This is a genomic window from Aeromonas sp. R5-3 (assembly GCF_040908225.1).
In the GTDB taxonomy this organism is placed as follows: domain Bacteria; phylum Pseudomonadota; class Gammaproteobacteria; order Enterobacterales; family Aeromonadaceae; genus Aeromonas; species Aeromonas dhakensis.
Window position 1 is genome coordinate 282,211 of the sequence record NZ_JBFODH010000029.1, and the last position, 115,343, is coordinate 397,553.

At 61.6% G+C, this 115,343-nt stretch carries 93 protein-coding genes and 9 tRNA genes (1 of these 102 running past the window's edge); 55 read left to right on the top strand and 47 right to left on the bottom strand.

The window, feature by feature from the left end:
* Positions 1–285: the start of a DUF3549 family protein gene (locus AB5Y95_RS20630; protein ID WP_368161944.1), read on the bottom strand. Its footprint begins 744 nt before the window's first position; the window shows 285 of its 1,029 coding nt (coding positions 1–285); it begins with the start codon at positions 283–285; its stop codon lies beyond the left edge, outside the window.
* Between the two features lie 221 nt (positions 286–506).
* On the opposite strand from AB5Y95_RS20630, the gene AB5Y95_RS20635 reads away from it, so the two are divergent.
* The 6 genes from AB5Y95_RS20635 (at position 507) to ptsG (ending at position 6,943) form a co-directional block, all read left to right on the top strand.
* A complete protein-coding gene (locus AB5Y95_RS20635) occupies positions 507–842 on the top strand; it encodes a YqcC family protein (protein ID WP_005303485.1) in 336 nt (111 codons plus the stop codon).
* Complete coding sequence (truC, locus tag AB5Y95_RS20640) at positions 839–1,666, top strand: tRNA pseudouridine(65) synthase TruC (protein WP_368161945.1); 828 nt, start codon at positions 839–841, stop codon at positions 1,664–1,666. The genes AB5Y95_RS20635 and truC overlap by 4 nt, the downstream gene beginning before the upstream one ends.
* 70 nt (positions 1,667–1,736) lie before the next feature.
* Complete coding sequence (locus AB5Y95_RS20645) at positions 1,737–2,177, top strand: flavodoxin (RefSeq protein ID WP_368161946.1); 441 nt, start codon at positions 1,737–1,739, stop codon at positions 2,175–2,177.
* A 528-nt stretch (positions 2,178–2,705) separates the two neighbouring features.
* Complete coding sequence (locus AB5Y95_RS20650; protein ID WP_368161947.1) at positions 2,706–4,028, top strand: maltoporin; 1,323 nt, start codon at positions 2,706–2,708, stop codon at positions 4,026–4,028.
* 182 nt (positions 4,029–4,210) lie between these two features.
* Positions 4,211–5,080 carry a MalM family protein gene (locus AB5Y95_RS20655; RefSeq protein ID WP_368161948.1) on the top strand — a complete coding sequence of 290 codons (870 nt, stop codon included), beginning with the start codon at positions 4,211–4,213 and terminating at the stop codon, positions 5,078–5,080.
* 432 nt (positions 5,081–5,512) lie between these two features.
* Complete coding sequence (gene ptsG / locus AB5Y95_RS20660; protein ID WP_005303477.1) at positions 5,513–6,943, top strand: PTS glucose transporter subunit IIBC; 1,431 nt, start codon at positions 5,513–5,515, stop codon at positions 6,941–6,943.
* Between the two features lie 162 nt (positions 6,944–7,105).
* On the opposite strand, the gene AB5Y95_RS20665 is transcribed toward ptsG, so the two are convergent.
* The 4 genes from AB5Y95_RS20665 to map all read right to left on the bottom strand — a co-directional run bounded on the left by AB5Y95_RS20665 (position 7,106) and on the right by map (position 12,140).
* Positions 7,106–7,489, bottom strand: coding sequence for a DUF3461 family protein (locus tag AB5Y95_RS20665; protein WP_005303475.1), 384 nt, complete (start codon positions 7,487–7,489; stop codon positions 7,106–7,108).
* Positions 7,490–7,617: 128 nt separating this feature from the next.
* The gene (gene dapD, locus AB5Y95_RS20670) at positions 7,618–8,445 is read right to left on the bottom strand and encodes a 2,3,4,5-tetrahydropyridine-2,6-dicarboxylate N-succinyltransferase (protein ID WP_005303473.1); all 828 of its coding nucleotides are present in this window, start codon (positions 8,443–8,445) and stop codon (positions 7,618–7,620) included.
* A 184-nt stretch (positions 8,446–8,629) separates the two neighbouring features.
* Positions 8,630–11,266, bottom strand: a complete 2,637-nt coding sequence (gene glnD / locus AB5Y95_RS20675; RefSeq protein WP_368161949.1) for a bifunctional uridylyltransferase/uridylyl-removing protein GlnD — start codon at positions 11,264–11,266, stop codon at positions 8,630–8,632.
* An 85-nt stretch (positions 11,267–11,351) separates the two neighbouring features.
* On the bottom strand, positions 11,352–12,140 hold the full coding sequence (gene map / locus AB5Y95_RS20680) for a type I methionyl aminopeptidase (RefSeq protein ID WP_005303471.1): 789 nt from the start codon (positions 12,138–12,140) through the stop codon (positions 11,352–11,354).
* A gap of 361 nt (positions 12,141–12,501) precedes the next feature.
* On the opposite strand from map, the gene rpsB reads away from it, so the two are divergent.
* From rpsB to pdxY, 21 genes are all read left to right on the top strand, one after another.
* The gene (gene rpsB / locus AB5Y95_RS20685) at positions 12,502–13,230 is read left to right on the top strand and encodes a 30S ribosomal protein S2 (RefSeq protein ID WP_005303470.1); all 729 of its coding nucleotides are present in this window, start codon (positions 12,502–12,504) and stop codon (positions 13,228–13,230) included.
* Between the two features lie 104 nt (positions 13,231–13,334).
* Positions 13,335–14,216 carry a translation elongation factor Ts gene (tsf, locus tag AB5Y95_RS20690; RefSeq protein WP_005303460.1) on the top strand — a complete coding sequence of 294 codons (882 nt, stop codon included), beginning with the start codon at positions 13,335–13,337 and terminating at the stop codon, positions 14,214–14,216.
* Positions 14,217–14,287: 71 nt separating this feature from the next.
* Positions 14,288–15,022 carry a UMP kinase gene (gene pyrH / locus AB5Y95_RS20695; protein WP_005303458.1) on the top strand — a complete coding sequence of 245 codons (735 nt, stop codon included), beginning with the start codon at positions 14,288–14,290 and terminating at the stop codon, positions 15,020–15,022.
* Positions 15,023–15,116: 94 nt separating this feature from the next.
* Positions 15,117–15,674 carry a ribosome recycling factor gene (gene frr, locus AB5Y95_RS20700; protein ID WP_010634784.1) on the top strand — a complete coding sequence of 186 codons (558 nt, stop codon included), beginning with the start codon at positions 15,117–15,119 and terminating at the stop codon, positions 15,672–15,674.
* Between the two features lie 72 nt (positions 15,675–15,746).
* The gene (uppS, locus tag AB5Y95_RS20705) at positions 15,747–16,523 is read left to right on the top strand and encodes a polyprenyl diphosphate synthase (protein WP_368161951.1); all 777 of its coding nucleotides are present in this window, start codon (positions 15,747–15,749) and stop codon (positions 16,521–16,523) included.
* 26 nt (positions 16,524–16,549) lie between these two features.
* Positions 16,550–17,407: a phosphatidate cytidylyltransferase gene (locus AB5Y95_RS20710; protein WP_005303453.1), complete on the top strand. Its 858-nt coding sequence runs from the start codon at positions 16,550–16,552 to the stop codon at positions 17,405–17,407.
* Between the two features lie 63 nt (positions 17,408–17,470).
* Positions 17,471–18,664 (top strand): 1-deoxy-D-xylulose-5-phosphate reductoisomerase, encoded by a 1,194-nt coding sequence (ispC, locus tag AB5Y95_RS20715; protein ID WP_139431428.1) that lies wholly within the window; start codon positions 17,471–17,473, stop codon positions 18,662–18,664.
* 82 nt (positions 18,665–18,746) lie between these two features.
* Positions 18,747–20,099 carry a sigma E protease regulator RseP gene (gene rseP / locus AB5Y95_RS20720; RefSeq protein WP_043171962.1) on the top strand — a complete coding sequence of 451 codons (1,353 nt, stop codon included), beginning with the start codon at positions 18,747–18,749 and terminating at the stop codon, positions 20,097–20,099.
* Between the two features lie 34 nt (positions 20,100–20,133).
* Positions 20,134–22,557 carry an outer membrane protein assembly factor BamA gene (gene bamA, locus AB5Y95_RS20725; RefSeq protein ID WP_368161953.1) on the top strand — a complete coding sequence of 808 codons (2,424 nt, stop codon included), beginning with the start codon at positions 20,134–20,136 and terminating at the stop codon, positions 22,555–22,557.
* A 148-nt stretch (positions 22,558–22,705) separates the two neighbouring features.
* On the top strand, positions 22,706–23,218 hold the full coding sequence (locus AB5Y95_RS20730; protein WP_017764121.1) for an OmpH family outer membrane protein: 513 nt from the start codon (positions 22,706–22,708) through the stop codon (positions 23,216–23,218).
* Positions 23,219–23,221: 3 nt separating this feature from the next.
* The gene (lpxD, locus tag AB5Y95_RS20735; RefSeq protein WP_005303442.1) at positions 23,222–24,241 is read left to right on the top strand and encodes a UDP-3-O-(3-hydroxymyristoyl)glucosamine N-acyltransferase; all 1,020 of its coding nucleotides are present in this window, start codon (positions 23,222–23,224) and stop codon (positions 24,239–24,241) included.
* Between the two features lie 24 nt (positions 24,242–24,265).
* Positions 24,266–24,727 (top strand): 3-hydroxyacyl-ACP dehydratase FabZ, encoded by a 462-nt coding sequence (fabZ, locus tag AB5Y95_RS20740; RefSeq protein WP_010634777.1) that lies wholly within the window; start codon positions 24,266–24,268, stop codon positions 24,725–24,727.
* 5 nt (positions 24,728–24,732) lie between these two features.
* Positions 24,733–25,524, top strand: a complete 792-nt coding sequence (gene lpxA, locus AB5Y95_RS20745; RefSeq protein WP_005303438.1) for an acyl-ACP--UDP-N-acetylglucosamine O-acyltransferase — start codon at positions 24,733–24,735, stop codon at positions 25,522–25,524.
* The gene (lpxB, locus tag AB5Y95_RS20750; RefSeq protein WP_368161954.1) at positions 25,517–26,656 is read left to right on the top strand and encodes a lipid-A-disaccharide synthase; all 1,140 of its coding nucleotides are present in this window, start codon (positions 25,517–25,519) and stop codon (positions 26,654–26,656) included. Before lpxA ends, lpxB begins: the two co-directional genes overlap by 8 nt.
* A 75-nt stretch (positions 26,657–26,731) precedes the next feature.
* A complete protein-coding gene (gene rnhB, locus AB5Y95_RS20755; protein WP_019839053.1) occupies positions 26,732–27,322 on the top strand; it encodes a ribonuclease HII in 591 nt (196 codons plus the stop codon).
* Positions 27,323–27,375: 53 nt separating this feature from the next.
* A complete protein-coding gene (dnaE, locus tag AB5Y95_RS20760) occupies positions 27,376–30,855 on the top strand; it encodes a DNA polymerase III subunit alpha (RefSeq protein ID WP_005303432.1) in 3,480 nt (1,159 codons plus the stop codon).
* 16 nt (positions 30,856–30,871) lie between these two features.
* Positions 30,872–31,822 carry an acetyl-CoA carboxylase carboxyl transferase subunit alpha gene (accA, locus tag AB5Y95_RS20765; protein ID WP_005303428.1) on the top strand — a complete coding sequence of 317 codons (951 nt, stop codon included), beginning with the start codon at positions 30,872–30,874 and terminating at the stop codon, positions 31,820–31,822.
* A gap of 400 nt (positions 31,823–32,222) precedes the next feature.
* Positions 32,223–33,749: a lysine decarboxylation/transport transcriptional activator CadC gene (gene cadC, locus AB5Y95_RS20770; protein ID WP_201899544.1), complete on the top strand. Its 1,527-nt coding sequence runs from the start codon at positions 32,223–32,225 to the stop codon at positions 33,747–33,749.
* Positions 33,750–34,483: 734 nt separating this feature from the next.
* Positions 34,484–35,818: a cadaverine/lysine antiporter gene (cadB, locus tag AB5Y95_RS20775; RefSeq protein ID WP_005303424.1), complete on the top strand. Its 1,335-nt coding sequence runs from the start codon at positions 34,484–34,486 to the stop codon at positions 35,816–35,818.
* Between the two features lie 77 nt (positions 35,819–35,895).
* Positions 35,896–38,028, top strand: a complete 2,133-nt coding sequence (locus AB5Y95_RS20780; protein ID WP_026458905.1) for a lysine decarboxylase CadA — start codon at positions 35,896–35,898, stop codon at positions 38,026–38,028.
* 71 nt (positions 38,029–38,099) lie between these two features.
* A complete protein-coding gene (gene pdxY / locus AB5Y95_RS20785; protein WP_368161956.1) occupies positions 38,100–38,963 on the top strand; it encodes a pyridoxal kinase PdxY in 864 nt (287 codons plus the stop codon).
* Positions 38,964–38,970: 7 nt separating this feature from the next.
* Here the strand turns inward: pdxY and AB5Y95_RS20790 are convergent, their stop codons facing one another.
* Both AB5Y95_RS20790 and AB5Y95_RS20795 read right to left on the bottom strand, forming a co-directional pair.
* The gene (locus AB5Y95_RS20790; protein WP_005303418.1) at positions 38,971–40,389 is read right to left on the bottom strand and encodes an MATE family efflux transporter; all 1,419 of its coding nucleotides are present in this window, start codon (positions 40,387–40,389) and stop codon (positions 38,971–38,973) included.
* Positions 40,390–40,488: 99 nt separating this feature from the next.
* Positions 40,489–41,403, bottom strand: coding sequence for a LysR family transcriptional regulator (locus tag AB5Y95_RS20795; protein WP_005303415.1), 915 nt, complete (start codon positions 41,401–41,403; stop codon positions 40,489–40,491).
* Between the two features lie 507 nt (positions 41,404–41,910).
* Between AB5Y95_RS20795 and AB5Y95_RS20800 the strand changes: the two genes are divergently transcribed.
* The gene (locus AB5Y95_RS20800; RefSeq protein ID WP_005303413.1) at positions 41,911–43,206 is read left to right on the top strand and encodes an HAAAP family serine/threonine permease; all 1,296 of its coding nucleotides are present in this window, start codon (positions 41,911–41,913) and stop codon (positions 43,204–43,206) included.
* Between the two features lie 177 nt (positions 43,207–43,383).
* Positions 43,384–44,664: an L-methionine/branched-chain amino acid transporter gene (yjeH, locus tag AB5Y95_RS20805; RefSeq protein ID WP_368161958.1), complete on the top strand. Its 1,281-nt coding sequence runs from the start codon at positions 43,384–43,386 to the stop codon at positions 44,662–44,664.
* A gap of 40 nt (positions 44,665–44,704) precedes the next feature.
* Here yjeH and AB5Y95_RS20810 read toward each other — a convergent pair whose 3' ends face one another.
* Both AB5Y95_RS20810 and AB5Y95_RS20815 read right to left on the bottom strand, forming a co-directional pair.
* Positions 44,705–45,244 carry a GNAT family N-acetyltransferase gene (locus AB5Y95_RS20810; RefSeq protein ID WP_368161959.1) on the bottom strand — a complete coding sequence of 180 codons (540 nt, stop codon included), beginning with the start codon at positions 45,242–45,244 and terminating at the stop codon, positions 44,705–44,707.
* Positions 45,245–45,316: 72 nt separating this feature from the next.
* Complete coding sequence (locus AB5Y95_RS20815; protein ID WP_368161960.1) at positions 45,317–47,050, bottom strand: ABC-F family ATP-binding cassette domain-containing protein; 1,734 nt, start codon at positions 47,048–47,050, stop codon at positions 45,317–45,319.
* A gap of 750 nt (positions 47,051–47,800) precedes the next feature.
* On the opposite strand from AB5Y95_RS20815, the gene rpe reads away from it, so the two are divergent.
* The 9 genes from rpe to AB5Y95_RS20860 all read left to right on the top strand — a co-directional run bounded on the left by rpe (position 47,801) and on the right by AB5Y95_RS20860 (position 56,107).
* Positions 47,801–48,475, top strand: coding sequence for a ribulose-phosphate 3-epimerase (gene rpe / locus AB5Y95_RS20820; RefSeq protein ID WP_010633199.1), 675 nt, complete (start codon positions 47,801–47,803; stop codon positions 48,473–48,475).
* Positions 48,462–49,130, top strand: coding sequence for a phosphoglycolate phosphatase (locus AB5Y95_RS20825; RefSeq protein ID WP_017787946.1), 669 nt, complete (start codon positions 48,462–48,464; stop codon positions 49,128–49,130). The genes rpe and AB5Y95_RS20825 overlap by 14 nt, the downstream gene beginning before the upstream one ends.
* 39 nt (positions 49,131–49,169) lie before the next feature.
* The gene (trpS, locus tag AB5Y95_RS20830; RefSeq protein ID WP_005298400.1) at positions 49,170–50,174 is read left to right on the top strand and encodes a tryptophan--tRNA ligase; all 1,005 of its coding nucleotides are present in this window, start codon (positions 49,170–49,172) and stop codon (positions 50,172–50,174) included.
* Between the two features lie 124 nt (positions 50,175–50,298).
* On the top strand, positions 50,299–50,514 hold the full coding sequence (locus AB5Y95_RS20835) for a hypothetical protein (protein ID WP_005298403.1): 216 nt from the start codon (positions 50,299–50,301) through the stop codon (positions 50,512–50,514).
* 20 nt (positions 50,515–50,534) lie between these two features.
* A complete protein-coding gene (locus tag AB5Y95_RS20840; RefSeq protein ID WP_005298405.1) occupies positions 50,535–51,116 on the top strand; it encodes an aminodeoxychorismate synthase component II in 582 nt (193 codons plus the stop codon).
* Positions 51,117–51,393: 277 nt separating this feature from the next.
* Positions 51,394–52,611: an aspartate aminotransferase family protein gene (locus AB5Y95_RS20845; RefSeq protein WP_005298407.1), complete on the top strand. Its 1,218-nt coding sequence runs from the start codon at positions 51,394–51,396 to the stop codon at positions 52,609–52,611.
* A gap of 75 nt (positions 52,612–52,686) precedes the next feature.
* On the top strand, positions 52,687–53,706 hold the full coding sequence (gene astA, locus AB5Y95_RS20850; protein WP_005298408.1) for an arginine N-succinyltransferase: 1,020 nt from the start codon (positions 52,687–52,689) through the stop codon (positions 53,704–53,706).
* A 70-nt stretch (positions 53,707–53,776) separates the two neighbouring features.
* Entirely contained in the window at positions 53,777–55,246 is a 1,470-nt protein-coding gene (gene astD / locus AB5Y95_RS20855; protein ID WP_368161962.1) for a succinylglutamate-semialdehyde dehydrogenase, read from the top strand.
* 63 nt (positions 55,247–55,309) lie between these two features.
* Positions 55,310–56,107 (top strand): DUF1338 domain-containing protein, encoded by a 798-nt coding sequence (locus AB5Y95_RS20860; RefSeq protein WP_005298414.1) that lies wholly within the window; start codon positions 55,310–55,312, stop codon positions 56,105–56,107.
* An 88-nt stretch (positions 56,108–56,195) separates the two neighbouring features.
* Here the strand turns inward: AB5Y95_RS20860 and AB5Y95_RS20865 are convergent, their stop codons facing one another.
* Positions 56,196–56,792, bottom strand: coding sequence for an HAD family hydrolase (locus AB5Y95_RS20865; RefSeq protein WP_368161963.1), 597 nt, complete (start codon positions 56,790–56,792; stop codon positions 56,196–56,198).
* Positions 56,793–56,970: 178 nt separating this feature from the next.
* Here AB5Y95_RS20865 and AB5Y95_RS20870 point away from each other — a divergent pair, with 178 nt between their 5' ends.
* Positions 56,971–58,335 carry an MDR family MFS transporter gene (locus tag AB5Y95_RS20870; protein WP_005298417.1) on the top strand — a complete coding sequence of 455 codons (1,365 nt, stop codon included), beginning with the start codon at positions 56,971–56,973 and terminating at the stop codon, positions 58,333–58,335.
* Between the two features lie 67 nt (positions 58,336–58,402).
* Here AB5Y95_RS20870 and nifJ read toward each other — a convergent pair whose 3' ends face one another.
* From nifJ to AB5Y95_RS20885, 3 genes are all read right to left on the bottom strand, one after another.
* Positions 58,403–61,936, bottom strand: a complete 3,534-nt coding sequence (gene nifJ / locus AB5Y95_RS20875; RefSeq protein WP_216988628.1) for a pyruvate:ferredoxin (flavodoxin) oxidoreductase — start codon at positions 61,934–61,936, stop codon at positions 58,403–58,405.
* A gap of 414 nt (positions 61,937–62,350) precedes the next feature.
* Positions 62,351–63,121 (bottom strand): substrate-binding domain-containing protein, encoded by a 771-nt coding sequence (locus AB5Y95_RS20880; protein WP_025201308.1) that lies wholly within the window; start codon positions 63,119–63,121, stop codon positions 62,351–62,353.
* Positions 63,122–63,273: 152 nt separating this feature from the next.
* Positions 63,274–64,299 (bottom strand): hypothetical protein, encoded by a 1,026-nt coding sequence (locus AB5Y95_RS20885; RefSeq protein ID WP_368161965.1) that lies wholly within the window; start codon positions 64,297–64,299, stop codon positions 63,274–63,276.
* Positions 64,300–64,808: 509 nt separating this feature from the next.
* Here AB5Y95_RS20885 and AB5Y95_RS20890 point away from each other — a divergent pair.
* Together AB5Y95_RS20890 and AB5Y95_RS20895 are read left to right on the top strand one after the other, a co-directional pair.
* Positions 64,809–65,135: a hypothetical protein gene (locus tag AB5Y95_RS20890; RefSeq protein ID WP_368161966.1), complete on the top strand. Its 327-nt coding sequence runs from the start codon at positions 64,809–64,811 to the stop codon at positions 65,133–65,135.
* A 170-nt stretch (positions 65,136–65,305) separates the two neighbouring features.
* Positions 65,306–66,715 carry a PLP-dependent aminotransferase family protein gene (locus AB5Y95_RS20895; RefSeq protein WP_368161967.1) on the top strand — a complete coding sequence of 470 codons (1,410 nt, stop codon included), beginning with the start codon at positions 65,306–65,308 and terminating at the stop codon, positions 66,713–66,715.
* Positions 66,716–66,848: 133 nt separating this feature from the next.
* On the opposite strand, the gene AB5Y95_RS20900 is transcribed toward AB5Y95_RS20895, so the two are convergent.
* The 5 genes from AB5Y95_RS20900 to AB5Y95_RS20920 form a co-directional block, all read right to left on the bottom strand.
* Positions 66,849–67,988 carry an MFS transporter gene (locus tag AB5Y95_RS20900; RefSeq protein ID WP_368161969.1) on the bottom strand — a complete coding sequence of 380 codons (1,140 nt, stop codon included), beginning with the start codon at positions 67,986–67,988 and terminating at the stop codon, positions 66,849–66,851.
* 12 nt (positions 67,989–68,000) lie between these two features.
* Positions 68,001–69,548 carry an ABC-F family ATP-binding cassette domain-containing protein gene (locus AB5Y95_RS20905; protein ID WP_368161970.1) on the bottom strand — a complete coding sequence of 516 codons (1,548 nt, stop codon included), beginning with the start codon at positions 69,546–69,548 and terminating at the stop codon, positions 68,001–68,003.
* A gap of 357 nt (positions 69,549–69,905) precedes the next feature.
* Positions 69,906–71,696, bottom strand: coding sequence for a hypothetical protein (locus tag AB5Y95_RS20910; protein WP_368161971.1), 1,791 nt, complete (start codon positions 71,694–71,696; stop codon positions 69,906–69,908).
* Positions 71,697–72,114: 418 nt separating this feature from the next.
* Entirely contained in the window at positions 72,115–73,755 is a 1,641-nt protein-coding gene (locus AB5Y95_RS20915; protein ID WP_368161973.1) for an alpha-glucosidase, read from the bottom strand.
* A 201-nt stretch (positions 73,756–73,956) separates the two neighbouring features.
* Positions 73,957–74,358, bottom strand: coding sequence for a DUF1622 domain-containing protein (locus tag AB5Y95_RS20920; protein ID WP_016351614.1), 402 nt, complete (start codon positions 74,356–74,358; stop codon positions 73,957–73,959).
* Positions 74,359–74,545: 187 nt separating this feature from the next.
* Between AB5Y95_RS20920 and AB5Y95_RS20925 the strand changes: the two genes are divergently transcribed.
* Positions 74,546–76,219, top strand: a complete 1,674-nt coding sequence (locus tag AB5Y95_RS20925) for an Hsp70 family protein (RefSeq protein ID WP_368161974.1) — start codon at positions 74,546–74,548, stop codon at positions 76,217–76,219.
* Between the two features lie 4 nt (positions 76,220–76,223).
* Here AB5Y95_RS20925 and AB5Y95_RS20930 read toward each other — a convergent pair whose 3' ends face one another.
* The 6 genes from AB5Y95_RS20930 to pnuC form a co-directional block, all read right to left on the bottom strand.
* On the bottom strand, positions 76,224–78,995 hold the full coding sequence (locus AB5Y95_RS20930; protein WP_368161976.1) for a J domain-containing protein: 2,772 nt from the start codon (positions 78,993–78,995) through the stop codon (positions 76,224–76,226).
* Positions 78,996–78,998: 3 nt separating this feature from the next.
* On the bottom strand, positions 78,999–79,748 hold the full coding sequence (locus tag AB5Y95_RS20935) for a DUF1266 domain-containing protein (protein ID WP_368161977.1): 750 nt from the start codon (positions 79,746–79,748) through the stop codon (positions 78,999–79,001).
* Between the two features lie 235 nt (positions 79,749–79,983).
* The gene (yqfB, locus tag AB5Y95_RS20940; RefSeq protein WP_017787929.1) at positions 79,984–80,304 is read right to left on the bottom strand and encodes a N(4)-acetylcytidine aminohydrolase; all 321 of its coding nucleotides are present in this window, start codon (positions 80,302–80,304) and stop codon (positions 79,984–79,986) included.
* A 43-nt stretch (positions 80,305–80,347) separates the two neighbouring features.
* Entirely contained in the window at positions 80,348–81,019 is a 672-nt protein-coding gene (locus AB5Y95_RS20945) for a Crp/Fnr family transcriptional regulator (protein ID WP_368161978.1), read from the bottom strand.
* 128 nt (positions 81,020–81,147) lie between these two features.
* Complete coding sequence (locus AB5Y95_RS20950) at positions 81,148–81,873, bottom strand: nucleoside phosphorylase (protein ID WP_368161979.1); 726 nt, start codon at positions 81,871–81,873, stop codon at positions 81,148–81,150.
* Complete coding sequence (gene pnuC, locus AB5Y95_RS20955) at positions 81,870–82,592, bottom strand: nicotinamide riboside transporter PnuC (protein ID WP_201891811.1); 723 nt, start codon at positions 82,590–82,592, stop codon at positions 81,870–81,872. The genes AB5Y95_RS20950 and pnuC overlap by 4 nt, the downstream gene beginning before the upstream one ends.
* Positions 82,593–82,856: 264 nt before the next feature.
* On the opposite strand from pnuC, the gene AB5Y95_RS20960 reads away from it, so the two are divergent.
* On the top strand, positions 82,857–84,689 hold the full coding sequence (locus AB5Y95_RS20960) for an SLC13 family permease (RefSeq protein WP_368161980.1): 1,833 nt from the start codon (positions 82,857–82,859) through the stop codon (positions 84,687–84,689).
* Between the two features lie 233 nt (positions 84,690–84,922).
* Here AB5Y95_RS20960 and AB5Y95_RS20965 read toward each other — a convergent pair.
* From AB5Y95_RS20965 to lolB, 15 genes are all read right to left on the bottom strand, one after another.
* Positions 84,923–85,006 (bottom strand) — tRNA-Leu (locus AB5Y95_RS20965).
* Between the two features lie 8 nt (positions 85,007–85,014).
* Positions 85,015–85,091: transfer RNA gene (locus AB5Y95_RS20970), tRNA-Met, on the bottom strand.
* A 36-nt stretch (positions 85,092–85,127) separates the two neighbouring features.
* Positions 85,128–85,202, bottom strand: a tRNA-Gln gene (locus AB5Y95_RS20975).
* Between the two features lie 45 nt (positions 85,203–85,247).
* Positions 85,248–85,324, bottom strand: a tRNA-Met gene (locus AB5Y95_RS20980).
* Between the two features lie 36 nt (positions 85,325–85,360).
* Positions 85,361–85,435 (bottom strand) — tRNA-Gln (locus AB5Y95_RS20985).
* A gap of 42 nt (positions 85,436–85,477) precedes the next feature.
* Positions 85,478–85,552: transfer RNA gene (locus AB5Y95_RS20990), tRNA-Gln, on the bottom strand.
* Positions 85,553–85,698: 146 nt separating this feature from the next.
* Positions 85,699–85,773: transfer RNA gene (locus tag AB5Y95_RS20995), tRNA-Gln, on the bottom strand.
* Between the two features lie 8 nt (positions 85,774–85,781).
* Positions 85,782–85,858, bottom strand: a tRNA-Met gene (locus AB5Y95_RS21000).
* Between the two features lie 235 nt (positions 85,859–86,093).
* Positions 86,094–87,185, bottom strand: coding sequence for a redox-regulated ATPase YchF (gene ychF, locus AB5Y95_RS21005; RefSeq protein WP_005298458.1), 1,092 nt, complete (start codon positions 87,183–87,185; stop codon positions 86,094–86,096).
* A gap of 234 nt (positions 87,186–87,419) precedes the next feature.
* Positions 87,420–88,016, bottom strand: a complete 597-nt coding sequence (gene pth / locus AB5Y95_RS21010; protein WP_010633221.1) for an aminoacyl-tRNA hydrolase — start codon at positions 88,014–88,016, stop codon at positions 87,420–87,422.
* A gap of 195 nt (positions 88,017–88,211) precedes the next feature.
* Complete coding sequence (locus tag AB5Y95_RS21015; protein WP_368161982.1) at positions 88,212–90,203, bottom strand: bifunctional UDP-sugar hydrolase/5'-nucleotidase; 1,992 nt, start codon at positions 90,201–90,203, stop codon at positions 88,212–88,214.
* 102 nt (positions 90,204–90,305) lie between these two features.
* The gene (locus tag AB5Y95_RS21020; RefSeq protein ID WP_005298464.1) at positions 90,306–91,253 is read right to left on the bottom strand and encodes a ribose-phosphate pyrophosphokinase; all 948 of its coding nucleotides are present in this window, start codon (positions 91,251–91,253) and stop codon (positions 90,306–90,308) included.
* A 308-nt stretch (positions 91,254–91,561) separates the two neighbouring features.
* A tRNA-Gln gene (locus AB5Y95_RS21025) sits at positions 91,562–91,636 on the bottom strand.
* The gene (ispE, locus tag AB5Y95_RS21030; RefSeq protein WP_368162115.1) at positions 91,616–92,485 is read right to left on the bottom strand and encodes a 4-(cytidine 5'-diphospho)-2-C-methyl-D-erythritol kinase; all 870 of its coding nucleotides are present in this window, start codon (positions 92,483–92,485) and stop codon (positions 91,616–91,618) included. Before ispE ends, AB5Y95_RS21025 begins: the two co-directional genes overlap by 21 nt.
* 26 nt (positions 92,486–92,511) lie before the next feature.
* The gene (gene lolB, locus AB5Y95_RS21035) at positions 92,512–93,096 is read right to left on the bottom strand and encodes a lipoprotein insertase outer membrane protein LolB (RefSeq protein ID WP_368161984.1); all 585 of its coding nucleotides are present in this window, start codon (positions 93,094–93,096) and stop codon (positions 92,512–92,514) included.
* A 121-nt stretch (positions 93,097–93,217) separates the two neighbouring features.
* Between lolB and hemA the strand changes: the two genes are divergently transcribed.
* The 7 genes from hemA (at position 93,218) to AB5Y95_RS21070 (ending at position 100,323) form a co-directional block, all read left to right on the top strand.
* Positions 93,218–94,477 (top strand): glutamyl-tRNA reductase, encoded by a 1,260-nt coding sequence (gene hemA, locus AB5Y95_RS21040; protein ID WP_005298470.1) that lies wholly within the window; start codon positions 93,218–93,220, stop codon positions 94,475–94,477.
* Between the two features lie 51 nt (positions 94,478–94,528).
* Positions 94,529–95,617: a peptide chain release factor 1 gene (gene prfA, locus AB5Y95_RS21045; protein WP_099358660.1), complete on the top strand. Its 1,089-nt coding sequence runs from the start codon at positions 94,529–94,531 to the stop codon at positions 95,615–95,617.
* Complete coding sequence (gene prmC, locus AB5Y95_RS21050) at positions 95,617–96,465, top strand: peptide chain release factor N(5)-glutamine methyltransferase (protein WP_099358659.1); 849 nt, start codon at positions 95,617–95,619, stop codon at positions 96,463–96,465. Before prfA ends, prmC begins: the two co-directional genes overlap by 1 nt.
* 43 nt (positions 96,466–96,508) lie before the next feature.
* Positions 96,509–96,892, top strand: a complete 384-nt coding sequence (locus AB5Y95_RS21055; RefSeq protein WP_010633227.1) for a SirB2 family protein — start codon at positions 96,509–96,511, stop codon at positions 96,890–96,892.
* A gap of 11 nt (positions 96,893–96,903) precedes the next feature.
* On the top strand, positions 96,904–97,704 hold the full coding sequence (locus tag AB5Y95_RS21060; protein ID WP_011706932.1) for a SirB1 family protein: 801 nt from the start codon (positions 96,904–96,906) through the stop codon (positions 97,702–97,704).
* Between the two features lie 175 nt (positions 97,705–97,879).
* Complete coding sequence (gene kdsA / locus AB5Y95_RS21065) at positions 97,880–98,734, top strand: 3-deoxy-8-phosphooctulonate synthase (RefSeq protein WP_005298479.1); 855 nt, start codon at positions 97,880–97,882, stop codon at positions 98,732–98,734.
* 308 nt (positions 98,735–99,042) lie between these two features.
* Positions 99,043–100,323: a dicarboxylate/amino acid:cation symporter gene (locus AB5Y95_RS21070; RefSeq protein ID WP_368161986.1), complete on the top strand. Its 1,281-nt coding sequence runs from the start codon at positions 99,043–99,045 to the stop codon at positions 100,321–100,323.
* Between the two features lie 130 nt (positions 100,324–100,453).
* Here the strand turns inward: AB5Y95_RS21070 and grcA are convergent, their stop codons facing one another.
* Entirely contained in the window at positions 100,454–100,834 is a 381-nt protein-coding gene (grcA, locus tag AB5Y95_RS21075; protein ID WP_010633231.1) for an autonomous glycyl radical cofactor GrcA, read from the bottom strand.
* Between the two features lie 897 nt (positions 100,835–101,731).
* Between grcA and ung the strand changes: the two genes are divergently transcribed.
* A complete protein-coding gene (ung, locus tag AB5Y95_RS21080; protein WP_017765029.1) occupies positions 101,732–102,400 on the top strand; it encodes a uracil-DNA glycosylase in 669 nt (222 codons plus the stop codon).
* A gap of 159 nt (positions 102,401–102,559) precedes the next feature.
* Positions 102,560–103,108, top strand: a complete 549-nt coding sequence (locus AB5Y95_RS21085; protein WP_005298486.1) for a hemerythrin domain-containing protein — start codon at positions 102,560–102,562, stop codon at positions 103,106–103,108.
* Between the two features lie 51 nt (positions 103,109–103,159).
* On the opposite strand, the gene AB5Y95_RS21090 is transcribed toward AB5Y95_RS21085, so the two are convergent.
* Positions 103,160–103,342: a DUF3545 family protein gene (locus AB5Y95_RS21090; protein ID WP_005298488.1), complete on the bottom strand. Its 183-nt coding sequence runs from the start codon at positions 103,340–103,342 to the stop codon at positions 103,160–103,162.
* 160 nt (positions 103,343–103,502) lie between these two features.
* Complete coding sequence (gene tal, locus AB5Y95_RS21095; protein ID WP_368161987.1) at positions 103,503–104,453, bottom strand: transaldolase; 951 nt, start codon at positions 104,451–104,453, stop codon at positions 103,503–103,505.
* A 742-nt stretch (positions 104,454–105,195) separates the two neighbouring features.
* Between tal and AB5Y95_RS21100 the strand changes: the two genes are divergently transcribed.
* On the top strand, positions 105,196–106,638 hold the full coding sequence (locus tag AB5Y95_RS21100; RefSeq protein WP_368161989.1) for an alanine/glycine:cation symporter family protein: 1,443 nt from the start codon (positions 105,196–105,198) through the stop codon (positions 106,636–106,638).
* A 241-nt stretch (positions 106,639–106,879) separates the two neighbouring features.
* Here the strand turns inward: AB5Y95_RS21100 and AB5Y95_RS21105 are convergent, their stop codons facing one another.
* Genes AB5Y95_RS21105 through AB5Y95_RS21115 form a run of 3 tightly spaced genes read right to left on the bottom strand, consistent with a single transcriptional unit; the run spans position 106,880 to position 110,746 of the window.
* On the bottom strand, positions 106,880–108,853 hold the full coding sequence (locus AB5Y95_RS21105) for a DUF3488 and DUF4129 domain-containing transglutaminase family protein (protein WP_368161991.1): 1,974 nt from the start codon (positions 108,851–108,853) through the stop codon (positions 106,880–106,882).
* Positions 108,840–109,826 carry a DUF58 domain-containing protein gene (locus AB5Y95_RS21110; RefSeq protein ID WP_368161992.1) on the bottom strand — a complete coding sequence of 329 codons (987 nt, stop codon included), beginning with the start codon at positions 109,824–109,826 and terminating at the stop codon, positions 108,840–108,842. Before AB5Y95_RS21110 ends, AB5Y95_RS21105 begins: the two co-directional genes overlap by 14 nt.
* Positions 109,826–110,746 carry an AAA family ATPase gene (locus tag AB5Y95_RS21115; protein WP_213343772.1) on the bottom strand — a complete coding sequence of 307 codons (921 nt, stop codon included), beginning with the start codon at positions 110,744–110,746 and terminating at the stop codon, positions 109,826–109,828. Before AB5Y95_RS21115 ends, AB5Y95_RS21110 begins: the two co-directional genes overlap by 1 nt.
* 218 nt (positions 110,747–110,964) lie before the next feature.
* On the opposite strand from AB5Y95_RS21115, the gene blaAQU reads away from it, so the two are divergent.
* Positions 110,965–112,116, top strand: coding sequence for an AQU family class C beta-lactamase (gene blaAQU / locus AB5Y95_RS21120; RefSeq protein ID WP_368161994.1), 1,152 nt, complete (start codon positions 110,965–110,967; stop codon positions 112,114–112,116).
* Between the two features lie 555 nt (positions 112,117–112,671).
* Positions 112,672–114,174 carry a dipeptide/tripeptide permease DtpB gene (gene dtpB, locus AB5Y95_RS21125; RefSeq protein WP_219325304.1) on the top strand — a complete coding sequence of 501 codons (1,503 nt, stop codon included), beginning with the start codon at positions 112,672–112,674 and terminating at the stop codon, positions 114,172–114,174.
* A 48-nt stretch (positions 114,175–114,222) separates the two neighbouring features.
* Here the strand turns inward: dtpB and ruvX are convergent, their stop codons facing one another.
* The gene (ruvX, locus tag AB5Y95_RS21130) at positions 114,223–114,645 is read right to left on the bottom strand and encodes a Holliday junction resolvase RuvX (RefSeq protein WP_005303327.1); all 423 of its coding nucleotides are present in this window, start codon (positions 114,643–114,645) and stop codon (positions 114,223–114,225) included.
* A gap of 46 nt (positions 114,646–114,691) precedes the next feature.
* Positions 114,692–115,246: a YqgE/AlgH family protein gene (locus tag AB5Y95_RS21135; RefSeq protein ID WP_005303325.1), complete on the bottom strand. Its 555-nt coding sequence runs from the start codon at positions 115,244–115,246 to the stop codon at positions 114,692–114,694.
* Positions 115,247–115,343 lie beyond the last annotated feature (97 nt).

Below are 115,343 nucleotides of genomic sequence, written 5' to 3' on the forward strand. Positions count from 1 at the left end.
CACCACCTGATCCATGAAGTGTTTGGGGCCGCTCGAGATGAGCAGACCGCGCTCGTCGAGAGCAAACTTGAGGAACCAGAGGTAGTGGCGCGACTCGGCCGGCTGGAAGAAATGGACGCCGAGCCAGGCGTGCTGCTGCAGGGGCCAGGGGTAGGGCTCCTGCTGCTGTTCGATGCGCACGAAGGTGTCGCTCGCCAGCGGCCGCACCTGGCGGCCCATGTCGAACAGCTGAAACTGGGTATCGGCCTGGGTCAGAAAGTCAGTCAGAGTATTGATGGTGGACATGAGGTGATCCGGCTAAGGGTGATGCGGGCCGATTATAAGGCGCTGGCACAAGATAGCCAGCGGGGAGGCGTGTTGCGGCCGGCGGCGACCCGTACGGATGGCCGCCGGGGGCATGGCAGAGAACGGGGGGGAGGGTGTATAGTAGCGCCCTTTTTTGCAAAGCCCGGTTTGCTGTTGACTGAACTGCGAACCGGGGACGTGGTGATGAGGAAGAGAGCGCAATGAATCAATATCTGCTGGTAGCCGGCCTGCTGGGCGAACTGACCGCCGAACTGCAACGTCTGGAACGTTGGCAAGCGACCCATCCGGGGGAAGAGGCTCTGGCCAGCGAGCTGCCGTTTTGCGTCGATACCCTGAGCTTCGATCAGTGGCTGCAGTTCGTGCTGATCCCGCGCATGGAGCAGCTGGTGCTGCTGCAGGCGCCGCTGCCCAGCAGCGTCTCTCTCTATCCCATGGCCAGTGAAGTCTACAAGGAAGAGCTGGCCGAGGTCGAAGCCCTGCTGCGCCTGATCGCCCGCTTCGATCTGCTGCTCTCCGGCAAAGTGGTCGAACAATGATGAGCGAGCAGACCCCGGGTCATCAGAAGAAAAAGCAGACGGATGGCGGTTCCGATGCTTGCACCACTCAAGACGACGGCGAGATGAAGCTGACCCTGCTCTACCAGGATGACTGGCTGGTGGCGGTCAACAAGCCCTCCGGTCTGCTGGTGCATCGCAGCTGGCTCGACAAGGCCGAAACCCGTTTTGCCATGCAGATGACCCGGGATCTCATCGGCGGTCGTCACGTCTATCCGGTACATCGGCTGGACAGACCTACCTCGGGGGTGCTGCTGTTTGCCCTCGATCCTGCCGTGGCCCGTACCCTGACCGAGGCCTTTGCCGCCCGTCAGGTCCACAAGGAGTATCTGGCGTTGGTGCGAGGCTGGGCTCCGGAGCAGGGGGTGATCGACTACCCCCTCAAGGAGCAGCTGGACAAGATCGCCGATGCCATGAGCGACCCGGATCGTCCGGCCCAGGAGGCGGTGACCGCGTTTCGTCGCCTGCATCAGGTCGAGTTGCCCCATGCGGTTTCCAAGAAACACCCCACCAGTCGCTACAGCCTGGTCCGCCTGTTCCCCAAGACCGGTCGCAAGCATCAGCTGCGCCGTCACCTCGATCATCTGTTCCACCCCATCGTCGGTGACACCACCCACGGCGATGGCCGCCACAACCGCTTCTTTCGCGAGCACTATGGTTGCGATCGCCTGCTGCTGGTGGCACGCACCCTCAGCTTCCAGCATCCGGTGCTGAAGGTGCCGATGCGCATCCAGGCCCCGTTGGGGTCGCACGTGCTGCAGCTGTTTGCCGCACTGGGCTGGCCTGCCAGCGAGAGCGACTACTGAGGCGTTCGGGGTGTTGCCTGACTCAGCGCTGTGGCATGCTGGGCATCCATGCTGGTCAAAGGGGGTCGTGATGGCGCAGATAGATATAGTGGTGGGAACCGTGTACGGCGCGGCAATGCTGGTGGCCGAGACGCTGGCGGCGCGGCTGGAACAGGCGGGGCACGGCTGTCGGGTGTTCGAGGAGGCAGAGCTGGAAGATCTGGATGCGAGTCGATTCTTGCTGGTCATCACCGCCACCACCGGCCAGGGTGACATTCCGCCCAATCTGCAACCACTGGCTACAGCTCTGACTGATCGGGCGCCCTATATGAAAGGGTGGTGTTATGCCCTCATCGCCATGGGGGACAGCAGCTATGAGCACTTCTGCGGCGCCGGTCGCCACCTCGATGGACTGCTGCAGGAGCTTGGCGCCAGCCCTCTGCTGCCCCGCCTGGAAATAGATGCCACCGTCGACGATGAACCGGAAAAAGTGGCGCTGGCCTGGCTCAATGACTGGCTAAATAAACTCTAGCGACCACTCTTTTTCATCACTTATAGATCCCCGTTCAGTCCGTCTGGCGGGGATATTTATTTTGTGGGGCAGGCCAGTCTCAACTGGCCATATTTGCCCGCTATTTCTCCGGTTATTTTTCAAGCCGTTCCTTGTTTGCTCAGTGATTTATTTCGGCGCCAGCTGACATGCCGTAAATTTAAAAGTTCCCCATTGAAAGCGATTTCAGTCATGTTTTTGTCATCAATTTGAATATTTATCACTTAATCTTCGAAGCGAATTAATTGTTGGTAGCGGTTTCATGGTGGATCTTTTTGCATTTCAACCATAGTGAATAGTGAGTTATTGCATAAATTTACAGTTATCCATCCCATAAAACCCTCTGCGGCCAATGCTGGGCGATTTGTCGCCATTTTGTGAATCAGCTCATGTTTGTCCCGAAATTGGCTACCTATAATCGGCCTCGGTTATCACCCAAACGTTTTTACGGTGATAAGAACTTGGATATTCAGGATCACACTCCTCACAGCGGGAATAAGGAAAATGAAAATGAAAGCAAAGTGGCTCCCGATCGCTGCAGCAGTAACCGCAGCCCTGGCTTCCCAAGCCGCCTTCGCCGTTGATTTCCACGGCTACATGCGTTCCGGTGTCGGTATTTCCGACAACGGAGATATGCAGACCATGAGCAAGAACCGAGTTGGTCGTCTTGGCAACGAAGCTGAAACTTATTCTGAAGTTCAGCTGGGTCAAGAGGTCTACAACAAGAACAACCAGACTTTCTACGTAGACTCCATGTTTGCAATGGTTGCGGGCAAGCAAGGCCGTGACTGGGAGAGTACTAAAGATGGGGATAGCGCTGATTTCGCTCTGCGCCAGTTCAACGTTCAGGCCAAAAACCTGTTTGGCGGTAACGAAACCCTTTGGGCAGGCAAGCGCTACTACCAACGTCATGACATCCATATCTCCGATACCTACTACTGGGATGTTTCTGGTGCCGGTGCTGGTGTAGAAAATATTGAAGTAGGTCCTGGCAAGCTGTCTGTTGCCGTGGTTCGTAACGACCCATGGGATGCTATCTATAAAGGCGACACCGAGGCTAACACTCAATATCGTCTTGATGCAAATGGCAACTATGTTCTGGATGATAAAGGTAACAAGATCAAGATTGATGATCGTGTAAATACCAATACCTTCGATATCCGTTACGCCGGCATCCCGCTTTGGACCGATGCATCTCTGGAAGTCGGCTACGACTATGCCAAAGCCAACTTGACTGATGAGCAAAAGCGTCAGAACCCTGATTACAAAGATGGTCACATGTTCACTGCTGAGCTGACCCAGTCCATGCTAGGTGGTTTCAACAAGACAGTGGTCCAATATTTCCTCGATGGTCTTGCTAAGCAAGGCGTTGATTATGGTGCTGGCTCAGGTAGTGGTCTGAGTCAAGCCGCATCGAGTGGAGACGGTTTCCGTTTGATTAACTGGGGCGTGTTGCCGGTAGGTGATAAGGTTGAATTTGGTCACCAGATTCTTTATGCACAGGCGAATGGTCTAGACAAAGATACCACCGACATGGACACTTTCTCCGCAGTTGTGCGTCCGATGTACAAGTGGAATGATGTGATGAAAACCATCGCAGAAGTCGGCTATTTCAAAGATAACAAAGACGTTAATGGTGTGAAAACCAGCTCTGATGGTGCCAAATATACCTTGGCTCAAGCTTGGTCTGCTGGCCCAAGCTTCTGGGCTCGTCCGGAAATCCGCGTATTTGCTTCTTACATGCAGCAAGATGGTAGTTTCCGTGAAGACAGCAACGGTATTAAACAAGATGATGCTTGGAACTTCGGTGTTCAAGCTGAAGCTTGGTGGTAATCTGTTGACGTCATGACTGCAAGTGCCCCCGCATGACGGGGGCTCTTTTTTTACAACACGTTTCTTAGGGTCACGCGATGAGATATTCCAGATTAGCCTTGACTGTATTCTGTTCTGTTGTGCTGGGTGGGTGCGCCACGTTGGAAACGACGGTAGCGCCGACTCAGGAGTTCAAGTCCATCATGGGAAATCGCGACGTTGCGATGAGCCAATTGGCTACGGTTAGCAGCTGCTGTCGCGATGTCTCCAGTCTGCCGTTTCAGGACATACAACCGGGCGCAACCAAGCTTATCCCCATTGATGGCAGCTCCCCCGTTTACGCTTTCAGCGAAGGGAAAAGCCACTTCGCCGCCTTCCGGTTGCCGGTCAACTCCGGTGACCTGCGCATCACGGTTGATGGCTTGATCGACAAATCGCTGTTCAACCCGACCGTCTTGATGCTTGATTCCAAATTCAATGTGACCCGCAAGTTGGGCAGCGACGTGTTCAAGTACGAGCCTGCACGCATGCTGCAGGGGGATCGCATGGAAGCCGTGTTTACCGTGGATCGCTCCTATGTCGGTAACCCCAATAACGAAAGTTACATGGTGATCTACACGGACCAGAGTGGTCTGGACAAAACAACCACCATCCTGAGTCCTTCCAAGCTGATGACCAAGTCGCTGGGGGTGGTTGATTATGGTGAAAAAGACCCCGTCATTCCGCACTCCCCCTGGGGCGTGGTCAGCCTCTCTGTGGAGGACTTGAGTGGCGTCAAAACCGAGAGCAACTACTACAAGCCTGTCTATCAGGATGTGATTGATGCCAACACCCCGGTAGTCAACACGGCACCAAACAAGCTTGTCGTGCCCCTGGCGACCGCCGGTGCAGTCAAGAGCAGTGCCCCCATGCTGAGCGAAACCGAGGCCTTCTATCAATTCCAGATCGAGAAAGCGGTGAAATCCGGTGACATCGACAAGGCGATGAGACTGGTCAGCGAAGCGGAACGGGCAGGTTCGACCAAGGCGAAATCGGTCTTTGTGGATGCGGTCAAGCGTTCCCAGAAAGGCTGAATATCGTCCGGTCTTTAAAAGATAATATTTATTTGAGGCCTCCCTTGTTGGAGGCCTTTTTAATCGGTAGACTAAAATAGAAAAAACAGCAAATGGTTACATTAAGTTACATTGCGTTTCATGGTGTATTGTTTTGATTGGCTAAAATACAATGCGAAACAGCACTTTTCATATTTCTGGTTTAGCATGAAGATGCCGAAATATAGCTGTGATTAGCTGAAAATTCCCGCCGAAATTATCTTGTGATCTCCCCTCCAAATTTTTTATTCGCTTACCCCTGATGGAAGATATTTGCGATCTGCTGGGTTATATTCAGCTGGTCAAAATAAACAAACCCGCGTCGAATTCATGCCGATGAGAGATGATGTTCTTGGTCGTCTATAAATTGGACTGAAGCGTCTACGGTAAGACATTCCATTCAGGAGCGCACACATGTTAAAAAATGCTTTCTCTAATCTGCAAAAGGTCGGTAAGGCGCTGATGCTGCCAGTATCGGTCTTGCCCGTTGCAGGTATTCTGCTGGGGGTGGGTGCTGCCCACTTCAGCTGGTTGCCGGAAATTGTCTCCCAGCTGATGGAGCAGGCCGGTGGTTCCGTATTCGGTCAGATGGCCCTGCTGTTCGCCGTGGGCGTAGCGCTTGGCTTTACCAATAACGACGGTGTATCCGGCCTGTCTGCCATCGTTGGCTACGGCATCATGAGCGCCACCTTGAAGGTGATGGCTCCCGTGATGGGCGTCGAGACCATCGAGACCGGCGTACTGGGTGGTATCCTCGCCGGTGGCGTGGCCGCCTGGGCGTTCAACCGCTTCTACAAGATCCAGCTGCCAGAGTACCTGGGCTTCTTCGCCGGCAAGCGTGCCGTGCCGATCATCACCGGTTTCGTCTCCATCGGTCTGGGCGTGATCCTGTCCGTGATTTGGCCGCCGGTAGGTGCCGCCATCGGTGCCTTCTCCGACTGGGCTGCCAACCAGAACCCGGTACTGGCCTTCGGTATCTACGGCGTGGTTGAACGCTCCCTGATCCCGTTCGGTCTGCACCACATCTGGAACGTGCCGTTCTTCTATCAGGCGGGTACCTGTGTCAACGCCGCTGGCGAAACCGTACACGGCATCATGACCTGCTTCCTGACTGCTGACGACGCCTCCCGCGCTGCCGGCAACGGCTTCGGTCAGCTGGCCGGTGGCTACCTGTTCAAGATGTTCGGTCTGCCTGCCGCCGCGTTTGCCATCGCGCACTCCGCCAAGCCGGAAAACCGCGCCAAGATCGTAGGTATCATGGCCTCTGCCGCCCTGACCTCTTTCCTGACCGGTATCACCGAGCCTATCGAGTTCTCCTTCCTGTTCATCGCCCCGGTACTGTACGCCATCCACGCCGTGCTGGCCGGTCTGGCCTACGTGCTGACCAACTCCCTGGGCGTGGTTCACGGCCACACCTTCTCCAACGGCTTCATCGACTTCGTGGTGCAATCCCCGCGTGCCGATCACATGCTGCTGCTGGTGGGTCTGGGTCTGGTTTATGCCGTCATCTACTACGTGGTCTTCACCGTGGTCATCCGTGCCATGAACCTGAAGACTCCGGGTCGTGAAGACGAAACTGCTGAAGAGAGCGTTGGTCAGAGCAAGGACGAGATGTCTGCCGCACTGGTCACTGCCTTCGGTGGCAAGGAGAACATCGCTTCTCTGGACGCTTGCATCACCCGTCTGCGTGTCGGCGTGAAGGATGTGGCCAAGGTTGACCAGGCCGGTCTGAAGAAACTGGGCGCCGCCGGTGTGGTGGTTGCAGGTTCTGGCGTACAAGCCATCTTCGGTACCAAGTCCGACAACCTGAAAACCGACATGGACATCTGGATGAAGAGCAACTAATCCCTGCTTTCATTCCGAGTTCCGAAAAGGGAGGCGCAAGCCTCCCTTTTTGCTGGGCCGCGTTTGGGCGGTGGGGCATGTGCGGGGCTGGCCTGATGGCGCCTGTCTGGTGTGACCCAATGAAAAAGGCGCCCGTGGGCGCCTTTGCTGCATCAGACCGGTTTAGAGCTTTTCCAGATCCCGCTCGATTTCGCTGATCTTGTTTTGCACCACTTTTTCCAGGTGACGCAGGTCGCGCAAGATCTTCTGCTTGATGTCCGGGTCGGCCTGCACGTGCACGCCCTGGGTCAGGTTGTCGAGCTCGTCCACCACGTATTTCAGATTGGCGTTGATCTCGGTGACATCCTTGTACTCATGGGTGCCCGAATCGACCAGCATGGTCTTGCGCTGGCGCGGGTATTTGAACTTGACGCTCTTGGCGAAAAACTCGCCCTTCTGCTTCTTGAAGTAGATCTTGAGGATGTCGTGGTTGGCCTCCTGGCGCAGGGTATAGCTGTCGACGGAGGCGGGATCCTGGATCCCCAGGCTCTTCAGATTCTCGTACATCAGGCTTCCTCGGTTTGAAACGATCCTGTCACGTCTATCTTAACCGAGCCGGTGTGGCTTGCCTGTGACAGGGGCGCCAAAATCAAAAGGGCGCCATCAGGCGCCCTTTTAAATCACAGCAAAACCGCTTACTCGTCGATGGAACGCAGCAGGGCGTTGATGCCGACCTTGGCGCGGGTCTTGGCATCTACCTTCTTGACGATGACGGCGGCGTAGAGGCTGTACTTGCCGCACTTGGAGGGCAGGGAGCCGGAGACGACCACCGAGCCAGCCGGCACGCGGCCGTAGTGGATCTCGCCGGTTTCACGGTCATAGATGCGAGTGGACTGGCCGATGAAGACGCCCATGGAGATGACGGAGCCTTCCTCGACGATCACCCCTTCCACCACTTCGGAACGGGCACCGATGAAGCAGTTGTCCTCGATGATGGTCGGGTTGGCCTGCAGCGGCTCCAGCACGCCGCCGATGCCGACGCCGCCGGAGAGGTGCACGTTCTTGCCGATCTGGGCGCAGGAGCCCACGGTGGCCCAGGTATCGACCATGGTGCCTTCATCGACGAAGGCGCCGATGTTGACGTAGGAGGGCATCAGCACGGTATTGGGCGCGATGAAGGAGCCTTTGCGGGCGGTGGCAGGGGGCACGACGCGCACACCGGCGGCCTTGAACTGCTCGGCGCTGTAGTCGGAGAACTTGAGGGGAACCTTGTCGTAGTACTGGGCATCGTCGCCCTTGATGATGCCGTTGTCATTGATGCGGAAGTAGAGCAGCACCGCCTTCTTCAACCACTGGTGCACCACCCACTCGCCGGCAATCTTCTCGGCAACGCGGGCCTTGCCGGAATCCAGCAGGTCGATGGCTTGCAGGATGGCGGCCTTGGTGGCGGCATCGACGGAGCCGGGAGTGATGGAATCACGGCGCTCGAAGGCCGCTTCGATGATCTGTTGCAACTCGGTCATGACAGGTTTCCTTTAAAAAATTCCGTTTGTTGTATCACACTTTTCCAACTGTTTTTAAGGGCCCGGGCCGATTTCTTCACAAGAACGGCGATTTATTGTACTCGAGTGGCCCAACCACTTGTTCTGACTGAAAAATCATGCTGATAAACGGGGTCTTGTGAGGCCGGTCCGGGGTGCCATGGGCCTACCCTTCAACGCTCTCCACAGGGTTGAGCTGATTGACCAGCCGCTCCTCCAGCGCCTGCTGCTCGGTCTGGGTCAGGGGTTCCCCGGCCAGGGTGGTGAGGCTGAAGAAGTCCTCCACCCGTTCGCCGATGGTGGTGATCTTGGCGGCGTGCAGCGACAGGCCGCACTGCTGGAACACGGCGCCGATGCGGGCCAGCAGGCCCGGGGTATCGAGCGCGGTCAGCTCCAGCAAGGTGTGGCGGTTTTCCCCCTTGTGGGGCAGAAACACCACTCGGGTCGGTACGCTGAACTGGCGGTGGCGGCGCGACAGCGGTTTGCTGCGCAGCACCAGCTTGCCCGGCTCCTGCAGCGCCTTCTCCAGCGCCTTCTTGATGGTGGCGGTGCGGTTGGGGCTGATGGGCTCGCCGTTGGGTTCGAGCACCACGAAGGTATCGAGCACGTAGTCGCTGCGCGAATTCATGATCTGGGCGTCGTGGATGTTGAGGTTCTTCTGATCCAGCGCCGAGGCCACGGTGGCGAACAGATTCGGGGTGTCGCGACAGTAGATGAACACCTCGCTGCCGCCGCGGGTCGGGTGCTTGCCGATGATCACCAGCGGCGCCGGGTTGTCGCCGTGCTCGATGATCTTGCGGCAGTGCCAGGCGATCTGTTCCGGGGTGTGGCGCAGGAAATAATCGGCCTTGAAATCGCTCCAGAGCTGGTTGATGGCCTCCTCCGGCACGTCGCGCTGGGCCAGGAACTGCTTGGCCTGGCGCTGGTTTTCACGGATCCGCAGGCGCATGTCAGGCGGGTTCTCCAGCCCCTGGCGCAGGGCTTTCTGGGTGGCGAAGTAGAGCTCGCGCAGCAGGGTGCCCTTCCAGTCGTTCCACAGGGTGTCGTTGGTGGCGCAGATATCGGCCACGGTCAGGCAGTAGAGCAGGTCGAGGTGCTGCTCGTCGCGCACCTTCTGGGCAAAGTCGGTGACCACGTCCGGGTCGTAGATGTCGCGGCGCTGGGCGGTGACCGACATCAGCAGGTGATGGCGCACCAGCCAGGCGACCAGCCGGCTCTCGTAGCGATCCAGACTGTGCAGCTGGCAGAACTCCAGCGCATCGACGGCGCCGAGCTCGGAGTGATCGCCGCGCCGCCCCTTGGCGATGTCGTGAAACAGGGCGGCGATGCTGAGCAGCTCCGGCTTGCGCAGCCGGGTGAACACCTCGTGGCAGAGCGGGTGGGTCTGGCGGCTGGCCGGGTTGGGAAACTGGTGGATGTTCTTGAGCAGCCGGTGGGTGTGTTCGTCCACCGTGTAGGCGTGGAACATGTCGAACTGCATCTGGCCGACGATAAGGTTCCACTGCGGCAGGTAGGCGGCCAGGATGCCGTATTTGTGCATCAGGCTGAGTGGTTGGCCGATGCCGTTGGGGTGGCGCAGCAGCGCCATGAACAGGCGGCGGCACTCCGGCAGGTCCTGCAGCCAGCAGTTGAGCTTGCGACGCGCCTCGCGCAGCTGGCGCAGGGTGGCGGAGTGGATGCCGGCAATCTCCGGGTGCTGCGCAATCTGGTAGAAGAGGCGCAGGATGGCGGCGGGATCGCGGCCGAACAGCTCGCTATCCACCGCATCGATGAGGCGCCCGCGCAGCTGGAACTCGTCGGAGAGGCGGCGCACGTCCATGGCGGTGTTGCCGAGGATCGCCTCGTCAAACAGCTGCAGCAGCATCTCGTTGAGCTCGGAGACCCGTCGCACCGTCTGATAGAAGCGCTTCATCATCTGTTCGACCGGGGCGTTGCCTTCCCCCTCGAAGCCCAGCATCTGGGCCACGGTGCGCTGGCGATCGAACAGCAGCCGGTTGTCGCCCTTGTTGATGGCCATGTGCAGGGCGAAGCGCACCTTCCAGAGGAAATTCTGGCAATCGAGCAGCTCGCGATACTCGGCCCGGTTGAGAAAACCGTGGCTGGTCATCTCGAACAGGGTGGTGGCGCCGAAGTGGCGGCGAGCCACCCAGGCCAGGGTCTGGATGTCGCGCAGCCCCCCCGGATTGCACTTGAGATCCGGTTCGAGCTTGTAGGCGGTGCCGAGAAACTGCTGATGGCGCTGGGCCTGCTCTTCGCGCTTGGCCTTGAAGAACTGCTCGCTCGGCCAGAAGTGCTGGGGGCCGGTGGCCTCCTTGAGCTGCTGGAAGCCCGCCTCGCGGCCGGTGATGTAGCGCGCCTCGATGAGGTTGGTGGCGACCGTGATGTCGCCGCGCCCCTGCTCGATGCACTCGCGCACGTTGCGCACCGCCTGGCCCACCTCCAGCTTGAGATCCCACAACAGGGTGATGAACTCGCCGATGCGCAGCCCCAGCACCTCGTCCAGCTCGTCCCCTTCGTAGAGGATCAGCAGGTCGATGTCGGAGTGGGGGTGCAGCTCGCCGCGGCCATAGCCCCCCACCGCGATCAGGGTGAGATCCGTCTTGTCAAAGCCGAATTTCTGCCACAGCCGGGTCAGCAGCTGGTCCATGTATTCGGAGCGGGTGGCTACCAGCTCGATGATGTTGTCACCGGCGTCGAAGCGGGCGTGCAGCCAGCCGAGAAAACGGCTCAGGTACTCCTTGCAGTTCTCGCGGGTGAGCTGATCGTCGGGCAGCAAATGGGGGGAAAGCAGGCTGGCGTCCATGGCGTCTCACACTCTTGTCGCAGGCCGCCATGCGGGGCCTGCGGCTGATAAAAACAAAACCCCGGCGAGGGGCCGGGGTTTGATGTTAACCGTGTTTGATGAGACGGTCGATAGTGTCGTCCGGGCGCAGGGTCAGCACCTCGCAGCCATCCTCGGTCACCAGCAGGGTGTGCTCCCACTGGGCGGAGTCGCCGCCATCCTTGGTGGTCACGGTCCAGCCATCCTTCGGGTTGACCTTGCAGTGATACTTCTTGCTGTTGACCATGGGCTCGATGGTGAAGCACATGCCCGGTTTGAGCTCCAGCTTGCCGCCGTTGCGGTAGTGCAGGATCTGCGGCTCTTCGTGGAACTCGGCCCCGATGCCGTGGCCGCAGTAGTCACGTACCACGGAGAAACCGGCCTTCTCGACGATGGGCTGGATCACGGCACCGATCTCGGTGATGCACATGCCGGGGCGCACCTGCTTGATGGCGGCGTAGAGGCTCTCCTGAGCCACCTTGCAGAGCTGGCGACGCAGCGGGGTGGTCTCGCCCACGATGAACATGGCGGAGGTATCGCCGTGGTAGCCATCCTTGATGACGGTGATGTCGAGGTTGATGATGTCACCCTCGCGCAGCTTCTTGTGGTTCGGAATGCCGTGGCAGATCACATCGTTCACCGAGGTGCAGATGGACTTGGGGAAGCCGTGATAGTTGAGCGGGGCAGGGATGGCCTGCTGCACGTCGACCATGTAGTTGTGGCAGATGGTGTTCAGTTCGTCGGTGGTGACGCCCGCCTTGACGTGGGGGGCGATCATGACCAGCACATCGGCGGCCAGCTGGCCGGCAACGCGCATCTTTTCAATCTCTTCCGGTGTCTTGATTTTAATGGACATGGGATCTCTCTTGGGACCTGACCGCGCACCCTGTGATGTCCGGCAATCAGGTAATGAAAAATAGATGCGTTTGCAATCAGGCCAAAATTTTATCCCCAACCCCCGTTTACTTCCAGTGTGATTGTCATCACAGCGTCAAATCGGTGCCGCAACCTGCTCGGCAGGGATCCATTTTTAGCGGTACGGCTGGTGGTGTCCTGACCAAAGTTATGGTATAAAGCGCGCCGGAATGGGGAACTTGTCTCCCCGTACCATCACCCTTACTTAAACAACACACACACATCGACACATATGCCGGGGTGCCTTAACGGGTCGGTTATATGGGATGTGTGGAGGCCTAACCCCAATACAGAGGTATAAAATGGCTAAAGTTTCTATGCGCGACATGCTGCAAGCCGGCGTTCACTTCGGTCACCAGACTCGTTACTGGAACCCGAAAATGAAATCCTACATCTTCGGTGCCCGCAGCAAGGTTCACATCATCAACCTGGAAAAAACCGTTCCGATGTTTGACGATGCCATGAACTTCATCAGCTCCGTAGCTGCCAAGAAGGGCAAGGTACTGTTCGTAGGTACCAAGCGTGCCGCGTCTGAAGCCGTAAAAGAAGCCGCTGAGCGTTGCGACCAGTTCTATGTTAACCACCGCTGGCTGGGCGGCATGCTGACCAACTGGAAAACCGTTCGTCAGTCCATCAAGCGCCTGAAAGATCTGGAAACCCAGAGCCAAGACGGTACCTTCGACAAGCTGACCAAGAAAGAGGCGCTGATGCGTACTCGCGAAATGGAAAAGCTGGAGAAGAGCCTGGGTGGTATCAAGAACATGGGCGGCCTGCCTGACGTTCTGTTCGTTGTCGATGCCGACCACGAGCACATCGCTATCAAAGAAGCCAACAACCTGGGTATCCCGGTAGTTTCCATCGTTGATACCAACTCCAACCCGGACGGCGTTGACTATGTCATCCCGGGTAACGACGACGCTATCCGTGCCGTTCAGCTGTACCTGAATGCTGCTGCTGACACCGTACTGGAAGCTCGCGCTCAGGACATCGTTGTTCAAGCCGAACAAGATGGCTTCGTTGAAGCTGAGTAATTGATAAGGACTGCAAAGCCCTTATTAACCAAGCTGATGTAATTGGTTAGCAGGGGCCCTTGTGGCCCCTGTTTCTTGTCAATTCAAGACCGAGGATACTGGACATGGCAAACATTTCTGCCGCCCTGGTAAAAGAACTGCGCGAGCGCACCGCCGCTGGCATGATGGATTGCAAAAAAGCACTGGAAGAAGCCAACGGTGATATCGAACTGGCTATCGAAAACATGCGCAAATCCGGTCAGGCCAAAGCCGCCAAGAAAGCTGGCCGTATCGCCGCTGAAGGTGTGATCTTCGCCCGTACCGAAGGCAACGTTGCCGTCATGATCGAGCTGAACTGCGAGACTGACTTCGTTTCCAAGGATGCCGGCTTCCTGGCCATGGGTCAGAAAATCGTTGAGATCGCCGCTACCCAGAAGATTGCTGACGTTGACGCGCTGAAAGCCGCCGACTTCGGCAACGGCGAGTCCGTCGAGCTGACCATCACCAACCTGATCGCCAAGATCGGTGAGAACATGAACCTGCGTCGCGTGATGCTGGTTGAAGGTGACAACCTGGGCACCTACGTTCACGGTTCCCGTATCGGTGTTATCACCAAGCTGGTCGGCGGTACCGACGAGCTGGCCAAAGATCTGGCCATGCACGTTGCTGCCAACAGCCCGCAATTCGTCAAGCCGGAAGATGTGTCTGCCGACGTCGTTGCCAAAGAGCGCGAAATCCAGATCGACATCGCCATCAACTCCGGCAAACCGAAAGAGATCGCCGAGAAGATGGTTGAAGGCCGCATGAAGAAGTTCACCGGTGAGGTTTCCCTGACTGGTCAGCCGTTCGTGAAGGATCCTTCCATGACCGTTGCCGAGCTGCTGAAGAAAGAAGGCGCTGACGTTGTTTCCTTCACCCGTTTCGAAGTGGGCGAAGGCATCGAGAAGCAAGAGACCGATTTCGCCGCAGAAGTAGCAGCTCAAATCGCGGCCGCTCAAAAGGCCTAATCGAACCGGTTTTTCCGTTTCCCCAGACCGCGACTTATGTCGCGGTCTTTATATGACCAGGAATCAGTGACATGAGTACCAATCCCAAGCCTGCATACAGACGTGTTCTTCTGAAGTTGAGTGGTGAAGCCCTGCAAGGATCCGAGGGTTTTGGCATTGATCCGGCGGTGCTGGATCGGATGGCCCAAGAGATCAAAGAACTGGTTGAGCTGGGTGTTCAGGTCGGTCTGGTCATCGGTGGCGGCAACCTGTTCCGTGGTGCCGGTCTTGCCAAGGCGGGCATGAACCGCGTGGTGGGCGACCACATGGGTATGCTGGCTACCGTGATGAACGGTCTGGCCATGCGTGATGCCCTGCATCGTGCTTATGTGAATGCCCGTCTGATGTCTGCCATCTCCCTGCAAGGCATCTGTGACTCCTATGTCTGGGCTGAAGCCATCAGCCAGCTGCGCGCCGGCAAGGTGGTGATCTTCTCCGCCGGTACCGGCAACCCCTTCTTTACTACCGATTCTGCGGCCTGTCTGCGCGGGATCGAGATCGAAGCTGACGTCGTGCTCAAGGCCACCAAGGTGGATGGCGTGTTCACGGATGATCCGGTCAAGAACCCGGATGCCGTGCTGTACCATGAACTGAGTTATGATGAAGTTCTTGAAAAAGAACTCAAAGTGATGGATCTTGCTGCTTTTACTCTGGCCCGCGACCACGATCTGCCGATCCGCGTATTCAACATGAACAAGCCGGGTGCGCTGCGTCGGGTGATCATGGGTGAGCCGGAAGGTACCCTGATCCACCATGTCAGCAAGTGAGACAAGCGTGAGCTCCGGCTCGTTTGTCCATGACGCCAGCAAATAAGATAGATACGGGCCGGTAGACGGCTCGTTCGCCAAAAGGAAAACCACTGTGATCAACGAGATTAAAAACGACGCCAAGGACCGCATGGGCAAGAGTGTCGAGTCGCTCAAGACCCAGATGTCCAAGATCCGCACCGGCCGCGCTCACCCGAGCCTGCTCGACGGCATCCAGGTGGAGTATTACGGTGCCGCCACTCCTCTGAAACAGTTGGCCAACGTGGTGGCAGAAGATGCCCGCACCCTCTCCATCTCCATCTTCGATCGCTCCATGATCCAGGCGGTGGAAAAGGCCATCCTGACCTCCGATCTGGGCCTGAATCCGTCCAGCAACGGCCAGACCCTGCGGGTGCCGCTGCCGCCACTGACCGAAGAGCGCCGTCGTGATCTGACCAAGATCGTGCGTGCCGAAGCGGAAGGTGCCCGGGTTGCCATTCGCAACATCCGTCGCGATGCCAACGCCGATCTGAAAGCCTTGCTCAAAGACAAAGAGATCTCCGAAGACGACGACCGTCGTGCCCAGGAAGAGATCCAGAAGTTGACCGACTCCTTCATCAAGCTGGTAGACGATGCGCTGGCCGTGAAGGAAAAGGAGCTAATGGAAATCTAAGCCTCTGACAGGTATATTACGAGCGCCGTGTAGTGCCCCTGCACGGCGCTTTTGTCTTTGTGGGAGAAATGAATGTCGCTTTTGGCAGCCGTAGGTGATTGTGCCAATTCGTCCTTGCCTCGTCATGTGGCCATCATCATGGATGGCAACGGACGCTGGGCCCAGAACCGTGGCAAGATGCGGGTCTATGGCCACAAGGCCGGTGTGAAGTCTGTTCGCGAGGCGGTGACCTTTGCCGCGCGTGCCAAACTGGATGCGCTCACTCTGTTTGCGTTTTCCAGCGAGAACTGGCGCCGCCCGGAAGGGGAGGTCAGTGCCCTGATGGAACTGTTTATAACGGTGCTGGGCCGCGAGGTTAAAAAACTGCACAGCAACGGCATTCGGCTCAAGGTGATCGGCGATACCGCCCGCTTCAGCGAACGGCTGCAGGCCAAAATTGCCAAGGCGGAGGCGCTGACCGCCAACAACAGGGGGCTGACCCTCAACATCGCCGCCAATTACGGTGGCCAGTGGGACATCACCCAGGCGGCCCGCAAGCTGGCCACGGCTGTGGCGGCGGGTGAATTGTCGGCCGAGCAGATTGATGAAACCTTGCTTGGCCGCGAGGTGTGCATGGCCGACCTGCCGCCGGTGGATCTGCTGATCCGTACCGGTGGCGATCATCGCATCAGCAACTTCGTGCTGTGGCAGCTCGCCTATGCCGAGCTCTATTTTACCCCGGTGCTGTGGCCTGATTTCAACGAGGCCGAGTTTAGCGAGGCCGTGGCCTCCTTCGTCTCCCGTGAGCGCCGTTTTGGCTGCACCGGTGAACAGATCCGGGAATTGATCGCCGAGCAACAGACCGGCTAACCCCCCTCCCAAGAGAGAGGCTTCTTTTGCTAAAACAACGAATTATTACCGCTTTGCTACTGGTTCCCCTGGTGTTGGGAGCCCTCTTTTTTCTGCCGTTGAAATTCTTTGCCCTGTTGGCATCCCTGGTATTTCTGTTGGCCAGCCGCGAGTGGAGCGGCTTTGTCTCCGCCAAACCGCAACAGTGGCTGCCGCTGGTCTATTGCCTGCTGCTCGGTGCCAGCCTGTTCTGGCTGCCGGTGGAGCAGTTGTGGACTCCCCATCTGCATCCGCTGGTGATGGGCGTGCTCTGGACCGCCGTCAGCTGGTGGCTGCTGGGGCTGCTGCTGGTGCTGCGCTACCCCCAGAGCGCCAAGCTGTGGAAGGAGTCCATCTGGCTCAAGTCCCTGTTCGGTCTGGTGACCCTGGTGCCCTTCTTCTGGTCCCTGGTGGCCATCCGTGGTTACAACTTCTATCACGACCCCATGATGGGAGCCTGGATCCTGCTGTTCGTGATGGGGCTGGTCTGGGCGGCAGATTCTGGCGCGTATTTTTTCGGCAAGGCGTTCGGCAAACACAAGCTGGCGCCGGCCGTGAGCCCGGGTAAAACCATCGAAGGCATGTGTGGCGGCCTGTTTACCGCCAGTCTGCTGGCGGTGGGGGTGACCTGGTTCATGGGCTTCGTGCCCGCCAAGATGGCCATAGTGCTGTTCTGCTCCCTGCTGGCGGTGCTCGCCTCTGTGCTCGGCGATCTGACCGAGAGCATGTTCAAGCGCGAGGCCGGTATCAAGGATTCAGGGACCCTGCTGCCCGGTCACGGCGGCATTCTCGACCGTATCGACAGCCTGACCGCCGCCCTGCCGGTGTTCCTGCTCAGCTACCTGCTGCTCAGCCAGGAGTTCTGATGGACTGCCCGATGATCCGGCAGGCCGCAGGTGCCATCCATTCGTCATACAGCGGGAGTTTTGATGCATAACTTGGTGATTCTGGGAGCCTCCGGCTCCATTGGTCAGAGTACGCTCAAGGTACTGCGGCACAATCCTGGGCGCTGGCAGGTGCTGGCGCTGACGGCGGCCCGCAGCGTGGATGCCATGCTGCGCGACTGCCTCGAGTTTTCCCCCCGTTTCGCCGTCATGGTGGACGAGGTTGCGGCTGCCGAGCTGGCCGGTCAACTCAAGACCCACGGCAGTGCCACCCGGGTGCTGCCCGGTCCGGCCGCCCTGTGTGACGTGGCCGCTCACCCCGATGCCCACAGCGTGATGGCGGCTATCGTCGGTGCCGCCGGGCTTGCGCCCACCATGGCTGCGGTGCGTGCCGGCAAGCGCATCCTGCTGGCCAACAAGGAAGCCCTGGTGATGTCCGGTGCCTTCTTTATGGAGGCGGTACGCGAGCACGGTGCCGAGCTGCTGCCCATCGACAGCGAACACAACGCCATTTTCCAGTGCCTGCCCGAGGCCATCCAGCGCCAGCCGGGCTTTTGCGACCTGGCGGGGGCGGGGATCAGCAAGATCCTGCTGACCGGCTCCGGCGGCCCGTTCCGCTACACCGACATCGGCGAGCTGGCCCATGTCACCCCGGCCCAGGCCATCGCTCATCCCAACTGGTCCATGGGGGCCAAGATCTCGGTCGACTCCGCCACCATGATCAACAAGGGGCTGGAGTATATCGAGGCGCGCTGGCTGTTCAACGCGGCGCCCGAGCAGATCCAGGTGGTGATCCATCCCCAGTCGGTCATCCACTCCATGGTGCAGTACAAGGACGGCTCCGTGCTGGCCCAGCTCGGCAACCCGGACATGTGCACCCCCATCGCCCACGCCCTGGCCTATCCGGCTCGGGTCGAGTCCGGTGTGGAACCTTTGGACTTCTTCAGTGTCGGAGAGTTCAGCTTTATCCGTCCCGACTATGAGCGCTATCCCTGTCTGCAGCTTGCCATGCATGCCTGTCAGCAGGGTCAGGCCGCGACCACGGCCCTCAATGCCGCCAACGAAGAGGCTGTAGCGGCTTTCCTTGCAGAGCGGATCGGTTTTATGGATATTGCCAGAGTCAATGAGGCCACCATGCTCGCACTGGGCGGCACGGATGTCGGCTCGCTGGACGATTTGATTGCGCTGGATGGGGCGGCCCGTGCCCGTGCTCACAATTTGATTGAGGAGCTTAGCTGATGAGAAGTATTTCGTGGCATTGTGCTGCCTTCACCCTGATTGTCGGAGACAGGACCATGCATGAATGCGAGGTGATGGGCTGATGGGCGGTGTGTTGTGGAACATTGGTGCCTTTATCGTCGCCCTCGGGCTGCTGGTTGCGGTACATGAATTCGGCCACTTCTGGGTGGCCCGCCGCTGCGGCGTCAAGGTCGAGCGCTTCTCCATCGGCTTTGGCAAGGCCATCTGGCGCCGGCTCGGCAAGGATGGCACCGAGTACGTGCTGGCCCTGATCCCCCTTGGCGGTTACGTCAAGATGCTGGATGGCCGGGTCGACGAGCTCAAGCCCGGTGACGAGCAATACGCCTTCAACCACAAGAGCGTCTGGGCGCGGATGGCCATCGTCGCAGCCGGCCCCATGGCCAACTTCGTGTTTGCCCTGTTCGCCCTCTGGCTGATGTTCATGATCGGTGTCCCCGCCGTCAAACCCGTGGTGGGCGAGGTGCGTCCCGCCTCCATCGTGGCGGCGGCCGGGGTGGAGCCCGGCATGGAGATCGTCGGCGTCGGCGGCGAGGAGACAGGTGACTGGGAGAGCGTGACCTATGCCCTCATCAGCCACCTTGGCGATGACTCGGTCCAGCTCAAGCTCAAGGCGGCCAACACCAGTTATGCGGTGGACAAGACCCTGCAACTGGCCGGCTGGAAGTTTGATCCCGACAAGGAGTCCCCCATCGGCAGCCTCGGGATAGTGCCCCTCGGTGGCAAGGTGCTGCCGGTGGTCGAGGCTGTGGTGGCCGCGAGCGCCAGCGAGAAGGCCGGCCTCCAGGCTGGCGACCGCATCAAGCGGGTAGGGGATGAGGCGATCACCGAGTGGGTTCAGTTTGTCCACCAGGTGCAGCAGTCGCCCAGGCAGCCGCTTGAGGTGACCGTCGAGCGGGCGGGCAGCGAGCTGACCCTGACCCTGACCCCGGATGCCAAGAAGGTGCGGGGCCAGCTGGTCGGTTTCGTCGGCCTGTCGCCGCAACTGGTTCCATTACCGGATGAGTATCGGATTCTGTTACAGTATGGGCCTTTGCAAGCCCTGTGGCAGGGCGCCCAGAAGACCTGGAGCCTGACCACCCTGACCTTCGACATGATCGGCAAGCTGATCGGTGGCATCGTCTCGCTGGACAACCTGAGCGGCCCCATCTCCATTGCCAAGGGGGCGGGCAGCAGTGCCGACTATGGACTGGTCTATTTCCTCGGTTTTCTGGCGCTCATCAGCGTCAACCTGGGGATCATCAACCTGTTCCCCCTGCCGGTGCTGGATGGTGGCCATCTGGTCTATTTCCTCATCGAGGCGGTCACCGGCAAGCCGGTATCGGAAAAAATTCAGGAAGTGGGTTTCCGGATTGGCGCCGCCATTCTGATGTTACTGATGGGTATTGCGCTGTTTAATGATTTCGCTCGCCTCTGAGGCCAGAGCATCAACAAGGACACATAAGAACAAAATGGCTGTTAAAAAAGCATTGGTGTTGAGTTGCCTGCTGGGTGCCAGTTTCCTGGCCCAGGCGGCCCCTGCCTCTTTTGTGGTGCAAGATATTCAGGTTGAAGGTCTGCAGCGGGTGACCCTGGGTGCCGCCCTGTTGAACCTGCCGATCCGGGTTGGCGATTCCGTCGACTCCGTCGCGCTGGCCAACGCCATCAAGAAGCTCTATGCCTCCGGCAACTTCGAGGACGTCAAGGTCTACCGCGACGGCCAGGTACTGCAGGTGATGGTCAAGGAGCGGCCGACCATCTCCAGCATCGAATTCTCCGGCAACAAGGACATCAAGGAGGAGCAACTGACCCAGAGCCTGGAGTCCTCCGGCATCCGGGTGGGTGATCCCCTCGATCGCACCGTGCTGAGCTCCCTCGAGAAGGGGCTGGAAGATTTCTACTACGGCGTGGGCAAGTACTCCGCCAAGGTCAAGGCCATCGTCACCCCGCTGCCGCGCAACCGGGTCGACCTCAAGTTCACCTTCGTGGAAGGGGAAGCGGCCAAGATCCAGCAGATCAACATCGTCGGCAACAACGTCTTCCCGGAAGAGAAGTTGCTGGCCCAGCTCTCCCTCAAGGATGACGTGCCCTGGTGGAACTTCACCGGCGACCAGCGCTACCAGAAACAGAAGCTGGCCGGCGACATCGAAACCCTGCGCTCCTACTACATGGACCGCGGCTACATCCGCTTCCAGCAGGAGTCCACCCAGGTCTCCATGACCCCGGACAAGAAGGGGGTCTACGTCACCCTCAACGTCAAGGAAGGGGATCAATACAAGGTCTCCGGCATCCAGCTCAAGGGTGATCTGATCGATCGCGGCGGCGAGATGAAGGGGCTCATCCCCATCGAGACCGGCAGCATCTACTCCGCCAGCCAGGTGACCCATACCGAAGAGGTGCTCTCCAAGTTCCTCGGTCGTTACGGCTACGCCTACCCGAAAGTGGTCACCTTCCCGCAGGTCAACGACCAGACCAAGGAAGTGGAGCTCATCGTCAACATCGAGCCGGGCCCGCGCGTCTACGTGCGCAACATCAACTTCAGTGGCAACGTCACCACCAAGGACGAAGTTCTGCGCCGCGAGATGCGTCAGATGGAGGGCACCTGGCTCTCCTCCGACAGCGTCGAGCAGTCCAAGACCCGTCTCAACCGCCTCGGCTTCTTCGAGAGCGCCGAAGTGGACACCAAGCGGGTGCCGGGCAGCGATGACCAGGTCGATCTGGACTTCAAGGTCAAGGAGCAGCCTGCCGGTTCCATCAACGCCGGTGTGGGCTACGGTACCGAATCTGGCCTGAGCCTGCAGGCGGGCCTGCAGCAGGACAACTTCATGGGGACCGGCAAGAAGATCGGCATCTCCGCCAGTACCAACAAGTACTCCAAGAGCGTCGACCTCAGCTACAACGATCCCTACTTCACCGTGGACGGGGTCAGCCTGGGCGGTCGTCTCTACTACAACCAGTTCAGTGCGGCCGACGCCAACATCGTGGACTACGAGAACACCACCATCGGCTTCCGCCTCTCCAGTGGTTTCCCGGTCAACGAGAACAACCGTCTCGACTTCAGCCTCGGGGTCGAAAACAACAAACTGTCCCAGCCCAACCCCTATCTGCAGGTGGATGAGTTCTGGAAGGTGTACAGCAAGAACAAGGATGGCGACAACCGCATGGTGTTCAACACCGTCGACGTCACCGCCGGCTGGACCCGTTCCACCCTCAACAAGGGCCAGTTCCCGACCGCCGGTGATCGTCAGCGGGTCAACGCCAAGGTCACAGTGCCGGGCATGGATCTGCAGTACTTCAAGCTCAACGCGGAAGACGCGCACTACTTCCCGTTCGATGCGGATCACAAGTGGGTGCTGATGGCCAAGGCGCGTGCCTCCTACGGCAACGGCTACGGCAGCAACGGCAACTATGATCACGTACTGCCGTTCTTCGAGAACTACTTCGCCGGTGGTTTCGACACCCTGCGCGGCTTCAAGAGCAACACCGTGGGTCCGAAGGCGCTCTACTACTACAACCTGAGCGGCAACGACGTCATCCAGGGCACCGACAGCTCGGTGGGCGGCAACGCCCTGGCGGTCGCCTCCCTCGAGATGATAGTGCCGACGCCGTTTGCGTCCGAGACCTATCAGCCGCAGCTGCGGACCAGCTTCTTCATCGATGCCGGCTCCGTGTGGGATACCACCTTCGACTATGACCAGTACCGCAACCGTTGCTTCAGCGGCTGCAACTATCTGGTCGACTATTCGGATCCGACCAACTACCGCGCCTCGGCCGGTCTGTCGCTGCAGTGGCTCTCCCCCATGGGCCCGCTGGTGTTCGCGATTGCCCGTCCGCTCAAGCAGTACGAGGGCGACCGGACCGAGTTCTTCTCATTCAACATCGGCCGTACCTTCTAAGGACGGACCTTGCCCCCACCCAATGGTGGGGGTATTCAATGATGGGACGCGCAGCCTGCGTGCCTCACCAGGTAACAAGTCGGTCCGGGTACCACTTGCATAATCAGGTAAATCAGGTAGCCCTCACATGAGGGAACAAGGAGTAAGTGTGAATAAAGCGTTGAAAGTAGCTGGTTTGAGTTTTGCACTGATGGCTGCCGGCATGGGCTCCGCCTTGGCCGAGACCAAGATCGCCGTGGTCGACATGGGCGAAGTCTTCCAGAAGCTGCCCCAGCGTGAAGCCGTTTCCAAGAAGCTGAAAGGCGAATTCGAGCCGCGCATGCGCGAGCTGCAGAAGCTGGAAGCCGATGGTCAGAAACTGGTCGAGAAGTTCAAGAAGGATGAAGCCTTCATGAGCGCCGACCAGAAAAAACAAAGCCAGGAGAAGCTGGCCAAGCTGCAGATGGAGTTCAACCAGAAGCGTCAGGCGTTTGAACAGGACAACGGTCGCCGTCAGTCCGAAGAGCGCAACAAGATCCTGACCAAGGTGCAGGCTGCCATCGACTCCATCGCCAAGAGCAATGGTTACGATCTGGTGCTGGAGCGCAATGCTGCCCCGTACGCCGCCAGCAAGCTGGACATCTCTGCCCAGGTTATTTCTCAGGTAAGCAAGAGCAACTAATTGATGGCATTCACTCTCGCACAGCTGGCCCAGCAACTGGGGGCCCAGGTCCATGGCGACGGAACCCTGGAAATCCGCAAGGTAGCGACACTGGAAAAGGCCGGGGAGGGGGACATCACCTTCCTGTCCAATAAAAAGTACCGGCATTATCTGGAGCAGAGCAAGGCGACCGCCGTGCTCATCACAGAAGCGGATCTGCCATTTTGTCCCACCAATGCCCTGGTGCTCAAAGACCCCTACGTGGGCTTTGCAAGGGTTGCCCAACTGCTGGACACCACGCCGCAGCCGGCCACGGATATCCATCCGAGTGCGGTGATCGCGGCGGACGTGCAACTGGGCGAGAGAGTGGCCATCGGGGCCAATGCGGTGATCGAATCCGGCGTGGTGCTGGGGGATGATGTGCGCATCGGTCCGGGCTGTTTCGTTGGCAAGAATACCCGACTGGGAGCCCGCTCCCGGTTGTGGGCCAACGTCACCCTCTATCACGATGTCACCATGGGCACCGACTGTCTGGTTCAATCCGGCACAGTGATCGGCGCCGATGGTTTCGGTTATGCCAACGAGCGTGGCGAGTGGATCAAGATCCCCCAGCTCGGCGGCGTGACCATCGGCAACCGGGTCGAGATCGGTGCCTGCACCACCATCGACCGCGGCGCGCTGGAAGATACCCGCATCGCTGACAACGTCATCATCGACAACCAGTGCCAGATCGCCCACAACGTCGAGATCGGCTACGGCACCGCCGTGGCGGGCTCCACCGTGATGGCAGGTAGTCTCAAGGTCGGCAAATACTGTATCATTGGCGGCGCCTCCGTCTTTAACGGGCATATGGAGATCTGCGACCAGGCCACCGTTACCGGCATGGCCATGGTGATGCGACCCATTACCGAGCCCGGTGTCTACTCTTCCGGCATCCCCCTGCAAACCAATAAAGAGTGGCGCAAGACCGCCGCCCGGGTGATGCGTATCGAAGAGATGCACAAGCGGTTGAGCAAGCTTGAGAAGAAGCTGGACCAAGAATAATCACGATTGGTATAGGGTACTGTTTTGACTACTGAAAAGAAGAGCCTGGGTATCCAGGAAATAATGGATCTGCTGCCCCACCGTTATCCGTTCCTGATGGTGGACAAGGTGGAAAACTACGAGATCAGCGATGAGCGCAAGACCCTGCGTGCCATCAAGAACGTCTCCTTCAACGAGCCGATCTTCCAGGGGCACTTCCCGGCCAAGCCGGTGTTCCCCGGTGTGCTGATCCTGGAAGCCATGGCACAGGCCACCGGTATCCTGGCGTTTACCATGGTGGGCAAGCCGTCCCCCAACGAACTCTATTACTTTGCCTCAATCGACAACGCTCGTTTCAAGCGTCCGGTTGGCCCCGGCGATCAGCTGGTGCTCGACGTGGAGTTCCTGAAAGAGCGTCGCGGTATCGCCAAGTTCACCGGTGTGGCCACGGTCAACGGTGAAGTGGTCTGTACCGCCGAGCTGATGTGCGCCAAACGCGAGGTTTAACACACGTGATCGACCAGACTGCCATCATTCACGATACTGCCGTCGTCCATGAGTCTGCCGTCATCGGTAAAGGGGTTGAAATCGGCCCCTTTTCTGTCATCGGTGCCGAGGTGGAAATCGGCGACAACACCTGGGTCAGCTCCCATGTGGTGATCAAGGGCCCGACCAAGATTGGTCGTGGCAACAAGATCTTCCAGCACACCTCCATCGGTGAGGATTGCCAGGACAAGAAGTACGCCGGCGAGCGCACCTTCCTCGAGATCGGCGACAACAACGTCTTTCGCGAGAACTGCACCGTGCACCGCGGCACCATCCAGGATCAGTCCCTGACCCGGATCGGCAGCGGCAACCTGTTCATGGTCAACGTCCACGTTGCCCACGACTGCATCATCGGTGACAACTGCATCTTCGCCAACAACGCGACCCTGGCGGGCCACGTGGTGATCGGCGATTTCGTGATCTTCGGCGGTCTCTCCGCGATCCACCAGTTCGGCCGCGTCGGCTCCCACGCCTTCGTCGGTGGCTGCGCTGCCCTCAACAAGGACGTGCCGCCCTACGTGATGGCCGCCGGCAACTATGCCAAACCGTTCGGGGTCAACTCCGAAGGGCTGCGTCGCCGCGGTTACACGCCTGAGGCGATCTCCGCCGTCAAGCGCGCCTACAAGGAGATCTTCCGCTCCGGCAAGACCGTTGAAGAGGTGCTGCCTGTGCTGATCGAGATGGCGCAAGCCGAGCCGGCCGTCCAGCTCTATGTGGACTTCCTCAAAGACAACGAGCGCGGGATCATCCGTGCCTGATCCGGTTCGCATCGGTATCGTCGCCGGAGAGGTCTCCGGCGACATTCTGGCTGCCGGTCTGGTACGCGAGCTGCAGGCCCGCTACCCGGACGCGCAGTTTGAAGGGATCGCCGGGCCGCGCATGCAGGCCCTCGGCGTGAAGGCCCTGTTCGAGATGGAAGAGCTCTCCGTCATGGGGATCACCGAGGTGCTGGGCCGTCTGCCGCGCATCCTCAAGGTCCGCCGCGAACTGCTGCGCCACTTCATCGCCAATCCGCCCGATATCTTCATCGGGGTGGATGCACCGGATTTCAATATCGGGGTGGAGCTGAAACTGCGCCGCGCCGGTATCAAGACGGTTCACTATGTCAGCCCCTCGGTATGGGCCTGGCGCCAGAACCGCATTCACAAGATCAAGGCCGCCACCGACATGGTGCTCGCCTTCCTGCCGTTCGAGAAAGCCTTCTACGACCGCTTTGATGCCCCTTGCCGCTTCGTCGGCCACACCATGGCGGACGACATCCCGCTGGTGCCGGATCAGGCCGCGGTGCGCAGAACCCTCGGCATCGACGCCAACCGCCGCTGGCTGGCGGTGCTGCCGGGCAGCCGCACGGCGGAAGTGGGCTTCATGTCACCGCTGTTTCTCGAGGCGTGCAAGCACCTGACGGTGCGCTACCCGGATCTCGGCTTCATCGTGCCGCTGGTCAACCAGAAGCGGCGCGAGCAGTTCATGGCCATCAAGGCCGACGTGGCGCCGGATCTCGACATGGTGCTGCTGGAAGGGCAGGGCCGCGAGGCGATGATCGCCGCCGACGTGGTGATGCTGGCCTCCGGCACCGCCGCCCTGGAAGCCATGCTGGTGAAAAAACCCATGGTGGTGGGCTACAAGCTCAAGCCCTTCAGCTACTGGCTGGCCCAGCGGCTGGTGAAGACCGAATTCGTCTCCCTGCCCAACCTGTTGGCCGGCCGCATGCTGGTGCCCGAACTCATCCAGCACGAGTGCACCCCGGAGAACCTGGTGGTCGAGGTGAGCAAGTATTTCGAGCACGACAACAGCGTGCTGGTGAATACCTTCACCGAGCTCCATCAACTCATTCGCTGCAATGCCGACCACCAGGCCGCCGAGGCGGTGGCCGAGCTGCTGGGCCGGTAGAGAGCGGGCGGCCAGCGCGGCTGCGCCAACGCGACGCCAGGCCCTGCGGGGCCTGTTTTGATTCAAGGCTACAAGATGATGATCGATATTCCTGACGACAAGCTGGTTGCCGGTGTGGACGAAGTGGGGCGTGGCCCCCTGGTGGGAGACGTGGTGACCGCCGCCGTCATCCTCGACCCGGCCAACCCGATCGAGGGGCTCAACGACTCCAAGAAGCTCTCCGAGAAGAAGCGGCTCGCCCTGTTTGACGAGATCAAAGAGAAGGCGCTGGCCTTCGCCATCGGTCGCGCCAGCCCGGCGGAGATCGACGAGCTCAACATCTTGCACGCCACCATGCTGGCGATGCAGCGCGCCGTGGCGGGGCTCAAGGTCACGCCCGAGCTGGTCTTCATCGATGGCAACCGCTGCCCGGCTCTGCCGATGGAAGCCCGCGCCGTGGTCAAGGGCGACAGCCTGGTGGCCGCCATCAGTGCCGCCTCCATCCTCGCCAAGGTGACCCGGGATGCGGAGATGACCGAGCTGGACAGCCGCCATCCCGAGTACGGCTTTGCCCGCCACAAGGGCTATCCGACCGCGGAGCACCTCGCCATCCTGGCCGAGCGCGGCCCGTTGCCGGAATATCGTCAAAGTTTCAAACCGGTGCGCCGCGCACTGGGAGTGGAATAACCCATGCTGATTTGTCTAAGCGATGGCTGCTTGCGTAATGAGAGGGCATGACGATGGCTGACCCCCGTTTCATTCACCTGCGGGTGCATACCGACTTCTCCATGGTGGATGGTCTGCAGAAGATCAACCCCATCGTCGGTGCCGCAGCGGCCGACAACATGCCGGCGCTGGCCCTGACCGACCAGATGAACATGTGCGGCCTGGTGCGCTTCTATGGCGCCGCCCACGGCAAGGGGATCAAACCTCTGGTCGGTGCCGACTTCTGGGTGCAGAGCAGTGAACTCGGCGACGAGCAGTTTCGTCTCACCCTGCTCGCCATGGACAACGACGGCTACCAGAACATCACCCTGCTCATCTCCCGCGGCTATCAGCGCGGTCATGTGCAGGGACGGCCGGTCATCGACAAGGAGTGGCTGGTCGAGCACGCCAAGGGGGTGATCGTGCTCTCCGGCGGGCGCGAGGGGGACGTAGGCAAGTTCCTGCTCAAGGGCAACCGCCAGATGACCGAGCAGTGCGTCGCCTTCTATCAGACCCACTTCCCCGACGCCTACTACCTGGAGCTGCTGCGTACCGGTCGCCCCGACGAGGAGGTCTACCTCCACATGGCGGTGAACCTCGCGAGCGAGTTCGCGCTGCCGGTGGTGGCCACCAACGAGGTGGTGTTCCTCACCGCCGATGACTTCGACGCCCACGAGATCCGGGTCGCCATCCATGACGGCTACACCCTGATGGACAAGCGTCGCCCGCGCCGCTACAGCCCGCAGCAGTACCTGCGCAGCCAGGACGAGATGTGCGAGCTGTTCGCCGACATCCCGGAGGCGCTGGAGAACACGGTGGAGATCGCCAAGCGCTGCAACGTGACGGTGCGTCTGGGTGAATACTTCCTGCCCAACTTCCCCACCGGCGACATGACCACCGAAGACTTCCTGGTGGCCAAGTCGAAAGAGGGGCTGGAGGAGCGACTCGAGTTCCTGTTCCCGGATCCGGCGGTGCGGGCCGAGCGTCGTCCCGAGTACGACGAGCGCCTCGACATCGAGCTGAAGGTGATCAACCAGATGGGCTTCCCGGGTTACTTCCTCATCGTGATGGAGTTTATCCAGTGGTCCAAGGACAACGGCATCCCGGTCGGCCCGGGCCGGGGCTCGGGTGCGGGTTCGCTCGTTGCCTACGCCCTCAAGATCACCGACCTGGACCCGCTCGAATTTGACCTGCTGTTCGAACGTTTCCTGAACCCCGAGCGGGTCTCCATGCCCGACTTCGACGTCGACTTCTGCATGGACCGACGGGACGAGGTGATCGAGCACGTCTCCGAGATGTACGGCCGGGACGCGGTGTCCCAGATCATCACCTTCGGCAGCATGGCGGCCAAGGCGGTGGTACGGGACGTGGGCCGGGTGCTGGGCCACGCCTACGGCTTCGTCGATCGCATCTCGAAACTCATTCCGCCGGATCCCGGCATGACCCTGGCCAAGGCGTTCGAGGCCGAGCCCAAGCTGCCCGAGCTCTACGAGCAGGACGAGGAGGTCAAGGATCTCATCGACATGGCGCGCCGGCTGGAAGGGGTGGTGCGCAACGCCGGCAAACATGCCGGTGGCGTGGTGATAGCACCCACCAAGATCACCGACTTTGCGCCGCTCTACTGCGATGACGAGGGTCATCACCCGGTCACCCAGTTCGACAAGAACGACGTGGAGTACGCCGGCCTGGTGAAGTTCGACTTCCTGGGTCTGCGCACGCTCACCATCATCGACTGGGCGCTCGGCATGATAAACCCGCGTCTTGCCAAAGAGGGCAAGCCGCCGGTCGACATCGCCGCCATCCCCATCGACGACAAGCGCTCGTTCGACCTGCTGCAGCGCTACGAGACCACCGCGGTATTCCAGCTCGAATCCCGCGGCATGAAGGATCTCATCAAGCGGCTGCAGCCGGACTGTTTCGAAGACATGATCGCTCTGGTGGCCCTGTTCCGGCCGGGCCCGCTCCAGTCGGGCATGGTGGACAACTTCATCGACCGCAAACACGGCAATGAAGCCATCTCCTATCCGGACGAGAAGTGGCAGCACGAGAGTCTGCAACCCATTCTGGAGCCCACCTACGGCATCATCCTCTACCAGGAGCAGGTGATGCAGATCGCCCAGACCCTGGCCGGGTACACCCTGGGGGGCGCGGATATGCTGCGCCGGGCCATGGGCAAGAAAAAGCCCGAGGAGATGGCCAAGCAGCGGGCCGGTTTTGAAGAGGGAGCCATCAAGAACGGCGTCGACGGCGAGCTGGCGATGAAGATCTTCGACCTGGTGGAGAAGTTCGCGGGCTACGGCTTCAACAAATCGCACTCCGCCGCCTATGCGCTGGTCTCCTACCAGACCCTCTGGCTCAAGACCCACTTCCCGGCCGAGTTCATGGCGGCGGTGATGACCGCCGACATGGACAACACCGACAAGATAGTGACGCTAGTGGACGAGTGTCAGCGGATGGGGCTGACGGTGATCCCGCCGGACGTCAACACCGGCCGCTACCGCTTCAGCGTCAACGAGGACGGCCATATCGTCTATGGCATCGGCGCGGTGAAGGGGGTGGGGGAAGGCCCCATCGATGCGATCCTGGAAGCACGGGATCGGGATGGCCCGTTCCGCGACCTGTTCGACTTCTGCAACCGGGTCGACATCAAGAAGCTCAACAAGCGGGTGATGGAGAAGCTCATCCTCTCCGGCGCCATGGACCGGCTCGGCCCTCACCGCGCCGCCCTGATGGCGACCCTGGAGGAGGCGATGCGTGCCGCCGAGCAGCACGCCAAGGCCCAGGCGGTGGGGCAGGTCGACATGTTCGGCGTGCTCACCGAAGAGATAGACGACGTCAAGAAGGCGTTCGCCAACGTGCCGCACTGGCCCGACAAGGTCTGGCTGGAAGGGGAGCGCGAGACCCTCGGTCTCTACCTCACCGGTCACCCCATCAACCAGTACAGCGGCGAATTACGTCGTTACACCTCGGGTCGCCTGTGTGATCTGCATCCCACCTCCCGCGATACCGTGACCACGGCGGCGGGGCTGGTGATCGCGGCGCGCAGCATGGTGACCAAGCGCGGCAACAAGATGGGGATCTTCACCCTGGACGACCGTTCCGGTCGCCTCGATGTGACCCTGTTCAGTGAAGCGCTGGAAAAATATGAAGAGTTGATGCAAAAAGACCGTATTTTGGTGGTTTCTGGACAGGTCAGCTTTGATGACTTCTCCGGTGGCCTTAAAATGTCGGCCCGTGAATTACTGGATATCAACGATGCGAGAGAGCGTTTTGCCAGGGCAATCCGCATCTCTCTCGATGAACAGCGAATCGATGATCGCTTTTTCCCGCGTTTGTGCGAGATTTTGGAGCCCGCCCGTGCCGGAGTCTGTCCGGTTCAGGTAAACTATCGTCGCCCCGGCTCCCGGGTGCGATTGACGCTCGGCACCGAGTGGCGGGTGACGCCCACCGATCAACTGATAGATGACTTGCGCGTCCTGCTGGGACGAGAGCGGGTTGAATTGGTTTTTGATTAGAGGATCTATAGTCCCTATGAGTCTTTTTCTGGATTTTGAACAGCCGATCGCCGAGTTGCAGGCACAGATCGATGAACTGCGCCATGTGAGCGAGCACAACAGTGCCGTGGATCTGAGCGAAGATATCCGTCGGCTGGAGAAGAAAAACGAAGAGCTGACCAAGAAGATCTTCGGCGATCTGGGCGCCTGGCAGGTGTCCCAGATGGCGCGTCATCCACAGCGCCCCTATACCCTCGACTACATCGAGCACATCTTCACCGATTTCGACGAGCTGGCCGGCGATCGCGCCTATGCCGATGACAAGGCCATCGTCGGCGGCATCGCCCGTCTGGACGGCGAGCCTGTGATGGTCATCGGCCACCAGAAGGGGCGCGAGACCAAGGAGAAGATCAAGCGCAACTTCGGCATGCCGCGCCCGGAAGGGTACCGCAAGGCCCTGCGCCTGATGGAGATGGCCGAGCGCTTCAAGATGCCGATCATCACCTTCATCGACACCCCGGGCGCCTACCCGGGCGTTGGTGCCGAGGAGCGTGGCCAGTCCGAAGCCATTGCCCGCAACCTGAAAGTGATGGCCGGTCTGACCGTGCCGGTGGTCTGCACCGTGATCGGTGAAGGTGGCTCCGGCGGCGCCCTGGCCATCGGTGTCGGCGATCGCGTCAACATGCTGCAGTACTCCACCTACTCCGTCATCTCGCCGGAAGGGTGTGCTTCCATCCTGTGGAAGAGCGCCGACAAGGCACCGGTGGCTGCCGATGCCATGGGCATCACGGCCCAGCGTCTGAAAGAGCTCAAGCTCATCGACAACATCGTTGAGGAGCCGCTCGGCGGCGCCCACCGCAACGTGGAGAAGATGGCCAAGCACCTGAAAGACCGCATCCAGCAGGATCTCAACGCCCTGCGTCCGCTCGACAACGAGCAGCTGCTGGAGCAGCGCTACCAGCGTCTGCTGGGCTACGGCTACTGCTGAGCCCGGTCGGGAACAAATGGATGACGAAAGGCCCTCGCACTGCGGGGGCCTTCTTTTTTATGGCGGCTGACGCCCTGTCGGCAGGGAAACATCCTGTCCATATGGATACCTATTGGCACGATGTTTGCCAAAACCCCCATGTTGGATCAATTCAGCGGCGATTTGTGGCCAAAAAAAGTGGGATCCCACTCCCGTTTTGCTTAAAGTGACCCTTTCCGATCGACCCGATCGGCATGCCCGCAAGGACGCTCTGCGGACGTAAACAGGCCAGCCCGGCCTGACTCACAGGAATGTTCACCCTGCCGGCGGCACTGCCTTTTGCAGCGCCCTGCTGCCCGTTCAGCCGCCCGGTGTTACGTCACTCTCATCTTGCATCGTCTCCATCTGCAGCGAGTGAATCATGAGCGAATCGGTTTTTGAGATCCACGACTGGACCCTGAGCGTCGACGACAACATGCTCTGTCGCCCCGACCGCGAGGTCTACCTCGAGCCCCGGCTGGTCAATCTGTTGCGCTTCCTGGCGAGCAACGCCGGCACAGTGTTCGGGCGCGACTGCCTGATCAACGAGGTCTGGGACGGCGCCGAGGTAACCGATCAGGTGGTCACCCAATCCATTTTCGAGCTGCGCAAGATCCTCAAGGATGGCCGCAACGACGCCGCCGACTACATAGTCACCGTACCCAAGCGCGGCTACAAGCTGGTGGTGCCGGTGCGGCCGCAGCAGGTGGTCTCGGTGGTGATGGCAGGCCAGCAGGAGAGCGTGACTGCCCCCCGGCCGCCGCTTGCGGCGCCAGCCATGGATGAAGAAGAGGAGCAGGCCAACGTCACTCCCTTCCCGGCCGGTCCGCTGACCCGCGCCGTCACCACCCATGCCAGGGAGGGGGGCAGCCGCTGGAAGCTGGTGGGGTTCGACATCTTCGTGGTGGCGATCCTGGTCACCCTGGTCAGCCTGCTCAGTTATCAGCACGCCAGCCCTCAGGTGCACTCCATGCTGGATCCCGAGCTGCTGGTGTTTCGCTTTCACTCCGGCATGGATGGCAGCAACGAGAACGTGCGCCTCGCCGACGGCATCACCCGCGCCCTGATGGGGGAGGTGGCCGCCGCTACGCCGCTGCGGGTGCAGTACGGCGCCAACACCCTGATGGGGGGCATCCTGCCCGGCAAGGAGTTGAGCGTGCGGGTCTCCCGCCAGCCGGGGGGCACCTATCTCGATCTGGAGTACCGCAACATCAACACCAACCGGGTGCTGTTCAGCCACCAGTACCAGCTCAGCCGCCACAACGTGCACGGGGTGCTGCAGGCGAGCAGCCGGGATCTGCTGAGCGCCCTCAATCAGCCGGACGCGCAGCCTGGCATGGGCTGGCCCACCGATGACGGCGCCTTGATGGCCATGATGGAGGCGCACTACTACATCAACAGCCAGGATCCGGTGGCCCTCAAGCGTGGCGTCGAGCTGCTCGACAAGTCGCTGACCAGCCAGCCGGATCAGCCGCTGCTGCTGGCGGAGCGCTATCTGGCCGGGGAGGCGCTGGCAACCCTGACGGGCACCCCCCAGAGCGACCGGTTGCAGCAGATAGGTGCTCACCTGGCCCGGGTGGTTCAGAGCCAGCCGTTGCAGCCGGCCCGGGTGTGGGAGGCGCTGACCCTGCAGGCCATTCTGGGCGGCCAGCAGCAGGAGGCCAACCGTCTGCTGGGTGAGGCTGGCAGCCGGGGTCGTTCTGTGCTCTATCACATATTGCGCGGCAAGCTGGCGGAGCTGGACGGTCACCCGGAAGCGGCGGGGGATGCCTACAGCCAGGCCTTTCTGATGGAGGCGACCGAGCAGACCTACCTGCTCTGCCAGCAGCTCGGCTTCTACAGCAACATGGAGACCCTCACCCCGGCGCTGTTCAACGCCCTGGGCCAGAGCAAGGTCAAGTTGTTCTGAACGGCGCCGGCCGCGCTCTGCTCCACCGATCGCAGGCGGCCCACGGGCGGCCTGCGTGTTTCTTGCCCTCCCATGGGCACTCGGGCTTGCTCTTCTATCCCTATCCCTATCCCTTGCCCGCAGCAACGACTGGCCATGGCAGGCCTGTGGTGGCGCCATCCCCCTGTTCCATCCTCTGCTGATAAAGCTCCGGCCGCCATTTGCAGCTGCAGCCTGTCGATGCCGACAGTCGTGACCGTCGCCCGGTGACCTGGCCGCCTTTGTCGATATCGCACCGGGTCATCACTGCGCCCGTTTGGTGTGTGAGGGGGCGTTATGCCGGTCAGGTGGGCCCCGGGTCGTGCAAAGCGAGCGGTGCAATGAAGGGCGGTGAGGGGAAAAGAGGGTCGCTTTGGCATATGCAGTTCGGGGGAGAGGGGGTTGTTGGCCCAGCTGCACCGCAGCGGGTCATCAGAAAAATATCAAGGTGGTTCGGGTGACACCTAGTGCTCTCATCAAGGGGGGCGAAGGATATCAAGATTTTATCAAGATGCTTGCGGTGCTTTAAGTCAACCTGCTGTTTTAACTCTGTTTTTATCAGCTTCGATGGGCGGGCTGAAAAAGTTTGCTCATGTTTTTATCCCTTAGCGGGACTTTATGTTTTCCGGGGCGCAGAGGCCTAGTCTGTGGCCATTGATTGGCGGAAGGCTCCGCCAAGCGTGTGTTTGATGCCTTAATATCGACCCGGAGATTTTATGTCCCTAGATACGAGCAAGAAGATCGGCCTTGTCGCCTGTACAGGTGTAGTGGCCGGCAACATGATGGGGAGCGGTATCGCGCTGCTGCCCTCGGCCCTGGCCACCATAGGTTCCATCTCTGTGTTCAGCTGGGCCATCTGCCTGGTCGGCGCCATGGGGCTGGCCTTCGTGTTCGCCCGCCTCGCCACCAAGAACCCGCAGGAGGGCGGCCCCATCGCCTACGCCGGCGAGATCTCTCCGGTGTTCGGCTTCCAGACCGGTGTGCTCTACTACCACGCCAACTGGATCGGCAACCTGGCCATCGCCATCACCGGCGTCTCCTACCTCTCCGTCTTCTTCCCGATCCTCAACAGCCCGATCCCGGCCGCCGCGGCCACCATCGCCGCCGTCTGGATCTTCACCCTGGTCAACCTGCTGGGCGGCAGCTGGGTGAGCCGGCTCTGTACCCTGGGTCTGGTGCTGATCCTGCTGCCGGTGGTGGGTACCGCCCTGGTGGGTTGGGGTCACTTTGATGCCGCCGTCTACAGCCAGAACTGGAACACCACCAGCGGCAGCGACCTGCATGCGGTCATCAGCGCCGTGCTGATCTGCCTCTGGTCCTTCGTCGGTGTTGAATCTGCCGCCGTCTCCTCCGGCATGGTGAAAAATCCCAAGCGCACCGTACCGCTCGCCACCATGTTGGGCACCGGTATCGCGGGGGTCATCTACATCCTCTCCACCCAGGTGATCAGCGGCATGTTCCCGGCCGGTGAAGTGGCGGCCTCCGGCGCCCCGTTTGCCATGGCCTCCTCCGTCATCTTCGGCAACTGGTCCGCGCCGTTCGTCTCCGCCTTCACCGCCCTGGCCTGCTTCACCTCGCTGGGCTCCTGGATGATGCTGGTGGGCGAGGCGGGCAAGCGCGCCGCCCACGACGGCAACTTCCCGAAAATCTACGGCGAAGTGGACAAGAACGGCGTCGCCAAGAAGGGTCTGATCCTGGGCTCCCTCAAGATGACTGCGCTGATGATCGGCCTGACCGCCTTCACCTCCCAGTCCGCCCACGCGGCTGATCTCTTCAACGTGCTGACCACAGATGCGGTGCTGCTGACCATGCTGCCCTACTTCTACTCCAGCATTAACCTCATTCGCTTCGAGGGCATGACCTCCCGCAGCATCGGCGCCATGATCTTCTCCGGTGTGGCCTGCGTCTTCTGCCTGATTGCCCTGATGGGGGCCAAGGGTTCCAACCTCACAGCAACCTTCGTGGTGTCGCTCATCATCCTGATGTTCTACGCCAAAAAACTGGGCCTGCGTCAGCACGATGCCCTGCTGAGCGAACAGCCCAGCAACTGATTTCCCCTTTTATCTTCCGAGCGCTCTTCACTCACCATCCCTGATGGAGAGCGCCCTCTTACGTGTGGAGCATCAAGATGAACATCATTGCCATCCTCAACCACCTCGGCGTTTTCTTCAAAGAAGAACCCATTCGCCAGCTGCAAGCCTCCCTCGAGCGCAAGGGTTTCGAGGTCGTCTATCCGGTCGATGTGGCCGACTTGCTGAAACTCATCGAGAAGAACCCCCGCGTCTGCGGCGCCATCTTTGACTGGGACAAATACTCCCTGGGTCTGTGCAAGGAGATCCACGATCGCAACGAGAAGCTGCCGATCTTCGCCTTCGCCAACGACCAGTCCACCCTGGACATTCACCTGACTGACCTGCGTCTGAACGTGCACTTCTTCGAGTACCGTCTCGGCATGGCTGACGACATCGCCCTCAAGATGGGTCAGGCCACCCAGGAGTATCAGGACGCCATCCTGCCGCCGTTCACCAAGGCGCTGTTCAAGTACGTGGAAGAGGGCAAGTATACCTTCTGTACCCCGGGTCACATGGGCGGTACCGCCTTCCAGATGAGCCCGGCCGGCAGCATCTTCTATGACTTCTACGGCCCGAACGCCTTCAAGGCCGACGTCTCCATCTCCATGCCGGAGCTGGGCTCCCTGCTGGATCACTCAGGTCCGCACAAGGAAGCCGAGGAGTACATCGCCCGTACCTTCAACGCCGATCGCTCCTACATCGTCACCAACGGCACCTCCACCGCCAACAAGATCGTCGGCATGTACTCGGCGCCGGCCGGCAGCACCGTGCTGGTGGATCGCAACTGCCACAAGTCGCTCACTCACCTGATGATGATGAATGACGTGACCCCGCTCTACTTCCGTCCGACCCGCAACGCCTATGGCATTCTGGGTGGCATCCCGCAGAGCGAATTCAGCCGCGACACCATCGCCGCCAAGGTGGCCGCCACTCCGGGTGCCCAGGCGCCGCGCTACGCCGTGATCACCAACTCCACCTATGACGGCCTGCTCTACAACACCGGCTTCATCAAGGAGGCGCTGGACACCCCCTACATCCACTTCGACAGTGCCTGGGTGCCCTACACCAACTTCAGCCCGATCTATGAAGGCAAGTGCGGCATGAGCGGTGAAGCCATGCCGGGCAAGGTGTTCTACGAAACCCAGTCCACCCACAAGCTGCTGGCGGCCTTCTCCCAGGCGTCGATGATCCACATCAAGGGTGACGTGGAGGAAGAGACCTTCAACGAAGCCTTCATGATGCACACCTCCACCTCGCCGCAGTACGGCATCGTGGCATCGACCGAGATCTCCGCCGCCATGATGCGTGGCAACACCGGCAAGCGGCTGATCAAGGACTCCATCGATCGCGCCATCTCCTTCCGCAAAGAGATCAAGCGTCTGCGCGAGCAGAGCGAAGGCTGGTTCTTCGACGTATGGCAGCCGGACGACATCGACACCGTCGAGTGCTGGAAGCTGGATCCGAAGGATGACTGGCACGGCTTCAAGGACATCGACGACGATCACATGTACCTGGATCCCATCAAGGTGACCCTGCTGACCCCGGGCATGGGCCGCGATGGCCAGCTGCTGGAGCGCGGTCTCCCGGCGTCCCTGGTCTCCAAGTTCCTGGACGAGCGCGGCATCGTGGTGGAGAAGACCGGCCCCTACAACCTGTTGTTCCTCTTCTCCATCGGTATCGATCAGTCCAAGGCGATGCAGCTGCTGCGTGCCCTGACCGAGTTCAAGCGTGGCTACGACCTGAACCTGACTATCAAGAGCATTCTGCCGAGCCTCTATCGTGAAGACCCGAGCTTCTACGAAGGGATGCGCATCCAGGAGCTGGCCCAGCGCATTCACGAGCTGACCAGCAAGTACCGTCTGCCGGAGCTGATGTTCAAGGCGTTCGACGTGCTGCCGGAGATGAAGATGACCCCGCACGCCGCCTGGCAGCAGGAGCTGGCCGGCAACGTGGTGGAAGTACCGCTGCGCGACATGGTGGACCGCATCAGCGCCAACATGATCCTGCCCTACCCGCCGGGAGTACCGCTGGTGCTGCCGGGCGAGATGGTGACCCAGGATTCCCTGCCGGTGCTCGAGTTCCTCGAGATGCTGTGCGAGATCGGTGCCCACTACCCGGGCTTCGAGACCGACATCCACGGCCTCTATCGTCAGGCCGATGGCAGCTACACCGTCAAGGTGCTGCGCTAATCACAGTGACAACAACGGGCCGCAAGGCCCGTTTTTCCCATTTTGGTTCATCCATTTTTTTGCGAGTCAGCATGAAGCGAGTTCTCTCCATCCAGTCCCACGTGGTGTTCGGTTGCGCCGGCAACAGCGCCGCCGTGTTTCCCATGCGCCGCATGGGGCTGGAGGTGTGGCCCGTCAACACGGTGCAATTTTCCAACCATACCCAGTACAGCGCAGGCTGGCAGGGGATGGTGATGCCAAACGGCCATATCCGCAAGCTGATGGCGGGGCTGGCCGACATCGGTGTGCTGGGGCAGTGCGATGCGATCCTGAGCGGCTATCTCGGCTCGGCCGAGCAGGGGGAGGAGATCCTGGCGGCGGTGGCTCACCTCAAGGCGCTCAATCCGCATGCCCGCTATTTTTGCGACCCCGTGATGGGGCATCCCGACAAGGGGTGTATCGTCGCGCCCGGCGTCGCCGATTTTCTGAAAAACCGGGCGCTGGCCTGCGCCGACCTGCTGGCCCCCAATCTGCTGGAGCTGGAGCAGCTGACCGGCCGCGAGATCCACAACCTGAGCGAGGCGATGGCCGCCTGCCAGCAACTGCGTGACGGGGGTGTCGAGCTGGTGATGGTCAAGCATCTGGGCCGCGCCGGCTTGGGCCTGGACTGGTTCGAGATGCTGCTGGTGTGCGAAGAGGGGGCGTTTCATATCTCGCGCCCCCTCTATGAGTTTCAACGTCAGCCCATCGGCGTGGGGGATCTGCTGAGTGCCACCATGCTGGCCAACCTGCTGGCGGGCTTTACGCCGGTGGCGGCGTTCGAGCGCACCAATGCCAGCGTGGACATGGTGCTGGCCCAGACCTGGCTGGCGGGCGCCTACGAGCTGCAGCTGGTGGCCGCCCAGCAGGCGCTGGTCGAGCCCGAGATCCGCACCTGCGCCAGCCGGCTGGGCTAGCTGCGCATCAGCCTGCGCGCCGTGCCAGCGTGACCTGCTGACGGGCAAGCGCCTTGGGCGAGCGCCTGGTGTGCGGGGCGCAGGCCAGCTTGAGCTGGTGCCACTCGCGCCACAGCAACCAGCACAGTGGCAGGGTCAGCAGCAGCACAGTGGTGGGCTGGGCCAGCAGCACGCCGTCGCGGCCCCACCAGAGCGGCAGCATGAAGATCAGCGGCAGCAGCAGCAGGGTCTTGGCGATGGAGATGAACAGCGCCTGACGGGTGCGCGCCATGGATTGCAGCAGCACGATGCCGAACATGATGATCCCCTCCAGCGGAATGGCGCCGAGATTGAGGGTCAGGCTGCTGATGGCGGCCGCGAGCAGCTCGCCATCCTGATCGCCGGTGTAGAGCATGGCCACCTGGCGCGGCAGCAGCTGGATCAGCAGCCAGACCGCCAGACCGTAGACGAGCGTGATCTTGAGCCCCATCTCCATCAGGAACTTCAGATCGCGATGGCGCTTGGCGCCGGCCGCCTGGCTGACCAGCGGCTGGATGCCGAAAGCCAGCCCCTGCAGAATGACGATGAACACCGCCTCGGTGTAGCCGGCCACGGTGAAGCCCGCCAGATCCTTGACCGAGCCGTGCACCATCAGCTGGCTGTTGTGCAGCATCAGCAGCAGGCCAAGGTTGAACTGGGCGATGAGGCTCGGCAAACCGGTGAACAGCAGGTTTGGCATGGCCGGCAAGCTGGGCAGCAGCTGGCGCCATTCCAGTCGCAATCTGGCGTGACGGGTAAAGAAGTAACCCAGGCCCAGCAGGCTGACCACCCCTTCCGAGATGAGGGTGGCCTGAGCCGTACCGATGAGTCCCAGCCCCAGCCGGCCCACCATGATGTAGTTGAGGATGATGTTGAGGATGGCGCCGCCGCTGACCAGCAGCATGGCGAGCCGCGGCCGGCCGTCGTTGCGCAGCAGATAGGGCACCGCCAGGTTGCAGGCCAGCAGCAGGGTGCCGCCGCCGATCCAGTAGAGGTAGTCGCTGGCCTGTTGCCAGGTGTCGGTGCCCTGCTCGATGCCCAGTGCCAGCAGGATGTCGATGTGCCAGTAGTGCAGCAGCAGCGGTGCCACCGTGCCCAGCCCCGCTAGCAGCCAGAGCGCATTGACCAGCGCCTGGCGGGCCAGCCCGGTGTTCCTGGCGCCCTGCTGGAAGGAGATGGCGGTGGCCGCTCCCATGCTGATCATGGCGGCAAGGCCGATCAGCACCATGATGACCGGGTAGACCAGGTTGATACCGGCGAGGCCGGCGGCCCCCACGTAGTGGCCGACGAAGATGCCATCGACCAGGTAGTAGGCGCCGGATACCAGCATGGCCATGACGGAGGGGAGGGCATAGCCCCAGAAACGGCGGGTCATCGCCCGCTGGCGCAGAGTGAAATAGGCAGACATATCTGTTCTCTTGGGGAGTTCGATTATCGAGCAGACAGTCTAGATTAATATTGTTTTTGCGATAATCCGGGTTCTACTTGAAGGATTGATGAGCAATATTCAGTAATTGGTCGGTTGATAGTGGGCTTTCAGCATGTCGATGAGAGCTCGCAAGCCGCTGCCCAGCTGATGCCGGCTGGGATAGAAGAGATAAAAACCGGCAAAGGTGGGGCACCAGGGCTCCAGCACGGTGAGCAGTTTCCCCTGGGCTACTTTTTGGCTCACCTCCTCTTCCAGACAGTAGGCCAGCCCCAGCCCCGCCTCGGCAGCCCCCAGATAGAGGGCCGGCGTGCTGGTGGTGAGCGGACCCGTCACCTCTATCTCCAGCAGGGACCCCTCCTCCCCGGCGAAGGCCCAGCGGTAGTGATGGGAGGGGGTGAGCCGGTAGCCGATGCAGGCGTGGCGCGACAGCTCGCGGGGGTGCTGTGGTGTGCCGTGTTCGGCCAGATAGGCGGGCGCCGCCACCACCAGATAGCGCTGGGGCGGCCCGAGCGGTACCCCGATCATCTCCTTGGGCAGCAGATCGCCGTAGAAGAGGGCGGCGTCATAGCCATCCTCGATGAGGCGCGGCATCAGCTCCTGTTCCACCACCTCCACCTGCATGCGCGGGTAGCGTACCAGGTAATCGATCAACACCGGGGCCAGCAGGTCGTCGATGGCCCCGCGCGGTGCGCAGATCTTCAGCCGTCCCACCGGCTCATCGCTGTGACGGGTCAGCTCGCCCAGTGCGCTCTCCAGATGGTTCAGGGTCGGCAGCAGCTGGGTCAGCAGCCGCTGGCCCGCCTCGGTGGGCACCACGGCGCGGGTGCTGCGGTTGAGCAGCCGTACCCCCAGCCGGGTCTCCAGCCCTTTCAGGCTGTGGCTCAGGGCAGATGCCGAGACCCCGAGTTCGAGGGCGGCCTTGCTGAAGCTCTGGTGACGGGCGACGGCGGCAAACACCGCCAGTTCGGCGAGGTCGGTACGGGTGATGGCCATATTAATTCAGCGGAAAAATGTTGAACAACAGGGTACGCCAGGGCGGGGCAAGGCACAACGTGGCCAACAAACAGACACATGTAGCGAAATTGTTGTACCCATAAGGATATAGATACGGGTGAAACTACCGCTATTTGTTAACGGCTGTTCACAAAATTGGGCTCGAAACGTGATCTCTGACGCCAGAAAGGCGATTCCAATCAAACTTTGGTTGATTAATTCAAAAAAACACTGTGATCGCTAAGGGGATTTAATTAGAGTCAGCTCATCGAAACAAAGGCGTGTTAGTGAGTTGTAAAAACTGACGCGTTTGCGGCCCTCGGGCCCACTCCCCACCGGTCTGTTTGTTGCAATTTGGTTGTTACATGGAGTGATGACCAGTTTGCCGGAGCGATGGGAATGAGAATAAAACAGGGATGAACTGCAGGCGTTCCAGGGAAATGGGACAGGGCATTGCGCCCGGTTGACTAGATATTTTCTATTTTCCTTGATGACAGGAACACCCCTATGTCTGACATGAACATTGCAGTAGAAGGCAACTTAGCCAGTAATGCATCTTCCCGTGGCATCAACAAGGCCGATGTGGTCTGGATGCTGGGTCTGTACGGTACCGCCATCGGTGCCGGTGTGCTCTTCCTGCCGATCAACGCCGGTGTAGGTGGCCTGTGGCCGCTGGTTGCCATGCTGATCCTGGCCCTGCCGCTGACCTTCTTCGCCCACCGTGGCCTGACCCGCTTCGTGCTGTCCGGCTCCACCCGTGACGGCGACATCACCGAAGTAGTAGAAGAGCACTTCGGCAAGACCGCAGGCAAGTTCATCACCCTGCTCTACTTCTTTGCCATCTACCCGATCGTGCTGATGTACTCGGTCGCCATCACCAACACAGTCGAGAGCCTGATTGTTCACCAGCTGGGCATGACTGCACCTCCCCGTGCCGTGCTGTCACTGGCGCTGATCCTGGGTCTGATGGCGGTTGTTCGTCTGGGCGGCCAGGTCATCGTCAAGGCGATGAGCGTGCTGGTATTCCCGTTCGTGATCACCCTGATGGGCCTGGCGCTCTACCTGATCCCGCACTGGAACGGTGCCATCATTACCGAAGCCCCGGCGCTGGGTGATGCCTTCAACGGCGATTTCATCAAGACCCTGTGGCTGGCCATCCCGGTCATGGTGTTCTCCTTCAACCACTCCCCGATCATCTCCTCCTTCGCGGTGGACAACAAGGGTCGTTACGGTGAAGGTGCCGAGAAGAAGTGCAGCAACATCCTGCTGGGCGCCCACGTCATGATGGTGATGACCGTTATGTTCTTCGTATTCAGCTGCGTACTGAGCCTCTCTCCGGCTGACCTGGCTGCCGCCAAGGAACAGAACATCTCCATCCTGTCCTACCTGGCCAACCACTTCGACAACCCGGTCATCGCCACCGTGGCACCGCTCATCGCCATGGTTGCCATCAGCAAATCCTTCCTGGGTCACTACCTGGGTGCGCAAGAGGGCATGAACGGCCTGATGGCCAAGGCGCTGCGCGAGAAGGGCAAGAACGTTGACACCAAGCAACTGAACAAAGTCACTGCCGTGTTCATGATCCTGACCACCTGGGCCATCGCCACCATCAACCCGAGCATCCTCGGCATGATTGAAGACCTGGGCGGCCCCATCATCGCCATGCTGCTGTTCCTGATGCCGATGTACGCCATCACCAAGGTGCCGGCCATGCGCAAATACGCTGGCAACATCAGCAACGGCTTCGTGACCATCATCGGCCTGATCGCCATGTCCGGTATCATCTATAAGCTGATTGCCTGATAACTCCGGTTACCCGCTTGAATGAAGAAGCCGCCTCGCAAGAGGCGGCTTTTTTTATGGCCGCTGTCCAGGGCTACGGCCTTGCATAAAACCGGGCATATTCTCGCCGCCGCCCTTAACAAAGAGGCGGGGCAGGCCTAACATGGCGGGATGTTTTTCTAGACAGGACAAAAGGATATGTCTGGGTTGAAAAAGGATCTCGGGCTTTGGCAGGGGATGGGACTGCTCGCCACCTCCCTGCTCGGCACCGGGATCTTCGTGGTACCGGCGACGGCTGCCTCGTTGGCAGGTGGGGCTTCGCTCTGGGCCTGGTTGTTGCTGATTGCGCTGGTGCTGCCGATTGCCTTTACCTTCGCTCGCCTCGGCCGCCGCTACCCCCACGCCGGCGGGGCGCCACACCTCATCGGTCTCGCCTTTGGCAACGGCGCCGAACGCTTCTCCGCCTTCCTGTTTCTGGCCGTGCTGCCGGTGGGCCTGCCCGCCGCCCTGATGATCGCCGCCGGCTTCTGGCATGCCCTGTTCGATCTGGGGGAGTGGACCCTGTGGGGCATCCAGTTGCTCACCCTGCTGGGGGTCTTTCTGCTGGGGTTGCGCGGAGCGCGCTCCTCCGGCAACCTGCAGTTGCTGATCGCGCTCGCCATTTTGGGGCTCACCCTGCTTATCTGGTTCAAGGGGGATATCAGCTGGCGCGACGCCGCCCGGCCGCTGCCGACGACGGAGGAATGGCCCGCTATGGCCACCGCGCTGGCGGTGATGTTCTGGTGTTTCGTCGGGCTCGAGGCCTTCGCCCACATGGGGGAGGAGTTCAAGCGACCGGAGCGGGATTACCCTATCGCCCTGCTCGGTGGTGTGTTGCTGGCGGGGCTCATCTACTGGATACACTCGCTGGTGGTGCTCAAATATGGCCTCTACGGCGATGAGGCGACCAACGCCACCGCCATTCCTGCCCTGCTCTCGCTGCTGTTCGGCCCCACCGCCAAGTGGCTGGTGGCGGTGCTCGGCTACCTCTCCTGTTTTGCCAGCATCAACATCTACATTCAGGGTTTTGCAAGGCTTATCTGGAGCATGGCGCGCGAAGGCAAGCTGCCCCCCTCGCTGGCGGTGCTTACCGCTCGGGGCGCGCCGCTGCGGGCGCTCGGTCTGGTACTGCTCATCTGCCTGCTCTGCATCACCCTCATCATCTGGTTGCGACTGCCCCTCGATGAGCTGATCCGCTACGCCAACGGCAACTTCGTGCTGGTCTACCTGCTCTGCATGGCGGCGGGCTGGCGTCTGCTCGGCGGGGTGGGCAAGGGGCTGGCGGGGGTGAGCGTGCTGCTCTGCGCCCTGGTGCTGGTGGCGCTCGCTTCCCAGGTGCTCTATGCCGTCGTGCTCAGTCTGGGTTACGGCTGCTTCTCGTTGTGGCGGCGCAGAGGTCGCCGCTCGGCGCCAGATGATCGTGTCTGCGCCATCAAGTAACCCGACAAAAGCCCCGCAGTGCGGGGCTTTTTGCTGCCTGTCAGCGGTTGGCGGGCAGGTCACTGCGCAAGATGGCGTAGTGGCGCAGGGAGATGAAACCATCCCCCTTGCGTTCGCACTCCCGCGCGGAGCCCTCGTAGTGAAAGCCGGCCCGCTCCAGCAGGCGGGCGGAGGGGCGGTTGGGCTCCTCCACCACCGCCAGCAACCGGTGCAGCGCTGTGGTGCGATAAGTGAGCGGCAGCCACAGTTGCAGCGCCGCGCTCATCACTCCCTTGCCCCAATGCTCGGGATAGAGCCAGTAGCCCAGCTCGGCCCGCCGGTGCTCAGGGTCGGCATCGTTGTAGCCGATGGCGCCGAGCGGTTCGCCCGTGTGCCGGTCACAAATGAGGTGCCAGGCGCCGCGGCCGGTGCGGGTCAGCTCGGCATACCAATCCATCTGGGCCTGGCACGCCGTCAGGCTGTCGTAGCTGACGCCGTAGTAGGCGACGACCCGCGGATCCGACAGGCCGCGGAAGATGTGGGGCAGATCGGCGTCGCTGACCGGATCCAGCCTGATGTGGGGTTGCTGCGTTGATGTCATGGTGGCTCCTTGCGGCCAACCTGAGTTGGCCGCGTGAGTTGAGTGATAAAGGATGGATGATGCTGGCTGGTGTCAGGCAAAGCCGAGCAGGTCAGCAAGGTGCGCCAGTTCGTCACGCCACTGCTGCTGAAGGCGCGGGGTCTGGTGCCTGGGCTTGCGGGCCAGATCGGCGGCGAGCAGGGCATCGAGCTCATACCAGCGTGCCAGCAGTGCCTCTTCGTCATGTGTCGGGCCGGCCGGGGCCTGCCCCATGGCGGGGGCGGCCAGGCTTGCCTTGTCTGCTGCCGGCAAGGGCGGGTTGCCGAGCAGCTCGGCATAGGCGCGCTCGGCACTGTGAGCCTCCTGGATGCGCCCATCCCTTATCAGCCAGAAGCGGTTGCAGCTACGCTCGATCAGTTCCCGGTCGTGGGAGACCAGCAGCACGCCCCCCGGGAAGGCGGCAATGGCCTCGGCCAGTTCCTCCTTGCCCGCCAGATCCAGGTGGTTGGTGGGCTCGTCGAGCCAGAGCATGTGGTGGCTGCCGAGCGACAGGGCGAGAAACAGCAGCCGTGCCCGCTCGCCCCCGCTCAAGGTGTGCACCTGCTGGCCGTGGCGGACATAGGGGAAGCCCGCCCGGATCAGTGCCTGACGCCGCATGGTCTCTGGCAGAGGGGCCAGCGGGTAGAGGGCGTCGCTCAGGGTGGCGTCGTCCGCCAGCTGCTGCAGGGACTGATCGTAATAGGCGATGCTGGCGCCGGGGTGGCAGTACCAGCCAGCCTGTGGGCTCTGCGCGACCAGTTCGCGCCAGCACTGGCGCAGCAGGGAGGACTTGCCGGTGCCGTTGGCTCCGAGCAGGGCGACCCTGTCCCCCGCCCGCAGCCAGAGTTCCTCGGCCCGCAGCAGCGGCGGCAATGATGGCGCCGGCGCCACGTCGAGGGTCTCCAGCCGCAGCAGGGTGTCGGCTGGCAGGCTCAGTCCGCGCAGCTCGAGCCGCCAGGGGGCCAGCGCCGCGACCTGACTCTGCTCCTCCTGCAGGCGGGCGATGCGTTTTTCCATGGATTTGGCCTGGCGTACCAGCTTCTCGTTGTCATGCTCCCGCCCCCAGAGGGCGAGGCGCTTGCTGCTGGCGCTCAGGCGGTCGATCTCCTTTTGCTCGTCGGCCCGGCGCAGGCGGGCCTGCTCATCCTCGGCGGCCAGCGCCGCCCTGGCCTGGCTGCAGGGCAGGGCGAAGCGGTGCAGCCGACCATCTCGCAGGATCAGGGTCTGATCCGTGACGCTGTCCAGCAGGCGAGCGTCGTGGGAAACCAGCACGAAGGCACCGCGCCAGCCCAGCAGAAACTGCTCGAGCCAGAGCAGGGCGGGCAGGTCCAGGTGGTTGCTGGGCTCATCGAGCAGCAGCAGGTTGGGTTGGCGCAGCAGGGCGCGCCCTATCTGCAGCCGGCTGTGCTGGCCGCCGCTCAGCGCACTGACCGGCAGCGTGGCCTGGGCCTCCAGCTGCAGCTCGGCCAGCAGCTTGTCCACCTGCCACTCGGCGCTCGGGTCGTTGCCCAGCGCATCCAGCAGCACGGCGCGGGTGCTGAGGGTTGAAAGTCTGGCTGGCAGTTGCTGGGCCACGAACTCGCAGCGGCAGGCGGCAGCCTGCACGACCCGGCCGGCCTGGGGCGTGCGCTCGCCCGCCAGCAGCGCCAACAATGTGCTCTTGCCGCAGCCGTTGGCGCCAATCAGGCCGAGTCGGTCGCCTGCGCGAATGCCGAGTTCGAGGTGGTCAAATAACGGAAGGTGCCCCGCACTCATCTGCAGGGAATGGGTACTCATCAGGGTTGTCATGCTCTTGCTCTCTTAAATCGCGGGATCGGAGATCCCTGTCATCAGGAGCGCTGGCGACAACGGCAGAGTCGAGAAAGGTCTCGGTATGGAAGGGAGTCGGCTTTGCTCGAACCCGCTATCGCAGCGCGATGGTATGCAGGCAAGAGCAGGCGAATGTGCCGAACAGGCGAGCCGAGAACATCGGACACGCTTGGATAACCATTTTTTACCTCCTTGTGTTTCGTTATGGCACGGTGCGGCGATTATAAGCGCAGAAAAAATAACCGTCTATCCGCGATGATGACGCTCCATGAGCGGGACGGGGGCATCGTCAGGTGCAGAGCAAAAAGACTATGTCCTAGTAGGTGTTGTATGGAGTACCCATGAGATATCCAGGCACATCTGATGTTTGCTTCCTTCCCGTAAGGTCCTGCCCAGATATGAATAGTTGCAACACGGCCTTCACCACAGGTGTCGTTGAGGGGGATGACTCTGATGCAAGCTCAGTAACAATGGGAAAAGAGAGAGTAGATGTAGAAAGGCTATCACACATGACGAAGAAGGTTTTCGCGGTGATAACTAGCGTTGAGGTTCACCTTACAACACGTACTTGAGGCTGGGTCTTATTGATACTTGTAGACGCGATGTTTGGTTCTCATGTTCTGTCATGATGAGGTTCGCTTTTTCCATACCGTGTGCGGGTCGTTTTCGGCGCTCGTTTGCGGTAAAATTGCGCCGCTTTTTCTGCCACGCTGCCAATGGATGACGCTGATGAAAGACTTTCTGATTGCCCCCTCGATCCTCTCCGCCGACTTTGCCCGTCTGGGGGACGATGTCGCCAAGGTGCTGGCCGCCGGTGCCGACGTGGTCCATTTCGACGTGATGGACAACCATTATGTGCCCAACCTGACCATAGGCCCCATGGTCTGTCAGGCCCTGCGTGACTACGGTATCGAAGCCCCCATCGACGTGCACCTGATGGTCAAGCCGGTGGATCGCATCATTCCCGACTTTGCCAAGGCCGGTGCTTCCCTCATCACCTTCCACCCGGAAGCGTCCGACCACGTTGACCGCTCCCTGGGGCTCATCAAGGAGCAAGGCTGCCAGGCAGGTCTGGTGCTGAACCCGGCCACCCCGCTCACCTGCCTGGAGTACGTGATGGACAAGCTGGACGTGATCCTGCTGATGTCGGTCAACCCGGGCTTCGGTGGCCAGAGCTTCATTCCCGGCACCCTCGACAAGCTGCGCCAGGTGCGACGCCTGATCGACGAGAGCGGCCGCGACATCCGTCTCGAGATCGATGGTGGGGTCAAGGTGGAGAACATCCGTGAAATTGCCCAGGCGGGTGCCGACATGTTCGTGGCCGGCTCTGCCATCTTCAGCCGCCCGGACTACAAGGCGGTGATCGACGAGATGCGGGCGGAGCTCTCTCATGTCAAACGCTGAACGTGATTTTGACCTGGTGCTGTTCGATCTGGACGGCACCCTGATCGACAGCGCCCCGCAACTGGCGCTGGCGGTCAACCGTACGCTGACCGAACTCGGGCTGGCCGAGGCTGACGAGGCCGTGGTGCGGACCTGGGTCGGCAACGGTGCCGACAAGCTGATCCAGCGTGCGCTGGACTATCGCGCGGCGCCTGAGCTGTTTGCCAGCGCCCGTCCGCTGTTTGACCGCCACTACCAGGCTTGCCTGCTGGAAGGGCTGGCCATGTATGACGGGGTCGAGCAGAGCCTGCGCCGCCTTCAGGCGCTGGGCTACCGGCAGGGGATCGTGACCAACAAGCCGAGCCACTTCGTGCAGCCGATCCTCGATGCCCTCGGCATCGCCGATTGCTTCGCGCTCTGGCTGGGGGGCAACTGCGTGCCGGTCAAGAAACCGAGCCCGGAACCGCTGCTGCTGGCCTGCCACGAGCTGGGCGCCAGCCCGTCGCGCACCCTGATGGTGGGCGACTCCGAAAATGACGTGCTGGCCGCCCAGGCCGCCGGCATGAAGGTGGTGGGGCTGACCTACGGCTACAACTACGGTCGTCCCATCGCAGATTCCCGCCCGGACTGGGTATGCGAACAGTTTGCCCAGCTCGACGCGCTGCTGGCCGAATAAGCTGGCCAGGCAGGCCGAATAACAAGGATCAACACTCTGATGACTAAACCTATCGTATTGAGCGGGGCCCAACCGTCGGGCCAGCTGACCATCGGCAACTACATGGGGGCCCTGCGTCAGTGGGTCAACATGCAGGATGACTTCGACTGCCTCTACTGCATCGTCGATCTGCACGCCATCACCACCCGCCAGGATCCGGCCGCCCTGCGCAAGGCCTGCCTGGACGCCGCCGCCCTCTATCTGGCGGTGGGCATCGATCCGGCCAAGAGCACCGTCTTCATCCAGTCCCACGTGCCGCAGCACGCGGAGCTCGGCTGGATCCTGAACTGCTACACCCAGATGGGCGAGCTGTCGCGCATGACCCAGTTCAAGGACAAGTCCGCCCGTTTCGAGAACAACGTCAACGTCGGCCTGTTCGGTTATCCGGTGCTGATGGCGGCCGACATTCTGCTCTATCAGGCCAATCAGGTGCCGGTGGGCAACGATCAGAAGCAGCACCTGGAGCTGACCCGCGACATCTGCACCCGCTTCAACAACCTCTACGGCGAGGTGTTCACCCTGCCGGAGCCCTTCATTCCGACCGAAGGCGCCCGGGTGATGAGCCTGCAGGATCCGACCAAGAAGATGTCCAAGTCGGATGACAACGAGGCCAACTTCATCGGCCTGCTGGAAGATCCCAAGCAGATCGTCAAGAAGATCAAGCGCGCGGTGACCGACTCCGACGAGCCGGCGGTGGTGCGTTTCGATCCGGAGAACAAGCCGGGGGTTTCCAACCTGCTGACCCTGATGTCCGGGGTGACAGGTCGCTCCATCCCCGAGCTGGAGCAGCATTTCGAAGGCAAGATGTACGGTCACCTCAAGACCGAAACCGCCGAGGCCGTGGTTGCCTTGCTGGAGCCGATCCAGGCGCGCTTCCACGAGCTGCGTCAGGATGAGGCTCATCTGCAGGCCATTTTGGCGGCAGGTGCACAAAAGGCGCGGGAAAGGGCTGAAAAAACCCTGGCCAGCGTATATGATGTAGTCGGCTTCGTTCCTCGAGCCTGACATACTGGGAAGGTGTAGTAGAAGAGAGCTGGGTATTTGCCTGGCTTTCTTTGTTTTACCCGACCTGCTATTCGTTGTTTTCATCTTCCAATTTCAAACGCGGGCGTCTGCCCCAAGAGTTAGCATGTCTGTCGAATCAAATACCACGATTGAAGAGTTGGGTGACAAGGGTCACTGGCTGCGCAAGTTCCGCAAGGCCAAGAACCTGCATACCCTGCAACTGATGGTCTCCAACGCCATCGACAAGCACCACAAAATCCCCGCCATCGCCGCCGCCATCTACCTGGCCGAGTGCCAGCGCGAGCGCGAGATGGAGCAGGGCCGCTATCTGGATCGTTAATTCTCTGCCCTGGTTGACCCATGCTGTTGTTGATCGATAACTACGACTCCTTTACCTGGAATCTGGTGCAATATTTTGGCGCCCTGGGACAGGAGGTGGTGGTGAAGCGCAATGACGAGCTGACGCTGGACGCCATCGCCCGGCTCTCTCCCCGCTATCTGGTGATCTCTCCCGGCCCTTGCACGCCAAACGAGGCGGGCATCTCTCTGGCGGCCATCTCCCGTTTTGCCGGCCAACTTCCCATTCTCGGCGTCTGTCTCGGTCACCAGTCCCTGGCCCAGGCGTTCGGCGCTCAGGTTGTACGTGCGCGCCAGATGATGCACGGCAAGACCTCGCTCATTCGCCATCGGGGGGAGGGAGTCTTCAAGGGGCTCAACGACCCGTTGCGGGTCACCCGCTACCATTCGCTCATCGTGGAGCGCGACACCCTGCCCGATTGTCTCGAGATCACCGCCTGGAGCGAACATGCCGACGGCAGCCCGGACGAGATCATGGGCCTGCGCCATAAGCAGTTGAATATAGAGGGGGTTCAGTTCCATCCGGAGAGCATTTTGAGCGAACAGGGCCATCAATTGCTGGCCAATTTTCTGGCAAATTCCTGACAAGTCGTGATCGGCCTCTCAAAATCGTGATGAGGCCAAAAATATTTTCCCTGACACTTTATTCACCTGCCTCCCTGTCCAAATTATCTCTTGCCAACACCCCCTGAGCCGTTATGCAATGCGGTTGCCTAAAATCTCACGGGCAATCGAACATTGTTCCCTGTAACGCGCTTTGTTGCAGACTTTTAGCTTTTTTTCTGTGACAATGCCGATGTGTTTACATGGATTTAACTTTTGGGCGGTGGATTATTCTGTCGCCAGATCGAAGGAGAGCAATATGTCAGAGTTGTTGGCAGTGACACGTGAAGTGTTTGATGAAGTGATGGTTCCCAACTATGCGCCCGCCAAGATCATCCCGGTGCGTGGTGAAGGGTCACGTGTCTGGGATCAGGAAGGCCGTGAGTATGTGGACTTCGCCGGCGGGATCGCCGTCAATGGCCTGGGCCATTGCCATCCCAAGCTGGTAGAGGCCCTGAAAACCCAGGGCGAGAAGCTGTGGCACCTCTCCAACGTGATGACCAACGAGCCGGCTCTGCGCCTGGCCAAGAAGCTGGTCGCCGCTACCTTCGCCGACAAGGTCTATTTCTGCAACTCCGGTGCCGAAGCCAACGAAGCCGCCCTCAAGCTGGCCCGTCGCTACGCCATCGAGAAGTTCGGCGCCCACAAGACCCAGATCATCGCCTTCCATCAGGGTTTCCACGGTCGTACCTTCTTTACCGTCAGTGTCGGTGGCCAGGCTGCCTACTCCGATGGTTTCGGTCCCAAGCCCGCTGACATCACCCACGTGGCTTACAACGATCTGGCCGCACTGGCCGAGGTCATCTCCGACAATACCTGTGCCGTGGTGATGGAGCCGCTGCAGGGCGAGGGTGGCATCATTCGTCCCACCGACGAGTTTGCCAAAGGGGTGCGCGAGCTGTGCGACCAGCACAACGCCCTGCTGATCTATGACGAAGTGCAATCCGGCGTCGGCCGTACCGGCGATCTGTTTGCCTACATGGGTCTGGGCGTCACGCCGGACATCCTCACCAGCGCCAAGGCGCTGGGCGGCGGCTTCCCCATCGGCGCCATGCTGACCACCACCGAGATCGCCTCCCACCTGAAAGTGGGCACTCACGGCTCCACCTACGGTGGCAACCCGCTGGCCTGTGCGGTGGCCGAGGCGGTGATCGACGTGATCAACACCCCGGAAGTGCTGAGCGGCATCAAGCAGCGCGAGCAGCTGTTCCGCGAAGGGCTGGAAGCCATCAACGCCAAGTACCACTGCTTCAGCGAAGTGCGCGGCAAGGGCCTGCTGCTGGGCGCCGTGCTGAACGATGACTACAAGGGACGCTCGCGCGATTTCCTGCTGGCCTCCATCGATCAGGGTCTGATGGCGCTGGTTGCCGGTACCAACGTGGTGCGCTTCGCGCCGTCCCTGGTTATTCCGGAAGCGGACATCAAGGAAGGGCTGGCCCGGTTCGAGAAAGCGGTTGCCCAGGTGGTTAACGCCTGATCCAAATTGAGGTGGGGAACCCGCCCGGCAGGAGCCGGGCCCCCACCTGTCGTCAATGAAAGGGAGTTGTCATTTATGTTGGTTATCCGTCCCATCGAGCAAAAAGATTTTGCCGGTCTCAAGACCTGTGCCATCGAATCCGGCACCGGCATGACCTCGTTGCCCGTCAACGATGAACTGCTGCAGCGCAAGATAGACGCCTCCACCCAGACCTTTTCGGACAAGCCTGCGGGCAAGGGTGACTGCCTCTATTTCTTCGTCGCCGAGGATCTGGAGACCGGCGAAATGGTCGGTACCTGCGCCATCGATGCGGCCGTGGGCCTGTCACAGCCGTTCTACAACTATCACATCGGCAAGGTGGTGCACTCTTCCCCCAAGCTCGGCATCTACAACGTGGTGGAGACGCTCACCCTCTCCAACGACTACACCGGCAATTCCGAGCTCTGCACCCTGTTTCTGCGCGAATGCGCCCGCGAGGGGCTCAACGGCCGTCTGCTCTCCAAGCACCGCTTTCTGTTCATGGCCGAACACCCCGAGCTGTTTGACGAAACCGTCTTCGCCGAGATGCGTGGCGTCTCCGATGGCGATGGTCACAGCCCCTTCTACGAGTGGCTGCAAAAGCATTTCTTCTCGATGGATTTTCCCACCGTCGACTATCTCACCGGCATCGGAAAGAAGCGCTTCATCGCCGAGCTGATGCCCAAGTACCCCATCTACGTCAATCTGCTGAGCAACGAGGCGCGCGCCGTCATCGGTCAGACCCACGAGAAGACCCGCCCGGCCATCAAGATGCTGCAGGACGAAGGGTTCGTGAATCGCGGCTATGTCGACATCTTCGATGCCGGCCCCACCGTCGAGTGCGACGTGAAGAACATTCGCAGCGTGCGCCGCAGCCAGAAGCTGCGGGTACTGGTGGGCGAGCCCATCGGCGGCAAGACCCACCTGATCTGCAACACCCGCTACGAGCACTACCGCGCCTGTTACGGCAACATCCGGGTCGATCTCGACAAGCACGAGGCCATCATTCCGCCCAAGATGGCGGCGGCGCTCAAGGTGCAGGATGGCGACATGGTGCGTGCCGTCGATCTCGACTGATCCGGCTGGCGACGAAACCGAATATGAAACAGGCAGCCTCGGCTGCCTGCATACCACAGGGAGTGATTGGATGACTCATTTAGTGCAGTTTATCGACGGTCAGTGGCTGGCCGGTGAAGGCAAGCAGTTCGAATCAAAGGATCCGGCCAAGAATCAGGTGATCTGGCAAGGGGAGGCCGCCAGCGCCGCCCAGGTGGATGCCGCCATCAAGGCCGCCCGCCAAGCCTTCTATCATTGGTCCGATCTGGCCCTCGACGATCGTCTGACCATCGTGCGCCGCTACGCCGACCTGCTTGGCGAGCACAAGGAGGCGCTGGCACTGACCATCGCCCGCGAGACCGGCAAGCCGCTGTGGGAGACCCGTACCGAGGTCGCCGCCATGCAGGGCAAGATCGCCATCTCCATCCGCGCCCATGACGAGCGCACCGGCACGGTGGAGAACCCCATGCCGGGCGCCAAGGCATTCGTGCGTCACAAGCCCCACGGCGTTGTCGCCGTGTTCGGCCCCTACAACTTCCCGGGCCACCTGCCCAACGGTCATATCGTGCCGGCGCTGATCGCCGGCAATACCGTGGTGTTCAAGCCGTCCGAGCTGACCCCCATGGTGGCTGAAGCCATGCTGAAGGTGTGGCAGGAGGCGGGACTGCCCAAGGGCGTGCTCAACCTGGTGCAGGGCGAGGTGGACACCGGCAAGGCGCTGGCTGGCAACCCGGACATCGACGGCCTTTTCTTCACCGGTTCATCCCGCACCGGCCACTTCCTGCACCAGCAGTTTGCCGGCCAGCCGGGCAAGATCCTGGCCCTGGAGATGGGTGGCAACAACCCGCTGATCGTGAAAGAGGTGAGCGACATCGACGGCGCCGTGCACGCCATCGTGCAATCCGCCTTCATCACCTCGGGCCAGCGCTGCACCTGCTCGCGCCGCCTGTTTGTCGAGCGCGGCGAGCGGGGCGATGCTCTGGTCAAGCGCCTGGTGGAGGTGGTCGGCCAGATCAAGGTCGGCCTCTATGACGCCGCCGAGCAGCCGTTCATGGGCGCCATGATCAGCGAGAAGGCAGCGCTCGGCATGGTCGAGGCGCAAGCCAACCTGCAGCGCCTCGGTGGCGAGAGCCTGCTTACCCTCAAGCACCTGGAAGCGGGCACCGGCTTCGTCTCCCCAGGCATCATAGACGTGACCGCGGTCAGCGCGCTGCCGGATGAAGAGTACTTCGGCCCGCTGCTGCAGCTCATTCGCTACGACGACTTCGATGCCTCCATCGAGAAGGCGAACGCCACCAGCTTCGGCCTCTCGGCCGGCCTGCTCGGCGACAGCGAGGCGGACTGGAACCACTTCTTCAAGCGCATTCGCGCCGGCATCGTCAACTGGAACAAGCCCATCACCGGCGCCTCCAGTGCCGCCCCGTTCGGCGGCATCGGCGCCTCCGGCAACCACAGAGCGAGCGCCTACTACGCCGCCGACTACTGTGCGTATCCGGTGGCTTCCGTCGAAGACAGCAAGGCCGCCATGCCGGATCAGCTGTCTCCCGGCCTGAGCTTCTGACAACAACGAAAAGGGGGCACCTCAGGGTGCCCCTGTCTGTACCCGCAATCAAAGGAAAGAGAGATGCAAAAGGATATCGACACCCTGTTCAGTCATCTGTGGGACAACTACATCAAGGTGACCCCGAGTGCCCACAAGGTGCACACCCTGCTGGGGGGCGGTGAACCCATCGTCAACGATCACGTGGCGTTTCGCACCTACAACCTGCCCAAGCTGGGGCTGGAGAAGCTGGCGGCCCACTTCCTGGCGCTCGGCTACGAGCAGAAGGGCGAGTACGTGTTCAAGGCCAAGAAGCTCTACGCCAAGCACTTCGAGCACAAGGATCCGGACGCTCCCAAGGTGTTCATCAGCGAGCTGAAGGTAGAGGAGCTCTCCGAAGGTGCTCAGGCCATCATCCACAAGCTGGTGGATCAGGTGCCCGATCATCTGACCGATACCGCCGCCTTCCTCTATGCCGGTGCCCCCTGGCAGGTCTCCTATGCCGACTACCAGACCCTGCTGGCGGAGAGCGAGTATGCGGCCTGGATGGCGGCCTGGGGTTATCGCGCCAACCACTTCACCGTCAACATCAACCGCCTGCGGGATTTCGACACCATAGAGCAGGTCAACGCTGCCCTGAAAGCGGCCGGCTTCGTGCTCAACAGCGTGGGCGGCGAGGTGAAAGGGGACCCGCAGGTGATGCTGGAGCAATCCTCCACCATGGCCGACAAGGCGGACGTGGCCTTCAGCGACGGTGTGCGCACCATCCCGAGCTGCTTCTACGAATTCGCCCTGCGCTACCCGCAGGCCGACGGCGTGCTCTATCCGGGCTTCGTCGAGGCATCGGCTGACAAGATCTTCGAGTCCACCAACGCCATGTAAGCCGGGGCCGGGTGATTCCGGCACTGCTGCATGCAAAACGCCTCCCTTGCGGAGGCGTTTTCATTGGTGACCGCGAGGGTTGTGTGGCCTAGCGCTGGTAGAGCTCCCCCTCCAGCACCAGTACCGTCTCCATTCCAGCAGCGCGGCCGGCCTGCAGGCCGATCTGGGTATCTTCGAACACCAGGCAGTTGGCGGGGTTGGCCCCCAGCTGCTCGGCCACTTGCAGGAAGGTGTCGGGGTGGGGCTTGTGGTTGACCACGTCGTCGGCGCTCACCACCACCTGGATATAGGCATCGAGCCCGGTGCTTTTGAGGATCGACTCCGCCTGATTGCGCGGCGAGCCCGTGCCGATACCCATGGGGACCTTGCCGTGGCAGCGCCTGACCAGCTCCCACATGGCAGGAAAGACGCTCACTTGCTGGATATGCTCCATGTAGAGGGCCACCTTGCGCCGGGTGAAGGCCTCCGCATCGATATCCAGCCCATGCTGTTCGGCCAGGATGGCGACGATCTTGCGGGTGGGAATACCGCCGTACTCGTTGAGCTGGGCGCGATCGAAGGGCAGGCCGAACTCGGCGCTGGTGGCTTCCCAAGCATCCAGGTGGCGCGGCATGGAGTCCACCAGGGTGCCGTCCATATCGAAAATCAGGGCGTCGTACTGCTCAAACCGGAACTGCTCGGACATGGGGCTGCTTCCTCTCGGGGTAAAAGGGCAGCCTACCAGAGCGGGGGGCACAATGCCGCGACCGGGGTCATGCTTGCCGGCACGGATGCCCTGGTTTTGGTCATCCGCCGGTGATGTATGAGACAATAACAAGTTCTGCGCCGCAGACGCTGGAGCAACAAAGGAGCGAGCCCGTCTTATGTCCCCCAAAACCATCTTCTCGAGCGTGGCCCTGGTGATCGCGCTGGGTTCACTGGAAAAGAGCATAGTCACCACCCCGCTGCCCATCATAGGGGCCGAGCTCAATGCCGGCGCCGCCCTCACCTGGGTGGTCACCGCCTACCTGCTGGCGGCCACCGCCGCCCTGCCCATCTACGGCAAACTGAGCGACATGTTCGGTCGTGTGCGCATGCTCAACATCGGTATAGGCCTGTTTCTGGCCGGCTCGGTGGCCTGCGGCCTGGCCCAGGATCTGCCGACCCTGCTGGCCGCCCGGGTGCTGCAGGGGCTGGGAGGCGGCGGCCTGATCGCGCTCGCCTTCACCGTCATCGCCGACAGCATACCGCCGCGGGAGGTGGGCAAGTATCAGGGCTACATCTCGGCGGTCTACGCGGTTTCCAGCATTGCCGGCCCCTTGCTCGGCGGTTATTTTACCGAGCAGCTCAGCTGGCGCTGGATCTTCTGGATCAACCTGCCACTCGGGGCCATCGCCCTCTGGCTGGTGAACCGCAACCTGGGCCACCTCAATGTGCGTCGTCACAGCCGCTTCGACTGGAAGGGGGCGGCGCTGCTCATCACTGTCACCACTCTCACCCTGTTGTTGCTCTCGCCGGAGGCGGCGCTGCCCGCCATCTGGCTCGCGGCCGCGCTGGTGGTGGCCCTGCTGTTGCTGGTGCTGATCGAGCGGCGGGCCCATGACCCCATCCTGCCGGCCCACCTGGCGCGTCAGCCCGGTTATCTGGTGAGCGTGCTGCTGGCGCTGGCCTCGCAACTGCTGATGTTCGCCGTGCTGGTCTACCTGCCGCTGCAGATGCAGTGGCAGAAGGGGATGAGCGCCAGCGACAGCGGCGAGATCATGGTGATCTTCATGGTCTGCATCACGGCGGGGGCCTTCGTCGGCGGCAAGCTGATCGGCCACACCGGCTACTACAAGCGTTTCGTGGTGGTGGGGTTCGCCCTGGCGGCGCTGGCCCTGTGGCAGATCCACTTCGACGTCTGGATCAGGCTGGGACTGGCGTTTGCCGGCATCGGCCTTGGCCTGGTGCTGCCCGCGCTCTCGGTGGTGGTGCAAAACGCCCTGCCGCGGGAAGATCGCGGCATCGGCATGTCGCTGTTCAACTTCGGCCGCGAGCTGGGGGGGGCGGTCGGGGTGGCCATCTGCGCTGTGCTGTTCCACTCCGCCCTGCCAGCGGGCAGCAGCCACAACCTGGCCAGCCTGAGCCCGGTCGAGCTGGCGCCCGGCTTCAGCGCCACCTATATCGGCATGGCGCTGATCGCCAGTGCCGCCCTGCTGGTCACCCTGCTGGCGTTGAAGCGCCACGAGCTGGCCGACATGCCTGCCTGATGGCTGCCAGCCGGTAAAAAGAGGGCTCCCCGTGGGGAGCCCTCTTTATTGGTGGCAACTTGAGCGCTTACTCCTGCGCCGGCGCCTCTTTGCCGGCCAGCTGGCTCAGCCAGGCGAAGCGGCGGTGGGCATCCTCCTGCGCCTCCTCATAGAGCCGGCTGGCCACCTCCGGCAGCTGACGAGTGAGGCGCTCGAAGCGGGGCTCCTGCTGCAAGGTGTCGGCCAGCGACGCGCTGGGGGCGCGGGAGTCGAGCGCCAGCGGCGCCTTGCCCTCTTCCTTGCGGCGCGGATCGTAGCGGTAGAGTGGCCAGAAGCCGGTGGCGGTCAGCTGCTTCATCTGCTCGTGGCTCTGGGCCAGATCGTAGCCGTGCTCCTCGCAGGGGCTGTAGGCGATGATGAGGGAGGGGCCCGGGTAGGCCTCCGCCTCCTGGATCGCCTTCACCGTCTGATTCATCTGGGCGCCGAGGGAGATCTGCGCCACGTAGACGTGACCGTACATCATCACGTTGGCACCGAGATCCTTGCGCCCCTTGCGCTTGCCCTGCTCGCCAAACTTGGTGATGGCGCCGAGCGGGGTGGCCTTGGACTGCTGGCCGCCGGTGTTGGAGTAGCATTGGGTGTCGAGCACCAGCACATTGATGTTCTCCCCCAGGCTCAGCACGTGATCCAGCCCGCCGTAACCGATGTCGTAGGCCCAGCCGTCGCCGCCGATGAGCCAGACCGATTTCTCCACCAGGTAGTCCGCATCACGGGCCAGCTCCCGGGCCGCTGTGTCGGTGCGCCTCTGTAGCAGTGCGCGCAGCTGCGCGATATGGGCCCGCTGCTCGGCGACCGGCAGGCTGGCGTCCTGCAGCCCCTGTTGAAGTTCGGCCGGGACGGCGTCCCCCAGGCTCGCCAGCAGGCGGCGTACCCGCTCGCGATGCTGATCCACGGTGAGTCGAAAGCCCAAGCCAAATTCGGCGTTGTCCTCGAACAGGGAGTTGGCCCAGGCCGGGCCACGCCCGTCGGCGTTGGTGGTATAGGGTGTGCTGGGCAGGTTGCCGCCATAAATCGACGAGCAGCCGGTGGCGTTGGCGATGAGCAACCTGTCCCCGTAGAGCTGGGTCAGCAGCTTGATATAGGGGGTCTCGCCGCAGCCGGAGCAGGCGCCGGAGTATTCAAACAGCGGCGAGATGAGCTGGGAGGTGCGGATGTCGATGCGCTCCAGCTGCTCGGCGCTGCGCTCGGGCAAGTCCAGGAAGAAGTCGTAGTTGGCCTTCTGGGCCTCGAGGTGATCCAGCCGCGATTCCATGTTGATCGCCTTGCGATTCGGATCGGCACGATCCTTGGCCGGGCACACCTCGACGCAGAGGTTGCAGCCGGTGCAATCCTCCGGCGCCACCTGCAGCACGTACTGCTGGCCGCGCATGTCGCGGGCCTTCACATCCAGCGCGTCCAGGGTGGCCGGCGCATCGGCCATGGCCGCCTTGTCCACCACCTTGGCACGGATGGCGGAGTGGGGGCAGGCGGCCACGCAGTAGTTGCACTGGGTACAGAGGTCTGCCTGCCAGATGGGCACCTCCTTGGCGATGTTGCGCTTCTCCCAACGGGTGGTGCCCACCGGCCAGGTGCCGTCCGGCGGGAAGGCGGAGACCGGCAGGCTGTCACCCAGCCCCGCCAGCATGGCGGCGGTGACGGTCTGCACGAAGTCCGGCGCCTTGGGGGAGACCACCGGCGGGCGGGGCCGACTGCCGGCCTCCACTTCGCCGAGGGGCACCTGGGCCAGGGCCGCGCTGGTGGCCGCGAGGGCCTGCCAGTTGCGCTCGACCAGCGCCTGCCCCTTGCTGCCGTAGCTGTTGGCGATGGCCTGTTTCAGCAGCCGGATGGCCTCATCCAGCGGCAGGATGGTGGTGAGCTGGAAGAAGGCCATCTGCATGACGGTGTTGATGCGCTGGCCGAGCTGGCAGTCGCGGGCAATCTTGGCGGCGTTGATGGTGTAGAGGCGGGCCCCCTTCTCGCGCAGGGCATGTTGCACCTCGAGGGGGAGGCGGCCCCAGACCTCGGCCGCGCCATAGGGGCTGTTCAGGAGGAAGATGCCCCCCGCCTTGAGCCGCTCCGCCATCTGGTAAAGGTCGATGAACTGCCACTGGTGGCAGCCGACGAAGTCTGCCTCCTCCACCAGGTAGGCCGACTGCAACGGCCGCGTTCCCACCCGCAGGTGGGAGACGGTGAGGCCACCCGCCTTCTTGGAGTCGTAGACGAAATAGCCCTGGGGGTAGAGCTCGGTGTGGTTGCCGAGGATCTTGATGCTGTTCTTGGCCGCCGACACGGTACCGTCGCTGCCAAGGCCGTAGAACAGCGCCTCCAGCTTGAGGTGGCTGGCCGGGGGCACTGAGGTCGGCAGCGGCAGGGAGAGGCCGGTGATGTCGTCAAAGATGCCGACGGTAAAGCGCGGGCGTGGGTTAGCCAGCGCCAGCTCGTCAAACACCGCCTGCACGCAGGCCGGGCCGAACTCCTTGGAAGAGAGGCCGTAGCGCCCGCCGATGACCCGCGGCAGGCTGACCCGCTCACCCCGGCTGACCGCCTCGGCCAGTGCCGCCATCACGTCCAGATAGAGTGGCTCGGCCAGGGCGCCCGGCTCCTTGGTGCGATCCAGCACCGCTATCTTGCTGGCGCTCGCGGGAATGACCGCCAGCAGGTGCGCGGCCGAGAAGGGGCGGTAGAGGCGCACCTTCACCAGCCCCACCTTCTCCCCTTGGGCCAGCAGGTGTTCGATCACCTCCTCGCAGGTGCCGATGGCGGACCCCATCAGCACCAGCACCCGCTCGGCCTCTGGGTGACCCAGGTATTCGAACGGCCGGTAGTGACGGCCGGTCTGCGCGCCGAAGGCGTCCATCGCCTCGCTCACGTGGCGATAGCCCTCGTCATACCAGGGGTTGCTCGCCTCACGACACTGGAAGTAGGTGTCCGGGTTGGCAGCGGTGCCGCGGATGACCGGCTTGTCGGGGGTCAGCGCCCGCTCCCGATGGGCCCGGATCGCCTCGGCGGGCAGCAGGGCGCGCAGGGTGTCGTCATCGAGCGGCACTATCTTGGCTATCTCGTGGGAGGTGCGAAAACCGTCGAAGAAGTGGATGAAGGGGAGCCGGCTGTTGAGGCTGGCTACCTGGGAGATGAGGGCGAAGTCCTGGGCTTCTTGCACATTGTTGGCACAGAGCAGGGCGCAGCCGGTCTGGCGCACCGCCATCACGTCCGAGTGGTCACCGAAGATCGACAGGGCGTGGGTCGCCACGGTGCGCGCCGCCACGTGCAGCACGAAGGGAATGAGTTGACCCGCCAGCTTGTAGAGGTTGGGGATCATCAGCAGCAGCCCCTGGGACGAGGTGAACGAGGTCGCCAGTGCCCCGGTCTGCAGGGCGCCGTGGACGGTGGCGATGGCGCCACCCTCCGACTGCATCTCCACCACCCGTGGCACATCCCCCCACAGGTTGGCACTGCCCTGGCTCGCCCAGGCAGACGACTGCTCGGCCATGGCGGAGCTGGGGGTGATGGGATAGATGGCGATCACTTCGCTGGTGCGATAAACCACGGAGGCAACGGCGCTGTTGGCGTCCGTCGTTAGCATGTCGTGTTTCATTCTCAAACCTTGGTTGCACAGTCGGCGTGGGTACGCAAACGACAAAAGAGACCGGGCCTTGCTCCGGGGGGAGCGAAAGCGTGCTGTGCCCTTCCTTGTGGCAGTCTGTGTCACTGACCTGTGACGGTGAATTCGCTGATCCTGCGCTGGGGTGAATCAACGTTGCGGCAAGAAAAATATGTGATGGAACGTTAATATGAGTAATGTTTTGCCGTTGTGATTGTCAATCTTCAAATTTATCCGCTCGATGAATTAAGGCTTCATATTTATTAAGCAAGAGTCGGCATTGCCAAAATAAATATCTGGTGAGTCAAACCATCCTGTTTATGGGGAAATAGATGCCAATGTGTCCCTGCACTGGCATGCAATAATGGTCATCAGGAGGTCATCATTCTCTTGTCATTAAAATTTATCGGACCAGCCCAGCTGCTGAAAAATCTGCTTTGATTTTTCCCCTTTCAAATATTCGGCGAAACGTACCGCATCCTGGCTCGGACTCTTGTTAAGGACTATGTTCACATCCCGATAAACCACCAGCTGCTCTTCAATTGCCACCACGTCGCCCACGTCCGGGTTGCTCCTGGCCCAGTCAATCCAGGTGATCCAGGCATCGACGCGGGGATCTTCCTGGAACGCCTTGCGGGCGCTGCCGCTGTTGGGGGTGTATTGCACTATGTTGTTTCGAAAATCGGCGACCAGCTTGATGTCACCGGTGCGACCTATCATGTCTTCCCACACCCCGGTTCCCGAGGTGTTGCTGACCCCGGCCCCCTCCGGCACGACTATGCCGATACCCGGTTTGGCCAGATCGGCCAGCCCCTTGATATTCTTGGGATTGCCCTTCTTGACCAGAATGATGGCCGGGCGCAGGTAGAGCGGGGTAATCTTGTTGATGTCGAACTGCTGCTGATGGCCGGTGGCGATCGCCAGGGCCGATTGCTCGGAGGCGCCGAACAGCATGTCGGCGTTTTTGCTGGCATCGTCATTCCAGGTCGCCTGCGGCCCGAAATGGACGTTGACCTTGATCCCCGTCTCCGCTTCAAAGGCGCTGCCCACCTTGATCAAGGCGGTGTGCGGCCCGCCGGGGCCATATAAGTTGACGTCCGCCAATGTGGCATAACTGGTCAGCATGGTCACCAATGCGGAAGCCGTCATAAATATATGCTTGTTCATTATCTACACTCCTTTAGGACTGATGGTTCAAGCGAAAAGGACCGGTCGTTTATCGAATTTATTGCAACGAAAGATGTGCGGTGAAATATTTCATGGTCAGGCATCAATATTATTTAAAGTCGCACAAGCCATGATTTAACATCTCTTCTTTCTTATATTCTGACACCCACCATACCGGCAATGATGGCCAGCGCGAGGGCTGCCGAGCCGGTCAGTCCGGTGTACCACAGCAGCCTGATGCGGCTCGTTGCCACGCCGTGGGCCGCGAGTACCACCCGCAACCCTGCCAGCAGATGCGCCAGTACGAAGAAGACGCCGAGGGTGTAGTGGGGCACCAGGCGAATATTCCAGGGATCCATCAGCAGGCCCGCCTCACCACCGGTGGCAAAACTCCAGTCGGTCGGTATGCCGAGGAAGCTGCGGGCATAGATGAACACCGAGTTCATGTGCCCCAGCACGAACACCGACAGATAGACGCCAGAGGCGATCTGGAAGGTGGTCAGCCAGCCATGCCAGGTACTGCTCCAGCGCCAGGCAAGGTAGAGACCTGAGCCGACCTGGAAGAGAAACGCCGCCACCAGCAGGGGTTCGACAACGCCGGCCCGGTAGACGGTGCGACCCGCCTCCATGACCCGGGCATGAAGCTCGGGGCCGACCAGCCCGGTCAGATGATTGGCCAGATGAAAGATCACATAACAACAGAGCACCAGCGCGCTGATGCCATGGGCGACGCGCCAGCGTCCCAGTCCGCTCACGGGACGGGCCTGCACTGCCTCTGTCTGGTGTGACTCCCACCCCAGCAGCATGGCGCCAACCCAGAACAGAGACCACACCAGCACATCGGGCAGCGGGCTGCCGACCAGCGTTTGCACCACTCCGAGCAGGACATAGAGGCTGGGGGCCGCCACGCTCAGGTAAGCCAGTCGACGCATGCCTGTGGCGATGCCGGGCCGATTGGCGACGATCAGCCCCGCCAGGGGAACGGCCAAGGCCAGCAGCAGCGAGAGCAGGGCGCCGAGCAGACTGGCAGCGCCGCTCTGGCCGACCAATGTGTTGAAGATCACTAACAGAAACGGATAGCCGAGCGTGGCCAGCGGGGGGAGCAGACAGAGTGAGTGAGGGCGCTGCACCATGATGTGCTCGCGGCTCTCGTCCGCGATCCTGGAAGGTAAGGGCATACTGATATTCCTGCTTGATAGGGCGGAAAACCACCTTGATTCGGGTCTATTCAGATAACCGCGGCGCGATATCCTGCGCGGGGCAACCCGTCATGCCGCCATGAGCGAGCGGCCGCAGTGACCGAGTGTCGGCTCCCAGCAATCGGGGCCGGCGAGAGGTGGGTCAATCTATTCCAGGGAATATCTCAGCAAGGAGGTCAGGTAATGCATATGTTTTATTTCCCCTTTAACTGAGTGCCAGGTTGATAATGTGAGGATAAAAAAAGCGGCCAAGGGGTAACAGGGACAAGAATGGTCATATGGAGTAGTCCATACAGATAACAGGGAGTAATGAGATCTCTTTTGACTCCCTTTTATTGATTGCCGACAACCGGTAGGCTGGCAGAGATAATTCGGCCACAGCGTGATATAAAGACGGGCGGGAGGCGACGGATTTTAATCTTGACGTATTGCGCAGGCTTGTATAAAAAATACGCCAACTGATAGCGCTATACCAAGGAGAGTGTGTCGTGTTCGAGTTCACTGTTAATAAGGCGGCGCTGCTGTCTCTTTCACTGTTATTTACCTCCTCGGCCATGGCCATGGAAATATCTTCAGATAAAACCAGAACGGTTCAGGAATTTACCGGCAATGTCATATTGAAGGTAAATGATAATGAGTCTGTGACTGTCTCTGCCGATTCGGTCAGAAAAAGCCAGGATGGCATGGAATATTCTGGCAAGGTCACCTTGTCTGCCGAAAAATTCAATGCCGAAGCGGATAAAATAAAGTCGGTGACAGATGGCCACGGTACGACCACCTTTACCACTGACAAGCTGACGCTGATCAGCAAATAGCGGTCAGCCAATGCACGCCCGTGATGGCGCCATATACCATGTTTTCATGGTACAGGGTGTTATCAGCCAATATTGTCATGCTGCTCTTCTATCGTGATGCCAACAGGAGTGGATAATGGATAAACAACGGAAGTGATAGAATACAGAGCCATATTTCATGGACCCCTCTCATGGACATTCAGGATCTGAACCTCAGCCGGGAGCAGGCAACCCCGCTCTATCTGCAGATATACCAGCGCTATTGCCATGCCATCGCGAGCGGAGCCTTGAACGCCGGTGACCGTGTGCCCTCGGTGCGCAGTCTGGCAAGCGAACTCAACCTTGCGCGCGGCACGGTTGAAATGGCCTATCAGATGCTGATCGGTGAAGGGTATCTGATATCCCGTGGTGCCGCGGGCACTGTGGTTGCCGCCGGGCTGAACAGGCTCGTCGAGGCGCCACCCTCTCCCCGACCCGCCGCCACACCAGCGCCGACCCAGGGGATCCCTCACAGCGAGATCCTGCCGTTCCAGCTGGGCGTGCCCGCACTGGATCTGTTCCCGCGCAAGAGCTGGGCCCGGCTTGCCACCCGGCATCTGCGCAATATGGAGATGGTGACGCCGGATCCGGCAGGGCACCCGGCCCTGCGCCGTGCCATCGCCACCTATCTGGGCATTTCGCGGGGGATCCGCTGCAGCCACGAACAGGTATTCATCACGGTTGGTTATCGGGGGGCGCTGGATCTGGTGTGCCGCGCCCTGCTGCGAGCGGGGGATCTGGGCTGGTTTGAAGAGCCTGGCTATTTTCATGCGCGCCAGTTTTTGCAGCAGGCGGGCCTGCGGTTGCACCCGGTGCCCGTCGACATGCACGGCATGGATGTCAGCCTGGGTGAGCAAGCCGCCGACGATGCCCGGTTTGCGGTGGTCACCCCCACCCACCAGAGCCCGATGGGGGTGGCCCTCAGCCTGCCGCGTCGCCTGGCGCTGCTGGAGTGGGCAGAGCGGCGCAACGCCTGGATCATCGAAGATGACTACGACAGCGAGTTTCGCTACCACGGCCGGCCCTTGCCCCCTCTCAAGAGCCTGGATCATCAGGGGCGCGTGCTCTACACGGGGACCTTCAGCAAGGTGCTCTACCCCGGCCTTAGGCTGGCCTATCTGGTGGTGCCCGAGGCGCAGGTCGCCCGTTTTCGCGAGCTGGTGGCGCAGTTGCCCGGCGCGGGTAATCCGGTGCTGCAGGCCACCCTGGCAGATTTCATGGATCAGGGGCATTTCACCCGCCACCTGAGCAAGATGCGCAGAGTCTATGCCGAGCGGCATGGTTATCTGGTCGATGCCTTGGCCACCCGCCTGGGCGACCGGTTGCGGGTGCAGCCGCAGGCTGGCGGGATCCAGCTACTGGCGCAGGTTGCCGGGGGCGTGACGGATCAGCAGCTGGTCGAGGTCGCCCAGGCCAATGGGCTGGCGTTGCACGCCCTGAGTAGCTGGTACATGAACCCGGCGCAGCAAAGGGGGGTGATGATGGGGTTTGCCAACTTTGCCAGCGCAGAGCAGGCCGATCGGGCCGTGCAGCAGCTGTTGTCCCTGTGGCCGGCAGAGTGAGCGCCATCCTTGGGTGATGCACATCCCTCGGCTTGTGAAGAGGAGGGGCTGGTTACCAGGCGTCGTCTGCCACATGGCAGAGGCCATGAAGAGGGCTCCCGCGGGAGCCCTCTTGTCATTGTGCCTGTTGTACTCAGCCCGGCAGCCGCACCGGGCGCAGGGCGAGGATGGCCCCGCCAAACAGCAGCAGGGCCAGCAGGGCCATGGCCATGGGGCCGGCGCTGTAGGCAAAGCCGGCGACGGCGGACCAGAGCGCCACCCCGAGGTGCATCAGGGTCATGGCCAGCGACATCAGCATGCCGCGCTGGGCCGGGGCGAGCTGGGCGATGTAACCCTGCAACGTCGGTGAGCCGATGCCGCCGGCCAGCGCCCACAGGCCCAGCGGCAGGGCGAGGCTGGCCAGGCTGCCGGCCGGATAGAGGTAGAAGAAGGCGCTGACCAGGGCGCACACCACCAGGGCGCCGCGCATCAGGGGGCGGCCGCTCTCCACATAGCCGGCCAGGCGCGGCATCAGCACGTTGCCGACCACGCTGATCACGCCAAGGGCGCCGTAGAGCAGCCCCACCGACCAGACGGGCAGCCCCTGACTGTCGTGCAGGTGCTGGCCGACCAGGTTGAACAGGCCGATGCCGCCCCCCAGTCCCAACCCCATGGCGAGCAGGGCACCGAGTGCCCCCGGAATGGCCAGTACCGAGCCCTGCGGCGAGGGGTGTGTGCCGCTGGCATGAACCTGCGGCGTGTGCGCCGTGAGCCAGGCCAGGGCCGCCGCCACGGCCCAGGCGCAGAGGCCGAGCACGATGAAGGGGGTGCGCCAACTGCTGAGCTGAGCCAGCAGGGCGCCCACCGCCGGGCTCGAGATCATGCCGAGGGTGAGCCCCGACTGCACCCAGGCGATGCGCTTCATGGCGTCGGCCGGCGCGCCGTCCGCCGCCATGGCGAAGGCGATGGGGAGCATGCCGGCGCTGGCCAGCCCGGTGATCACCCGGGTCGCCAGCCCAACCTCGAAGTTCGCCACCATGCCGGTGGCCACCGAGGCGGCGCCAAACAGCAGGGAGGCCGGCAGCATCACCCGCAGCCGGCCGTGGCGATCCGACAGGCCGCCGAGCAGGGGGGCGATGAGGGCCAGCGCCACGCTGTAGGCGGTGATGAACAGGGTCACCCGCTCCGGAGCGACCCCCAGCTCGGCGCCGATGGGGGCGAGCAGGGGGCCCAGCATCAGCTCATCGGCCCCGACCAGAAATGCAATCAAAAACAGCAGTACTTTCAGCAACATAATTTTTATTCCTTAAACTTGGGTCGACATGGCGGCGAACTGCTGGATGTCCACCACCCGATCCGGCCAGTCGGCCACAAAGGCCGGCTCGTGGCAGACGGCGAGCACGCTGCCCGGGTAGTCGCACAGGGCCTGGCGCAGGGCGGCCTTGGTGCCGGCATCCAGGTGGGTGGTCGGCTCATCCAATATCAGCAGATGAGTGGGCTGCAGCGCCAGTCGGCACAGCTTGACCCGGGTCTGCTCACCGCCGCTCAGGGCACTGATGGGCTGGATGGCCAGCTTGCCGCCGATGCCAAGGCGCGCCAGCTGCTGGCGGGCACCCTTGTCATCCAGCCCGGGGGCTACCGCCTTGACCAGAGCCAGCGGGGTGGCCGCGGGATCGGGCCAGTGCAGCGCCTGCTCGAAGTAACCCGACTTGAGGCCGGGGGCCAGGGCCAGTTCACCGGCGAGCGGGGCGAGGCGGCCGGTCAGGGTGTTGAGCAGGGTCGACTTGCCGATGCCGTTGAAGCCGGCGATCACCACCTTCTCGCCGCGGCGCAACTGCAGGCTGAGCGGCGCCAGCAGGGGCTGGTGGTAGCCGATCTCCAGCTCGCTTGCGGCCAGCAGTTGCGGGTGGCCCCCCTGGGCGGCACGAAAGCTGAGGGTGACCGGTTTGGCCTGCTCGGGGGCGGCCAGGCGCTCGATGCGCGCCAACTGCTTCTTGCGGCCGTTGGCGATACTGGCGTTGACCCCGGCCCCGTTCTTGGCGATGAACTGCTCGAGCCTGTCGATCTGCCGCTGCTGGGCCTGGTATTGACGGGCGTGCAGCGCCTCGGCGGCGCCCTTCTGGGCCAGCGCCTGGTCTAGGTTGCCGCGATAGGTGTGGATCTGCTGGCGGTCGATGTCGGCGATGGCGGTGGCGATGCGGTTGACGAAGGCGCGGTCGTGGGAGACCACCAGGAAGGCGCCGGGGAAGCGCTCCAGGTAGCCCGCCAGCCAGTCGACGTGGGCCGTGTCCAGGTAGTTGGTCGGCTCGTCGAGCAACAGCACCTCGGGCGTGCGCAGCAGCAGGCCGGCCAGCATCACCTTGTGGCGCTGGCCGCCGCTTAAATTGGCGATCCGCGTCTGCATGCCGAGCTGGGTCAGGCCGAGGCCGGCCGCCACCTCGTCGATACGCGGATCTAACTGGTAAAAGCCCTGACTCTCCAGGTGCGCCTGCAGATCGGCCGCCCGGGCCAGCTGCCGCGGCCCCAGTTCGGGGTCGGCGTAGAGGGCCAGCATCTCGGCTTCCGCCTCATAGAGGTCGGCGAACACCGACTGCAGGTAGCCCCGCAGGGTGAGGTGGCCATCACGCGCGGCGTGCTGGTCGAGATAGCCCGCCTTGATGCCGGGCTGCCAGAGGATGTCGCCGCCGTCTGGCAGGCGCTCCCCCTGGATCAGCTGGAGCAGGGTGCTCTTGCCGGCGCCGTTGTGGCCGGTGAGGCAGACATGCTCGCCGGCGTGGAGACGAAAGCTCGCCTGTTGGTACAGGGTCTTGTCGCCGATGTGGTAGGTCAGGTTGTGGATAGTGAGCACACTCATGGTTGTAACATCCATAAAAAAACGGGGGACAGGTACGCGACGTACCGGCCCCCCGTCTCAGCAAGGTGAAACGCTGCCAAATGGCAGAGACAAAAAGGCCGGCGATGAAGCATCTCGCCGGCCTGTGTCTCCTGTTTTCATCAGATGCGGGGCAGCCTCCCAAAGAGAGGGCATTCGCGCAGCTGATGAAGATTCAGTCGATGGGCTCCGGGCAACACTTCATCGTGTTAGTGCACGGAGCACAGCCTCCTGACCGAGCATTTGAACAGGATGTACAACATTGAAAAGCGGTCCAACAAAAATTCTGGTCGCAAAATACCCAGAATTTGCCGGTGAGTCAAATCTGCGGCCCTGGCACTACTCGTGGTGCAGGGTGATGCAGTCCAGCCCGCCGCTGCCGCGCAGCAGGGCCTCCGCCTGGTTCAAGCCGTCCCGTCGGTTGCTGGCAGCCTGACCCACGAAATAGGGGGTGATCCCGGCCACCTCGTGTTGCAACCAGGCGGCGAACGCCTCATTGAGGGGGGCGATGCTGGCGGCATTGGTGATGTAGAAGGGCTGCAGACGGGTGCCCATGATGCCGTTCATCCAGTTCACCAGCCGTTTGCCCACGCTGAAGGTGCCCGGGGTGGCGATGGGGGCCAGGCCGGCATCGCGCAGTTGCTGATGGATAAGGGCATGGATCTTGTGCCAACGCTCGCCCTGCTGGCGCAGGTCGGTCACGCTCTTGGCCAGTTCCTGCCGCTCGTTGTCGCTCAGGGGGGCATCGCTGGCCAGCACCTGCTCGATCAGTGCCGCGCTGGCGGCGTGATCGTTGAAGAGGATACGGCCGTCGGCCAGCGGGCGCATGGCCATGTCGAGGTGGAAGCCGGGCTGGGCCAGGATCACCAGATCCCGCTCGGCCACCTTGAGCTCCTGCGCCATCAGGCGCTGGCTGATGGCCATCATGGCGAGGAAGCGGCGGGTCTGGTGCGCTTCCTCGGCCTCTGTCAGCCCAGTTCGCTGATAGCCGCCGGCCTGCAACATGCGGCCAAGCCGGGTCAGGGTGGCGGCATCGGCCGTCAGCGTCTGCAGCGCATCGGATATCTGCTCATCGCCGAAGTCGGCGTGCAGCCCGGCGGTTACCACCAGGCCTGCGTACTCCCGTTTGAGCTGGGCCAGCAGGTCGAAGGAGGCCGGCAGCGGTTGGCCGTGGATGGCTCGATAGCGCTCGGCGATGCGCTTCCCCTGTTGCGTGCTCAGAAACATCCGCTGCTCCGCCGCCTGGCGGGTCACCCAGTTCACCTCGGACTGAGCCAGCTCGGCCTTGGCGCGCGCGGTTTTGGCAAAGGCGTGGCGCTGCGGCTCATCCAGCCCCTGTGGCAGCAGGTTGGCCGCCTCCAGCAGGATGAGGTCCACCTCGGTGTCATGGCCCTTCTGGAAGATATGGGGGCTGCCCAGCCACTCCTCTTCGCCGAGTTGCAGCCGAAACTCGCCGTCGCGCTCCATCTTCTGCTGGCGGGTGGCGATCCGCTCGCTATCCAGCCGGCTGTGGTGCAGGGTGGTTTGCAGCAGGGCGTCGCGACCGATCAGGGCATAGGGGGTACCGTCTGGGCGCTGGCCGGTCAGCATGTTGCCGCCATCGATGATGGAGAAGGTGGGGATGAGCTCGCGTCCCTGCGCCTCGGCGAAGGTATTGGCCTGGGAGAGCATGTAATCATCCAGCCCCTGGGAATCCTGGCTGCCGAGGCTGTGGTGCCCCTCCTGCTCGGCCTCCGGGCTCTGCTCGGTGAGGGCGGTGACGAAGGCGTGGTAGCGCCCCTTGTCGGCCAGCGGTGCCTGGGGACGGAAGACGAGGGCGCCATCGCGCGACAGCCACATGTTGTCCTCGGTCCAGGCGTACATGTCAGCGTGGGTGCTGACCGAAAAGCCCTGCTCCCTGCCAATCTGCTCCAGCTCGGCCACCAGTTCCGGTTCGGTCTGGAGGGGCAGGTGGAGCTGGTGGATCCGGTTGCCCAGATCGTCCTGGGCCAGCTGGAAGCTGCGCTCGAGGGCGGGGGAGTGCTGGCCGTTAGTGAGGGCGGGGTCGTCCGGGAAGAGCAGAGGGGCCGCCATGGCCGAGTGGAACCAGAAGAGGCTGGAGATGGCGAGTGCCACGCCGGTTTTGCGCATGATGATGTCCTGTTGTTATGGCGGGCTGGTGCCCGCAAGCCTGAACGTCGGCGTACGGCGCCGTGCCGCACGCTTCGGATGGAAACCATAAGGAGAGAGCTGAGAACTACAAGGGCACAAATCTGAATTGACTTTTAACCCAGACTAAACCGCGTTGAATATATTCACTTGATGACAAACGAGTCTTTTTTGATGCTGCTTATTTCCAGCAAAAACAGGGGGTTGCACTATTTCAATTGTCGATAGCGAGGGAGAGTCGGATATTTCAAAGCGGTGTCGTACGAGCCGTTAAATACGAAGTTTTTAAGTGAGTAAATCGCCGGTGCGGGTCGGCAAGGTCAGCGGGAAGGGAATAAGCAGGGGGAGGCACAGGGGCCAGCCCCCGTGACGAAGGCTGGTGCCGAGCCAGGGAGTGCCGTTATCCCCTTGCTTTCAGCAGCCAGGCCGCTGCCTGATAGGGGGCAAAGGTGGCGGTGGGCTGCCCCGGGTAGTTGCTCATCAGCAGGGTGGCACCGGCCTTCACCTGGTCAAAGTGTGGCATGACCAGGGGGCGCTTGGTGAGGTTGGCGAGCAGCAGCAGGGTGTGCCGCTCTCCACTCGCCGGATCCTGCCAGCGGCGGCGATAGCCGATGCGCTCCGGGTCGTCCCCATCCAGCAGCTCGAAGTCGCCGTGGCGAACGACCGGATGGGCCTTGCGCAGGGCGATGAGCTGGCGATAGCAGTGAAACGGCGAGTCGGGGCGGGCCAGCTGCTCGGCGGCGTTGATCTCGAGGTGATTGGTGTTGAGGGCAATCCAGGGGGTGGCGGTGCTGAATCCCGCGCGGGGGCCGGCGTCCCACTGCATCGGGGTGCGGGCGTTGTCGCGGCCGATGGCATCGAGCCGCCGACTCAGCTCGGCAGGACCCAGCCCTGACTGGCTGGCGCGGTAGTTGATGGCCTCCACATCGCGCAGCTCTCCCGGCTGCCAGTGGCGGTTGGTCATGGCGAGCTCCTCCCCCTGATAGATGAAGGGGGTGCCCTGCATCAGATGCAGCACCATGGCCCACAGTTTGGCGCTCACTTCGCGCCACTCGGGCCTGTCGTCGCCAAAGCGGGAGACGGCGCGGGGCAGATCGTGGTTGCCGAGAAACAGGCTGTTCCAGCCTCGCCTGTGCAGCCCCTGCTGGTGGCGGGCCATGGCCCGTTTGAAGGCGAGGGGGTCGAAGCGGGATGACCACTTGTCCTGCCCCAGCCCCAGGTGCTCGAAGTTGAACACCATGCTGAACTCGCTGCCATCGGGGTTCGAATAGTTCTGCATATGGGCAAGGTCCGCTGCCCAGGTCTCCCCCACCGTGATGATCCCCTGGCCGCCGAAGCTCTCGGCATTGAGCTCGCGAATATAGTCGTGCAGGCGCGGGCCATTGCTCATGGCGAGGGGCGACCAGCTCTTGCTGACCATATCGATCACATCGAAGCGAAACCCTTTTACTCCTTTGCCCAGCCAGAAGTGGATCACCGCCGCCATTTCGGCGCGCACCGCCGGGTTGTCCCAGTCCAGATCGGCCTGACTCGCATCGAAGTTGTGCAGGTAGTAGCGATCCAGCGCCGGCACGTATTGCCAGCCGCTGCCGCCAAAGATCGAGGTGACGGGATGGGCGTCGACGAAGGCCTGATCGCGAAACACGTAGTAGGCCTGATAGCGGGGGTCGCCTGCCAGCGCCTGCACAAACCACGCGTGCTCGGTGGAGGTGTGGTTGGCGACGATATCCATCATGATGCCGATGCCGTGAGCGGCCGCCTCGGCGATCAGCTGCTCCATCTCGGCCTGGGTGCCGAAGGCGGGATCGATGGCGCGGTAGTCCGCCACGTCGTAACCGTTGTCCCGCTTGGGGGAGCGATAAATGGGGGTGAGCCACAGCATATCGACTCCCAGGGTGGCCAGATAACCGAGGCGCTGACGAATGCCGTTGATGTCGCCCATGCCGTCGCCATCGCTGTCCTGAAAACTCATGGGGTAGATCTGGTAGATAACGCAACTATCGAGGTCGATGTCGGGTGTGTGGAGAGGTCGCGGGTTCATCAGCTGGGCCGGTTGGGGGAAGCGATGGTTTATCTTACGCAGATGCGCGGGCCCTCGACAGGGCAGGGGAAACCTTGAAAAGGGTTCCATAGTTGGCTGATTGCCAAAAGTGAGGGGAGGGTCACAACTGGGCCATCCCGAGCCACGGCTGTGGTCGGGATAGCACGGCACTCAGCGATGATGCTGCTGCAAGGAAGCGGGCTATTGAGCCGCCTTGGCCTGCTCGCTGCGTTGCTCCTGCTGGCGCTCTGCCTTGTCTTGCTGGCGTTCCGCTTGGGCTTCCAGCTCCTTGCCGAGGAAGTAGTTCAGGAAGGTGCGGATCACCGCGATGATGGCGAGACGGATCAGCTCCTCCTTGCTCGGCGCCACCGTGGTGGCCAGGATGTCGGCGGCGAGCTGGAACTCCAGCGCCAGAATGAGCCAGCTGCCGAAACAGAGCCGGATATGGGGAAAGCCGGGCTCGTGATCCCGCACCCGCGCCGCCAGCCAGAGGGTCTTGCCCAGCCCTATCACCACGCAGGCGATGGAGATGATCTCCAGCAGCAGCTGGAACAGCTCGACCCCGTGCATCATGCCCTCTCGCAGGCTCGCTATCTCAAACACTCGGGTCACCTCCATGATTCAAAAGAGGACACTCTTAACACATCGCTCGGCAAAGACCAATTGAAGTCACTTATGGCCTGTGGGTGAGATGAGCGGATGATTCAAAGTTGGGCTCCACTTGACCACTTTTTGTATGCACCGCACAATCCTCGCTCTTTCATCTAGTTAAATAGTGACGAGGCATTTGATGATGCAGACGCGGAACTCTGCGATTGGTATTGATCTGGGTACAACCAACAGTGCGATTGCTGTATGGCAAGATGGCAAAGCTTGTCTCATTCCCAATGCCCATGGTGAAGATCTGACTCCGTCGATCGTCTGCATCGGTGAGGACAATACACTGCTGGTGGGCCAGGCGGCGGCTACACGCTTGTTGAGCGATCCGGCGAATACCGCCTCCCACTTCAAGCGTTTTCTCGGCAGCGAGCGGCGTTACCGACTGGGCAAGGATCAGTACACCCCGACCGAGTTGTGCGCGCTAGTGCTTGGTAGTCTGAAGTCAGATGCGGAAGCATGGCTTGGTCACCCGGTGTGTGAGGTGGTTATCTCTGTGCCTGCTTACTTTGGCGATCAGCAGCGTAAACAAGTGCGGCTGGCTGCCGAGTTGGCCGGGCTTGATGCGGTGCGCCTTATCAATGAACCGACCGCCGCAGCCATGGCCTACAGCCTGCACGAGCAGCATAGTCGCCGTTTCCTGGTGTTTGATCTGGGGGGCGGTACCTTCGATGTAACCGTGGTGGAGTATCAGGACAATATCATGGAAGTGCGCGCCTCGGCTGGTGATAATCGACTCGGTGGCGAGGACTTTACTCAGGATCTGGTTGATGCGGTACTGGATCAGTTGGGAACCAACCGTAGTGACATGCCACTGGCGCAGCTCGGCCAAGTCTATCTAGCGTGTGAGCGGGCCAAGCGCCATCGCAGTGGTACTGGTCTGGTCGTTGAACTTGGTGGTGAGTTGAACCGCACCCTGACTTTCTCCGAGTTCGACTTGGCCGACATCTGGCGTGAGACACTCAGTCGCCTGCGTAAACCGCTCAGCCAGGCACTCTCAGATGCGCGTTTGCGTCCAGAGGAGGTGGATGAGCTTATTTTTGTCGGTGGAGCGAGCCGCCAGAGCGAAGTGCAGCAGACTGCAGTGCGTCTGCTGGGACGATTCGGCTGTCACGAGTTGGATCCGGATCGGGTCGTAGCCATGGGGGCCGCCATTCAGGCTGCCTGTCGTCTGCGCGACAGCGCGGTCGACGAGCTTATCATGACCGATGTTTGCCCCTTTACCCTCGGGATTGCGGTCACTCAGGGCGATCAGGGCGGTGTGTTCAGTCCAATTCTCGAACGCAATACTGTGGTGCCTGCTTCGCGAGTCGAGCGCTATCACAGCGCACATGAGCAGCAAAAAGCGGTATGCATCAGCATTTATCAGGGTGAGCGCTTCTGGGTGCGGGAAAACCTGCACATAGATGATCTCGAGATCCCGCTGCCGACCGGCAAGGGGATTCAGCAGGTGGATGTGCGTTTTAGTTACGACATCAACGGTATGTTGGAGGTGGATGTAACCCTCGTTGGTACCGGAGAACTGTTCCAAAAGGTGATCGACAGAAGTCCGGCCGGCGTGACCGAGGAGGGAAAGCGCGAGAGCCGCGAGCGGTTGGCTCGCCTCAAGCATCATCCACGCGATGCACTGCCTAATTTGACCTTGAGCGAGCGGCTGGCGCAGCTCTACGAAGAGAGCCTTGGTGACGAGCGGCAGCAGGTAGAACAGTGGTTGCTGCAGTTTGAACGGGTCCTGGCCAGCCAGGACCCGCAGCTCATCCGTTCATTTCGAGAGGAGATGAATGGCCTGCTCAAGCAGTGGCACTAGTGTTCTAGTCGAGGATGTCGCCAAGCGGCATCCTGCCCTGCTGGTAGAATTCCCTTGGCCATCCCCGGCGTAGCGCACCAGGCCTTATGCGAAGGCTCATATAGAGGTGGCCGAGCCATAGCGGAACGGCCAGCCAGGCGCTGTTGATGTAGAACGCGAGGGCTATCCAGATCAGACTCCAGCTCAGGTAATTTCGAGTGGTACGCTGACATGTCTGGGCCCGACAGATGTGCCACATCAGATAGAGGTTCAGGAACAGCATTCCTATCATATCTTGGCCGAGCGAATAATAATCGGCCCAGTATGGAGAGCCGGAAGTGAGAACCTCGCTCACGGACGGTTCCAGTGGAAACACGAAGTAGGGCAGGATGGCGGTTAGCACGCTGACAAACAGCAGTTGCGCTCCGCTGTGCATCCGAAAGCGTTGCTTCGCGTGGTGCCGATCGTGCTCCAGCTGATCGTTCAGCTTATCCTCCAGATACACCAACAGCAGAGATACTGCCTCTTGTTGTGGCTGGGTGAGATCGGCCTGCTGCTTGTAGATCGGGTCTAGTTGTCTGGCCTGAAACCCCTGCTCGCTGAAGTCGTGTGCCAGCATGCCGAGCCCGTAACAGATCGGATAGACAAACTTGGCTGATGCGGTGTCTGGAGTGCTGCGCTCCAGTGAATCCAGCGTGGGGAAGTGTTCGCGGCTCTGCCACAAATAGGCATAAATCAGCGACTCCTCGGTATAAGGGTAAAAGTCTAAGTCGAACCCCTGCGCGTTGCGCAGAGCCATCAGCCGCTCGTGCAGGGGGGAGAGCAGATAGCTGTAGGCGTTATTGCTCTCCTTGTGGCAAAGCAGCAGGTTCCACAACACTATGGTGCTGGCGAGATCCGGATCGTTATCAAGACGTCGGCCGATCAGAGCCGCGAGAGCCGGTAATTCACTCTCTTTGGCTCGCTCTAGCAGTGACTGATCGCTCACTTCGGATCTACGTAGCAGATCGGTCTGGTTGCGAAGCTCTTGCGACAGCACATATTGCTCTGGCCAGCGAGCACATGCAGTAACGATGGCAGCCTGATAGACGGTGGGCTGAGCTGAGAGGTGCAGGACGGTGGAAAGCGGAGTGTCATCCTGATTGGGCGGCAGTCTGCCCATGGCGCAACGCACTGCGTCAAGGTGTTGTCTCGGCGTCCAGGCATAGGCGTAATAGAATTGTGCCCAGCGAAAACAGCCGCTCCATCCCTCACCATGCCAAGCATCGCCAAGACGTGTGTTGCAGTGAATGCGTTGGTGGGAGAGACGAGCTCCAAGATGCAGCCCTTGGATGATTTGCTCTTGCCACCCTTCGTCATTGGCGCGCTGGACTACTGCATTGAACCATTCATCCGGCATCAACGGATAGCGGCGCAGGCAGGAGATCCACTGCTCCGGAGATGCACAGGCAATCTGTGCAGCAGTGGGTGGCGTGATGTTCAGCCAGTCATCATTGCCATATTGATCGAACAGCGCGTCCAGTAGTGGTAACTCGGGGCGCTCGGCCAGCTTGCGGTGAGCATGGCGTTGCAAGAGACGGGAAACAAATTGCCAGCCGCCTTCGGCGTCGGCTAGTTCGGGTTGGGCAAGCGTAGTTTCCAATGATGACCAAGTACCAAATTCACTGCTCCACCAGAGGCGTGCCAGCGCACCGCGAACGCCAGGAATCGACTCTAGCGCCAGCGTGGTGAGTGGTACCTCGCCAATGTCCAGCATCTGATCATGCAACCACTCCTCTATTGGGTTGGATTGTTGCCATGGCAGCATCAGCCACTGCGGCTCCCAAAACGCGCTGCGTGTCGTGGGCCAGTGACTGGAACGGGCCAGGGCTTGTAGCCAGCGTGCCAGCTCCTGGTCACTGTTGATGTACCAGTGGATGAGGTGGTTGGCGAGCAACGCTTCGTGTTCTCGCTCTTCCAAGGCCTTGGCTACCTGCATCACCAGTTGTTCCTTGCCACAGCGCAGGGCTGAGTCGGAGAGCAAATCCCAGTCATCCTCATCTAGTTGCTCTTGTTCGAGCAGGGAGAGGGTGAGTGAGAGGCGGTGGGTGATATCGCCGTTGTCACCGGCTGCACGTAGGGCTCGCAGTTGCAGGCGTAATAGAGCCGGGTGATCGCCGACGATCGGTATGGCGTAGTGATAGATGAGCCCCAGCACACTGTTGCGGTCGCCAGCCTCCAGCGAAAGCAGCAGTGGTTGATAAAAGGACATTACTGCACGCTGGCGAGCGTGGTCGAGAGTGGCGAGCCACTCCAGCGGTGCCGGGACAGGCGCCTTGCGCCACCAATCGAGAAATTCTCCTTTTTTCTGGATATCGCCGCTGCGGCGCAGCAGTGCCGCCCAGTCAAGTGCTTGCCATAGCCGTTCGATTAAGGGAGAGGGCAACCATTGCCATTCGAAGATATGTTGTAGTACTTCGTCCGACAGCTGGCTTTGCTGTACCAGCGAGAGCGATTGCAGTGACGCCAGCCACTTGTCCCACTCGTCGGACACAAATCGTCGGCTGGCATCGCCCAGCAGCGCAAGCAAATTCGTCAGTTCAGGGGCTGTGGCTGGACGTACCAGCTCGACCGGTAGCTTGGTGGAGTCCTTCATAGCCGGGCGTGGGCGGCTGGCTTCTTCATAGGCTTCACGCAGCAGGCGGAATCCCTCCGGGTCATCCTCCGGATGGCAGTCACGCAGCTTGATGTGGTAGGCACGCTTGATTGCGGCCAGATCGTCGGTCTCTTTGATCCCGAGTCGTTGCCAGATATCCATGATTTATTCCTGCGGCTCGCTATTTAAGAGGTCAATGAGGCTCTGGGGTTGTTCGATATCCGGCAACGGTACGTCATACCAGCTCTGTCCGTGGATTGGGTTTTCGGGATCCTGAAGCGCATCGGCCAGCATTGAACGCATCTGCTTGGCTATCCAGCCGTACAGCAGCTCATGTGCTGCCTGTTCCGGCTCGCCGTCCTCGTGGCTGTACCGCCAGAGACAGCGACCGGCATACCATGCCTGAGTGTATTGCAGCCAAGACTTGTAGCGCCGCCGCGCCTGATAGGCGAGTTGATTGTGGATGAAGCCAAACTCCTCTTCGCTGACCCAGCCATAACGCAGTCCTTCACGGGTGAGGTAAGAGGCGCGACCATAGTCCCAGGCCTGTATACCGTGGGCGCCAATATAGGGAGCAGTGCGGGCTACGAAATCGAGCGAGGCTCGCCTGTGTGTGGTCGACGCATTATCGCGTTGTGTCTGCCACTGGCTCCGCTGCATGCAATGAAAGGAGGCGTACTCTTCCTGCATGAGGTGTCCGTGGCACTCGCCATATGCCAGCTCGCGGATCTGTCGGTGCAGATCGAGGCGGTTCTCGATATTCCAGTCTTCTGCGAGAGTGGAGGGATCGACAAGACCTTCCCGCAGCGAGGTGGGTTTGAGGTATTCGCGCCACTCTTTCTGAAAAGCGATTTGGGGCGAAGTGAGGGTCAGCCACCACTTCTCGTGGGGGGCAAGGGCCGCATTGTCTAGCATAGTCTTGGAAAAGCTGCGATTGGAACAGGTTGTAGACTATAAGGTTGCAAGAGAAAGGATGCAATTGCGGCTGGTTTGCAGTTCACGAGTCAGCAATGTACACAGTGAGCACTAAGGCGGCAACCCTACTTCCTAGGCCTTACATAAAGGCATCTTGATATAGGTGAATTTAGATATCTTCGCGGACGCAGTTATTTCTGCCACTAACGTATGAGTCATGGTTGTTAGTTGGTATTTACATCCCAACGAATTTGAATCCAATGACATAGAGCGGCGGCAGGGTGGGGTAGATGTCGCGGATGACCTGTTTGAGCTCAGGCAGGGTCATGTTCTCCTGGCGGGCGTGCTCGTCATTCAGTTCATTGAAGGCGACTGCCTTGACCGACAGCACCTCTATGGTGCCAAAGGGCTGGTGCTCCGGGTTGGTGAACAGGGCCAGACGTTGGCCGGGTTGCCAGTTGGCCTCGCTCTCGTCGCGGATGGTGATGGTCTTGCGGCCGGCCTGGATGTCGGCGACGAAGCGGTTGAAGAAGGTGAACTCGGGATGGGTAGACATGGCACTCTCCTGACAGGGTGAATCGAAATGGGATGAATGGAAATCAAAGGTCGAGGTAGGCGCGCAGCCTGGCCAGATCGGCGATGACGGGACCGTCGGGGCCGTCGGCGACGATGCCCTGTTCGATCAGCTCCTTGAGGGCGCGCCGGTAGACCCGCTCCGTGGTGCCAAAGCGCGCCGCCTCGTGGGCCCGCTTGCGCGAACCCAGCATGGGGGTGCGCTGGCGCTCGCGCCAGAGCTCGAAGGCGATGTTGTAGGCGATGGGGTGCAGCAACCGGCTGGTGGTGATGTCCAGGGTATCCAGATAGTCGCTGGCGAGCGCTGCGGCGAAGAAGAGGGTCAGCTCGGGTTCAGCCAGCAGCTGTTTGGCCAGCTTGTCGGCGCAGATGACGGCGGCGTCCAGCTCGGTCTCGGCCACCACGCTCCACTGCACCGGGGTGGCGCTGAAAAACTCCATCTCGCCGAAGATCTGCTGGTGGCACTCGATCTCGCCGAGTTGAAACAGCCGCCCCGAGTGCACCGCACTGTTGAGGGAAATCCGGCCCTGCGCCACCAGATAGAGGTGCTCGCACTGCTCCCCTTGGCGCAGGATGGGCTCGCCCGGCAGGTAGCGGCGCGAATGGAGGGTGCAGGCCGCCAGCGCCGCGGCAAAGCGCGGTTCGAGGGCGGCAAGCTCGGCGTGAAAGCGACCGAGCGGATAGGGTTGTTGCTGCATGGGGAAGGCCCGGCTTGACGAGGGCCATGAGGCTAGCAAGGGCGGGGGCGGGATGCCAGCGCTGGTGCCCCCGAATGTGCCGGGCTTAACGTTTTGCCGGGGCTGGCTACTGCCCCGGCAGACCCGGCCTATTGGGTCAGGGCGTGGAGGGCGGCGGCAATGGCCAGCCGCTCGCCGGTCATCATGGCGGCCTCGCTGGCCGCGTAGTCGCTCACCCCCTCCTGCACATCCTGCTCGAAGGTCACCACGTTGCAGAGCACGGCGGCTACCCGCACCTTGCGCAGGCGCCCGACGGCGAGCAGGGAGGCCGTCTCCATGTCCGCCCCGAGCACGCCGCGGGCGTGCCAGTAGCGACACACTTCCTGCTCATCATCCCGGTAGAAGCTGTCGTGGGAGCGCACCAGCCCGTGCCAGTGAGGCTGGCCGCTGGCGCCGAGATGGGCGAGCAGGGCGGCCTGCAGGCGGATGTCGGCGCAGGCGGGGTACTCAGGCGGCAGATAGGCCTGCGAGGCGCCTTCGCTGCGCACCGCCCCCTCCACCACGATGAGATCCCCCAGCGCTATATCATGCTGCAGGGCGCCGGCGGAGCCGACCCGGATGAGGGCGCGGGCACCCGCCTGCACCATCTCCTCCAGCGCGATGACAGCGGAGGCGCCACCGATGCCGGTGCTGCACACCGTAATGGGCTGCCCCCGGTAGCGACCGTTGATCAGACGAAACTCCCGGTGCTGGCCAAGCACGTCACACTCATCGAGCTGGCTGGCGATGCGGTCGACCCGGGCCGGGTCGCCGCACAGCACCACCCGCTCGGCGATCTGGTCCGGGCGGCATTGCAGATGAGGCAGCAGGCTCATGCGATCACTTCCTGTTGCGGACGTTTGGCGCTGACCATCCACAGGCGTGTGCCGTTGGCAGCGATGAACAGCAGGATCAGGTACTCAAGGGACATGGCATAGACCCCTTGGGCGGCATAGACGCCGATGCTGATGATGTTGATGACCACCCAGAGGATCCAGTTCTCCACGTACTTGCGGGTCATCAGGATCTGGGCCACCACGGAGAGCACCGTCATGCTGGCATCCCAGAAGGGGAAGGCATCGGGGGAGGGCTCAGGGGTGGCGAGATTGGCGCCAAACAGGTTGAGCAGGGCGACGGCGGTGCGCGCCAGGGCGGCAAAGACCGGGTCGATATAGAGGGTCAGCAGGGCGATGGCCAGCACGCTCACGGCGGCGGTGGCGATGAGCTTGGACTTGCTGAGCCAGCGGATCTGCAGGGTATCCCCCTGGGCATTGGCCGGGCGGGTCCAGGCGTACCAGCCATAGAGGTTGGCGCAGAAGAAGAACAGCTGCAGCAGCAACAGGCCGTAGAGCTGGATCTGGAAGAAGATGATGGCGAACAGGCTGACGTTGATGAGCCCGAACAGGTAGTTGATGGTCTTCTCCTGGCTGGCGCACCAGATGCAGGCCAGTCCGAACAGGGTGCCGACGGCTTCGATCCACGACATGGCGTAGCCACCGCCCAGCGGTATGGTCACCAGGGTGTGATTGATGCTGAACCACTCGAATATGCTCATTTTCATTTCCTTGGAAAATAGGGGGGAGTGAACCGGGCCTATTCTAGGGGCGGCGTGGGGGTCTTTGCAGGACTTTTGTCCGTGCAGGGCCGAGCCACCTCAAAGAATGGACAAACCGCAAGCAACTTTAGGCCCCCGATGACACCCTGATATGCGATGATGCCCTGCCCTTTATTGACATGTCACAAAATGGGGATGAGTGGGCTGTGGTTTGATGGAATCCCCCCGCTGCGGTCGGGGTGGTGTTGAACGAAAGGAGCGAGCGTGAATTCCGAGTTGGTCTGGGTCCTCTGCATGCTGGTGGGCGCCATTTATCTGTTTGTGAGCAACAGGGTCCGCATGGACGTGGTTGCCTTGCTGATCATCATCTTGTTCGTGCTGAGCGGCACCCTGACCCTGCCACAGGCGCTGGCGGGGTTCAGCGATCCCAACGTCATCCTGATCGCCGCCCTGTTCGTGGTGGGGGAGGGGCTGGTGCGCACCGGCATCGCCTATCAGGTAGGGGACGCACTGGTGAAGGTAGCCGGCAGCAGCGAGACCCGATTGCTGGTGCTGCTGATGGTGGCGGTCGCCCTGCTGGGGGCAGTGATGAGCAGCACAGGGGTGGTGGCCATCTTCATCCCTGTGGTGCTGAGCGTGGCGAACCGGATGGGGATCCCGGCCGGCCGGCTGATGATGCCGCTCGGCTTTGCCGGCCTCATCAGCGGCATGATGACCCTGGTGGCGACGCCGCCCAACATGGTGGTCAACAGCGAGCTGATGCGCCACGACATCCACGGCTTCGGCTTCTTTGGTTTCACCCCCATGGGGGTCATCATCCTGGGGATGGGGATCCTCTACATGCTGCTGATGCGCACCTCTCTGGTACGTAGCGAGGAGGAGGGCAAGCACAAGCAGAGTGGGCGCAGCACCATGCGCGATCTCATTCGCGACTACCGGCTGGCCGGGCGGGCGCGGCGGCTGGCATTGCGGCCCGACTCCCCCCTGATCGGCCAGACCCTGGACGAGCTGCAACTGCGGGCCCGCTACGGGGCCAACGTCATCGGGGTGGAGCGCTGGCGCAAGTTTCGGCGGGTGATGGTCACCGTCTCCGGCGTCACCGAGTTCCAGGCCAAGGACGTGCTGCTCATCGACATGTCCGACCCCGATGCGGACGTGCGGGAGTTCTGCAGCGAGGCGCGGCTCGAACCCATGATCCTGCGCGGGGAGTATTTTTCCGATCAGGCGCGGGAGGTGGGCATGGCGGAGGTGTCGCTCATCCCCGAATCCCGTCTGCTCGGCAAGAGCATCCGCGAGGTGGCGTTTCGCTCCCACTACGGCCTCAACGTGGTGGGGATCCGCCGCGCCGGCGAGGCGCTTGGCGGCAAGCTGGTGGACGAGGCGCTGCAGATGGGGGATACCCTGCTGGTGGTGGGCAACTGGAGCCTGATCCGCCTGCTGCAGACCCACAGCCGCGACTTCCTCTTGCTGGGGCTGCCGGCCGAAGTGGACGAGATGGCGCCGGCCCGCAGTCAGGCCATTCACGCCCTGATCGCGCTCGGGGTCATGATAGTGCTGATGGTGACCGATCCCGTGCCCAACGTGATAGCGGCGCTGATCGCCTGCCTGCTGATGGGCAAGTTTCGCTGCATCGACATGGAGAGCGCCTACAAGTCCATCCACTGGCCGACCCTGATCCTCATCGTCGGCATGCTGCCCTTCGCGCTCGCGCTGCAAAAGACCGGCGGGGTGGATCTCATCGTCGGCGTACTGATCTCGGCGGTGGGGGAAATGGGGCCGCGGGTGATGCTGGCCAGTCTGTTCGCCCTGTGCGCCGTCATCGGGCTGTTCATCTCCAACACCGCGACGGCGGTACTGATGGCCCCGATCGCGCTCGGCACGGCCCAACAGATGGGGGTCTCGCCCTATCCGTTTGCCATGACCATCGCCATCGCCGCCTCGGCGGCCTTCATGACGCCGGTCTCCTCGCCGGTCAACACCCTGGTGCTGGGCCCAGGCAACTACAAGTTCGTGGACTTCGTGCGCATCGGCGTGCCCTTTACGGCGCTGGTGATGGTGGTGAGCGTCATCGCCATCCCCTGGTTCTTCCCGTTCTGACGACGCACGCGACATGGCGGCCTGCGGGCCGCCTTTTTATTGGCTGCAAGGCACTGACATGAACGGTGCGCCCAAGGCGGCAGCAGGGCTGGCGTGTCTTTGCTGAGGGGAGGTTGTAGCCGTTCATGCAGAGGATATTGCAGGGGCGTGACGGCATGGAGAGGGGAAGAAGTGTGGCAAACGCCGGATACAAAAAAACCAGCCTGGGCTGGTCTGTTTGGTACTGCTTTCGATGGTGCGGAAGGAGAGACTCGAACTCTCACGCCTAGGGCGCCAGAACCTAAATCTGGTGCGTCTACCAATTTCGCCACTTCCGCAAGAGTAATGGTGGCTATGACGGGATTCGAACCTGTGACCCCCGCATTATGAGTGCGATGCTCTAACCAACTGAGCTACATAGCCGTCTTGTGCACGACTCGCGTCGAATACAAGTAAAAATGGCTGGGGTACTAGGATTCGAACCTAGGGATGGCGAGATCAAAACCCGCTGCCTTACCGCTTGGCGATACCCCAACAGTGTTCTTTACAATCAGATGATTGAAGGAACGTTTTTCAAAATGGTGGCTATGACGGGATTCGAACCTGTGACCCCCGCATTATGAGTGCGATGCTCTAACCAACTGAGCTACATAGCCGTCTTGTGTACGACTCGCGTCGAATACAAGTAAAAATGGCTGGGGTACTAGGATTCGAACCTAGGGATGGCGAGATCAAAACCCGCTGCCTTACCGCTTGGCGATACCCCAACAGCAATGTCTGACAGAGACTATCAAACATCTTTTTAAAAATGGCTGGGGTACTAGGATTCGAACCTAGGGATGGCGAGATCAAAACCCGCTGCCTTACCGCTTGGCGATACCCCAACAGCGATGCCTGACAGAGTCTATCAAACATCTTTTAACAATGGCCGGAATACCAGGATTTGAACCTGGGCACATCGACGAGTTCAACACCCATCACTGCTTCCCTTGACCTGTCACCGACACCTTAGTGCCGACAACTGAAATAATGGCTGGGGTACTAGGATTCGAACCTAGGGATGGCGAGATCAAAACCCGCTGCCTTACCGCTTGGCGATACCCCAACTAGAGATGGTGGCTATGACGGGATTCGAACCTGTGACCCCCGCATTATGAGTGCGATGCTCTAACCAACTGAGCTACATAGCCAACCTTGCTTCCAGTGCCTCGTTGCCTCGTCACTGTGCGGGCCGAATTATGCGTATCTGGCTCTGGGGCGTCAACCCTTTTTTTGTTTGAAAAAACGAATTTGAGTGCGTTTGGCGAGTTATTGGTCGCTGTCGCGCAAAAGCCCAACAATCTGGTTTTTTTTACGACATATCGAGCAGATAGGTGCTTGGGCCAGATAAAAAAAGAGGCCAGCAAATGCTGGCCTCTCATGGGATTAGACGTTGAACAGGAAGTTCATGATGTCGCCGTCTTTGACGATGTAATCCTTCCCTTCGGCGCGCATCTTGCCCGCTTCCTTGGCGCCTTGCTCACCCTTGTAGGCGATAAAGTCTTCGAAGGCGATGGTTTGGGCACGAATAAAGCCTTTTTCGAAGTCGGTGTGGATCTTGCCCGCGGCCTGCGGGGCGGTGGCGCCCACCGGAATGGTCCAGGCACGCACTTCCTTCACGCCGGCGGTGAAGTAGGTCTGCAGCTTGAGCAGCTCGTAACCGGAGCGGATCACCCGGTTCAGGCCCGGCTCTTCGATGCCCAGATCCGCCATGAACTCGGCGCGATCTTCGTCGTCCAGCTCGGCGATGTCCGCTTCGATGGCGCAGCAGACCACCACCACGACGGCATTCTCGGCGGCGGCAATTTCACGCACCTGATCCAGGTAGGGGTTGTTCTCGAAGCCATCTTCCGCCACGTTGGCGATGTACATGGTGGGCTTGAGGGTCAGGAAGTTCAGGTGGCTGACGGCGGCCAGCTCGTCCTTGTCCAGCTTCATGCCGCGGATCATCTGGCCGTCTTCCAGCGCCACCTTGATCTTCTCCAGCACTTCCACTTCCAGCTTGGCATCCTTGTCGCCGCCCTTGGCGCGCTTGGACTGGCGGTTGATGGCGCGCTCGCAGGCATCCAGATCGGAGAGGGCCAGCTCGGTGTTGATCACCTCGATGTCGTCAGCCGGGGAGACCTTGCCTGCCACGTGAACGATGTTCTCGTCCTCGAAGCAGCGCACCACGTGACCGATGGCCTCGGTTTCACGGATGTTGGCCAGGAACTGGTTGCCCAGGCCCTCGCCCTTGGAGGCACCGGCCACCAGGCCGGCGATGTCCACGAATTCCATGGTGGTCGGCACAACGCGCTGCGGATTGATGATGGCCGCCAGCTGGTCGAGGCGGGGATCCGGCATCGGTACCACGCCGGTGTTCGGCTCGATGGTGCAGAACGGGAAGTTGGCGGCTTCGATGCCGGCCTTGGTCAGCGCGTTGAACAGGGTGGATTTGCCTACATTGGGCAGGCCCACGATACCGCATTTAAAACCCATGGATTGTTACCTTACGTGATGGATGCTGTGTGAGGGCCGCAGAACCTGTCCATGCTCTTGCTGCGAGGCTGTGATCAAGGCTCATGTGCTGCTCGGAATCCTCACGTATGACTATACGCTCCGGTTCCTGCGCTGCGCTTTACCTTGCTGACAACCTCTCGTTACAGAGCATGAACAGGTTCTTGGGCGACCCCGTCATATTGTGCGAGCCTGACGCGTGTCAGGCATCTCTATTCAGACTTTCTCTGCCTTGAAGCTGTGCAGCCGGTTCATGGCCTTGGTCATGTCCTGCTTGAACAGAATGTCGGTGGCGCGCAGGGATTCGTCCAGCGCGGCGTCGATCAGGTTCTGCTCGCTGCTGGGCGCTTTGGTCAGCACGAAACCGGCGACCAGCTCCTTGGCGCCCGGGTGACCTATCCCCAGCCGCAGCCGGAAGAAATTGTTGTTGTTGCCCATCTTGGCAATGATGTCCTTGAGGCCGTTATGGCCGCCGTGCCCGCCGCCCTGCTTGAATTTGGCGATGCCGGGGGGCAGGTCCAGCTCATCGTGGGCCACCAGCATGGCTTCCGGCTCGATCTGGTAGAAGCGGGCCAGCGCGGCCACCGCCTTGCCGGAGAGGTTCATGTAGGTGTTCGGGATGAGCAGGCGCACATCCTGGCCATCCACCTGGATGCGGGCGGTGTGGCCGAAGAACTTGGGCTCTTCGCGCAGGCTGACATTGTGCCAGCGTGCCAGTTGCTCCACATACCAGGCGCCCGCATTGTGGCGAGTCTTGGCATATTCCGGGCCGGGATTGCCCAGCCCCACGATCAGTTTGATTTGGCTTGTCACGCTTGATTTCTTCACTCGCTGCTTGCAATGGGCCGACTGCCCAGGGCAATGGGACGCAATATTCTAGCCGCCGACTGGCGATCACTCAACCAAAGCTCGGCCAGTGCCGGGGAAAAGCGGGGAACCTGTGGCCAACGTCAGCAAAACGGGCCCCAGTGCGGGGCCCGTTTTGTGGCTTGCCGGCGGGGGGCCGGGTTACTGGGCGGCACGCACCAGGGTGACCGTCTCTTCGTCCAGGGCGGTCAGGGTGGGGCGCGCATCGCGCACGTAGGCAACGAAGGAGGCGGCGTCGGTGCCGCAATCCACGCCGCTCGCCTTGCAGTCAAGCTGATGGCCGGCGGCATAGCGGGCGGTGAGCTGATCGCCGCGCTGCTCCACCCGCTCGACCGGGAAGCCGGTCAGCTTGCCATCCTGCCAGGCAAGATCCAGCCGCTCGGCTTGCTGCGCCTGGGCGCGGGCCAGCGCCTGCCAGCCATCGTTGCCGTTGGCGCTGTAGGCATTCATCACCACCCGATAGCGCTGGCTGTCCACCAGATCCTGCCACTGGCCGTCGGCATTCTGCCACTGCAACTGGGTCAGGGCGCCGCCCTTGCCCGGGGTGGTCTCGGTGAAGGTGTAGCGCAGGTGGCCGCCGTAGGGGAACTTGCCGGCGTGGGCGCTGGCGGGCAGGGTGGCGGTGATGGTCTCGGTCAAGAGGGAACGCACGTCGGCGCCGCTCAGGGTCAGCACCGAGAGCTGGTTCTTGAATGGCAGCAGGGTGAGCGCGGCATCTCCTTCGCGCAGCTCGCCGGCCGGCAGATCGGCGCGCACGCCGCCCACTGCCAGCAGGGCGAAGTGGACCGGACCGCCGGTCAGCGCCTGCACCGCCGGGGTATTGGCCCAGTAGTACTGCCCTTCGGCCACCAGGGGGGCGACGTCGGAGCCGTGGCTGTCGCTGCCATTGTCGCCGGGGCGGCGGGCATTTTGCAGGGCGGCTGGCACGGTGGCGATGACGGGGCCGAACGCCTGCTCCAGAGCGGGCTTGTAGTGGCTGTCGATGATGCCGCGCAGGCGCGGATCCTCATCCACGGTCACCAGGTTGGGCTGAGCGTCGATGAACTTGCCGGCCTGCTTGCTGCGGGTCTCATCCAGTGCCTGCTTGCGGGCGGGATCGGCGAAGAAGTCGCGGCTGGCCAGCAGCTGGTTCTGACCCTGACAAGAGATGACCCTGCCCTGGGCGTCGAAACTGACCCGGGCCAGTCCGATGGCCTGGGCATAGGAGCCGGCCTGTACCACGCAGGTCATGCCGACCCCGTCCGGGTTGGTGACCAGCTGTGCATATTCGCCGGTGTTGCCCCAGCCGATGTTGCGAAAATCGCCGAGCAGGCTGTGGGAGTGGCCACCGACGATGGCGTCGATGCCGTTCACCTTGGCCGCCAGCGCCAGATCCCGCTGATTGCCGATGTGGGTGAGCGCCACTATGTGGTCGATGCCGTGCTGGCGCAGCAGATCCACCGTGGCCTGGGCCGAGGTGACTTCATTGCCGAACCGCAGCTTGCCGACGTTGGGGGAGATGTTGGCCATGTCCTCCAGCACCAGCCCCATCACGGCGACCAGTTGCTTGCCCTGGGGCAGGTTGTTGATGTCGGTGACCGGGCTCTTCTGGTTGCCGTCGAAGGCGTAGATGACGAACGGCTTGAGGTTGGCGGCGTGGCGCAGATCCGGGTCGTCGCGGGTATCCAGGTTGGCGGCCAGCACCGGGAAGTTGACCCCCTTGATGAAGCGGGCCAGCTTCTGGTTGTCCAGATCGAATTCGTGGTTGCCCAGCGCCATGGCGTCGAGGCCGAACTGGCTCAGCAGCTCGGCGTTGGCCATCCCCTCGTTGAGCTTGAAGTAGCCGCTGCCCTGCCAGGCATCGCCGCCGTGCAGCAGCAGGAGCGGCTGGTTCTTGGCCAGCGCGTCGGCCTGGAAGGATTTCGCCATGGTGAGCAGGCGCGGATAGCCGCCGAAGCGGGTGTAGAGGGTGTTGGTTTCCCCCTGCTTGCCAAAGAGAGGCCCCTTCAACTCGGCGTTGACCGGGTCAAACTGGGAGTGGGTGTCGTTCATGTGAGCCAGGGTCAGCACGAAAGGCTGGTTTTCATTGTTGGGCTGACAGGCGAACAGGAAGCTGCAGAAGGCGAGGAGCAGCAGCGGGCGCAAGCGATTCATGGAACAATCCTTAACCTGCGACGGGGCAGGGCAGTACCGGGTGTAACTGGGACTAGAAAGACAAAAACCGCCAGCTGGCGGTTTTTGTCACAACAGGGTCTATCAATGCTCAAACATGGCAGAGATGGACTCTTCGTTGCTGATGCGGCGAATGGCTTCGGCCAGCACGGAAGAGAGCGTCAGCTGCTTGACCTTGTCGACCGCCTTCATCTCCGCGGTGAGCGGGATGGAGTCGGTGATGATCAGTTCGTCGATCACGGAGTTCTTGATGTTCTCCACGGCGGAACCGGAGAAGACCGGGTGAGTGGCGTAGGCGAATACACGCTTGGCGCCGCGCTCTTTCAGGGCTTCTGCGGCTTTGCACAGGGTGCCGCCGGTGTCGATCATGTCGTCGACGATGATGCAGTCGCGGCCGGCCACGTCACCGATCAGATGCATGACCTGGGAGACGTTCGGGCGGGGACGACGCTTGTCGATGATGGCGATGTCGGTATCGTCCAGCAGCTTGGCGATGGCACGGGCACGTACCACGCCGCCGATGTCCGGCGACACGACCACGGGGGATTCGAGGTTCTTGGACTTCATGTCTTCCAGCAGCACCGGGCTGCCGAACACGTTGTCGACCGGGACGTCGAAGAAGCCCTGGATTTGCTCGGCATGCAGGTCAACGGTCAGCACGCGATCCACACCGACGCTGGAGAGGAAGTCGGCGACGACCTTGGCGGTGATGGGAACACGGGCGGAGCGGACGCGGCGGTCCTGACGGGCATAGCCAAAGTAGGGAATTACGGCAGTGATACGGCCAGCTGAAGCACGACGCAGAGCATCCACCATCACGATCAATTCCATCAAATTGTCGTTGGTCGGGGCACAGGTGGATTGAATGATGAAGATATCGCCACCACGTACATTCTCGTTGATCTGTACGCTGATCTCGCCGTCGCTAAAGCGACCTACGGCAGCATTGCCGAGTTTGATAAACAGGCGATCTGCGATCTTCTGGGCTAGTTCCGGCGTTGCGTTACCAGCAAACAGCTTCATGTCAGGCACGGTTTGAAACCTCGGGGTTGCATCCAGTATGTGGGGAGTCTGATTAGACCCTTATCGTTTGGGGGCAAACGATTTATCAAGTTGACGGGTCAGACCACTATAGGCTGCTTTCAGGTCAGGTGCCCACGTTACATGCGGCAAGCCGGTTGAGCGTCGTGCTGGTCGACGCCCCGTCATCCATGATGACCAGTGACCTTCCGACAACGAGAGGGTAACGATGGGTGCTGCAACCGGCGAGGGGGAGTGTGCACTCCCGGCAAGACTGCTGCGGCAGGTGAATCGATATACCCTGTTCGATGTTCAGGAGATGGCTGGGGTACTAGGATTCGAACCTAGGAATGGCGAGATCAAAACCCGCTGCCTTACCGCTTGGCGATACCCCAATCACTGACTTGTTGCAATGTAGCGAAGAGTGGTGATATGTTCTCGCCCTTGGCGACAAATCCATCCCACTCTCTCGGCACTTTTGCCAACACTTCCCGAGCAGCCACTTCGTCTTCAAACTGAGCAAAGACGCAGGCTCCTGTGCCCGTCATTCTTGACGGCGCGTATTCTAGCAACCAGCCGAGCGCATTGGCAACCTCGGGGTGGCGCTTTTTCACCAGCAATTCGCAATCGTTTTTCCACTCCCCTTCCAGCAGATTGTGCAATGCCATTTTCGGGGTATCTCTGGGCAGGTCCGGATCCTGGAACACGGCGGCGGTCGCCACATGGCAATCAGGCTTGAGCACCAGATACCAGGCGCTCGGCAACTCGACCGGCTGCAGCCGCTCACCTACCCCCTCGGCAAAGGCGGCCTTGCCGCGCACGAACACCGGCACGTCGGCGCCCAGCTGCACGCCGAACTCGGCCAGCTCGTCTTCACTCAAGCCGGCTTGCCAGAGGTGGTTGAGGGCGACCAGCGTGGTGGCGGCGTCCGATGAACCACCGCCGATGCCGCCGCCCATGGGTAAGACTTTTTCCAGCCAGATATGCGCGCCCTGTGGGCTCGGCAGTTTTGCCTGCAGCAGGCGGGCGGCGCGGATGATGAGGTTCTGTTCATCGGGCACGCCGGGAATGGCCGGGCTCAGGGTGAGCCTGTCGCTTCCTGGGATCACCTCGAACTCGAGCCAGTCGCCGTGGTTGAGGAAGATGAACAGGGTCTGCAGCTCGTGGTAGCCGTCCGGGCGACGGCCGTTGACGTGCAAAAAGAGATTGAGTTTGGCCGGAGCCGGCCAGCGCATGGCGCTCATGGGGGAGTCCTTGTCGATGGCCGCCATCAGCGGGCGATGGTCCAGTGGTTGATCTGCAGCTTGAGACGGCTGCCCTGGCCGGTCATGGTGAGCAGGTGCGGCAGGCGATAGCCGTCCTGATCCCGGTAGTCGCCATAGACGATCTGCCACTGGCCGTCACGCACGCTGGCCAGACTGCGGTCGGGGTTGAGCTCGAACTGGGCCTCGCCCGGCAAGCCCTTGATCCACGCCGGCAGCCCGGCCACCGGAATGTTCCAGCCGGTGAGCTGATAGACGAGCGCCTCGGCATCCTGGCTCTGGTGCGGGTTGCCCTCGTTGTCGATCAGGGTGATCTCGCCCTTGCTGCGGGAGAGCTCCAGGATGTGGGTGCCGATCAGGCTGGTGAGGTTGAGGCGATAGTCGTCGCCATCCTGCTGCCAGTTGACCCGGGCGCTGCCCTTCTGCTGGGCGGTGATGATGGCCATCTTGCCAGACAGCTGCCAATGGGTCAGTTGCTCGAGCCGGGTACGCTCCTGCTGCCAGTTGACCTGATCGCGCTGGGGTTGGGTGGTGGCGCAACCGGCCAGCAACAGCAGGCAGCCAAGGGTGAAAAGACGCAACAACAAGGTCATGCTCCGGAAAAGGTGATTTGGCACAGTATACGGGGGGGTCGTATTGCTTTTAAAGACTTACCCTTTCTCGTACAATTGGCAGCCTTTACTCCCTGCGCACAGATACGATCCACGCCCACTCATGAGTTTGCTTGCCCTCGGAATCAACCACAACACCGCCAGTGTCGCCTTGCGGGAGCGGGTCGCCTTCGGCCCGGACTGCATCGATCGCGCCTTGCGTGAGCTGGTCGCCCAACCCGGTGTAAGCGAGGCGGTGATCGTCTCGACCTGCAACCGCACCGAGCTTTACTGCAGTCTGGAGCAGGGGCAGGGCGAGCAGGTGTTGCAGTGGCTGCAGCGGTTTCACGACCTGGATGCCGCCGAGGTGGTCTCCGCCATCTATCGGCATCAGGACGAGGAGGCGGTTCGCCATTTGATGCGGGTGGCCTGCGGGCTCGACTCCCTGGTGCTGGGAGAGCCGCAGATCCTGGGGCAGATCAAGCAATCCTATGCCCATGCCCAGCAATCCGAGGCGGTGAAGGGGGCGCTGGAGCGTTTGTTCCAGAAATCCTTCTCGGTGGCCAAGCGGGTGCGCACCGATACCGAGATTGGCGCCAGCGCAGTGTCGGTGGCCTTTGCTGCGGTGAGCCTGGGGCGGCGGATCTTCTCCGATCTCTCCCAGACCAAGGTACTGCTGGTCGGCGCCGGCGAGACCATCGAACTGGTGGCCCGCCACCTGCGCGAACAGAACGTCACCCAGATGATGGTGGCCAACCGCACCCTGCAGCGGGCCCAGCTGCTGGCCGAGGAGTTCGGCGCCCAGGTGATGACGCTCGAAGAGATCCCGGACTACCTGCACGAGGCGGACATCGTCATCAGCTCCACCGCGAGCCCCCTGCCCATCATCGGCAAAGGCATGGTGGAGCGCGCGCTCAAGGCTCGCCGCTTCAGGCCCATGTTCCTGGTGGACATCGCCGTACCGCGCGACATCGAGGCGGAGGTGGACGAGCTCTCGGACGCCTATCTCTACACGGTGGACGACCTGCAGGGCATCATCGAGCAGAACCTCGAGACCCGCAAACGGGCTGCCGCCGAGGCCGAGCTCATCGTGCAGGAAGAGCGCGACGACTTCATGGGCTGGTATCGCAGCCTCCATTCGGTGGATCTCATCCGCGATTACCGTCACCAGTCCCAACAGGTGGCCGATGAGGAGCTGCAGCGCGCCCTGCTGGCCCTGCAACAGGGCGAGCCTGCCGAGCAGGCGCTCAAGGCGCTGGCCCACCGCCTTACCAACAAGTTGATCCACGCACCGACCCAGGCCCTGCGCCAGGCTGCCGCCCAGGGGGATCACCACCAGCTGGCCCAGCTGCGCCAGGTGTTGGGATTGTCACAAGAGTCATAGTTTGGGGGCGATCACCCGGTCGTCCCGTCCTCCATCGAGAACACAAGATTTATGAACCCGTCACTGATCAGAAAGCTGGAAGGCCTCATCGAGCGCCACGAAGAAGTACAGGCCATGCTCGGCGAGCCGGACGTGGCCGCGGATCAGGATCGCTACCGCGCCCTGACCCGGGAATATGCCCAGCTGGAAGATATCGTTCACGCTTTCCAGCAATTCCGCCAGGCCGAAGAGAACCTGGACGCCACCCGCCAGATGCTGGAAGAGGAGGATGCCGACCTGCGCGAGATGGCGCAGGAGGAGCTGCCGCTGGCCAAGGCGACCTTCGAGGAGCAGGAGCAGGCGCTGCAGGTGATGCTGCTGCCGCGCGACCCCAAGGATGACAACAACTGCTACCTGGAGATCCGCGCCGGCGCCGGTGGTGACGAAGCGGCGATCTTTGCGGGCGACTTGTTCCGCATGTATTCGCGCTATGCCGAGCGCCAGGGCTGGCGGGTCTCCATCGTCAGCTGCAACGACGGCGAGCATGGCGGCTACAAGGAGGTGATCGCCAAGGTGGAGGGCGAGCACGTCTACGGCCGCCTCAAGTTTGAATCCGGTGGTCACCGGGTGCAGCGGGTGCCGGAAACCGAATCCCAGGGCCGGGTGCACACCTCCGCCTGTACCGTCGCGGTGCTGCCGGAAGTGCCGGAAGCCGAGCAGATCGAGATCAACCCCGCGGATCTGAAGATCGACACCTTCCGCGCCTCCGGGGCCGGTGGCCAGCACGTCAACAAGACCGACTCCGCCATCCGCATCACCCACCTGCCCACCGGCTTGGTGGTGGAGTGCCAGGACGAGCGCTCCCAGCACAAGAACCGCGCCAAGGCGATGTCGGTACTCTCCGCCCGTCTGCAGGCGGCCGAGGATGAGCGCCACCGCGCCGCCGAGCAGAGCACTCGCCGCAACCTGGTGGGATCGGGGGATCGCTCCGAGCGTATCCGCACCTACAACTACCCGCAGGGGCGCCTCTCCGAACACCGCATCAACCTCACCCTCTATCGTCTCGGCGAGATCATGGAAGGGGATCTGGACTGCGTCATCAACCCGATGATCCAGGAGTACCAGGCCGACCAGCTCGCCTCCCTGGCCGAGAGCAACTGATGCAGATCCAGCAGGCTCGCGCCCACATCATGGCAACCCTGGCAGGGGGGGAATCCCCCCGCGCCGATGCCGATGCACTGCTCTGCCATTTGTTGGACTGCCGGCGCAGCTACCTGATGACCTGGCCGGAGCGCGAGCTCGATGCCGCCCAGCAGGACACCCTGCAGGGCTGGCTCGAACGCCGTCTCAATGGCGAACCCATCGCCCACCTGATTGGCGAGCGGGAGTTCTGGTCGCTGCCGCTGAAGGTTAGCCCGGCCACCCTGATCCCGCGCCCCGACACCGAGGTGCTGGTCGAGCAGGCGCTGGCGCGGCTGCCAGCAGGCTCCTGCTCCGTGCTGGATCTGGGCACCGGCACCGGCGCCATCGCATTGGCGCTCAAGTCGGAGCGACCGGATGCCGATGTATGGGCGGTGGACAGGATGCCGGCCGCCGCCGCCCTGGCCCGTGCCAACAGCGCCGCGCTGGGTCTGCCCATCGAGGTGCGCGACGGCAGCTGGTTCGAACCGCTGGTCGAGCCCTCGCCAAGCCAGGCGCCGCGCTTTGCGATGATCGTCTCCAACCCGCCCTACATCGACGGGGCAGATCCGCACCTCGACGAGGGGGACGTGCGCTTCGAGCCCCGCTCCGCCCTGGTGGCGGACGAGCAGGGGCTGGCGGATATTCGCCTCATCGTGACCGGGGCGCCGGCTCATCTGCTGCCGGGCGGCTGGCTGTTGCTGGAGCATGGCTGGCAGCAGGGGGAGGCGGTGCGTCAACTCCTGCTGCAACAGGGCTACGTGCAGGTGGAAACCGTGCGTGATTACGGCGATAACGAGCGGGTGACCCTGGGGCGGCTGGCTCAGTGATGATGACGGGCGGGCCGGGCCTGCCTCTGTTCAAGGACACGTTATGTATTTTGCTATCAAACATCTGCACCTGCTGCTGATTGGCCTGGCCGTGCTGATGTTCATGTTGCGCTTCTATTGGCTGCAGACCGGCTCGAGCCGTGCCGCCAGCGCCCGTACCCTTCGGTTGAGCGGCTGGCTCAACGGCCTGGTGGTGCTCTCCGGCGTGCTGCTGTGCATGGTGCTGGATCTCAACCCGCTCAACAACGCCACCCCCTGGCTCAGCGAGAAGCTGACCGCCATTCTGGTGGTGGCTTTTCTGGCCATGATGGCACTGCGCCTGGCCCGCAGTAACGGCATCCGCTGGTTTGCGTTTCTGGGAGCCCTCGGCTGGCTCTTCTTCATCGCCAAGCTGGCCGTCTACAAGCAGGCCAGCCTGTTCGGTTAAGGATGATGACGATGATACGCGTAGACGAATGGACCGATTTCGAAGCCCATGACATCGCCGAGCTGGCGCTGTCGGTGAGCGACGAGATCCATGGCATCAGCGGCCGCGGGACGGCGGAGCTGGCCCGGCTCGACGCCTGGCTGGACGAGGCCATCGAGGAAGGGGATTGCGACCAGGTGCGCCGTCAACTGCTGCAGGGCTTCTACCAGACCTTAGGGTTTCACGGTGACTGGCAGGACTACTTCTCGGTGGCCAACTGCGATCTGGCCGAGGTTCTGGCCCGCAAGCAGGGCATCCCGGTCAGCCTTGGCATCCTCATCATCCAGCTGGGGCGCAAGCTCGGGCTGGACGTGGAGGGGATCTGCTTCCCCGGCCACTTCCTGGTGAGCTTCGCCGGCAGCGAGGGAGAGGTCTATGTGGACCCCTTCACCGGCGACGAGCTGAGCCTGCACCACATCGAGCTGCTGCTGCGCGGGGCCCTCGGCAACCTGGCCACCCTCAGCTCGGATCACCTGCAGCCTGCCGGCCAGTGGGAGATCATCGAGCGGCTGCTCAACGTGAGCAAGGGCGCCCTGCTGCGGGAGGACCGGATGACAGAGGCGCTGCGCTGCAGCGAACTGTTGCTGCGGATGAAGCCCGGCGACCCGTTGGAGACCCGGGATCGCGGCTTCATCTACGAGCAGCTCGACTGCCCGCGCTTTGCCGCCGACGATTTTGAATACTTTATTGAACAGTGCCCGGACGATCCGGTGGCCGACGTGCTGAAAGCCCAGCTGGCCGCCCTGGATCTGAGCCCCAAGCCCCTCCACTGAGGGGCGGGCAACGGCCCCGCTGCATGGCGAGGCCCTGGCCGAATGAAGAGTCCCATGCCGTTGCATGCAAGGCCTGGGAGATGCAACAGACGAGTATCGAGGCCATGCTGCCCTGGGCAGCGCGGCCGGATGTGGATTCAAGCCCTGCAAGCCCTTTTACCTAAGGAAGCCTGAGATGGAACAGAAGAATATCAAGGTCAATGGCATCGACGTCGCCAACGACAAACCGTTCGTGTTGTTCGGTGGCATGAACGTGCTGGAATCGCGCGACATGGCGATGGCCGTGTGCGAGAAGTACGTGGAAGTGACCTCCAAGCTGGGTATCCCGTTCGTGTTCAAGGCGAGCTGGGACAAGGCCAACCGCTCCTCCATCCACTCCTACCGCGGTCCGGGTCTGGAAGAGGGGATGAAGATCTTCCAGGAGCTGAAAGCGACCTTCGGCATGCCGGTGATCTCCGATCTGCACGAGCCCCATCAGGCCAAACCGGTGGCCGAGGTGGTCGACGTCATCCAGCTGCCCGCCTTCCTGGCGCGCCAGACCGACCTGGTGGAGGCCATGGCCCGCACCGGCAACGTCATCAACATCAAGAAGCCGCAGTTCCTGAGCCCAAGCCAGATGAAGAACATCACCGACAAGTTCGAGGAGTGCGGCAACGACCGTCTGATCCTGTGCGAGCGCGGCGTCAACTTCGGTTATGACAACCTGGTGGTGGACATGCTGGGGCTGGGCGTGATGAAGAAGAGCACCGGCGGCTACCCGGTCATCTTCGACGTGACCCACTCCCTGCAGTGCCGTGACCCCATGGGCGCCGCCTCCGGCGGTCGTCGCGAGCAGGTGGCCGAGCTGGCCCGTGCCGGCATGGCGGTCGGTCTGGCCGGTCTGTTCATCGAATCCCACCCGGACCCCAAGGTGGCCCGTTGCGACGGCCCGAGCGCGTTGCCGCTGGAGAAGCTGGAAGGCTTCCTCAAGCAGATGAAGGCCATCGACGATCTGGTCAAGGGCTTCGAGCCGCTCGATACTTCCATCTGAACCTGGCCCACGCTGGCCCCATAAAAATGCCCCGCACTGCGGGGCATTTTTGTTTTCGCGCTGTTTTTATTTCCTAGGCCAGCATAAATCAATCGCGGAATAAATACATCTGGGTTGCCATGGTGTTAATGTTGTTAAATCCGTTGTGTGATTGATGTCTATTAATTGCTTCTTTCAACATGTGAAAGTAGCCCCTGTTGTGATGAGGGAACGGCACGAACCGGGCGAGATAATTCATATTTCGTCACGGCTTGCTGCATGCGTATTTCTGCCATGACACATCTCATTAAACTGACAGGACGTTAAGAATGCAGAAAAAAATAGTCAGCAGCCTGTATTTTCAGGTGTTGTTAGCGATCACCCTCGGAGTCATCCTGGGGCATATATATCCTGACCTCGGTGCGGACATGAAACCGCTTGGGGATGGTTTCGTCAAATTAATCAAAATGATCATCGCCCCGGTTATATTCTGCACCGTGGTGACCGGCATTGCCGGCATGGAGAGCATGAAAGCGGTGGGTAAAACCGGCGCCATCGCGCTGCTCTATTTTGAAGTGGTCAGCACCATCGCCCTCATCATCGGGCTGTGCGTGGTCAACCTGCTGCAACCGGGGGCGGGCATGAACGTCGACCCCGCCACGCTCGACGCCAGCGCCATCTCAGCCTACGCCGAGCAGGCCAAGGCTCAGGGCATCATCCCCTTCCTGCTGGACGTGATCCCGGGCAGCGTGATCGGCGCCTTCGCCAGCGGCAACATTCTGCAGGTACTGTTATTTGCGGTGCTGTTCGGCTTCTCCCTGCACCATATCGGCGAGAAGGGAAAGGTGATATTCAATGTCATCGACAGCTTCTCCCAGGTTATTTTCGGGATCATCAACATGATCATGCGGCTGGCGCCGGTGGGTGCATTTGGTGCCATGGCATTTACCATCGGGAAATATGGTATCGGCTCGCTGGTTCAGCTCGGACAATTAATCGCCTGCTTCTACATGACCTGCCTGCTGTTTATTTTCCTGGTGCTGGGCAGTATTGCCAGAGCGAATGGTTTCAGCATCCTGCGTTTTATTTCCTATATCCGGGAAGAGCTGCTGATCGTGCTTGGTACATCCTCTTCTGAATCTGTATTGCCGCGCATGCTGGTCAAGATGGAGGCGCTCGGTTGCAAGAAGTCGGTGGTGGGGCTGGTGATCCCGACCGGTTATTCCTTCAACCTGGACGGTACCTCCATCTATCTGACCATGGCGGCCATCTTCATCGCTCAGGCCACCAACACCCCGCTCGATCTGTTCCAGCAGATCACCCTGCTGGTGGTGCTGCTCATCTCCTCGAAGGGGGCGGCCGGGGTGACCGGCAGCGGCTTCATCGTACTGGCAGCTACCATCTCGGCGGTGGGCCACCTGCCGCTGGCCGGGCTGGCGTTGATCCTCGGCATCGATCGCTTCATGTCGGAAGCCCGCGCCCTGACCAACCTCATCGGCAACGGGGTGGCAACCCTGGTGGTGGCCCGTTACTGCGATCAGCTCGACGAGCACCAGATGCTCGAGGCGCTGAGCAACCCGCCGCAAGCCGTCAAGGTGGATCAGCATTGAGCCACCGATATCTGCGCCGTGCGCTGCCAGCCTGTCGAGCACGGGCAGCCAACGGGGGTGGGTGAATTCAAGCCATAAAAAAACGGCCCGTTTGGGCCGTTTTTCATGATACCGGTTGGTGCAGAGCGACTTACAGGCTCTGGGTGAAGGTGCGGGTCACCACGTCACGCTGCTGTTCCGGGGTCAGTGCGTTGAAGCGCACGGCGTAGCCGGAGACACGGATGGTCAGCTGCGGGTACTTCTCCGGGTTGGCGATGGCGTCTTCCAGGGTCTCGCGACGCAGGACGTTGACGTTCAGGTGCTGGCCACCTTCGACGGCCGGCTCGGCCTGTACCGGCAGTTCACGGTATTCGAACTGGCCCAGGTCGGAGACGCTGACTTCCTGATCGGCGGCAAAGGCATCACCCTTGGCGCAGATGCAGCGAGCCTGTTGCTTCTCTTCGTCCAGCAGCCAGAACGAGTTCAGCAGAGCGGCGTTGGCAGACTGGGTGATTTGGATGCCCTTGATCATGGTATGACTCCTCATAGGAAAGCGGATTCAACTGTAAGGACATTACCCTGATGTATTTAAACCACCGGGATGATTTAAAGGGCCCTTGCCTTACACCTTTACTTTGTTGGGTCATATATACCACGATGGTAATATTACGAAAATTGATCTAAATCAAAAAATACGCGATCTGTACGGATGTGAAGGGATTAAATTATTGAGATTAATCAAAAATAGGTCATTTTTCTGATTATGAAAGATATCCAAATTATGCATCTTTCATTAATTAAATCTAGTAATTTAACTACACCTTTTCATGTTCCAGCTCGCTCAAAGCTGGATTCGCCATACAGTAGGCGAAGGGGATAAGCCAATGATGGGGGTACGCCAAAAAGGTGAAGGAGAGGCTTAACCAAGGCAAGAGAGGGCGATGGGGGTCGACAGGCGAGCGGGAGAGTGGCCCAGCCATCGCCAGACCAGGCCATGGGGAGTCGCGTGGGAGTTCAGTGCCGACCTCTTGCTCACCCGAAGATGGCCAGCGGCGACCTCTTGCTCACCCGAAGATGGCCAGCGGCGACCGAAAGGTGAGCGCGGTGGCCACGGCTTGGCCGGGAGAAGGAACCCGCAGGGGCATCCTGGTTGCGTCTTGGGGGCTGGCCCCCTATCCTGAGCCCCTTGCTGCATTAATGGGGGCAGGGGCGCGTGCTGGCCGATTGGCCTGCGTAAAAAGCAAGGTGACCCCGGGCCTGCCGTATTCATCGAGGATGGTGGCGTGCTGCGCTGTGCCCGTGTGGGTGGACAGGGCGCAGGCCATCCATCCGGCCCTGTAGATCGAGGAGAGAGGCGCACCGACCTGCACGCACGAGCGGCCGGGTCGAAATAAGCGCCTCCCCCGACAGATTCAATGAGGAGATTGGGGTGCTGACCTGGACTGATGTGATTGGCTCCGAGAAGGAGCAGGACTATTTCAAGGCAACCCTGGCGACCGTCAGGAGCGAGCGGGAGGCGGGCAAGGTGATCTACCCGCCGGCCACCGACGTGTTCAACGCCTTCAAGCTGACCGAGCTGGATCAGGTCAAGGTGGTGATCCTGGGTCAGGATCCCTATCACGGTCCGAACCAGGCCCATGGCCTCTGCTTCTCCGTGCTGCCCGGCGTGCGCACGCCTCCCTCGCTGGTGAACATCTACAAGGAGATGCAGCGGGATCTGCCGGGTTTTGTCACACCCAATCACGGTTTTCTGGAGTCCTGGGCCACCCAGGGGGTATTGCTGCTCAATACCGTGCTGACGGTGCAGGCGGGCCAGGCCCACTCCCATGCCCATCTGGGTTGGGAAACCTTCACCGACCGGGTCATCGAGCAGATCAACGCCAGCTGTCAGGGGGTGGTCTTCCTGCTGTGGGGCGCCCACGCCCAGAAGAAGGGGCGTTTCATCGACCGGAGCCGCCACCACGTGCTGAGTGCCCCCCATCCCAGCCCGCTCTCGGCCCATCGCGGCTTCATCGGCTGCGGCCATTTCTCCGAGACCAACCGCTTGCTGAGCCAGCAGGGGATGAGCCCCATCAACTGGCACTCGGTCTGCGAATAACGCGGGGGCAGACAGCCGTGATTTGCTCCGTCGGGAGGGTGGGGCAGCATGCGCCACTGGCCGTTTTGTCTGCAGCTGACTTGATTGAGTGCAAAGTTGGCGCGACAAATGGCCGTATACTCGGATCAGAATCGTTTCATTTCAGCGCAAGGAGTGCCCATGTTAGCGAGTCTGCACAAGGATCATCTCAACATCGCCCGGTTGCTGGGTCTGCTCAAGCAGAAGCTGGCGGCCATTCGCAGCGAAGAAAGGGTCAGCTATTTCCTGATCCGCGATGTGGTGGATTACCTGCGGGAGGTATCGGACAAGTATCACCATCCGAAGGAAGACATCATTTATGACTACTACCTCAAGTACCGGGTAGTGGAAGGGGATGTGGCCAACCGGCTGCAACTGGAGCATGCCAAGCTGGTGGAGGCCGGTGCCGAGCTCAGGGAGATGGTGGAGATGATCCTGATGGATGCGGTCATTCCGCTCGATCAGTTCACCGCCAAGCTGGAGCAGTTCGTGGCGCTGCAGGAGGCGCACATGAACTACGAAGAGGGGGTCATCTTCCCCCATCTACGCGACTCGCTGACCGAGGATGACTGGCGTCACCTCGAGCAGGTCTGGCAGAACCGCGCCATCGGGGATCCCCTGTTCGGGCCCGAGATCAGCCAGCACTTTCAGGATCTGGCCAGGCGCCTGTCGCTGCCGCTCTCTTCCTGAGGGGTAACGCTCCCTTAAAAAACAAGGCCCCGGTTAACCGGGGCCTTGTTTTTACAACTCGATCTCGTCTGAGAGACCTTCGTAGGCGATGTCGATGGATTGCAGCTCCTTCTGCAGGCGATGCTTGTCTTTCAACGCCTCTATCTCACGCCATTTACGTTTTTTTCCCGTTGTCCCGCGGCTACGTGAACCGAGCTCAACTACATCTTCATAATCGAAGTTGAACATTTCCATGGCTCCCTCCTTGGTTATTCTCGTTTTCACCATCCGTATAACATACCGGCATTGAAAATAAAACGTTTTCGTGACGAACCCATGACAGCGGATCCTGCGCCCATAAAAAAACCGGGTGCCCTTGCGGGAACCCGGTTTTTGTCGGCAGATGGCGCAGTGATCAGAGGCGGCTGGCCAGCATGGCTTCCAGCTTGCCCTGGTCGATGGCAAACATGCGGATGCCTTCGCCCAGTTTCTCGTGAGCCATGGCGTCCTGGTTCAGTTCCCAGCGGAATTCGGCTTCGGTCATCGGGGTCGGTTTGGCCTTGCGCTCGCCGGTGTAGTCCAGCTTGCGTACCACGGCACCTTCCGCCTTGCTCAGCTCTTCCAGCAGGGCCGGGCCAATGGTCAGACGGTCGCAGCCGGCCAGTTCCAGGATCTCGCCGGTGTTGCGGAAGCTGGCACCCATGACCACGGTCGGGTAGTCGTGCTGCTTGTAGTAGTTGTAGATGGAGGTGACGGAGACCACGCCCGGATCTTCGCTGGCAGTGTAGTCACGGCCGTTCTTGGCCTTGTACCAGTCGAGGATGCGGCCCACGAACGGGGAGATCAGGAAGGCACCGGCTTCGGCACAGGCACGGGCCTGGGCGAAGGAGAACAGCAGGGTCAGGTTGCACTGGATACCCTCTTTCTCCAGTACCTCGGCGGCACGGATCCCCTCCCAGGTGGAGGCCAGCTTGATCAGGATGCGATCGTTGCTGATGCCGGCGTCGTTGTAGAGACGGATCAGTTTGCGGGCCTTGGCGATGCTGGCCTCGGTGTCGAAGGAGAGACGGGCGTCCACTTCGGTGGAGATGCGGCCCGGGACGATCTTCAGCACTTCCAGACCGATGTTGACCGCCAGCTTGTCGCCCGCGTCGATGATTTGCTGTGCCTTGTCCTGGCTCTGGGCCTTGGCCCAGGTGACGGCGTCTTCGATCAGCGCCGCGTACTCGGGGATCTCGGATGCCTTCAACACCAGAGAGGGGTTGGTGGTGGCATCGATGGGCTGGTAGCGTTTGATGGCTTCGATATCGCCGGTGTCGGCGACAACTGTGGTCAGGGCTTTCAGCTGGGTTAATTTATCGGCCATGGCAAATATCATCTCTTTATGAGGGCGCACTCTCTTGGTGAGGACGCAGGCTCGGGGGTGGCGGGCGTGAGACGACAGTTCTGAAATAAAATTACAAAATCCCGGCGACTCAGGCTCAGAAAAGCGCGATGGGCAGGCCCCATCGTCATTGCCTGCCTAATTAATACGGATGTGGCGCATCCTGCAATAGGGGGGGCTGTATGCTTATCAGCCACTCCCTGGCGCAGGCGGGAAGGAGTGGATAAAAGTGTTTGATAAAAAACAACTTTTATCTGTTTTTAGTCGCTGAAATTATCCTTCGTCAAAAACAACTTTTTTGGTTGATTATCTGTTTTGTGCCCTCGATCACATAAATTATGTGGTTAGCCACTTGAAATTTTATTACGTGTAAAACGTTTGGCGAAACCGGGCCGTTTTGGCATCCCCGACGGGTAAACGCTTGCGTAATGGTTTGCCTCCTTTTTCCCGCTTCTACCTCTATGTAGATAATTGCCAAAAGGTTTTCTTATGGGTCTAATTTGTTGGCCGATTGATTGGATTCTCAGTTTTGTTGAAATTTTGCGAGTTAAATGAAGCTTTATTGCGCTAAAACGCTCGTTTTTTGTTTCCGTAGTGATCCCGATCACTATTCTGAACTCCTTCGCTATGCTAGATTCCGCCCCTTTAGTGAACCGCAAATTCAGAAATCGACAGCAAGGGGTCAGCGCAGACTGACCATGGATGTGATAACAACGAGAGAAATATGGACACCTTGATCGCAATGATTAACGACCTGATGTGGGGAGCCGTGCTCATCTACCTGCTCATCGGCGTCGGCATCTTCTTCACCTTCCGCCTGGGTTTTATCCAGATCCGCCACTTCGGCCACATGTTCTCCGTCTTGCGCAACAGCCGCAAATCAGACAAGGCCGGTATCTCCTCCTTCCAGGCCCTCTGTACCAGCCTTGCCGCCCGCGTGGGTACCGGCAATCTGGCCGGGGTGGCGGTAGCCATCTATCTGGGTGGCCCGGGTGCCATCTTCTGGATGTGGCTGATCGCTTTCATCGGCATGGCGACCGCCTTCGTCGAGAGCACCCTGGCCCAGCTCTACAAGGTCAAGGATGAGGACGGCAACTACCGTGGCGGCCCCGCCTACTACATGGAGAAGGGGCTCGGCATGCGCTGGATGGGGGTGTTGTTCTCGCTCTGCCTGATCCTGGCGTTCGGTCTGGTGTTCAACGCGGTACAAGCCAACTCCATCAGCCTGGCGATGAACGTGGCCTTCGGCATCCCCGACTGGGTCAGTGGTCTGGCACTGGTGGTGCTCTCCGGTCTCATCATCTTCGGCGGCATTCGCGGCATCGCCCGTTTCGCCGAGCTGGTCGTGCCCTTCATGGCGCTGGCCTACATCCTGATGGCGCTGTTCGTGGTAGCCATGAACATCAGCGAGCTGCCGGGGGTATTCAGCCTCATCATCAAGTCCGCCTTCGGTCTTGAACAGGCCGGCTCCGGTGCGCTGGGCTACGCCATCTCCCAAGCGATGATCAACGGCATCAAGCGCGGTCTCTTCTCCAACGAGGCAGGCATGGGCTCCGCTCCCAACGCCGCCGCGACCGCAACCCCCTATCCGCCGCACCCTGCCTCCCAGGGTTATGTGCAGATGCTGGGGGTGTTCCTCGACACCATCGTCATCTGTACCTGTACTGCCGCCATCATCCTGATGTCCGGCCAGTTTGAACCGGGCTCCGGCATCACCGGGGTAGAGTTGACCCAGCGGGCGCTCTCCTCCCAGATCGGTGGTGGTGGCAACATCTTCATCGCGGCGGCCATCTTCTTCTTCGCCTTCACCTCCATCGTGGCGAACTACTCCTACGCCGAGACCAACCTGGTGTTCCTCGAGCACAACCACAAGGGCGGCCTGATGCTGTTCCGGATGTTCGTGCTGGGCATGGTGATGTTCGGTTCGGTGGGCGAGCTGCCGACCGTGTGGGCAATGGCGGATGTCTCCATGGGGCTGATGGCCATCGTCAACCTGGTGGCGATTCTGCTGCTCTCCGGGGTGGCCATCAAGCTGGCGCGGGACTACAACGACCAGCTCAAGCTGGGCAAGGTGCCCACCTTCGACGCCAACAAGTACCCCGAGATCCGCAGCCAGCTGGAAGAGGGGATCTGGGACAATCCGGCGCAAAACAGCAAGCAGGCATAAGCCTCGCAGTCGCCGTTGTCTGACAACAAGGGGAGCCAGTGGCTCCCCTTTTGTTTGGGCGCCGTTTCATAGTCGTCACCTGTGGGCATCCCAGCGCCGGTAGAGCTGACGCAGCCGTCGCCGTACCTTGTGCAAGGTGTGTTGACGCTACACTGCCGTCAGCTGTGGGCATCCCAGCGCCGGCAGATCTGGCGCAGTCGTCGCCGTACCTTGTGCAAGGTGTGTTGACGCTACACTGCCGTCAGCCGTGTGCATCCCAGCGCCGGCAGATCTGACGTAGCCGGCGCCGCAACTGGCGCTGGGTGCGTTGGCGCTGCGTGGGAGACAGCGGGGCATAACGCCAGCGCCGGTAAAGCCAGGCCCCCTGTCGCAGCGGCCGCGCCAGCAAGGGTCTGAGGTTGGCGAGGCGCTCGCACCAGCTGGCCAGGCTCTCACCGGCCAAGGGCTGCCAGCCGTGGCGGGCGGCGCGCCGGCGCAGGGGCTGCCATAGCCGCAGTCTGGCCGGGGTCGGGCCACGCCAGAGCAGCAGCCCGCCCACCAGAGTCGCCACCCCCGACAGGGCGGCCAGAATAAGCCAGTGGGTATGGCCTGAGAGCGCCGGCCAGCGTTGCCCCAGCTGTTGCCACAGGCTGGCCGCATCATAGTTGAGTACCCAGCGGGTCCATTGGTAATCGAGGTTGGCCCCCCACCAGCGCAGCTGGTTGAGCAGGGCCCAGTTGCGATAGCGCTGCAAAGAGAGCGGGTCAGCGGCGGCGAACTCGCCAGCCAGGGCCGCCGGCATACCCCCCTCGATGCGCTGGGGCGCCACCGCGGCGGTGGGATCGAGCCGCTGCCAGCGGTTCTGCTCATCCAGATACTCCACCCAGGCGTGGGCGTCGAACTGGTGCACCTCCAGATAGTTGCCCCTCGGATTCCACTCGCCGCCCAGGTAGCCGGTCACCAGCCGGGCCGGGATGCCGGCCGCCCGCAGCACGAAGGCGGTGGCCATGGCGTAGTGGCCGCAAAAGCCGCGCCGGCTCTCGAACAGAAAATCATCCACCCCGTCCTGCCCCAGTCGTGGCGGCTGCAGGGTGTAGTAGAAGTCGCCCTGACGAAACTCGCCCAGCAGGGCGGCGGCGAGCGCCTCCGGCGTCGGATGGCGGGCCTTGAGTTGCAGGGCGTGGGCTCGTGCCTTGGGGTTGCCGGTGGCGGGCAACTGCAGGTTGAGTTGGCGGGTCGCCTGGCTGGCTGGCGGCGCCGTGGCGGCCGTGCTGACCCGGTAGCTGATGCGGCCATCCCCCCGATCGCGACGATAGAGGGTGGCGAGGGGGCTCAAGGTGACCGGGCCGCTCAGCACCTCGGGATCGGTCAGGGCCAGGGTCCAGCGGTGGCGCTGGGGCTCGGCGATCACCTGATAGCCGCCGGCAGGCAGCGGTGTCGCCGGGTTGGCCGCTGGCTGCGTCTGCACGGATTGGGACTGTTGCCAGCGGCGCACCTCATCGCTTAACAACCAGCGGCGGCCATCGAACAGCTCCTGGCGCATCAGCGGGAAGTAGCGCTCCTGGGGCAGGGGGGGCGCTGAGGCGAAGCTGATGCGAAAAGCGAGCTCGGAGGAGTTGACCAGCTCGCTGATGTCGCCGGGGGCCACCTCCTCCGAGAGGCCGGAGAGGGCGCGGTTGCTGCTTGGCATCTGCCAGAGCGGCGTTAGCCTTGGCAGCAGCAGGAACAGGGTGAGCAGCAGGGGCGCGGCCAGCAGCAGGGTGACGCCGGCGCGCAGCCACAGCCGTCGGCCGAGAGGCTGCACCGCCGCCAGCAGGGTGGTGACTGCCAACCAGAGCGCCCCCGCCATCGCCAGGGCCCAGCCCATGCTTTGGCGCTGCACCAGCGCCAGCGCGACCAGAAAGAAGGCGAGCAGCAGCACCTGCTCTACATCCCGCTCCCGCCGTACCTCGATGAGCTTGAGGCCGTAACCGAGCCAGAGCAGGTTGATGAGGGCCGGCAGGGTGCCGAGCTGGCGCCACTGCCAGCCCAGCAGCGCCACGCCCAGTATGGCCAGCAGTGCCAGCACGGCGGCGGGCGGCGGGCGCCAGCCCCGCCACAGCATCATGGCCCGCACGCCCAGGGCAAGCAGCGAGACGGCCATCACCCAGAGCTGCAGCTGGGGCCAAAGGGCCGGGATCAGCAGCAACTGCAGCAGGGCGAGCAGCGGCAGCAGGCGCCGGTTATCGAGCAGCATCGAGGTCTGTCTCCTGCAGCTGCTCCCGGGCGTCGAGGCGGGCCAGTGCCAGCTGGCAGCGCTGCAAAAAGGCGGGGCCGCTGTCCGGCCCGAGCGTTCGGCCCGCCAGGGTCAGGCTGAAGGGAATGCCCCGCTTGGCATAGTCGCCACACCACCAGGCGAGCACCGCCAGCCTCGCTTCGAGATCCTGGCCGCCAACCCGGGAGAGGGAGAGGTGGGTATCATCCTGCCCCGGCTCGCAGAACTGCTTCACCAGCAGGCCGCGCCCCTGGGCGAGCTGTTTCCAGGCGACCCGGCTCAGCGGCTCCCCGCTCTGGTGGGCCCGCAGCATGTCGAAATCTCCCATCGAGGCCGGGGTGGGCTGCCCCCGGCTGCCCGCAGCGTCGGTCGCGGCCTCCCCGCGCAAGGGGCCGTACGCCGGGGCCGGGGCGAGCCAGCCCTCCAGTTGCAAATCCAGCAGCGACCAGCAGCGAAACAGGCCGAGGGGGTAACGGCTCTCCACTCGCAGCCTCTCCAGCGGTAGTCGCCCGCGCCGGCTACCCAGCACCGGCAGGAGCAGGGGTTGGGGCACCGCATCCACCTGCGCCAGCCAGAGCCTCCCTTCATTGAGGGAAAACTGCAGGGCCTGCAACGGCCGTTCGCTGCGCACCGTGATGCACATGGGCAAGGGGCTGCCCACCTCTCCCAGCACGGCAGGCCCCCCCAGCAGGGCTAGTCCCAGCAGGTTGCGGTGGGTGAGCCACATGGTGACCATGAACAGGCTGCCGAGGCCGTAGGCCAGCAGCAACACCAGGTTGTTCTGGTAGTTGGTGCCGAGCAGATAGATGGCCAGCATCACCAGCAGATAGCAGAGGCCGAGCCGGGTGGGCAGAATGAACAGACAGCGCCCCTGCAGGGTGAGCTGGCGGGCCGGCGGGATGCGCCTGGCCAGCCAGCCTTGCTGCCACCTGGCTCTGCGCTGGCGCCAGTTCATCAGGGGCGATCCGGATCGACCCGGGCCAGCAGGCGCTGGCTGAGCGGGCAGGCTTCACCGCGCTGCACCCCAAAGCTCCCCCTGAGCCTGTGCTCGGCCACGTAGGGGAAGACCGCCTGCACATCCTCCACGCTGACGAAGCGACGGCCCGCCACCAGCGCCCAGGCCCGGCTCACCGCCAGCAGGGTCTGGGCGGCGCGGGGTGAGAGCGGCTGCGGCAACTCGGCGTCGAAGCGACTCTGCTGCACCAGTGCCAGCAGGTAGTCAAGGGTGGCATCGGCGAGGTGGATCTGCGCCGCCTCGGCCTGCAGGGCGGCAAGATCTGCGGCATCGAGCTGGCGCGCGAGGGGGGCGCTCTGGCTGGCCCCACGCAGCAGCCGCCGCTCCGCATCCGGGGTCGGAAAGCCCAGAGAGAGGCGCACCGCGAAGCGATCGAGCTGGGATTCCGGCAAGGGGTAGGTGCCTGATTGATCCGCCGGGTTCTGGGTGGCGATGACGAAGAAGGGGGAGGGCAGCGGGTGGCTCTGCCCCTCGATGCTCACCTTGCCCTCGGCCATGGCCTCCAGAAGGGCGCTCTGCACCTTGGGGCTGGCGCGGTTGATCTCGTCCGCCAGCAGCACCTGGGCAAAGACTGGGCCGGGGTGAAAGCGAAACTGCTGCTGCTGGGGGTCAAAGATCTGCAGCCCCAGCAGGTCGGCCGGCAGCAGATCGGCGGTGAACTGCACCCGCCGGCAGTCGAGCCCCAGCACCTGCGCCAGGGCGTGGGCCAGGGTGGTCTTGCCCATGCCGGGCAGATCCTCGATCAGCAGGTGGCCGCGGGCCAGCAGGGTCACCAGGGCAATCTTGAGCTGCAGCGGTTTGCCCAGGATCACCTGCTCCAGCGCCGTCAGCAGCCGGGTTATCTGTGGTTGTGTCTGCACGGGTGCCTCCCCTCGGTGTCGTTGCCCCTACAGCTTATACGCCAGCGGCATGACAAGGGGGACAAGTCATGGATAACTCATTGAATCTGGATGGTTTGGTTGGCAACTTCACATTGGCTTCACAGAACTTCATACTCCACACATGATTCGAAGATATGCTCTCACCACTGCTAGTTATTGAGTCAGCAAACCTACATATAGATTTAGGAGAAGGTTCTATGAAACAACGAAAAACCATCCTGTGGGGGGCTGTGGCCACTCTGATGTGGACCGGTCTGGCCCATGCCGAAGCCACTTCACCGGCCGATCCCCTGCGCTCCGTGGTAGATGCCAGCATCCAACCGTTGCTCAAAGAGCAACGGATCCCGGGCATGGCGGTGGCAGTGCTCAAGGATGGCAAGGCTCACTACTTCAACTACGGGGTTGCCGAGCTGGCGACGGGGAAGAAGGTCAGCGAGCAGACCCTGTTCGAGATTGGCTCGGTCAGCAAGACCCTGACCGCGACCCTGGGGGCCTACGCCGTGGTCAAGGGGAGCATTGGGCTGGATGACAAGGTGAGCCGGCACGCTCCCTGGCTCAAGGGCTCCGCCTTTGATGGCATCACCATGGCCGAGCTTGCCACTTACAGTGCCGGGGGTCTGCCGCTGCAATTCCCCGACGAGGTGGAATCGCTCGAGCAGATGCAGGCTTACTATCGCCAGTGGACGCCGGCCTATCAACCAGGCAGCCATCGCCAGTACTCCAACCCCAGTATCGGCCTGTTCGGCTATCTGGCGGCGAGCAGTCTGCAGCAGCCGTTTGCCCAGTTGATGGAGCAGACCCTGCTGCCCGGGCTCGGCCTGCATCACACCTATATCAATGTGCCGAAGCAGGCGATGGCGAACTACGCCTATGGCTATTCGAAAGAGGACAAGCCCATCAGGGTCACGCCAGGGGTGCTGGCGGACGAGGCCTACGGCATCAAGACCAGCTCGGCGGATCTGCTCGCCTTCGTGAAGGCCAACATCAAGGGGGTGGATGACAAGGGATTGCAGCAGGCCATCGCTTTGACCCACCAAGGGCGCTACTCGGTAGGCGAGATGACCCAGGGGCTGGGCTGGGAGAGTTACCCCTATCCGGTCAGCGAGCAGACGCTGCTGGCGGGCAACTCGGCCCAGGTGATCATGAAGGCCAATCCGACGACGGCCGCGCCGAAGGAGATGGGGAGCCAGCGGCTCTTCAACAAGACCGGCTCGACCAACGGCTTTGGCGCCTATGTGGCCTTCGTGCCGGCCAAGGGAGTGGGCATCGTCATGCTGGCCAACCGCAACTACCCCATCCAGGAGAGGGTAAAGGCGGCCCACGCCATCCTGAGCAAGCTGGCTCCCTGAGCGGGCACTGGCCGCGGGTCACGGCGCCATTTGCCGCGACCCACCTGTTCTGAAAAACGCCGGGCTTTGCCCGGCGTTGTCATCTGGTCTGGGGGCAGCAGCAAAACAAAGACCCGTTTGAGATTAACAAAACTAATCCCGCCGTATTAGAAAACTTCACTGATAGTTTAGTTACAAGTGTGATCTACGGCTTACTTGCTTCATATGTAGTTAATTATCATAAATAGTGATGATTGCTCGATGTTTTAACGTTATGCGGTGAATGCCGGGCCATCTTGACTGGAAGCGAGTCGCGGCAGGAGAGGAAGGCCCGTTCGATCCCCATTTTTGGTTGCCCGCCGATATTCGGTCTGCCGCCAGCAAGGGATCGATGACCCGAGCAGGGAGGTTCATGGCATGGCGAAAACCATCGCCCCCTCAGCATCACCCCATCCGGGCCAGTCGGCCTGTTCCCCCCTTCGTCTGCATCACGGCAGCAAGCTTGCGACCCCTGGCCAACCCGGCTGCGGGGCCGCTCACATGAATAAGAAAATACATACAGACAGGTAGGTTAGCATGCGTCCATCCACCCCGACCGGGTTGTTGCAACAACCAAAACCCTTTTTCATGATCTTCTTCGTCGAGCTCTGGGAGCGCTTCGGCTATTACGGCGTCCAGGGCCTGCTGGCGGTGTTCTTCGTCCAGCAGCTGGGCTTTTCCCAGGAGCAGTCCTTTATCACCTTCGGAGCCTTCTCGGCGCTGGTGTACGGCCTCATCTCGGTGGGCGGTTACGTGGGTGACCATATTCTGGGGACCAAGCGCACCATGGTGCTGGGGGCCATCGTACTGGTCATCGGCTACTTCATGACCGGCATGTCCATCTACAACCCTGACCTCATCTTCTATGCACTGGGCACCATCGCCGTCGGCAACTGCCTGTTCAAGGCCAACCCCGCCAGCCTGCTCGCCAAGTGCTACGAGCCCGGTGATCCCCGACTGGATGGCGCCTTCACCCTGTTCTACATGTCGATCAATGTCGGCTCGCTCATCTCCCTGTCGCTGGCTCCCGTGGTGGCCGATCACTACGGCTACACAGTGACCTACAACTTGTGCGGGGTCGGCCTGGTGATCGCCCTGCTCACCTTCTTCGCCTGCCGCCGCATGGTCAAGGGAATAGGCTCGGCCCCCGACCACCTGCCGCTCGACTACGGCAAGTTGCTGCTGGTGTTGTTGGGTTCGGTCGCCCTGGTCTTCTTCTGCGCCTGGCTGATGCACCACGTGGTGATCGCCAACATGGTGCTGATGACGGTGACCCTGGCCGTAGTGGTCTTCTTCTTTCGTGAGGCGTTCAAGCTCGACAGCGTCGGGCGCAACAAGATGTACGTGGCTTTCGTGCTGATGCTGGAGGCGGTGGTGTTCTACGTGCTCTATGCCCAGATGCCGACCTCGCTCAACTTCTTTGCCATCAACAACATGCACCATGAAATGCTGGGGGTGACCGTCAACCCGGTCAGCTTCCAGGCGCTCAACCCCTTCTGGGTGGTGCTGGGCAGCCCGGTGCTGGCGATTATCTATACCCGGCTGGGCAGCCAGGGGCGGGATCTCACCATGCCGCTCAAGTTCACCCTGGGCATGCTGTTCTGCTCCCTCGGTTTTCTCACCGCGGCGGCGTCCGGCATCTGGTTTGCCGATGCGCAGGGGCTCACTTCACCCTGGTTCATGGTGCTCATCTATCTGTTCCAGAGTCTGGGGGAGCTGATGATCAGCGCCCTGGGGCTGGCCATGGTGGCGGCGCTGGTGCCGCAGCGGCTGATGGGCTTCATCCTCGGCATGTGGTTCCTGACCCAGGCGATGGCCTCCCTGCTTGGGGGCTATGTGGCGACCTTTACCGCGGTGCCGCAAGGGGTGACGGATCCGCTGCAGACCCTGCCCATCTACACGGACGTGTTCGGCAAGATTGGTCTGGTGACTCTGCTGGTGGCGGGGGTGATGGGGCTGATGGTGCCCTGGCTCAACCGCATGATGCAGGCCGGTGAGCGCCATGGCGAGGAGGAGGAACTGTCGCAGGCCAAGGCCTGAGAGGGGCAGAAGGGGTGAGGCGCACTAGCGCCTCANCACCCCGGCAGATCAGTCGTATTGCTCTTCCATCCAGGCTTCCAGGATGAGCTGGGCGGAGACGCCATCCACGCTCCCCTTTTCCAGCGCCCGATAGCCACCCTGTTCGAACAGGCGGGCGCGGGCATCGGTGGTGGTGAGCCGCTCGTCCTTGAACTCCACCTGCTTACCGAAGCGGCCGTGCAGGCGGTTGCCGAACTTGCGGGCGCGCACCGTGATCTCCTGCTCGGTGCCATCCATGTTGAGCGGCAGACCCACCACCAGCAGGTCCGGTTGCCACTCCTTGAGCAGCTTGTCTATTTCGTCCCAGTTGGGGATGCCGTCGTTGGCCTTGAGGGCGCGCAGCGGGCGGGCCGTGCCGGTGAGCTCCTGACCTATGGCGACCCCTATGCTCTTGGTGCCGTAGTCAAAGCCCATGATACTGCGTGATGACATTGGGTAATTTCCTCAGAATGCGTCGCAAATTGCACAGCAGATTGCATCAGCCGTGGCCGATGTCGCTGGACAGGTGAACGGGATTGACCCCGATGCTGGCGGCGGCGCGTTGCCAGCGCTGGTGGATGGGGGTCTTGAACACCAGATCCGGATTGGGGGGGATCACCAGCCAGGCGCCGTCCACCAGCTCCTGTTCCAGTTGCCCCGCGCTCCAGCCGGCGTAACCGAGCGCCACCAGCCAGTGCGCCGGTGCCTCCTCGGTACCCAGGGTCTCCAGTATGTCCTTGGAGGTGGTGACCATCAGCTCGTCCCCCACCTGCAGGGTGGAGTTGAAACCGGGGCGGAAGCTGTGCAGCACGAAGCCGCGATCGGCGTGAACCGGCCCCCCCTGCAGCACCGGCTGTTTGAGTTCCGGGTTGGCGGGCGGTGCCAGCTTGAGCTGATCCAGCATGGTCTCCAGCGACATGTCCACCGGAATATTGACCACCAGCCCCATGGCGCCCTCTTCGTTGTGTTCGCACAGATAGACCAGCGAGCGCTCGAAATAGGGGTCGGTGAGGCTCGGCATGGCGAGCAGGAAGTGATTTTGCAGTGTTTGCATATGGGCCAAATATTGCAAAGGTATTTGCAGTCAATTATGGCAGCTCGCTTCGTCTGGCAAAACCGCTTTTTGGGCGGCTGGCTCAGACCAGTCAATC

Excerpts from the sequence above, each read along its gene's own strand:
- AB5Y95_RS20635 (WP_005303485.1), top strand. The coding sequence starts at position 507 with ATGAATCAATATCTGCTGGTAGCCGGCCTGCTGGGCGAACTGACCGCC.
- truC (WP_368161945.1), top strand. The coding sequence starts at position 839 with ATGATGAGCGAGCAGACCCCGGGTCATCAGAAGAAAAAGCAGACGGAT.
- AB5Y95_RS20645 (WP_368161946.1), top strand. The coding sequence starts at position 1,737 with ATGGCGCAGATAGATATAGTGGTGGGAACCGTGTACGGCGCGGCAATG.
- AB5Y95_RS20650 (WP_368161947.1), top strand. The coding sequence starts at position 2,706 with ATGAAAGCAAAGTGGCTCCCGATCGCTGCAGCAGTAACCGCAGCCCTG.
- AB5Y95_RS20655 (WP_368161948.1), top strand. The coding sequence starts at position 4,211 with ATGGGAAATCGCGACGTTGCGATGAGCCAATTGGCTACGGTTAGCAGC.
- ptsG (WP_005303477.1), top strand. The coding sequence starts at position 5,513 with ATGTTAAAAAATGCTTTCTCTAATCTGCAAAAGGTCGGTAAGGCGCTG.
- AB5Y95_RS20665 (WP_005303475.1), bottom strand. The coding sequence starts at position 7,489 with ATGTACGAGAATCTGAAGAGCCTGGGGATCCAGGATCCCGCCTCCGTC.
- dapD (WP_005303473.1), bottom strand. The coding sequence starts at position 8,445 with ATGACCGAGTTGCAACAGATCATCGAAGCGGCCTTCGAGCGCCGTGAT.
- glnD (WP_368161949.1), bottom strand. The coding sequence starts at position 11,266 with ATGGACGCCAGCCTGCTTTCCCCCCATTTGCTGCCCGACGATCAGCTC.
- map (WP_005303471.1), bottom strand. The coding sequence starts at position 12,140 with ATGTCCATTAAAATCAAGACACCGGAAGAGATTGAAAAGATGCGCGTT.
- rpsB (WP_005303470.1), top strand. The coding sequence starts at position 12,502 with ATGGCTAAAGTTTCTATGCGCGACATGCTGCAAGCCGGCGTTCACTTC.
- tsf (WP_005303460.1), top strand. The coding sequence starts at position 13,335 with ATGGCAAACATTTCTGCCGCCCTGGTAAAAGAACTGCGCGAGCGCACC.
- pyrH (WP_005303458.1), top strand. The coding sequence starts at position 14,288 with ATGAGTACCAATCCCAAGCCTGCATACAGACGTGTTCTTCTGAAGTTG.
- uppS (WP_368161951.1), top strand. The coding sequence starts at position 15,747 with ATGTCGCTTTTGGCAGCCGTAGGTGATTGTGCCAATTCGTCCTTGCCT.
- ispC (WP_139431428.1), top strand. The coding sequence starts at position 17,471 with ATGCATAACTTGGTGATTCTGGGAGCCTCCGGCTCCATTGGTCAGAGT.
- rseP (WP_043171962.1), top strand. The coding sequence starts at position 18,747 with ATGGGCGGTGTGTTGTGGAACATTGGTGCCTTTATCGTCGCCCTCGGG.
- bamA (WP_368161953.1), top strand. The coding sequence starts at position 20,134 with ATGGCTGTTAAAAAAGCATTGGTGTTGAGTTGCCTGCTGGGTGCCAGT.
- lpxD (WP_005303442.1), top strand. The coding sequence starts at position 23,222 with ATGGCATTCACTCTCGCACAGCTGGCCCAGCAACTGGGGGCCCAGGTC.
- rnhB (WP_019839053.1), top strand. The coding sequence starts at position 26,732 with ATGATGATCGATATTCCTGACGACAAGCTGGTTGCCGGTGTGGACGAA.
- dnaE (WP_005303432.1), top strand. The coding sequence starts at position 27,376 with ATGGCTGACCCCCGTTTCATTCACCTGCGGGTGCATACCGACTTCTCC.
- accA (WP_005303428.1), top strand. The coding sequence starts at position 30,872 with ATGAGTCTTTTTCTGGATTTTGAACAGCCGATCGCCGAGTTGCAGGCA.
- cadC (WP_201899544.1), top strand. The coding sequence starts at position 32,223 with ATGAGCGAATCGGTTTTTGAGATCCACGACTGGACCCTGAGCGTCGAC.
- cadB (WP_005303424.1), top strand. The coding sequence starts at position 34,484 with ATGTCCCTAGATACGAGCAAGAAGATCGGCCTTGTCGCCTGTACAGGT.
- AB5Y95_RS20780 (WP_026458905.1), top strand. The coding sequence starts at position 35,896 with ATGAACATCATTGCCATCCTCAACCACCTCGGCGTTTTCTTCAAAGAA.
- pdxY (WP_368161956.1), top strand. The coding sequence starts at position 38,100 with ATGAAGCGAGTTCTCTCCATCCAGTCCCACGTGGTGTTCGGTTGCGCC.
- AB5Y95_RS20790 (WP_005303418.1), bottom strand. The coding sequence starts at position 40,389 with ATGTCTGCCTATTTCACTCTGCGCCAGCGGGCGATGACCCGCCGTTTC.
- AB5Y95_RS20795 (WP_005303415.1), bottom strand. The coding sequence starts at position 41,403 with ATGGCCATCACCCGTACCGACCTCGCCGAACTGGCGGTGTTTGCCGCC.
- AB5Y95_RS20800 (WP_005303413.1), top strand. The coding sequence starts at position 41,911 with ATGTCTGACATGAACATTGCAGTAGAAGGCAACTTAGCCAGTAATGCA.
- yjeH (WP_368161958.1), top strand. The coding sequence starts at position 43,384 with ATGTCTGGGTTGAAAAAGGATCTCGGGCTTTGGCAGGGGATGGGACTG.
- AB5Y95_RS20810 (WP_368161959.1), bottom strand. The coding sequence starts at position 45,244 with ATGACATCAACGCAGCAACCCCACATCAGGCTGGATCCGGTCAGCGAC.
- AB5Y95_RS20815 (WP_368161960.1), bottom strand. The coding sequence starts at position 47,050 with ATGACAACCCTGATGAGTACCCATTCCCTGCAGATGAGTGCGGGGCAC.
- rpe (WP_010633199.1), top strand. The coding sequence starts at position 47,801 with ATGAAAGACTTTCTGATTGCCCCCTCGATCCTCTCCGCCGACTTTGCC.
- AB5Y95_RS20825 (WP_017787946.1), top strand. The coding sequence starts at position 48,462 with ATGTCAAACGCTGAACGTGATTTTGACCTGGTGCTGTTCGATCTGGAC.
- trpS (WP_005298400.1), top strand. The coding sequence starts at position 49,170 with ATGACTAAACCTATCGTATTGAGCGGGGCCCAACCGTCGGGCCAGCTG.
- AB5Y95_RS20835 (WP_005298403.1), top strand. The coding sequence starts at position 50,299 with ATGTCTGTCGAATCAAATACCACGATTGAAGAGTTGGGTGACAAGGGT.
- AB5Y95_RS20840 (WP_005298405.1), top strand. The coding sequence starts at position 50,535 with ATGCTGTTGTTGATCGATAACTACGACTCCTTTACCTGGAATCTGGTG.
- AB5Y95_RS20845 (WP_005298407.1), top strand. The coding sequence starts at position 51,394 with ATGTCAGAGTTGTTGGCAGTGACACGTGAAGTGTTTGATGAAGTGATG.
- astA (WP_005298408.1), top strand. The coding sequence starts at position 52,687 with ATGTTGGTTATCCGTCCCATCGAGCAAAAAGATTTTGCCGGTCTCAAG.
- astD (WP_368161962.1), top strand. The coding sequence starts at position 53,777 with ATGACTCATTTAGTGCAGTTTATCGACGGTCAGTGGCTGGCCGGTGAA.
- AB5Y95_RS20860 (WP_005298414.1), top strand. The coding sequence starts at position 55,310 with ATGCAAAAGGATATCGACACCCTGTTCAGTCATCTGTGGGACAACTAC.
- AB5Y95_RS20865 (WP_368161963.1), bottom strand. The coding sequence starts at position 56,792 with ATGTCCGAGCAGTTCCGGTTTGAGCAGTACGACGCCCTGATTTTCGAT.
- AB5Y95_RS20870 (WP_005298417.1), top strand. The coding sequence starts at position 56,971 with ATGTCCCCCAAAACCATCTTCTCGAGCGTGGCCCTGGTGATCGCGCTG.
- nifJ (WP_216988628.1), bottom strand. The coding sequence starts at position 61,936 with ATGCTAACGACGGACGCCAACAGCGCCGTTGCCTCCGTGGTTTATCGC.
- AB5Y95_RS20880 (WP_025201308.1), bottom strand. The coding sequence starts at position 63,121 with ATGAACAAGCATATATTTATGACGGCTTCCGCATTGGTGACCATGCTG.
- AB5Y95_RS20885 (WP_368161965.1), bottom strand. The coding sequence starts at position 64,299 with ATGCCCTTACCTTCCAGGATCGCGGACGAGAGCCGCGAGCACATCATG.
- AB5Y95_RS20895 (WP_368161967.1), top strand. The coding sequence starts at position 65,306 with ATGGACATTCAGGATCTGAACCTCAGCCGGGAGCAGGCAACCCCGCTC.
- AB5Y95_RS20900 (WP_368161969.1), bottom strand. The coding sequence starts at position 67,988 with ATGTTGCTGAAAGTACTGCTGTTTTTGATTGCATTTCTGGTCGGGGCC.
- AB5Y95_RS20905 (WP_368161970.1), bottom strand. The coding sequence starts at position 69,548 with ATGAGTGTGCTCACTATCCACAACCTGACCTACCACATCGGCGACAAG.
- AB5Y95_RS20910 (WP_368161971.1), bottom strand. The coding sequence starts at position 71,696 with ATGCGCAAAACCGGCGTGGCACTCGCCATCTCCAGCCTCTTCTGGTTC.
- AB5Y95_RS20915 (WP_368161973.1), bottom strand. The coding sequence starts at position 73,755 with ATGAACCCGCGACCTCTCCACACACCCGACATCGACCTCGATAGTTGC.
- AB5Y95_RS20925 (WP_368161974.1), top strand. The coding sequence starts at position 74,546 with ATGATGCAGACGCGGAACTCTGCGATTGGTATTGATCTGGGTACAACC.
- AB5Y95_RS20930 (WP_368161976.1), bottom strand. The coding sequence starts at position 78,995 with ATGGATATCTGGCAACGACTCGGGATCAAAGAGACCGACGATCTGGCC.
- AB5Y95_RS20935 (WP_368161977.1), bottom strand. The coding sequence starts at position 79,748 with ATGCTAGACAATGCGGCCCTTGCCCCCCACGAGAAGTGGTGGCTGACC.
- yqfB (WP_017787929.1), bottom strand. The coding sequence starts at position 80,304 with ATGTCTACCCATCCCGAGTTCACCTTCTTCAACCGCTTCGTCGCCGAC.
- AB5Y95_RS20945 (WP_368161978.1), bottom strand. The coding sequence starts at position 81,019 with ATGCAGCAACAACCCTATCCGCTCGGTCGCTTTCACGCCGAGCTTGCC.
- AB5Y95_RS20950 (WP_368161979.1), bottom strand. The coding sequence starts at position 81,873 with ATGAGCCTGCTGCCTCATCTGCAATGCCGCCCGGACCAGATCGCCGAG.
- pnuC (WP_201891811.1), bottom strand. The coding sequence starts at position 82,592 with ATGAGCATATTCGAGTGGTTCAGCATCAATCACACCCTGGTGACCATA.
- ychF (WP_005298458.1), bottom strand. The coding sequence starts at position 87,185 with ATGGGTTTTAAATGCGGTATCGTGGGCCTGCCCAATGTAGGCAAATCC.
- AB5Y95_RS21015 (WP_368161982.1), bottom strand. The coding sequence starts at position 90,203 with ATGAATCGCTTGCGCCCGCTGCTGCTCCTCGCCTTCTGCAGCTTCCTG.
- ispE (WP_368162115.1), bottom strand. The coding sequence starts at position 92,485 with ATGAGCGCCATGCGCTGGCCGGCTCCGGCCAAACTCAATCTCTTTTTG.
- lolB (WP_368161984.1), bottom strand. The coding sequence starts at position 93,096 with ATGACCTTGTTGTTGCGTCTTTTCACCCTTGGCTGCCTGCTGTTGCTG.
- hemA (WP_005298470.1), top strand. The coding sequence starts at position 93,218 with ATGAGTTTGCTTGCCCTCGGAATCAACCACAACACCGCCAGTGTCGCC.
- prfA (WP_099358660.1), top strand. The coding sequence starts at position 94,529 with ATGAACCCGTCACTGATCAGAAAGCTGGAAGGCCTCATCGAGCGCCAC.
- prmC (WP_099358659.1), top strand. The coding sequence starts at position 95,617 with ATGCAGATCCAGCAGGCTCGCGCCCACATCATGGCAACCCTGGCAGGG.
- AB5Y95_RS21055 (WP_010633227.1), top strand. The coding sequence starts at position 96,509 with ATGTATTTTGCTATCAAACATCTGCACCTGCTGCTGATTGGCCTGGCC.
- AB5Y95_RS21060 (WP_011706932.1), top strand. The coding sequence starts at position 96,904 with ATGATACGCGTAGACGAATGGACCGATTTCGAAGCCCATGACATCGCC.
- kdsA (WP_005298479.1), top strand. The coding sequence starts at position 97,880 with ATGGAACAGAAGAATATCAAGGTCAATGGCATCGACGTCGCCAACGAC.
- AB5Y95_RS21070 (WP_368161986.1), top strand. The coding sequence starts at position 99,043 with ATGCAGAAAAAAATAGTCAGCAGCCTGTATTTTCAGGTGTTGTTAGCG.
- grcA (WP_010633231.1), bottom strand. The coding sequence starts at position 100,834 with ATGATCAAGGGCATCCAAATCACCCAGTCTGCCAACGCCGCTCTGCTG.
- AB5Y95_RS21085 (WP_005298486.1), top strand. The coding sequence starts at position 102,560 with ATGTTAGCGAGTCTGCACAAGGATCATCTCAACATCGCCCGGTTGCTG.
- AB5Y95_RS21090 (WP_005298488.1), bottom strand. The coding sequence starts at position 103,342 with ATGGAAATGTTCAACTTCGATTATGAAGATGTAGTTGAGCTCGGTTCA.
- tal (WP_368161987.1), bottom strand. The coding sequence starts at position 104,453 with ATGGCCGATAAATTAACCCAGCTGAAAGCCCTGACCACAGTTGTCGCC.
- AB5Y95_RS21100 (WP_368161989.1), top strand. The coding sequence starts at position 105,196 with ATGGACACCTTGATCGCAATGATTAACGACCTGATGTGGGGAGCCGTG.
- AB5Y95_RS21105 (WP_368161991.1), bottom strand. The coding sequence starts at position 108,853 with ATGCTGCTCGATAACCGGCGCCTGCTGCCGCTGCTCGCCCTGCTGCAG.
- AB5Y95_RS21110 (WP_368161992.1), bottom strand. The coding sequence starts at position 109,826 with ATGAACTGGCGCCAGCGCAGAGCCAGGTGGCAGCAAGGCTGGCTGGCC.
- blaAQU (WP_368161994.1), top strand. The coding sequence starts at position 110,965 with ATGAAACAACGAAAAACCATCCTGTGGGGGGCTGTGGCCACTCTGATG.
- dtpB (WP_219325304.1), top strand. The coding sequence starts at position 112,672 with ATGCGTCCATCCACCCCGACCGGGTTGTTGCAACAACCAAAACCCTTT.
- ruvX (WP_005303327.1), bottom strand. The coding sequence starts at position 114,645 with ATGTCATCACGCAGTATCATGGGCTTTGACTACGGCACCAAGAGCATA.
- AB5Y95_RS21135 (WP_005303325.1), bottom strand. The coding sequence starts at position 115,246 with ATGCAAACACTGCAAAATCACTTCCTGCTCGCCATGCCGAGCCTCACC.